This window comes from Serratia liquefaciens ATCC 27592 (assembly GCF_000422085.1).
Classification (GTDB): domain Bacteria; phylum Pseudomonadota; class Gammaproteobacteria; order Enterobacterales; family Enterobacteriaceae; genus Serratia; species Serratia liquefaciens.
Window position 1 is genome coordinate 115,344 of sequence record NC_021741.1, and the last position, 115,343, is coordinate 230,686.

Here is a 115,343-nt window from a genome sequence, read left to right on the forward strand (position 1 = left end):
TGTAGTTAAAGGTGCGCCGAAGCCCATGACCCCGTTTCAGGAGTTCTGGCACTATTTCAAGCGCAATAAAGGGGCCGTTGTCGGCCTGGTTTATATCATTGTGATGTTCGTTATCGCCATCGGTGCCGGGGTGCTGGCACCGCATGCGCCAGCGGATCAGTTCCGCGACGCGCTGCTCAAACCGCCGGTCTGGCAGGAAGGCGGCAGCTGGCAATATATCCTCGGTACTGACGATGTGGGCCGTGATGTACTGTCGCGCCTGATGTACGGCGCGCGGCTGTCGCTGTTGGTCGGCTGTCTGGTGGTGGTGCTTTCGCTGATCATGGGCGTGGTGCTGGGCCTGCTGGCCGGCTATTTCGGCGGCGTGGTAGATGCAATCATCATGCGTATCGTCGACATCATGTTGGCGTTGCCGAGCCTGCTGTTAGCATTGGTGCTGGTGGCTATCTTCGGCCCCTCCATCGTCAACGCTTCGCTGGCGTTAACCTTCGTCGCCTTGCCGCACTACGTGCGACTTACGCGCGCGGCGGTCTTGGTGGAAGTGAACCGCGACTACGTCACCGCTTCACGCGTGGCCGGTGCCGGTGCGCTGCGCCAAATGTTTATCAACATCTTGCCAAACTGCCTGGCGCCACTGATCGTCCAGGCCTCTCTTGGCTTCTCGAACGCCATTCTGGATATGGCCGCTCTCGGCTTCCTGGGCATGGGTGCGCAACCGCCAACGCCGGAGTGGGGCACCATGCTCTCCGACGTACTGCAGTTCGCTCAAAGCGCCTGGTGGGTCGTGACCTTCCCCGGCGTGGCGATTCTGCTGACGGTGCTTGCATTTAACCTGATGGGGGACGGTTTGCGTGACGCTCTCGACCCCAAACTCAAGCAGTAACAGAGGACGAGAGAGATGGCGTTATTAAATGTAGACAAGCTTTCGGTGCACTTCGGTGACGAAGGCACTCCCTTCCGCGCGGTAGACCGCATCAGTTACAGCGTGGAGCAGGGCCAGGTGGTGGGCATTGTCGGCGAGTCCGGCTCCGGCAAGTCCGTCAGCTCGCTGGCGATTATGGGGCTGATCGACTTCCCCGGTAAGGTGATGGCCGAAAAACTGGAGTTTAACGGCCAGGATCTGCGCAAAATTTCCGAAAAAGAGCGTCGCCAACTGGTGGGCTCGGAAGTGGCGATGATTTTCCAGGATCCGATGACCAGCCTTAACCCGTGCTACACCGTCGGCTTCCAGATCATGGAAGCGTTGAAGGTGCACCAGGGCGGCAACCGCCGTACTCGTCGTCAACGGGCTGTTGATTTGCTGACCCAGGTAGGTATCCCCGACCCGGCTTCGCGTCTCGACGTTTATCCGCACCAGCTTTCGGGTGGGATGAGCCAGCGCGTGATGATCGCCATGGCGATTGCCTGCCGACCAAAGCTGCTGATTGCCGATGAACCGACCACCGCGCTCGACGTGACCATTCAGGCGCAAATCATCGAACTGCTGCTGGAATTGCAGCAGCGTGAAAATATGGCCCTGTTGCTGATCACTCACGATCTGGCGCTGGTGTCCGAGGCGGCGCATCACATCATCGTGATGTATGCCGGGCAGGTGGTGGAGTCCGGTAAGGCATCGGAAATCTTCCGCGCACCGCGTCACCCTTATACTCAGGCGCTGCTGCGCGCGTTGCCGGAATTCGCCGCCGATAAAGCGCGCCTGGCTTCGCTGCCTGGCGTGGTACCGGGCAAATATGACCGCCCAAGCGGCTGTTTGCTCAATCCACGCTGCCCGTACGCCAATGAGCGTTGCCGTACTGAAGAGCCGGAACTGCGCAGCATTCCCGGCCGTCAGGTTAAATGTCACACACCGCTGGATGATGCGGGGAGGCCGACCGTATGAGCCAGAACCAACCCTTATTGCAGGCGATTGACCTGAAGAAACACTACCCGGTCAAGAAGGGGCTATTTGCCCCGGAGCGGCTGGTCAAAGCGCTGGATGGCGTTTCCTTTACGCTTGAGCGTGGCAAAACGCTGGCGGTGGTGGGCGAATCCGGCTGTGGTAAATCGACGCTGGGTCGCCTGCTGACGATGATTGAAGTTCCGACCGGTGGCGAGTTGTACTATCAGGGGCAGGATTTGCTGAAGCCGGATGTCACGGCTGAGAAGCTGCGACGCCAGAAGATCCAGATCGTGTTCCAGAATCCTTATGGATCGCTCAACCCACGCAAGAAGGTCGGGCAGATCCTTGAGGAGCCGTTGCAGATCAATACCGCGTTAAGCAGCGCAGAACGTCGTGAGAAAGCGCTGGAGATGATGGCCAAGGTCGGATTGAAAACCGAGCATTACGATCGTTATCCCCATATGTTCTCCGGCGGGCAGCGGCAGCGTATCGCTATTGCACGCGGGTTGATGCTTAACCCGGACGTAGTGATTGCCGATGAGCCGGTTTCCGCGCTGGACGTGTCCGTGCGGGCGCAGGTGTTGAACCTGATGATGGATTTGCAGCAGGATCTGGGGCTGTCTTACGTGTTTATCTCCCATGATTTGTCGGTGGTGGAGCACATTGCCGACGAAGTGATGGTGATGTATCTCGGCCGCTGCGTGGAGAAGGGCAGTAAAGACGCCATCTTCAACAACCCGCGTCATCCGTATACCCAGGCGTTGCTGTCCGCGACACCGCGCCTGAATCCGGATATGCGTCGCGAGCGCATCAAGCTGACCGGCGAATTGCCCAGCCCGATGAACCCGCCGCCAGGTTGTGCATTCAATGCTCGCTGCCGCCGTGCTTTCGGGCCTTGTACCCAACTGCAACCCCAGTTAAAGCAATACGGCGAGCAGATGGTGGCCTGCTTTGCGGTCGATCAGGATGAAAATTCTGCGGCATAACTTTGTTATCCATGACAATTAACTAAAAATGCCGGTTTTTACGCCGGCATTTTTTTTGCTTTTAATTATGATCGTATTAATTAGTTTATTGAGTGGATTTTTTATTTGTATTAATGGCGCTTATTTTTCTTAGCGAAATCCTGACGAAATAAGCTGAATTAGGAATCTTCGCAAACCACTGATAATTAATCTCTTGGCTTTTTTTATCCGGATTATTACGCCGATTGGAATGGAATGCCCAAAGCCAATGTTAAGGATTAAGGTTCCGCCGCAGATTGATGGCTGCAAAAAAAAGCACGCCTGAAGGCGTGCCCAGATGGCTGATAAAGTCCTTTGCAATTAAAAGTTCTGATTAGGGACTAATAAAAACAAAGGATTATGTTTTCTGATTTACCCCAAACATCCGAAAACCACGTTTTTTCGGGTGTTTGTCATCAGACTAAGCACGCCCGAAGGCGTGCCCCTGAGTCATCAGGTAATGCAATTACTGGGGATAAGGTACCCAATCGCCGCCGTTTAGCCGGATGTAAGGCTTGCCCTGGTATTGCATCACGATGGCGTTGTCATTCTCGGAAATGACCGCCGTCTGCGGCAGGTTCTGCGTCAGCGCCTGCCAGTCTACGCTCGGCGCGGTGAAGGCCTTGCCGTCTACCAAACGAGAAACCAGCTCGGAAAGCGCCAGGTAGCTGCTTGGCGTTTTGACCTGCAGCGGGCTGCCCTGATGCGGCGCTTTCATACCAACCAGTTTGATACCTACCGGCGTATGGGTAATGTTGGGGCTGGGAATATCGCGCAGACCGGACATCTGCATTTTGTCTCCCACCAGTGCCGCGCCGTGTTCCGGCACGATCACCACCATCACCTTGCGGCCAGACTTCTCCAATTGTTCCAGGAAGGTGTTCAACTGGTCGAACAATTTCTGCGCCCGGGGTTGATAGTCCGCGCTCTTGTTCGAACCGACGAAACGGTTACCGTCATGCAGTGGAATGATATTGAAGAAGGTGGCGCTGCGGGCATCACCGGCTTTCTGCTGCTGATCCAGCCAGCGGGTGAGCAGTTCCAAATCGTTGTATATCGGTTCGCCATCGAACGAGGCCAGCTCATTGCCGATCCCGGCCTGAGACATCAGCGGTGCCTGCATATCACCCTGTTCGCGCAGCTCTTTCAGGAAGTTGCCGAACACGCCGGAGTGATCCAGCATCAGCTGCTCTTTGAAGCCCAGCTTGGCAAGATTATCAAACAGATAGCATTGCTGATTGACCGGCTGATACAAATCGTGATGCGAAGGCTGACCACAGCTGGCGCGTAACAACCTGATTGCCGCCGGGCCGCTGTAGGCGGTGGCCGAATTGAAGTTGTCGAACATAATGTCCATCTTCGACCACAGCGGATGGTTTTCCAGTTTTACCGCGTCCATGTCGGCCCAGGCCAACGAACAGATGTTGATCACCAGCAGGTCAAACGGCTGAGCATCGGCAGGCAGGCTGGCCGGGAAGGCGGTTGCGCGGGTTTTTTCCTTGTCGTAGAACTGATTCAGATAGGCCGTCAGGTTGGCGCTGGTTGGTGGCGCACTGTCCGCCGGTGCGCTGTCGCCCCCGGCAGCCGGCGGCGTCGTTGCCGGGGTGCTACTGGTAGAAGCGTTGGTACTGGCCGGTAACAGGGAGACGGCCGGCCCGGCAATGTTGACCAGGTTCAACCACACCAGTGCGGCAACGGTGAATACGGTAACCCGTACCCATTGAGCCAGGAACAGGTAGGCAATCAGCATCACGAAGGCCGCGCCGATCATCTGCCAATTGATAAAGCGATTTATCAGCTCCAGCAGGTACTGGGCGCTAAAGCCGGTCAATTGCGAACCCTGGCTCATGATGCTGTTGATGCCGGGCAACCAGGTGTCGTGATAGAACAACGCAATCCCAATCGGGATCGCCACGTAATGACGCCAGCGGTGCAGACGCATCGCCGGTATCGGCATCAACAGAAATGCCATGAACACCAGGTTGGGCAAGGCGTGGAAGTTCAGGTAACCGAACCACAGCAGGGCAAATTTGGCCAGGAAGTAGTAGTTCCAGCCACCCAGCCCACGCCAGTAGCGCCACAGGGAGTTGTCGGATTGCGGGTTGTTTGTTGGCTTCATGGCTGTTTCTTACGCTTAATCTGAGATGAAGAACCTTCGCGCACCCATAATCCGATGGATTTTAAATAGCGCGGTGATAACAACAGGTTTTGCCAGTACTGACGCCAGTGCGGGAAACGCCGGTGAAAGGCGTAACCCAGCGGGATGAAAATAATGGCGCACAGAATAATCAGTTGCACAATGTCGTTAAGATTCAACATGCTTATTCTCCTGCGCACCGGTAGTCAGCGTGAAAGCCACCGGTTGACGGCGCTCCTGCGGGCGGTCTGCCTCGGCGGCGGCCTGGCGCGGTGTGGCCTGTACGGTCGCTGCAGGCAACGAAATATTGGCGTTGTGCGCCAGCCGTTTAATTTCAGAAATAATATCTACGTCCTGGTGCCACACCACCCGGTTACTGAAGGCTTCATCTACCGGCAGACGAAAAATAAACTTCAGAGCGGTATCCAAATCGTTAATCCGGCAGGTGGAGAGAAACAGGACCAGACGGCCTTGCACCACGGTCATTACGTCGCCGAAGCGCCGTAGAAAGCAAAGGGTCATCGCCTGTTCGGCGCGCAACCCGGGCACCGGGCGCAGCGCTACCATCACACCTTTACCGTCTTCCGGCAGCAGCGTGTTGCCCATCAGCGAAATCACCGCCTGACTAAAATCGTCCGGCCGCATATAACCTTTCAGCTGCAGCGGGCGCAGCCCGGCCAGCAGGGCATCAATATCTGCCGGAACGTGGCGCGAGAAGCGTTGCCCCTGAATACCCTCAAGCATGGTCAAAAAGCGCGATAACGGTGCCACGTGCGGCACAATCAGATTGGCGCCGCAGGCCAACAGCAAGCGTTCGTCACTGTAACGCAGGCTGGCGCTCATCTCGCGTACCACGATTTTCAGTCCGTTGCCGCGCTGACGGCGCAGGCTGTGGATTTGATGTGCCAGCGCATCAATTTCATCACTTTGGTACAGGGCGAAGATCAACGTAGCCGAAAGCGTCAACATGCCGTGCTGCGCCAGTTGCGCATTGGTTTGCAGCAGTTGCCAGTTGGCCGATAGCGGCGGCGCGCCTTCAAGAATGCTCTGCTGGGCCAGGTAGCGCCCTTCATCGCTGCGGATGGAGGTCGGAGAAGGTTTATTGCTGTCGTCGTCACCCTGCCAGCCGTGTTCACCGGCATACAGCGTCAGTAATTGGTTGGCGTTGATGCCGTTTTCGGTGCTCCACCAGTTAACCAGATACTGTGCACTGTCCTGCTGCCACTGCAGGCTGGCCAGCCCGTTAAGGATGCGGTGTTGAGTGCTGAGTTGCCCTTTGAGTTTATTCACGCCGCCGCCGTGGCTGAGGATCAGCAGCGTGCAGCCTTGTCGGCGCAGCCAGGCGCCGGTGGCGCGGGTCCAGTCACCCAACTCTTCGCGGGTGAAGGTCTGCCATAAGCTGGCATGGGCCAACAGAATCAATAGGCGATTTTGCGGTTTTAGGGCGCGCATCAGGTCGTCGCTAAAGTGCATCAGCGCCGCTTTTTTCTCGGGAAGCTGGTACAGCGGGATTTTTTTCAATGCGGGGGAGACAAGTGCCGCCAGCAACCCGTCAGGTTTTTCTCCGCTGCATATCAACGCGACCTGGCTGGTTGCAGCCTGGGCAGCCAAGGTTTGCTGGCAGAGCAGGTTGGCATCGGTTTGACGGTCGACATTCACCCAATACAGCCCCGGGGCTTGCATGACAGACAGTTCTTCCCAAATCTGCCGAACACCTAATGAGAAAGATTGCGCCATAGGATATTTTTCTACTTTCGTTGAAAGTGTCGTCGCGGCCAACTGAGTATAGCTATTCGGCCATCCTGTCATTGGGAACAATAATAAAAAAATTAAAACCAGCCATGTACTAATATTTGTTGAGAATCATCTTATTGGCCATGTCTTTTTTTTAGCGTTGCTATAGTAATTAACATTAGCCTATTTTTTTGAGGCGGCAGAATGAATGATCAATTAACGCGCTTTCACGCAGTGGTGCCATCGGAAACTCAGGACGATTTGCTGGCGCTTAGTCGGGCATTTTCGCTGCCAAAATTAAGCTATGTCGATATCGCACGTCAGGAGCGGTTAACGCAAATGATGGCCAACTGGCCGCTGCTGGCCGAATTAGCGCAGACCACGGGGAGCCGTTAGTTTATGCCAGTGATTGCTCTGCAGGGGTTGCGAGGCGGGATGGGGGCGACGTCGGTCACCGCGGCGCTCGCGTGGGCATTACAGCAACTGGGCGAGTCGGTATTGGCGATTGATTTTGCGCCGGATAACCTGCTGCGTCTGCATTTTAATACGCCATTCGAGCTGGCACGGGGTTGGGCGCGGGCCGAGCAGGACGGCGGCGATTGGCAACAGGGCGCGATGCGCTATTGTGAAAACCTCGACTTTCTCCCCTTTGGCCAGCTCACCCTGGCGGAACGGTTGAATGTACAGCAATCTTGTCGGCAGCAGCCCGCCCGCTGGCAGGACAATGTGGCGCAGCTAAACGCTGCGGCGCAGTACAACTGGATCCTGTTGGATCTGCCGGCGGATGATGAAGCACTGGCTCAGCAGGCGCTGGCGGTGGCAGATTGCGTCTTTACCCTGATTGCTCCGGACGCAAACTGCCAGGTGCGGCTGCATCAGCAAGTGTTGCCGCAAGGCTGCCGTTTCCTTATTAATCACTATTTCGCCGCCAGCCGACTCCAGCAGGATTTACACCAGCTGTGGCTGCAAACGCTGGGCGGATTGTTGCCGGTGGTTATCCACCGCGATGAGGCGATGGCCGAAGCCCTGGCGGTGAAACAGCCTTTGGGGGAATACCGGCCGGAAAGCCTGGCTGCGGATGAAGTGCTGACGCTGGCTAACTGGTGTCTGATTAACCTGAAGGGGACGGCGCCATGAGCCGGGTGATGAACCTGCTGCTGGTGCCGCCGGTCCATCAGGCGGTGCAGACGCGTTACCGTACCTACCGACGGCATGGTTCGTCGGCGTTTACCGCCTTTTTCACCACGCTGCTGGTGGCACTGGGCTGGATTTTCCTGCGTTTCGAATCCCCCGGCTGGCAACGGTTGCGGGCTGCGCGTAGCTATTGGTTCCCCCATCTATCCTCCAGCCGTCCGCGGCCGGCGGACGCGCTGCGCTATCTGGTACAAGGGTTATGGCTGCTGGTGTTCCGCACCGATCGTGCACCTGTAACCCATCATCGTTTCGCCGGCTGGCGGCGGTTGCAATTGCGCTACGCCCAGTGGCTGCAAACCCTGCCACAGCGGCTGGAAAATGCCGGGCTGGAGCAGCGTTCGGTTGAGCGCCTTGGCCGGATGAGCCAGCGCATGCGCCGTCTGCTGTTTATCATTGTCGGCGTATTGGCGGCAATCCTCGCCATACTCTGTATTTCTCAACCGTTCGATCTGCCGGCGCAGTTTGTGTTTGTGGTACTGCTGTGGGCCATTGCCATGGTGGTGCGCCGGGTACCGGGCCGTCTGCCGGGACTGATGCTGATCGTGCTGTCGCTGACCGTTTCCTGCCGCTACCTGTGGTGGCGCTATACCGCCACCTTGAACTGGGACGATCCGCTCAGCCTGACCTGCGGCCTGCTGCTGCTGATAGCGGAAACCTATGCCTGGGTGGTGCTGGTGTTGGGGTATTTCCAGACCGTCTGGCCGCTGAATCGCCAGCCGGTGCCGATGCCTGCTGACAGCGCAACCTGGCCGACGATCGATTTGCTGGTGCCGACCTACAACGAAGATCTGGGGGTGGTGAAGCCGACCATCTACGCCGCGCTGGGCATCGACTGGCCGAAAGAGAAGGTCAGTATTTACATCCTCGATGACGGTAACCGGCCAGAATTCAAAGCGTTCGCCGAAGAGGTGGGGGTTAAGTATATCGCCCGGCCGACTCATGAGCATGCCAAGGCCGGTAACATCAACAACGCGCTGAAACAGGCCACCGGCGAGTTTGTCGCGATTTTTGACTGTGACCACGTACCCACGCGCTCGTTCCTGCAACTGACCATGGGTTGGTTCTTCAAAGACAAAAAGCTGGCGATGCTGCAGACCCCGCATCACTTCTTCTCGCCGGATCCTTTTGAGCGCAACCTGGGGCGTTTTCGTCAGACGCCGAACGAAGGAACGCTGTTCTATGGCCTGGTGCAGGACGGCAACGATATGTGGGACGCGACCTTCTTCTGCGGCTCCTGCGCCATTCTGCGTCGCAGTGCGCTGGATGAAATCGGCGGTATCGCGGTGGAAACCGTCACCGAAGATGCCCATACCTCCTTGCGTTTGCATCGCCGTGGACACACCTCGGCGTATATCCGTATCCCCCAGGCCGCCGGGCTGGCGACCGAGAGCCTGTCGGCGCACATTGGCCAGCGTATTCGCTGGGCACGCGGCATGGTGCAAATCTTCCGGCTGGATAACCCGCTGTTAGGCAAGGGGCTGAAGTTGGCGCAGCGGTTATGTTATGCCAACGCCATGCTGCACTTCTTGTCCGGTATTCCGCGGCTGATCTTCCTGACCGCGCCCTTGGCTTTCTTGTTGCTGCATGCCTACATCATTTTCGCCCCGGCGCTGGCGATCGCGCTGTATGTGTTGCCGCATATGATCCACGCCAGTCTGACCAACTCGCGTATTCAGGGGAAATACCGGCACTCTTTCTGGAGTGAGATCTACGAAACGGTATTGGCCTGGTATATCGCCCGGCCAACGACGGTGGCGCTGTTCAATCCGCACAAGGGCAAATTCAACGTCACCGCCAAAGGCGGGCTGGTGGAAGAAGAGCACGTCGACTGGGTGATCACCCGGCCCTATATGTTCCTGGTGATCCTGAATCTGGCCGGGCTGTTCTTCGGCGTTTGGCGGCTGGGTTACGGCCCGGCCGATGAAGTCATGACGGTGATCATCAGCCTGGTGTGGGTGCTGTACAACATGACCATTCTCGGTGGGGCGGTGGCGGTAGCGGTAGAGGCCAAACAGGTGCGTCAGGCGCACCGGGTAGAGATCGCGATGCCGGCCGCAATCGCTCGTGCCGACGGCCATCTGTTCCCTTGTACGCTGCGCGATTATTCCGATGGAGGGGTGGGCATTGAGATGCGCGTAGCGGATGCGCTGAAAGATGGCGACAAGGTGTCGCTGCTGCTCAAACGCGGGCAGCAGGAATACAGCTTTCCGTGTGTGGTGACCCGAGCCTTCGGCAGCAAGGTGGGGATCCGTATGGTTTCCATGACCACCCGCGAACACATTGATTTTATTCAGTGCACCTTTGCCCGCGCCGATACCTGGGCGTTGTGGCAGGACGGGTTCCCTGAAGATAAACCGATCGAAAGCCTGCGCGACGTTCTGGCGCTGGGCTTCCGGGGTTACGTACGTATGGCGGATTATGCACCGCCGATGGTGCGCCGCCTGCTGGTCGGGTTCACGACGCTGATTGCGTGGGGAGTGTCATTTATCCCACACGGCGTTGGCAGAGCCCCGGCCTTCAGCCAAAAAGAGACAGTGGTATAGGCAAACCGCCCGCTCACTCGCCTGGCCCCCAGGCTATAACATTGATGATGATACGATGACGAGAAAAATAACCTGGTTTACCGCCCTGGCCTTAGGCATCAGCACCCTGTCTCAGGCTGAAACCGCCACCGCGCCGACCGGACAGCCGCCGGTGACGATACCCGCCGATGCGTCGGTCACCACCCCTATGGGATCGGCCGCGCCGGTGGATCCGAATGCGCCGGTTCGTGATGTGCAGTTGCCGTTCGCCACTATTGCTCCGCCGCCGGGGACCTTTACCCTGCGTGGTACCCGGCCGGATGGCCAGGTTGAATTCGGCGTGCGCAGCGATGAGGTGGTGTCGCAGGCGATGCTTGATCTGGAGTTTACGCCGTCACCGTCGCTGATCCCGGTGGAATCGCACGTCAAGGTGTACCTTAATGATGAGCTGATGGGGGTGACGACCCTTGCCAAAGAGCAGCTCGGTAAACCAAATCGCATCCAAATGGCGATAGATCCTCGCTATATCACCGATTTTAACCGCGTACGGCTGGTGTTCGTTGGCCATTACCAAAACATTTGCGAAAACCCGGCCAGCACGACCTTGTGGTTGGAAGTCAGTAAATCCAGCTCGTTGAACCTGCGCTTCCAGACCTTGCCGGTGAAGAACGAACTGTCGCATTTCCCGGAGCCGTTTTTCGACAGCCGCGACAACCGCCCACTGATCTTGCCGATGGTGTTTGCCGGCCAGCCGGATATCACTCAGCAGCGCGCGGCAGGCATTTTGGCTTCGTGGTTCGGCAGCAAAGCACAGTGGCGCGGTCAGTCGTTCCCGACGCTGTACAACAAGCTGCCGGAACAGCACGCCATCGTCTTCGCCACCAACAAGCAGCGTCCGGATTTCCTGCGGGATTATCCGGCGGTCAACGGGCCGACGGTGGAGATGATTAGCCATCCGGATAACCCGTACATCAAACTGCTGCTGGTGCAGGGGCGCGATGACAACGATTTGATCACCGCGGTGAAAGGTATCGCGCAGGGCAATATTCTGTTCCGTGGCCAAAACGTCACGGTGGACAAGGTCGAACAGCTGGCTCCGCGTCAGCCCTATGATGCGCCTAACTGGGTGCGCACCGATCGGCCGATGACCTTCGCCGAGCTGCAGCAGTACGCTGAGCAATTGCAAACCAGCGGTATCGAGCCGGGCCCCATTTCGTTGACCATGAATTTGCCGCCGGACCTGTTCCTGATCCGCAGTACCGGCATCGATATGCACTTGAAATACCGCTATACCGCCCCGCGCATTCAGGACGGTTCGCGGCTGAGCGTCAGCCTGAACAACCAGTTCGTGCAGGCTTACTCGCTGGTGCCGGAGCATGAGCAGGGAGCCCAGTTGCTGCGCTTGCCACTAACCCAGGGGCTGATCGACTCGGACAAGAACGTCAATATTCCGGCGCTGCGTCTGGGGGCGACCAACCAACTGCGTTTCGACTTTGACTACACCACGCTGTTGGCCAGCGGCGCGGAAGGGCGTTGCGAAACCTATTCCTTCACCGCTAACCATGCGGTGATCGACGGCGCATCGACCATTGATTTCTCCGGTTACCGTCACTTTATGGCGATGCCGGACCTGCGGGCCTTTGCCAATGCCGGTTTCCCTTTCAGCCGCCTGGCCGATTTGTCGCAAACGCTGGTGCTGGTAAACAAGCAGCCGCAACCGGCGCAGGTCAGCGCTTTGCTGAACGCGATGGGCATCATTGGCGCGCAAACCGGTTACCCGGCGTTGGCGATGACGCTGAGTGACGACTGGTCGCAGGCCAAGGATCGGGATGCCGATATTTTGATGATCGGCACTATTCCCCCGGAGCTGAAGGACGATAAAAAGATCAGCCTGCTGGTGGATGCCACCCAGAGCTGGGTCAAACAACCGACCCGGCAGTTGCCGCTGCCGACCATGGACGTGCTGGCAGAAGACACCAAGCCGGACAGCAAAACCACCATCAGTTCTGAAGGGGCGATGGCCGCAATTATCGGCGTGCAGTCGCCGTTTAACGCTCAGCGCAGCATTGTGGCATTGCTGGCGGACAGCGCGCGGGGTTACGACCTGTTGAACACGGCGCAGCTGGACAGCGGCAAGCGTGCCGCGGTGTTTGGCTCGGTTGCGGTGATCCGTGAATCAGGCGTGAACAGTCTGCGAGTGGGCGACGTTTATTATGTTGGCCATCTGCCATGGTGGGAGCGTATCTGGCACGCGCTGTCGACCCATCCGGTGTGGCTGGCGGTGATCGCCGTGGTGGTCGTGGTGGTGCTGGCGCTGATGTTATGGCGTGGCCTGAAGGCCTTCAGCCGCCGTCGCCTGTCACCTGAAGACCGGGACTGATTGCCATGCCTGCGAGGTTGAAGCGTCTGACCATCGGCATGCTGCTGCTGTGCGCATTCAGCGCGGCGGCAGCCTGTGAATGGCCGGCCTGGCAACAGTACAAACAGTTTTATATCAGTGAGCAGGGGCGAGTGATCGATCCGAGCAGTCCTAACCGAATCACCACCTCGGAAGGCCAGAGTTACGGACTGTTCTTCGCGCTGGTGGCGAACGATCGGCCTGCTTTCGATCAATTGCTGACATGGACGGAAAACAATCTGGCCGCGGGCGACCTCAGTGCGCATTTGCCCGCCTGGTTGTGGGGCGAAAACGAACAAAAACAGTGGACGGTGCTGGACAGCAATTCGGCATCCGATGCCGACCTGTGGATTGCCTACAATTTGCTGGAAGCCGGTCGGTTGTGGAAAAGCCGCCGTTATCAAACCCTTGGCACCCTGTTGTTGCAACGTATCGCTCGTGAAGAAGTGGCGGATATCCCGGGGCTGGGGTTGATGCTGTTACCGGGCAAAGTCGGCTTCGTGGCGGAAGATCGCTGGCGCCTCAATCCGAGCTATTTACCCCCGCAACTGCTGGCACGTTTTGCCGTGCTGAATGGCCCATGGCGGAAGATGCAGCAAACCAACCAGCGGTTGTGGTTGGAAACTGCGCCGCACGGCTTTTCGCCGGACTGGGTGGTGTGGCAGGTCGGCAAAGGCTGGCAGCCGGATACCGTCAAACCGAATATCGGCAGTTATGACGCCATCAGGGTTTATTTGTGGGCCGGCATGCTGGCGGACGACGATGAACATAAGGCGGCGTTGCTCAAGCAACTGCAACCTATGGCGCAGCTAACGGCTCAGCAAGGCGTGCCGCCGGAGAAAACCGACACTGCCAGCGGTAAAACCCACGGCGATGGTCCGGTGGGTTTCTCGGCGTCGATGTTGCCGATGTTGGCGCACGAGTCAGAGGCCTTGCAGGTGCAGCGCCAACGTATCAAACAAAACCCGCCTGGCGATCGGGCCTATTTCAGCGCCTCGTTGGCGCTGTTTGGTCAGGGATGGGATCAACAACGTTATCGTTTTAATCGGCAGGGTGAACTTCAACCCTCCTGGGGCGGCCAATGCGTAACTTCCGAATAAACTGGCTGGGCCTGGTGCCTTTAAGCCTGGCGATGCTGCCACAGGCGCAAGGAGCAGAAACCGTTGCGCCGGAACAATGGCTGCTGGAGCAGGTGCGGGTTGGAGAGGCTGGCAACAAAGATGAGTTGGTTCGCCAGTCGCTCTACCGGCTTGAACTGATGGATCCGAATAACCCGGAGGTGATTTCCGCGCGTATGCGTTTGGCATTGCGACAGGGCAATTTGGCATTGGCACAGCAGCAGTTGGATAAGCTGAAACAGATTGCGCCGCAGTCAACTAGCTATCGGCAGGCGGAAATGAACATGCTGCTTACCCAGCCGGAAACCCGCCAAAAGCTGCAGCAGGCGCGGCTGATGGCGACCGCCGGGCGTTTGCCGGAGGCGAAAGCGCAGTATGACGAGCTGTTCCACGGCGATCCGCCGACGTTGGAGTTGGCGGTGGAATACTGGCGGTTGGTCGCGCGGTTGCCGGGACAGGAAGCCGCGGCGCTGAAACAGTTGCAGACGCTGGATCAGCAATATTCCGGCAACGTGCCGCTGCGCATGTCGCTGGCGCGGATGCTATTTAGCCAGGATCGCGACGCCCAGGCCTATGATCTTTTGCAGAAAGTAGCTGCCGATCCTGCCGGACGCGGAGATGCCGCCGATCTGTGGCTGGAGAAAGTCAAAGCGATGCCGGTCAGTCCGCAGAGCGTTGCTGCCCTTAACCGTTTTCTTGGCGTTTTTGAAACCGGCGATCAGGCGGTCAGCGCCCGACAAGAACTGGCCCGGCAGCAGGCGCTGCTGTCGGATCCTGCCTACCAGGCGCGGGTGCGCGGGCTGGCGCAGGTGGACAAGGGCGGCAGTCGTGCCGCCATTCCAGAGTTGAAAAAAGCGTTGGCGGCTTCACCCAATGACGCCGACGTGCTGGGCGCGCTTGGGCAAGCCTATTCCCGCGTCGGTAATCGTCCACAGGCGCTGAGCCTGTTTCGTCAGGCCCTGCAGGCCGATAAAAGCGGCTACGGCAGCAGTAAATGGCAGAGCCTGATCAAGAGCAACAGTTACTGGCTGGCGGTGGATGAAGGTGACAAGGCGCTGAAAGCCGGTAACTTGGCGCTGGCACAGCAAAAATACCAACAGGCGCGACAGATAGACAACGGTGACAGCAGCGCGGTAATTGGCTTGGGCGACGTTGCGGTGGCGCGTAAAGATGATGCTGCCGCCGAACGTTTCTACCAGCAGGCGCTGCGGTTGGATCCCGGCAGCGGCAGCGCGGTACGCGGTCTGGTGAATATTTATCAGCGGCAGTCGCCGGAAAAGGCGCTGGCCTATCTCAACAGCCTGCCACGCGGCCAGCAAAACAAGCTGCGTGGCACGCTGGAAGGTTTGCAGCTCGATATGCTCAAGCAGCAGGCCGACCAGCTCGTACAGCAAAAGCAGTGGCATCAGGCGGCGGAGAAATACCGTCGTGCTCAGCAGATGGATCCTGATGACGTCTGGCTGACTTACCACTATGCGCAGACGCTGCGTCAGGCTGGGCAGCCGGAACAGGCAGATGCTCTGTTCAGTCGACTGGCGCAAAAACAGCGTGCGAATCCGCAGTTGGCATACGCCTATGCGCTGTATCTCTCCGGCAGCGATCGTGATACTCAGGCGTTGGCACAGCTGAATACCCTGCCCGCCGCGCAGTGGAACGACAATATGCGCGAACTGGCGCAGCGCTTGAAGATGCAGGCGACGCTGGAACATGCCGATCGGTTACGTACTGCGGGCGATGAGCCGGGGGCGGTGGCTTATCTGCGCCGCCAGCCGGCGGATACCCGCATTGATCTCCAGTTGGCCGACTGGGCGCTGGCGCGCGGTGAATATGACGCCGCACTGGCTGACTATCAGCGCGTACGGACGCGTGAGCCGAACAACCCGGATGCCAGGTTGGGTGAAATAGAAGCCTATGTAGCGCAGGGCAAGCTGAGTGAAGCACGTCAGCGGCTGCAAACCGCCGCGCCGGACCCGAGCGAATCAGACAACAGCGGGCGGCGGGTGGCTAACGCCTGGTATGCCGTTGGCGAGCCGCAAAAAGCGACCGAGATTTTTACCCGGCTGAAAACGACGGCGCAGCTAGCGCCACCCAGCCAGGCGAAGGCGCTGATTTACCGCGACGCGGCACGGCTCGAACGTGATCAACAGCAGCCGGTGCTGGCCCAGCAGGATTATAAACAGGCGATGGTCGCCAGCGGTATTGCCCCGAGTGTGCCGCAGGATAACGACAGTTACACCTACCTGACGCGCAACAATCCGACAGATGACTGGCTTAAACGGGGCATTCGTTCGGACGCGGCGGATCTGTATCGCCAGCAAGACGTGAATGTCACCCTCGACCATGATTATTGGAGCTCCAGCGGCACGGGTGGCATCTCCGATTACAAAGCGCATGACACCATGTTACAGGTCGATATGCCGTGGTATGACGGGCGGGCGTTTTTCCGTTCCGATACCGTACAGTTGGATGCCGGCAGCTTCTCCACCGACGGCAGCGGCAAATATTACGAAACCTTCGGTACCTGCAATACTCAGGGGTGCAGCGGCGATGAGCGTCAGAAAACCACCGGCACCAGCGTGGCCGTGGGGTGGAAAAACGATCGCTGGGCGGGGGATATCGGCACCACACCAATGGGCTTTGAGGTGGTTGACTGGGTCGGTGGACTGGCCTACAGCAATGACTGGAACCACATTGGTTGGACGTTGGCGGCCTCGCGACGTCCCATTTCCAGCTCATTGCTGGCGTTCGGCGGCACCAAGGACCCAAATACCGGTACCACCTGGGGCGGCGTGCGCGCGACTGGGGTCAGCCTTAGCGCCAGTTACGACCGCGGCGAAGCGCACGGTGTCTGGGCCGACCTCAGCGCACATCAGTTAACCGGCAAAAACGTTGAAGACAATCAGCGTGAGCGCTTTATGGCCGGCTATTACTATAAGTTGATCAACGAAGATAATCGCCGTGTCACCGTCGGGCTGAACACCATGCTGTGGCACTACCAGAAGGATTTGAGCGGTTATTCTCTCGGTCAGGGGGGCTATTACAGCCCGCAGCAATATATGTCGCTGGCGATACCGGTAAACTATCGCCAACGTACTGATAATTGGTCCTGGGAGCTGGGCGGTTCGGTGTCGTTGTCCCATTCGAAAACCAACAGCCAGCGGCGTTACCCGCTGCAGGGGCTGATCCCGGATTCGCTGCCGGACAAGTTTGCCGTCGAGGATGGCAGCTCTTCTTCCGGCGTCGGCTATACCCTGCGGGCGATTGTCGAACGGCGTCTCAGTTCGCACTGGACACTCGGTGCCGGCATCGACATCCAGCAGGCAAAAGACTATACCCCGAGCCACGCTTTGATTTATCTGCGCTATTCGCTGGCCGGTTGGCAGGGTGACCTGGATTTACCGCCGCAACCGCTGACGCCGTACGCCGACTTCAAGTAACCCCGCTGAGGGAGATTCGGAGTGTCGGCACAGAGGAGTTTTGCTACCCTGTGTACAGGCTGTGTCCCACAATTGGCTGTGGCGCGCAGCCTTTCATTAGGAAAAGACTGAAACCCTCGTTTTTCTTGGTTTTGCCCTGGGCATGAAGAGATAAAAACAGTCAACAATCGAGTATACTCAGACCGGTTCAAGGGATGGGTATTATTCATCCCTTTTTTATTTCAGCCCGAATTAGCGGAGAGCAGGTTTGCGGGTCAGGCGCTCATTAACGATTAAACAGATGGCAACGGTGTCCGGTGTGGCGCTGGTGACGATCTGTATCTTTATCGTGATCCAGTTATTCCATTTTGTGCAGCAGCGCAGGGATGACTATGCCCAGCAACTGGAAAATATCGCTCATTCGGTACGCCAGCCGCTGGCGGAAGCCGTGCTGCGCATGGACGTGCCGGAAACGAAGAAGGTGCTGAATACGCTGTTGCCGGTGGGCATCCTGACGCGCGCGGATATCGTGCTGCCGAACGAATTTCAGGCACTGCACGCCAACTTCCCGCCGGAACGTCCGGTACCGACAATGATCGCCCGCCTGTTCGAGTTGCCGATCCAGATTTCCGTTCCTCTCTATTCGCTGGAACGCGTGCCGGCCAACCCGCAGCCATTGGCTTATCTGGTGTTGCAGGCCGATTCGTTCCGCATGTATCAATTTATTCTCAGCATGCTGTCGACCATGTTGTCGACCTATTTGCTGCTGGCCTTGATTTTGTCGGTCGCCATTAGCTGGTGTATGAACCGGCTGATGGTGCATCCGCTACGCGCGATGGCCAAAGAGCTGGAAAACATTTCCCAGGAAGAGGCGCCTTATCATCAACTGATGTTGCCGGCGCTGCACCAGGACGATGAGCTGGGCTTGCTGGTGCGCAACTACAACCGCAATCAGCAGCGGCTGGCCAAAGCCTATGCCGAACTGAGCCGCATGAGCACTCGCCATCCGGTCACTGAGTTGCCAAATCAGGCGCTGTTCACCGCGCTGTTGGAACAGCACATTGCTTCCAGCCTGCGGCCCGAGCGTTTCAATCTGCTGGTAATCGGCATTGAAACGTTGCACGAGGCCTCTGGCGTACTTAATCCGACGATGCGTGAAGCGCTGTTGTTGACGCTGGCGAAGAAATTACGTGAATGCATTGATGAAAACGGCGTGCTGGCGCAGTTAAGCAATACCGAATTCGCCATTCTGGCTAAAGGCGTTGAACGGCCGTTCCACGCCATGCAGTTGGCCCGTCGCATCATGGCGCAGATCAATGCGCCGCTGAGCCTGCAGGAAATGCCGCTGCGGCCCAGCGCCAGTATCGGTATTGCCCATTACCTGAACGCAGGGGAGAGCGCGGAGCAGCTGTTGCGTAGCGCCACCTCGGCGATGATGTCGGCGCATCGCGAAGGCAAAAATCAGGTGTTGTTCTTCGAACCGAGCCTGACGGAACGCACCCAAAAGCGTCTGACGCAGGAAAGTGAGATCTTGCATGCCATTGAGCAGCGTCGTTTCACCCTGTTCCTGCAGCCGCAGATAGATATGCAGTCCAACGCGGTGATCGGCGCGGAAGCATTACTTCGTTGGCAGCAGTACGACGGCAGCTTTACCTTGCCGGCAGACGTCATTCCATTGGCTGAAGAGCTCGGGGTGATTGTGCCGCTGGGGAACTGGGTACTGGAAGAGGCTTGCCGCATCCTGGCGGATTGGCAGACTCGGGGGATCACCCTGCCGCTGGCGGTAAACGTGTCGCCAATCCAGATGCAGCATGAGAATTTTGTCCCGCATCTGAAAAACCTGCTGGCCCAGCATCGAATTGACCCGCGCAAGCTGCTGCTGGAAATTACCGAAACGGTGCGCATTGACGACCTCGATCGCGCGCTGGCGCTGCTGCGGGAACTGCACGATCTGGGGCTTTCCATCGCGTTGGACGATTTCGGCATGGGCTATTCCAGCCTCAATTACCTCAATCGATTGAAATGCCTGCCGATAGATTTGATTAAAATCGACAAGAGCTTTATTCAGGGACTGCCGATGGACGACGCGATGGTGCGCATCGTCAGTTCGATTTCCGAGGTGCTGGCGCTGCCGGTGATGGCCGAAGGCGTCGAGAATGCCGAACAACGCGACTGGCTGCTGCAGCACGGTATTCATAGCGGTCAGGGGTTTTTGTTTGCCCGCCCGTTGCCGCGCAGCGAATTTGAAGCCGAGTTCTGCCCGCCGCCAGCCTGATTTCCCTCTTGAGCCTTTTGCGGCGGGCGGCATCCACGTTGCCCGCTGGCCTTCTGGCTTGAAATACCCCCGCTTTATCTACCCCTTTTGCGTTAGTGCAAAGAAAGGGTTACATCCTTTACAGCCTTGCATTCGGGCTGGCGCGTTTCAGCTCTTAAATTCGTATCAACATGTATCTATTGGTGCAACAAATTATTTCCATGTTGTTAGGCGGGTGTTATTTTCCGCGCAAGCGATGAACAGGCGAGATAACCATAACACCGCCTGGTGCGTGTCTTCCCCCAAAGGATGTCCATATGAAACTCACTATCTTTAAAAGCCTCTATTTTCAGGTGCTGACGGCGATTACGCTGGGTGTCCTGCTTGGCCATTTCTATCCTGACATTGGCGCACAGATGAAACCTCTGGGCGACGGATTCGTTAAGCTGATTAAAATGATCATCGCTCCGGTGATCTTCTGTACCGTGGTGACCGGCATCGCGGGCATGGAAAGCATGAAGGCCGTTGGCCGTACCGGTGCGATCGCACTGCTTTATTTTGAAATCGTCAGTACCATTGCGCTGCTGATCGGTTTGCTGATTGTCAACCTGGTACAGCCGGGTGCCGGGATGAACATCGATCCGGGTACGCTGGATGCCAAAGCGGTGGCGGTCTACGCCGAGCAGGCTCAGCAGCAGGGCATCATTCCATTCTTGCTGGATATCATTCCGGGTAGCGTCATTGGCGCCTTCGCCAGCGGTAACATCTTGCAGGTGTTGCTGTTTGCCGTGCTGTTCGGCTTCGCCCTGCACCGCCTGGGTGAGAAAGGCCAGTTAATCTTCAACGTGATCGACAGTTTCTCCCGCGTGATTTTCGGCATTATCAATATGATTATGCGTCTGGCGCCGCTGGGGGCCTTCGGGGCGATGGCATTCACCATCGGTAAATATGGCGTGGGCACGCTGCTGCAGCTTGGCCAGTTGATTGCCTGCTTCTATATCACCTGCGTTCTGTTCGTGGTGGTGGTGCTGGGCTCCATTGCCCGTGCCAACGGCTTCAGCATTTTCAAATTCGTTCGCTATATAAAAGAAGAGCTGCTGATCGTGCTCGGGACCTCTTCTTCCGAGTCGGTGCTGCCGCGCATGCTCGACAAAATGGAGAAGCTGGGTTGTAAGAAATCGGTGGTGGGCCTGGTTATTCCTACCGGCTACTCTTTTAACCTGGACGGCACATCGATTTACCTGACCATGGCGGCGGTGTTTATCGCGCAGGCGACCAACACCCATATGGATATCGTGCATCAGGTGACGCTGCTGGTGGTGCTGTTGCTGTCTTCGAAAGGGGCTGCGGGCGTGACCGGCAGCGGCTTTATCGTGCTGGCGGCGACCATTTCTGCCGTAGGCCACCTGCCGCTGGCCGGCCTGGCGCTGATTCTGGGCATTGACCGCTTCATGTCTGAAGCCCGCGCCCTGACCAACCTGGTCGGTAACGGTGTGGCTACGGTGGTGGTGGCTAAATGGTGTAAACAGCTGGACGAAAAACAGCTGCAAGACACCCTGTCCAACAAGCCGGGGGCAGGTGCCGACAAAACGCTGCCTTCAGCCTGATTTAATCCTCAAATCACCGGTTGCAGCCGCAGCCGGTGACGTTTTATCCCCCCGCGTAATGATTTCTTGCATTTAAAAACCGCTTATCCATTATTTTTCACCCTAATGAGTGACATCCGCAAAGGCGCGCGGTCTAACTCGATGGTACACTTTCTGCTTTCCGCCCCACCGTGAAACTCAGGGCGTTTTTATAGGCTGTGCGTTATGGCCTAATATTCCGGCGAATGGAATATCCGCATTTGCATAAAGAAATTGGATAGTCATTAAGTAGGGGTTCACATGCAGGGCACCAGAATTCATCTCATCGTAGGTGGGCTGCTGTTGGCTGCAGCCAACAGCAGCGTGCAGGCCGAAGCACTGCAACCCGATCCTGCCTGGCAGCAGGGGGCACTGGCCAACGGGTTTTCATGGCAGATACTGGATACACCGCAGCGGCCGAGCGACCGTGTAGAGCTGCGGTTAATGGTTAATACCGGCTCGCTGGTCGAGTCCTCACAGCAGATCGGCTTTGCCCATCTGCTGCCGCGCCTGTCTTTAGCGCGCAGCGAAAGCTTTACGCCACCGCAGTTGCGTTCGCTGTGGCAGCAGAGCGTGGATCCTGAGCGGCCTTTGCCGCCGGCCATCAGTTCTTACGATTTCACCATGTATAATCTCAGCTTGCCGAATAACCGCCCAGACTTGCTGAAAGAAGCGCTGGCGTGGCTTTCCGACACCACCGGCAAACTGGCGATCGACGAGCATACCGTGCATGCGGTAATAAACTCCAATGTCGATCCGGTGGGCACTTTCCCGCCGAATCCGAAAGATGCCTGGTGGCGATACCGCCTGAAAGGCTCGACGCTGTTGGCGCACGATCCGGCCCAGCCACCGAAGCGACCGGTGAATGTCGATCAACTGAAAAAATTCTACCAGCAGTGGTATACCCCGGACGCCATGACGCTGTACGTGGTGGGCAAGGTAGACAGCCGCAGCCTGGGCGAACAAATCAACAAGGCCTTCTCGCCGCTGAAAGGCAAGCGTGAAACGCCGGCCACCATGCCGACGCTGACGCCGCTGCCACCGCAGCCGGTCAGCCTGATCAGCGAGCAGGTCAAGCAGGATACGCTGTCGATCATGTGGGATGCGCCATGGCACCCGATCCGCGATTCGCAGAATTTGAGCCGCTACTGGCGTGGTGATATGGCCCGCGAGGCGCTGTTCTGGCATCTCCAGCAGGTGCTGGAAAAGAGTGACCAGAAAAACCTGCATCTGGGCTTTGATTGCCGCGTGCAATACCAGCGTGCCCAATGCGCAATTCATCTCGACACGCCGAATAACAACCTGAACAACAGCCTGGGCTTTATCGCTCGCGAATTGGCTAATGTGCGTAACAACGGGCTGTCGCAGGATGAGTTTAACGCCCTGCTGGCGCAGAAAACCGATCAGTTGAGCAAGTTGTTCGCGACCTATGCCCGCACCGATACGGACGTGCTGATGAGCCAACGCCTGCGTTCACAGCAGAGCGGCGTCGTAGATATCGCACCGGAGCAGTATCAGAAACTGCGCCAGGAGTTCTTGAGCGGATTGACGCTGGAAGCGCTGAATCAGGAGCTGAAACTTCAGCTTTCTCAGGATGCGACGCTGGTGTTGATGCAGCCGAAGGGCGAACCGGAAATGAGCATGAAGCAGTTACAGGAAACCTATAACGGCATTATGTCTCCGGCTCCGGCCGTGGTGTCGGAGGAGGTCAAACCGGCCGATACCGCACCGGCCCCGGAAACCAGCGCACAATAACGGCTGAGGGGGCGTTTGCCCCCTCACTCAGTTGCGGTACAGCACCTTGATGATGTGGTAGCCAAACTGGGTTTTCACCGGGCCGTAGGGCTTCAGCAGCGGAATGCTGAACACCGCTTTATCGAAGGCCGCCACCATGGTGCCCTTGTTGAATTCGCCCAGCGAGCCGCCGTTGCGCTTTGACGGGCAAGTTGAGTATTTGCGCGCCAGCGTGTCAAAACTGACGCCGCGTTTAAGCTTGGCCAGCAGTTCTTCAGCCAGTTTTTCGTTATCTACCAGAATGTGCAGGGCGCACGCCGTCTTTGCCATGGTATTGCCTTTATCGATACAGAAATTGCGCTGATTATACCCGTTAAATCTCATCGGCGCTTTCTGCTACAATCCCCTTCCACGTTATAAAGTCGAGCAATAAAGCGCCATGCGATTAAACCCCAGCCAACAACAAGCCGTCGAATTCGTTACCGGGCCCTGCCTGGTGCTGGCCGGTGCAGGTTCCGGCAAGACGCGCGTCATCACCAACAAGATTGCTCACCTGATCCATAATTGTGGCTATCAGGCGCGACACATCGCCGCCGTGACCTTTACCAATAAGGCCGCGCGTGAGATGAAAGAACGTGTGGCGCAAACCATGGGGCGCAAAGAGGCGCGCGGTTTGATGATTTCCACGTTCCACACCCTGGGGTTGGAAATCATCAAGCGGGAATATGCCGCGCTGGAGATGAAATCCAACTTCTCGCTGTTCGACGATCAGGACCAGTTGGCGCTGCTGAAAGAGCTGACCGAAAAATGGCTGGAGAATGACAAGACGCTGGTGGCGCAGCTGATTTCCACCATCTCCAATTGGAAGAATGATCTGGTCGATCCCAGGAAGGCGATGGAGCTGGCGCGCTCTGAACGCGACAAGCTGTTCGCGCATTGCTACGACCTGTATCACGCACACATGCGTGCCTGTAACGTATTGGATTTCGACGATTTAATTCTGTTACCGACCCTGCTGTTGCAGCGCAATGAAGAGGTGCGCGAGCGTTGGCAGAACCGAATCCGCTACCTGTTGGTGGACGAATATCAGGACACCAACACCAGCCAATACGAGCTGGTAAAACTGTTGGTGGGTAACCGTGCGCGTTTCACCGTAGTGGGGGATGACGATCAGTCAATCTACTCCTGGCGCGGTGCGCGCCCGCAGAACCTGGTGCTGTTGAAGGAAGACTTCCCGGCGCTGCAGGTGATCAAGCTGGAGCAGAACTACCGTTCGAGCGAGCGTATTCTGAAGGCGGCGAACATTCTGATCGCCAATAACCCGCACGTATTTGAAAAACGGCTGTTTTCCGAACTGGGTTACGGCGAAGAGCTGAAGGTGGTGACCGCCAATAATGAGGATCACGAGGCCGAGCGCGTAGTGGGTGAACTGATAGCTCACCATTTCGTGAAGAAAACAAACTACGGCGATTATGCGATCCTCTACCGTGGCAACCATCAGTCGCGGCTGTTTGAAAAAATGCTGATGCAGAACCGCATTCCCTACAAGATCTCCGGCGGCACCTCGTTTTTCTCGCGGCCGGAAATCAAGGATCTGCTGGCCTACTTGCGCGTCCTGACCAATCAGGATGATGACAGCGCCTTCCTGCGTATCGTCAATACGCCAAAACGCGAGATTGGCCCGGCGACGTTGCAAAAGCTGGGTGAATGGGCAAACCAACGCAATAAAAGCCTGTTCCGTGCCAGTTTTGATCTTGGATTGAGCCAGCACCTGACCGGACGCGGGCTTGAGTCTTTGCAACGCTTCACTCACTGGCTGGACGGCATCGCCCAACTGGCGGAGCGCGAGCCGGTGGCTGCGGTGCGTGACCTGATCCACGGTGTAGATTACGAGAGCTGGCTGTTCGAAACCTCTCCCAGCCCGAAAGCCGCCGAAATGCGCATGAAAAACGTCAATACGCTGTTCGGCTGGATGACGGAAATGCTGGAAGGCAGCGAGCTGGATGAGCCGATGACGCTGACCCAGGTGGTGACGCGCTTTACCCTGCGCGACATGATGGAACGCGGTGAAAGCGATGAAGAGCTGGATCAGGTGCAACTGATGACGCTGCATGCCTCCAAAGGATTGGAGTTCCCCTATGTGTTTCTGGTGGGGATGGAGGAAGGGTTATTGCCGCATCAGAGCAGCATTGACGAAGATAACGTTGATGAAGAGCGACGCCTGGCCTACGTAGGCATCACTCGCGCCCAAAAGGAGCTGATTTTCACTCTGTGCCGCGAGCGTCGTCAATATGGCGAGTTGGTTCGCCCGGAGCCGAGCCGTTTCTTGTTGGAACTGCCGCAGGATGACCTGGCGTGGGAAAGTGAGCGCAAAGTGGTCAGTCCGCAGGAAAGGATGCAAAAAGGGCAGAGCCATCTGGCCAATATTCGTGCTCAGTTGGCCAAGGCCAAGGGCGGCAACTAGAAGAAAGGGCGCGGTTAGCGCCCTCAGATGGCTGACAAAGTCCTTTGCAGTTAAACGTCCTGACCTTGGGGCTAATAAAAACAAAGGATTATGTCTTCTGATTTACCCCCAAACATCCGAAAACCACGTTTTTCGGATGTTTGTCATCAGACTAAGGGCGCGGTTAGCGCCCTTGTCATTTTAACGTTGCTCTTCCAGTATCAGCGGCCAGTGAACGTAACTTTGCCAATGGCTTTCCTGCTCCAGCGCTTCTGCCCGTAGCGGGTGCTGCTCCAGCCAACCAGGCGGCAGGATCACCGTCAGCTCGTCATCATGATTGGCGCGCAGACGCACCGCAGGCAGCGTGTCGTCGCGGCGACGGCTGGCAAAGATGATCGCCAGGCGTAAAATCCGGCATAAACGTTGTGCCGTACGTGGCGGCAGGGCGTTTTGCTGGCTCAGCAGTGGCAAGTCGAGGGTGTTGCTCTGGTTTTGTAGCAGGGTGGCTAACAGTTTTTTCTGTGCCGGAGTGAAACCGGGTAAATCCAGATGGCGAATCAGGTAGGCGGCGTGTTGCGGCGCCTGCTTGAAATCAACGCTGAGGCCGATTTCGTGGATCAGACAGGCGCTGTGCAATAACTCGCGACATCGAGCGTCCAACTGCCATTCATTGCTCACCTGCTGCGAGAAATTGGCGGCCAGTTGGCTGACGCGCTCGGCCTGCTCGGTATCCAACAGATAACGCCGTTGCAGGTTGCGAATGGTGCGGCTGCGGATATCCTGTTCGACCGGCAAATGCAGCATGCCGTAAACCAGACCTTCGCGTAGCGCACCGCCGGCCAACATCATGCTTTCAATGCCCAACTCCTGGAAGATCGCCAGCAGAATGGACAGCCCGCTTGGGAATACCAAGGCGCGCTCCAGCGTTAGCCCTTCAATTTCCAGCTCTTCCAGCTTGCCGCACTGAATGGCGCGCTGTTTCAATTGGCGCAGTTTGGACAGGGTGATGCGTTCATCCATGCCCTGCGCCACCATGATTTCCTGCAGCGCCTGGACGGTGCCGGAAGCGCCGACGCAGATTTGCCAGCCGTGCTGACGCAGCTGCGGTGCTATCGGGCGCACCATTTCACGCGCAGCCTGTTCGGCCCGCTCGAAGTTTTCCTGCCCCAGATTACGATCGGTGAAGAACCGCTCCAGCCAGGTGACACAGCCCATCGACAGGCTATACAACTGAGCGGCCTGCGCACCGGTCCCCGTGACCAGCTCTGTGCTGCCGCCGCCGATATCGACCACCAAACGTTGGTCCGGACCGCCGGTGGTATGGGCTACACCGTGGTAAATCAGGCGCGCTTCTTCCTCGCCGCTGATCACCTGGATCGGGCATCCGAGAATCTGCTCGGCGGTCTGCAGGAATTCATCGGCATTGGAGGCCAGCCGCAGCGTGGCCGTGGCGACCACGCGAATTTGCTCGCGAGGGATGTCCTGCAGGCGTTCGGCGAACAGCTTCAGGCATTGCCATCCGCGTTGCATGGCCTCATGCGACAGAAGATTGTTCTGATCCAGTCCTGCCGCCAGACGCACTTTGCGCTTGATGCGCGCCAGGGTCTGAATACTGCCGGCCACCTCGCGCACCACCAACATGTGGAAGCTGTTGGAGCCGAGATCGATAGCGGCATAAAGTGCGCTGGAACTGAGCATTGTCTATCAGCCTGAACGTTTACGGTTGTTGCGCGGCGCACCGCCACGACGTGGCGCTGAGTTACGACGTGGACCGTTGCCGCCGCGTGGGCGAGCCAGGCGTTTCGGCGCAGGCAGGTCAGTCAGTAACGCATCGCTGTTGTACTTGCTCACCGGAATGCTGTGGCCGGTATAGGTTTCGATCGCCGGCAGGTTGAGCGCGTACTCTTCACAGGCCAGGCTGATGGAATGGCCACTTTCGCCAGCACGGCCGGTACGACCGATACGGTGGACGTAGTCTTCGCAGTCGTCAGGCAAGTCGTAGTTGAATACGTGCGTCACCAACGGGATGTGCAGACCGCGAGCGGCGACGTCGGTGGCGACCAGAATATCCAGGTTGCCCTTGGTGAAATCGTCGAGAATGCGCAGGCGTTTTTTCTGCGCCACATCGCCGGTCAACAGGCCTACGCGGTGACCATCGGCGGCCAGGTGGCCCCAGACGTCTTCACAGCGGTGCTTGGTGTTGGCGAAGATGATGCAGCGGTCTGGCCACTCTTCTTCGATCAACGTCTGCAGCAGACGCATCTTTTCTTCATTAGAAGGGTAGAACAGCTCTTCTTTAATGCGGTGGCCGGTTTTTTGTTCCGGTTCCACTTCGACATATTCAGCGTTGTTCATCTGCTCGAAAGCCAGTTCGCGTACGCGATAGGACAGGGTGGCAGAGAACAGCATGTTCAGGCGTTGATCGACCGCAGGCATGCGGCGGAACAACCAGCGAATGTCTTTGATAAAGCCCAGATCGTACATACGGTCGGCTTCATCCAGTACCACGACCTGAATTGCGCCCAGATCGATATAGTTCTGTTTGGCGTAATCGATCAAACGACCGGTAGTACCGACCAGGATATCCACGCCGCTTTCCAGCACTTTCAGCTGTTTGTCGTAGCCGTCGCCGCCATACGCCAGGCCAAGTTTTAGGCCGGTGGATTGGGACAGGGCTTCCGCGTCGGAGTGGATCTGTACCGCCAGTTCACGCGTTGGCGCCATGATCAAGGCGCGCGGCTGGTTGGTCTGGCGATCCTGTTTCGCCGGGTGAGAAAGCAAATAGTGAAAAGTAGACGCTAAAAATGCCAGCGTCTTTCCGGTACCGGTTTGCGCCTGACCTGCAACGTCACGCCCGGAGAGCGTGAGCGGCAATGCTAACGCCTGGATAGGCGTGCAATGTTGAAACCCTTTCTTTTCAAGGGCTTCAAGGACTAACGGGTGCAGGGCGAAGTCGGAAAACTTCTGTTCGGTCAAGTGTGTTTTGCTCATAGTGTGGTAGAATATCAGCTAACTATTGCTTTACGAAAGCGTATCCGGTGAAATAAAGTCACCTTAGGTTGGTTAATGCTACACCAACAAGGTAGACACAATCCTTTGGAGTAGAACATGAGCGATAAAATTATTCACCTGACTGACGGCAGCTTCGAAAACGACGTGCTGAAAGCTGAAGGGCCAATCCTGGTCGATTTCTGGGCTGAATGGTGTGGACCGTGCAAGATGATTGCTCCGATTCTGGATGAGATTGCCGAGGAGTTCGAAGGCAAGCTGACCATCACCAAGCTGAATATCGACCAAAACCCGGCAACCGCACCTAAGTACGGTATCCGTGGTATCCCTACGCTGTTGCTGTTCAAGAACGGTGAAGTGGCCGCGACCAAGGTTGGTGCGCTGTCCAAAGGCCAGCTCAAAGATTTCCTTAACGCGAATCTGTAATCGGGCGGGATGCCCTATGCCCAAGGGGTCTGACGTTGCGGTCAAAAAGCCGCGAAGTGAGAGACTACGGGGATATACAGGCGTCTAGCGGGGATGTTCAATTCACCGCTAGACGCCTGCCAAGAAGCGTGTTAAGTTTAACCATACTGCATATAGAACTTGCCCGAAGTTTTAAATCTAAAGAGTCTAAATCTAAAGCTTTACTCTGTGTTGAACCGCTGGCGTTGAAAGAAAAAATGAACTCAGCCCGTGTTTTAACAATCAAACGGTTTTGCAAAATCAATTTTAAGGTACCTTCGATCTTAAACCGTCAATGCGCGCGTCCTCTGTAAGCCATTTCTTACCGTGACGGCTCAGCGCCCGGCGATCGAACGTCCAGTAAACAGGCACGAATATCCAAAGGATTTCAAGGTGTGGCCCGTCGGCAACCGAACGAATCTCTGCAGCTTAGTCCGCTAAGTGGCGGGGTAAGCAAGGAAGGCCAAGGCGACCACCAGAAAGACGAAAGATATATCCCGCTGCCATACCATTCACGATACAAGTTCGAGACATACCCCGAGTTTAAGAACCCACCACTATGAATCTTACCGAATTAAAGAATACGCCGGTTTCTGAGCTGATTACTCTCGGCGAAAATATGGGGCTGGAAAACCTTGCCCGCATGCGCAAGCAGGACATTATCTTCTCTATCCTTAAGCAGCATGCGAAAAGTGGAGAAGATATCTTCGGCGATGGCGTGTTGGAGATATTGCAGGATGGATTTGGTTTCCTCCGCTCTGGAGACAGTTCCTACCTTGCAGGCCCCGACGACATCTACGTATCCCCCAGCCAAATCCGCCGTTTTAACCTCCGTACAGGTGACTCCGTTTCCGGTAAGATTCGTCCGCCAAAAGAAGGCGAGCGCTACTTTGCCCTGTTGAAAGTTAACGAAGTTAACTACGACAAACCGGAAAACGCCCGCAGCAAGATCCTGTTCGAGAACTTAACCCCACTGCATGCCAACTCCCGTCTGCGGATGGAACGCGGTAACGGTTCAACCGAAGACCTGACGGCTCGCGTGCTGGATCTGGCCTCGCCGATTGGCCGTGGTCAGCGTGGTCTGATTGTTGCTCCGCCGAAAGCCGGTAAAACTATGCTGCTGCAGAACATTGCACAAAGCATTGCTTACAACCATCCAGACTGTGTGTTGATGGTTCTGCTGATTGACGAACGTCCGGAAGAAGTTACCGAGATGCAGCGTCTGGTGAAGGGCGAAGTTATCGCTTCTACCTTTGACGAGCCGGCTTCCCGCCACGTCCAGGTTGCAGAAATGGTGATCGAGAAGGCCAAGCGCCTGGTTGAGCACAAGAAAGACGTTATCATCTTGCTCGACTCCATCACCCGCCTGGCGCGTGCCTACAACACCGTAGTACCGGCTTCCGGTAAAGTGTTGACCGGTGGTGTGGATGCCAACGCCCTGCATCGTCCCAAGCGTTTCTTCGGTGCGGCACGTAACGTTGAGGAAGGCGGCAGCCTGACCATCATCGCTACCGCGCTGGTCGACACCGGGTCGAAAATGGACGAGGTTATCTACGAAGAGTTTAAAGGTACCGGCAACATGGAATTGCATCTGGCGCGTAAAATCGCCGAGAAGCGCGTATTCCCTGCGATTGACTACAACCGCTCCGGTACCCGTAAAGAAGAATTACTCACCACGTCTGAAGAACTGCAGAAAATGTGGATCCTGCGTAAAATTATTCACCCAATGGGCGAAATTGACGCAATGGAATTCCTCATCAACAAGTTGGCCATGACCAAAACCAACGATGAATTCTTCGATATGATGAAGCGCTCATAAATGACGATGCGCTCATAATTGAGTAAAAAATTCAGAGAACGCCACGCCTAGTCGTGGCGTTTTTTGCTTTTGGCAGATACGATAAGTAACAGAAATGGAAACGTAAGTTATTTTCATGGCTTACTGAGAATTCATCTTATTTGCGGTCGGCGTTTCGTCGTTCGCGCATTGTTGCTGTTTAAACGGCAGACAGAAGCGTTGGAATAAGAATGAATGGCTGTTGTCATAGGAAATGACTGAAAGGTAGCGGGACCTCATGGCGCGACCTGTCGCCCGTGTTAAGCTGCCTTATCTTCTACAGAGATCTTGTTAACTGTGAACTTACTCACTATGAGTACTGAAATTCTATTTGTTTTCCTGTTTTCCTTGGCTTTTCTCTTTGTTGCTCGCAAAGCAGCAAAACGTATTGGTCTGGTTGATAAACCTAATTACCGCAAACGTCATCAGGGGTTGATCCCGCTTGTCGGAGGTATTTCTGTTTACGCCGGGCTGTGCTTTGCTTTCTTGATCTCTGACCAAACGATTGCGCACGGAAAACTCTACCTCGCCTGTGCGGGGTTATTAGTGTTTGTTGGTGCTCTCGACGATCGTTTCGATATCAGCGTTAAAATTCGCGCGCTGGTCCAGGCATTGGTCGGCATTGCGATGATGGTGTTTGCCGGGCTCTACCTGCGCAGTTTTGGTCATGTGCTTGGCGACTGGGAAATGCAACTGGGGCCGTTCGGCTATCTGGTCACGCTGTTTGCCGTTTGGGCGGCTATCAACGCCTTTAACATGGTAGACGGCATTGATGGCCTGCTGGGCGGGCTTTCGTGCGTTTCTTTCGGTGCGCTGGGCGTGCTGTTGTACCTGAGCGGCCACTCCGATTTGGCTTTCTGGTGCTTCGCGATGATTGCCGCCATCGTTCCTTATATCCTGCTTAACCTCGGTATTCTTGGCCGACGTTACAAGGTATTTATGGGGGATGCTGGCAGTACGCTAATCGGTTTCACCGCTATTTGGCTGCTGTTGCAAAGTTCACAGGGTAAAGCCCATTCCATCAATCCTGTTACCGCCCTGTGGATTATCGCTATTCCATTGATGGACATGATTGCGATCATGTATCGGCGCTTACGCAAAGGGATGAGCCCCTTCTCCCCAGACCGTCAACACATTCACCATCTGATTATGCGCGCTGGCTTTACGCCACGGCAGGCCTTCGTGCTGATTACCCTGGCGGCGGCGCTGCTGGCGGCCATCGGCGTGATCGGCGAACGTCTTACTTTTATCCCTGAATGGGTAATGTTGGCATTATTTTTGCTTGCCTTCTTCTTGTACGGTTACTGCATTAAGCGCGCCTGGCGTGTTGCACGTTACATTAAGCGTATCAAACGGCGCCTGCGCCGTTCGAACGACAATAAGCAAGAATCCTAACCAGAGGCTTTTGGGCAGTGATGAATCCAGAAACAACGTCTGACAAGACTATCCCGGCAGTGGATAACGAACTCGATATTCGCGGCCTGTGCTGTACCCTGTGGCGCGGTAAGTCATGGATTATCGGTATTGCGGTACTGTTCGCCGTGGTGGCGCTGGTGGTGTCCTACCTGGTGAAACAGGAGTGGAGCGCGGCGGCGATTACCGATCGGCCAACGGTGAATGCGTTGGGGGGGTATTATTCCCAGCAACAGTTCCTGCGTAATCTGGATGTGCGTACTCTGCCAGCGGCTGCTACCGAGCAACCGGGCATCGCTGACGAAGCCTATAATGAATTTATTATGCAGCTGGCGGCTTACGATACGCGCCGAGATTTCTGGCTGCAGAGCGATTATTACAAACAGCGCCAGGAAGGCGACGCAGGTGCCGATGCGGCCTTGCTCGACGAACTCATTAACAACATCCAGTTCACGCCGCGTGATGACAAAAAAGTGCCGAACGACGGTGTGAAACTGACGGCGGAAACGGCGGTAGATGCCAATCGCCTGCTGCGTCAGTACGTGGCGTTTGCCAGCCACCGCGCGGCTCAGCATTTAAACGAAGAGATCCAGGGGGCCTGGGCGGCTCGTACCACGTCGATGAAGGCGCAGGTCAAGCGCCAGGAAGCGGTGGCAGAGGCCGTGTACAAGCGTGAGCTGAACACCATCCAACAGGCGTTAAAAATTGCCGAGACGCAGGGCATTAGCCGGACTCAGACCGATACCCCGGCAGAACAGCTGCCAGACTCCGATTTGTTCCTGCTGGGCAAACCGATGCTGCAGGCGCGTCTGGAAGGATTACAGGCTTCGGGCCCAACCTTTGATTTGGACTACGATCAAAATCGCGCGATGCTGGCGACCCTGAACGTTGGCCCAACGCTGGACGAGAAATTCCAGACTTACCGCTATTTGCGGACCCCGGAAGAGCCGGTAAAACGTGACAGCCCACGTCGTGTATTCTGGTTGATCATGTGGGGCGCGATGGGCGCTTTGGTTGGCGCAGGTGTTGCCCTGGTGCGTCGGCCGCGTAAATAAAAATAATATAATAATTCGCTGATGGGCGTGAGAGCGCCCAATTCGCAGGTTCGCCTGCGGTTAACCGACCAAAAGAGATTCGCTGTGAAAGTGTTGACAGTTTTCGGCACCAGGCCTGAAGCCATCAAAATGGCACCGCTGGTACATGCCCTGGCTCAGGATGAAGCCTTTGAATCAAGAGTCTGCGTGACGGCACAGCATCGTGAGATGTTGGATCAGGTATTGCGGTTATTTGAGATAGTGCCTGATTACGATCTGAACATCATGAAACCCGGCCAGGGATTAAGTGAGATCACCTGCCGCATCCTTGAAGGCCTGAAAGGCGTTCTTGAGGAATTCAAACCGGATGTGGTGTTGGTTCACGGCGATACCACCACCACGCTGGCCACCAGCCTGGCTGCATTTTATCAGCGTATCCCGGTAGGGCATGTAGAGGCGGGCCTGCGTACCGGCGACCTTTACTCCCCGTGGCCGGAAGAGGCTAACCGCAAGCTGACCGGCCATCTGGCGATGTACCATTTTGCCCCGACGGAGAATTCGCGACAGAATCTGTTGCGCGAACTGTTACCGGACGATCATATCTTCGTCACAGGCAACACGGTAATCGACGCGTTGTTCTGGGTACGCGATCGGGTGATGGGTGATGCGGCCTTGCATGACAGCCTGGCTCAACGCTACCCGTTCCTGGATGCCGACAAAAAGTTGATTCTGGTAACTGGTCATCGCCGCGAAAGCTTTGGCGGTGGGTTCGAGCGAATTTGCAGCGCGCTGGCAGAAATTGCCCGTACTCATCCCGAAGTGCAGGTGGTGTATCCGGTGCATCTCAACCCCAACGTCAGCGAGCCGGTCAACCGCATTCTGAAAGGGATTGATAATATCATCCTGATAGATCCCCAGGATTATTTGCCCTTTGTCTATCTGATGGCTAAGTCATATATGATCCTGACCGACTCTGGCGGCATTCAGGAGGAGGCGCCATCATTGGGTAAGCCAGTGCTGGTGATGCGTGACACCACCGAGCGGCCGGAGGCGGTAGATTCTGGCACGGTGCGGCTGGTGGGTACCGACGTAGCAAAAATTGTTGATGCGGTTAACCGGCTGCTGACGGACGAAAACGAATATCACGCCATGAGCCGGGCGCATAACCCTTACGGTGACGGGCATGCCTGCCAGCGTATTCTGGAAGCTTTGAAGAATCATCAGGTGACACTATGAGTTTTAACACTATTTCGGTTATCGGCCTGGGTTATATCGGTCTGCCAACGGCGGCGGCGTTTGCCTCCCGCAAGAAAAAAGTGGTGGGCGTAGATGTTAACCAACATGCGGTGGATACCATTAACCGTGGTGCGATCCATATCGTTGAACCCGACCTGGATAAAGTGGTGAAAGACGCGGTCGACGGCGGCTATCTGCAGGCGGTGACCAAACCTCTGGCAGCGGATGCCTTCCTGATTGCGGTACCGACGCCGTTTAAAGGCGACCATGAGCCGGATCTGGCGTATGTCGAGGCCGCAGCCAAATCCTTGGCACCGGTGCTGAAAAAAGGCGATCTGGTGATCCTGGAGTCCACCTCGCCGGTGGGCGCGACCGAACAGATGGCGCAGTGGCTGGCAGAAGCGCGTAGCGATCTCAGTTTCCCGCAGCAGGCCGGTGAGGCCGCTGATGTGAACATTGCCTACTGTCCGGAGCGCGTGCTGCCGGGACAGGTGATGGTTGAGCTGATTCAAAACGATCGGGTGATTGGCGGTATGACGCCAAAATGCTCGGAGCGCGCCAGCGAGCTGTACAAGATTTTCCTCGAGGGCGAGTGTGTGATTACCAATTCACGCACCGCTGAGATGTGCAAGCTGACCGAAAACAGCTTCCGCGATGTGAATATCGCCTTTGCCAATGAGTTGTCGTTGATTTGCGCCGATCAGGGCATCAATGTCTGGGAGCTTATCCGCCTGGCGAATCGCCATCCGCGGGTCAATATTTTGCAGCCTGGCCCCGGCGTCGGTGGCCACTGCATTGCGGTTGACCCTTGGTTTATCGTCTCGCAGAATCCGCAGCAGGCGCGTTTGATTCATACCGCGCGCCTGGTGAATGACGGAAAACCGCTGTGGGTGGTTGATCGTGTGAAAGCCGCAGTGGCTGACTGTCTGGCAGCAACCGATAAGCGTGCGTCGGAAGTGAAAATTGCCTGCTTCGGCCTGGCATTCAAGCCGAATATCGACGACCTGCGCGAAAGCCCGGCGGTGGAAGTGGCGCATTTAATTGCTGATTGGCACGTGGGTGAAACCCTGGTGGTGGAGCCGAACGTTGAGCAACTGCCGAAATCGCTGGCGGGCCATGTGACGCTGAAAGCGATGGCCGACGCGTTGCAGCAGGCGGACGTGATCGTGATGTTGGTCGATCATAAGCAATTCAAGGCAATCAGGCCGGAAGAGATCACGCAATCCTGGGTAGTAGATACCAAAGGGGTATGGCGTTGAAACGTATTTTAGTCACTGGGGGCGCCGGTTTTATCGGTTCCGCGGTCGTCAGGCATATTATTGCAGCCACGCGGGACAGCGTGGTGGTGGTGGATAAGCTGACTTACGCCGGCAACCTGGAATCGCTTGCGGTGATTGCTGATAGCGAACGCTATTCGTTCGAGCAGGTGGATATCTGCGATCGCGCGGCATTGGATCGGGTGTTTGCCCAATATCAGCCGGATGTGGTCATGCACCTGGCGGCGGAAAGCCATGTCGATCGTTCGATTGATGGCCCGGCGGCCTTTATCGAGACTAACGTGGTGGGGACCTATACCCTGCTGGAGGCGGCCCGTCATTATTGGCATCCGCTGGAGGCGGAGAAGAAGCAGAGCTTCCGTTTCCACCATATCTCCACCGACGAGGTGTATGGCGACCTACACGGCACGGACGATCTGTTCACCGAAACCACGCCTTACTCGCCAAGCAGCCCGTATTCGGCCTCCAAGGCATCCAGCGATCATTTGGTCCGTGCCTGGCTGCGGACCTATGGCTTGCCGACCCTGGTCACCAACTGCTCCAATAACTACGGCCCATACCACTTCCCGGAGAAACTGATCCCGTTAGTGATACTCAATGCCGTTGCCGGTAAACCTTTGCCGGTGTATGGCAACGGCGCGCAGGTGCGTGACTGGCTATATGTCGAAGATCATGCGCGTGCTCTGTATCAGGTGGTTACCGAAGGTGTGGTAGGCGAAACCTACAATATCGGTGGCCACAACGAACGCAAAAATATTGAAGTGGTGCATACCATTTGCGATCTGCTGGAGGAGTTGGCGCCGAACAAACCGCAGGGCGTGGAGAAATACCGCGATCTGATCACTTACGTCAAGGATCGCCCGGGCCATGATATGCGCTATGCGATAGACGCCGGCAAAATTGACCGGGAGCTGGGCTGGCACCCACAAGAAACCTTTGAAAGCGGCATTCGCAAAACGGTTTCCTGGTACCTGAACAATGAAACCTGGTGGCGTCGCGTTCAGGATGGTTCCTATGCGGGTGAGCGTTTAGGTTTATCCGACTAAGTTTACCCGGGCTGCCTGAGTGGTGGCCCAGTGGATTCTGGAGTGAGTATGAAAGGTATTATTCTGGCGGGTGGATCCGGTACACGTTTGCATCCAATTACTCGCGGCGTATCCAAGCAGTTGCTCCCGATCTACGACAAGCCGATGATTTACTATCCGCTGTCGGTGCTAATGTTAGCCGGGATCCGCGACATTCTGATTATTTCCACACCGGAAGACCTCCCTTCATTCAGACGTCTGTTGGGTAACGGCGAAGAGTTTGGCATTAATCTCAGCTATGCCGAACAACCCAGCCCCGATGGTCTGGCTCAGGCGTTTCTGATCGGTGAAGAGTTCCTGGCCGGCGAGCCGAGCTGTCTGGTGTTAGGCGACAATATCTATTTTGGTCAAGGGTTTAGCCCGAAACTAAAAACGGTCGCTGCACGTACCCAGGGCGCGACCGTGTTCGGCTACCAGGTGATGGATCCCGAACGTTTTGGGGTGGTGGAGTTTGACGATAACTTCCGCGCTTTATCGATCGAAGAAAAGCCTGCCGAGCCCAAGTCCAACTGGGCGGTGACCGGCCTGTACTTCTACGACAGTCAGGTGGTGGAGTTTGCCAAACAGGTCAAGCCTTCCTCCCGTGGCGAGCTGGAAATTACCAGCATTAACCAGATGTATCTGGAGCGTGGCGAGCTGACCGTTGAACTGCTGGGCCGCGGTTTTGCCTGGCTGGATACCGGTACCCATGACAGCCTGCTGGAAGCCAGCAGCTTCGTGCAGACGGTGGAAAAACGCCAGGGCTTTAAAATTGCCTGCCTGGAAGAGATCGCCTGGCGCAACGGTTGGCTGGATGATGACGGTGTGAAACGTGCCGCACAGGCGCTGGTCAAAACCGGTTACGGCAAGTATCTGCTGGATTTATTGCATGCGCGTCCACGCCAATATTGAGCCCTTAGCCTGGGAAAGCGAATTTTTCGCTCTTGGCAGCGCCAGGCTCAACTTTTCCACCACGGCCCCGGTGTTGACCGAGGCCGGTCTGGCAGCCTACGCCTTGGTGCAAGCTAAAATCCCGGCGCACCAAACCGCCTGGGCGGACGCATTGTCGGGTCTGGGTTTCCAACTGGTTGAGGCTGAGGTCGATCTGTTGCTGAATATCGGCACGGAATGTGCATCGTCGCAGAGTGCGCTACCGCCAGCGATTCGCCTGGCAGTGCCGGAGGATATTCCGGTATTGCGTGCGGCAGCGGCCAATGTGTTCACCGCCAGCCGTTTTCGGGCCCCTTGGTACGACGTTCAGGATAGCGGGCGTTTCTATGCTGCCTGGATCGAAAAAGCGGTACTGGGAACCTTCGATCACCAATGCCTGTTGGCACTGGACGAAGCCGGTCAGCCGGAGGGCTTTGTCAGCCTGCGTGATATCGGCGGCCAAGAGGTTAGAATCGGCCTGCTGGCAGCTTTCCCCGGGGCGTCAGGCAAAGGTATTGGTGCGCGATTAATGGCGGCGGCCATTGCTGAGTGCCGGCAACGGTCGCTGCAACGCCTGCGGGTGGCGACACAGCTCGGTAATTTAGCCGCATTACGGCTCTATCAACGACGGGGTGCTGTTATTGAAAGCACCTCGTATTGGTTATACAGAGGAAAACATGATCCCATTTAACGCTCCACCGGTTGTTGGCACTGAACTTGACTATATGCAGGCTGCAATGGACAGCGGCAAGCTGTGCGGAGATGGTGGTTTTACTCGCCGTTGCCAGCAGTGGATGGAACAGCGTTTTGGCAGCCCGAAGGTGCTGTTGACGCCGTCCTGTACCGCGTCACTGGAGATGGCGGCGATCCTGCTGGATATCCAGCCGGGTGATGAAGTGATCATGCCGAGCTTCACCTTTGTTTCAACCGCCAATGCCTTTGTGCTGCGCGGGGCCACCGTGGTGTTTGTCGACCTGCGTCCGGATACCATGAACATCGATGAAACTAAAATCGAAGCGGCCATCACCGATAAGACGCGAGCTATCGTGCCGGTGCATTACGCTGGAGTAGCCTGCGAGATGGACACCATCATGGCGCTGGCGAAAAAATATAACCTGTACGTGGTGGAAGACGCTGCGCAGGGGGTGATGGCTACCTACAAGGGCAAAGCGCTCGGTACCATCGGTCATATTGGCTGCTTTAGCTTCCATGAAACCAAAAACTACACCGCAGGCGGTGAGGGTGGCGCCACGCTGATCAACGATCCGGCACTTATCGACCGGGCGGAAGTCATTCGTGAGAAAGGCACCAACCGCAGCCAGTTCTTCCGCGGTCAGGTAGACAAGTACACCTGGCGCGATATCGGCTCCAGCTATCTGATGTCAGATTTGCAGGCCGCTTATTTGTGGGGTCAACTGGAAGCGGCCGATCACATCAATCAACGCCGCCTGGCGCTGTGGCAGAAATATTACGACAGTTTCCTGCCGCTGGCAAAAGCTGGGCGCATCGCGCTGCCGACCATTCCGGCGGACTGCGTGCACAATGCACACATGTTCTATATCAAACTGCGTGATATTGAAGACCGCACGGCCTTTATCGATTATCTGAAGGAGGCCGAAATCATGGCGGTGTTCCATTACATCCCGTTGCACGACTGCCCGGCAGGCGATCGTTTTGGCCGTTTTTCCGGCGAAGACCGCTTCACCAGTCAGGAAAGTGCGCGTTTGGTCCGTTTGCCGTTGTTCTACAATATGTCTGATGTCACTCAACGCACAGTGATCAATACCATTCTTAGCTTCTGCGCCTGATATGTCGCTGGCAAAAGCATCAATTTGGACCGCAGGCTCCACGCTGATCAAAATTGGCGCGGGGCTGCTGGTAGTGAAACTGCTGGCGGTAGCGTTTGGCCCCAGCGGGGTTGGACAGGCGGGCAACTTCCGTCAGCTGATTACCGTGCTGGGCGTGCTGTCCGGCGCCGGGATTTTTAACGGCATCACCAAGTATGTTGCCGAATATCATCAGGATCCGCAGCGGTTACGGCTGGCTGTCGGGACGGCCTCGAGTATTGTGCTGGGTTTCTCCACGCTGCTGGCGCTGGTGTTTCTGTTCGCGGCGGAGCCTATCAGTATCGGGTTGTTCGGCCATGCTGACTATGTCGGTGTGGTGCGGGCGGTAGCCTTTATTCAGATGGGTATCGCCTATGCCAACCTGTTTATGGCGGTGCTGAAAGGCTACCGCGATGCGATGGGCAACGCGCTGGCGGTGATTGGCGGTAGCCTGATTGGCGTAGTGGCCTACTACCTGTGCTTTAAGCTGGGCGGCTACGAAGGCGCGCTGGCGGGGTTGGCACTGGTGCCAGCCTTGGTGGTGTTGCCCGCAGGTTTTATGCTGTGGCGGCGCAAAACCTTGCCGCTGCGCTATTTGGCATTGGCATGGGACAAGGCGTTAGCCAGCCATCTTGGCAAGTTCACCATCATGGCATTGATCACATCAGTGACGCTGCCGGTGGCCTATGTGATGATGCGTAACCTGCTGGCCAGCCATTACAGTTGGGATGAGGTCGGGATTTGGCAGGGCGTCAGCAGCATCTCCGACGCTTACCTGCAGTTTATCACCGCCTCGTTTACCGTTTATCTGCTGCCAACGCTGTCGCGATTGAAGGAAAAAAGCGCCATATCTCAAGAGATTGTGCGCTCCTTAAAATTTGTACTGCCCGCAGTAGCGGCGGCGAGTTTCACGGTCTGGTTACTGCGCGACTTCGCCATCTGGTTGCTGTTCACGGACAAGTTCGTCGCGATGCGCGATCTGTTTGCCTGGCAACTGGTAGGGGACGTGCTGAAAGTGGGTGCCTATGTGTTCGGCTATCTGGTGATTGCCAAGGCGTCGCTGCGTTTTTATATCCTGACCGAAGTCAGTCAGTTCCTGCTGTTAACGCTGTTCTCGCATTGGTTGATACCGCTGCATGGCGCGCTGGGAGCGGCACAGGCCTACATGGCAACCTACATCGTGTACTTTACGCTCTGTAGCTGCGTATTTATTCTTTACCGTAGACGAGTATGACGACACTGATTCACGTATTGGGATCTGACATCCCGCATCACAATCAGACGGTGCTGCGTTTCTTCAACGATGTGTTGGCGAAACGCCTGCCGTCCGAACAGACGCGTCATTTTATGGTGGCTGCCAAAGATGCCGCTGCGTTAGGGGTGTTTCCCGAGCTGAGCATTGAATGCCATCCGGACAAGAAAAGTCTGGCGATGGCGGTCATCGCCCGCGCGCAGGCCGATCGCAATCAGCGTTTCTTCCTGCACGGCCAGTTTAACCCTACGCTGTGGTTGGCGTTGCTGAGCGGTAAAATCAAGGCCGATCAGGTGAGTTGGCATATCTGGGGCGCTGATTTGTATGAAAACGCCACCAGTTGGAAATTCCGCCTGTTCTATTTGCTGCGCCGTATTGCGCAGGGCAGAGTGAGACACGTGTTCGCGACCCGCGGTGATATTATTCATTACCAGCAGCGCCATGCCCGCGTACCGGCCTCTCTGTTGTATTTCCCGACGCGGATGGATCCGGCGTTAACCGGCATTGAGGTAGAGAAAAACCTGGCCGGGCCGATGACCATTCTGGTGGGGAACTCTGGCGATCGTACCAACCGTCATATTGAGGCGTTGAAAGCGATTCATCAGCAGTTTGGCGCCGAGGTGCGGGTGATCCTGCCGATGGGCTACCCGGCCAATAACGACGCCTATATTGAACAGGTGCGCAGCGCCGGGCTAGAGCTGTTCAGCGCCAGGAACCTGCAGGTGCTGACGCAGCAGGTGGCGTTCGACGATTACCTGAATATTCTGCGCGAGTGCGATCTGGGTTACTTTATTTTTAACCGCCAGCAGGGCATAGGCACGCTGTGTCTTCTGATCCAGTTTGGCGTGCCCTTTGTGCTGAGCCGGCAGAACCCGTTCTGGCAGGATCTGGCGGAGCAACATCTGCCTGTGCTGTTCTATGGCGATTCGCTGGATGAGGCGGTCGTGCGTGAAGCGCAACGCCAACTGGCCTCCGTCGATAAACAGGCCATCGCTTTCTTCAACCCTAACTACGTTGATGGCTGGCAGCAGGCATTAACCCTGGCGGCAGGGGACAACGTATGACGCTGGCGCAATTTGGCGGGTTGTTTATCGTTTATCTGGTGAGCGTGCTGTTTATTCTGACGCTGGCTTACCAGGAGTTTAGGCGCGTCCGTTTCAATTTTAACGTCTTCTTTACGCTACTGTATTTGCTGACGTTTTACTTCGGTTTCCCGCTGACCTGTCTGCTGGTGTTTCAGTTTGACGTCGAGGTGGTACCGGTAGAGTTTTTACTCTATGCGATCCTCTCCGCTACTGCTTTTTATGCGATTTATTACGTCAGCTATAAAACCCGGCTGCGAAAGCGCAGCGTGCAACCGCGTAAGCCGGTATTCACCATGAACCGGGTGGAAACCCATCTGACCTGGATGTTACTGGCGCTGGTGGCGATGGCGACCGTCGGCATTTTCTTCATGCAAAACGGTTTCCTGCTGTTCAAGCTCAACTCTTACAGCCAGATTTTCTCCAGCGATGTCTCTGGGGTGGCGCTCAAGCGGTTCTTCTATTTCTTCATCCCGGCGATGCTGGTGGTGTATTTCCTGAAGCAAGATCTGCGCGCCTGGTTCTTTTTCCTGGCGGCGACGGTGGCCTTTGGCATCCTGACTTACGTGATAGTTGGCGGTACCCGCGCCAATATCATTATTGCCTTCTCGCTGTTTCTGTTTATCGGCATCGTGCGCGGCTGGATCTCGTTGTGGATGCTGGTGGCCGCCGGCGTGTTTGGTATCGTCGGCATGTTCTGGCTGGCGTTAAAGCGCTACAGCCTGGACGTCAGCGGTCCCGAAGCGTTCTATACCTTCCTTTACCTGACGCGCGATACCTTCTCGCCATGGGAAAACCTGGCGCTGTTGCTGCAGAACTACGACAAGATTGATTTCCAGGGCCTGGCACCGATAGTGCGCGATTTCTACGTGTTCATTCCGGCCTGGCTGTGGCCGGGGCGACCAGACACGGTGCTCAATAGCGCCAACTATTTCACCTGGGAAGTGCTGAATAACCATTCCGGCCTGGCGATTTCACCCACGCTTATCGGCTCACTGGTGGTAATGGGCGGTGCGGTGTTTATTCCCGTTGGCGCGGTGCTGGTCGGGATGATCATCAAGTGGTTCGACTGGCTGTATGAGATGGGCAAAAGCGAACCTAACCGGTATAAGGCCGCGATATTGCAAAGTTTCTGCTTCGGTGCGGTATTCAACATCATCGTGTTGGCGCGGGAAGGGGTAGATTCCTTTGTCTCGCGAGTGGTGTTCTTCTGCCTTATTTTTGGCGCCTGCCTGCTGATGGCTAAGTTGTTGTACTGGCTGTTTGACACTGCCGGGTTGATTAAGGCGCGGGTACGGCGTACGCGTACGCTGGCATCGACGCCATCATCCGTACGGGTCGACGGCCTTCTGTAAGGGTAATAATAACGATGGACGCAAAAATTTCGGTTCCTCAATATGAGCTGCGCGGTTTCAGCCTGTGGGGATTTCGCGATATGGCGCAATGCCTGGATTTTCTGTTTGACGGCGGCCGGGTAAAGCAGGGCACGCTGGTCGCGATGAACGCCGAAAAGATACTGAAGGCGGAGGAAGATACGGCGTTGCACGCCTTGCTGGATGAAGCGGAATACAAGTATGCCGACGGCATCAGCATGGTGCGCTCAATACGCCGTAAATACCCGGGGGCGCAGGTATCACGCGTCGCGGGAGCCGACCTGTGGGAAGCGTTGATGCAGCGTGCCGGACGCGAGGGTACGCCGGTCTTCCTGATTGGCGGCAAACCCTCGGTGCTGGCGGAAACCGAAGAGAAGCTGCGTAGCCAGTGGAATGTAAACCTGGTGGGCAGCCAGGACGGTTATTTCAAGCCTGAACAGCGAGATGCGCTGTTCGAGCGCATTCGCGGCAGCGGTGCCGCCATAGTGACGGTGGCCATGGGATCGCCGAAACAGGAAATCCTGATGCGTGACTGCCGTAAAGTGCATCCGCAGGCGCTCTATATGGGCGTAGGCGGTACTTACGACGTGTTCACCGGGCACGTGAAGCGTGCGCCAAAGATTTGGCAGAACCTCGGTCTGGAGTGGCTCTATCGGCTGTTAAGTCAACCGAGCCGCCTGGGACGCCAACTGAAACTGCTGAAGTTTGTCAGCTATTATTACCGCGGCAAGATGTAAGAACGATGCTGGGGCGGAAGATCCCGCCCCGGCGCGCCATGTTGTTCAAATAACCTGCTTTATGACGGATTCGTCAGCACTCCTATAACCTCAGCCCATAAACTCGCCTGTATTTATTCCATAAAGTTTTAAATTGCGGTTTGCTTATAGCGGCAAAATGCGAAACGATACCGCCCGGAAATTATCCCTGAGCGTTGGCGCAAAACGTGATAGCGCTTAACGACGTTTTTCTCACCGTAAGATCGTCCCATCACAAGCTGGTGTCCGCCAACGCGGCGGGAGAGGTTTTACGCTATTTTCATTAAAACAATAACGACCGGTAACGGCCGGCATGCAAACACAATCAAAAAAATAATATTGAGGATTTATGGCACACAAAGAAAAACCGCAAGGCCTACACCGGGGGCTGGAAGCCCGGCATATCGAGCTGATTGCTCTGGGGGGCACCATCGGGGTGGGCCTGTTTATGGGCTCGGCCAGCACGCTGAAATGGGCGGGGCCATCGGTATTGTTGGCTTATATCATCGCCGGCCTGTTCGTGTTCTTCATTATGCGTTCGATGGGCGAGATGCTGTTCCTTGAACCGGTCGCGGGCTCCTTTGCCGTTTATGCCCATAAATACATGAATCCCTATTTTGGCTACCTGACCGCCTGGGGCTATTGGTTTATGTGGATTGCCGTAGGCATCTCGGAAATCACCGCCGTTGGGGTCTACGTGCAGTTTTGGTTCCCGGAAATCCCGCAGTGGATACCGGCGTTAATCGCCGTGGCGATGGTAGCGCTGGCCAACCTGGCCGCCGTGCGCCTGTACGGCGAGCTGGAGTTCTGGTTTGCTATGATCAAGGTTACCACCATCATTGTGATGATTTTGGTGGGGTTGGGGGTGATCTTCTTTGGCTTCGGGAATGGCGGGCAGCCGATTGGCTTTGCCAACCTGACCGAGCACGGCGGTTTCTTTGCCGGCGGCTGGAAGGGTTTCCTGTTCGCGCTCTGTATTGTTGTGGCGTCCTATCAGGGCGTTGAACTGGTGGGGATCACCGCCGGTGAAGCCAAAAACCCGCAGGTGACTCTGAAGCGTGCGATTAACAATATCCTGTGGCGTATCCTGATCTTCTACGTCGGTGCCATTTTTGTCATCGTCACCATCTTCCCCTGGAACGGCATTGGCACCGCAGGTAGCCCCTTCGTGCTGACCTTTGCCAAAATCGGCATCGTCGCTGCCGCCGGTATCATTAACTTTGTGGTGCTCACGGCTGCGCTTTCAGGCTGTAACAGCGGGATGTACAGCGGTGGCCGTATGCTGTACGCACTGGCTAAAAACCGGCAGTTGCCGGCGTCGTTGACCAAGCTGTCCGCCAACGGCGTGCCGGTTAACTGTATCGCCGTGACCATTGCCTGCCTGCTGGTCGGCTCGGGGTTGAATTACCTTATCCCCAATCCACAGGCGGTGTTTGTCTATGTCTATAGCGCCAGCGTGTTGCCAGGCATGGTGCCGTGGTTCGTGGTACTGATTAGCCAACTGTATTTCCGTCGCGCCCATAAAGAAGCGATTAAAACCCACAGCTTTAAGTCGATTATGTTCCCCTATGTGAACTATCTGACCATCGCTTTCTTGGTCTGCGTGCTGATCGGCATGGGAATTAACCCGGATACGCGAATTTCTTTGCTGGTCGGGGCGATTTTCTTAGCGGCAGTCAGCCTGTGCTACTTTGCTTTCGGCATGCACAAGAAACATCATCCGGCTGAAAAACGGACAGAAACACAGCAATAACCGGTGAAAAGGGGCTACGGATAGCGCTTTCCTGCGCGGGAGTGAGCAAAGCGTAATCAAACACAACATTTCTGCGAAAAAGCACTAGACAGGATTGTGTTAAATCCGTAGTATCCCCTCCCGCAACGGCGCTATGCGCCCGTAGCTCAGCTGGATAGAGCGCTGCCCTCCGGAGGCAGAGGTCTCAGGTTCGAATCCTGTCGGGCGCACCATTAAGTTTGTGTGCAAGAGCTGCGGTGGTAGTATTACCGCGTGAAGTAGTTAAGAAGTAATGGTGGCTATAGCTCAGTTGGTAGAGCCCTGGATTGTGATTCCAGTTGTCGTGGGTTCGAGTCCCATTAGCCACCCCACTTCCTAAGAGAAGTGAAGAATTTTAAGCTGTTTTGTGACTGTGCGAAGGTGGCGGAATTGGTAGACGCGCTAGCTTCAGGTGTTAGTGTTCTTACGGACGTGAGGGTTCAAGTCCCTCTCTTCGCACCACACAAAATGTCTAATAAATTTAATATTTACATAGACATAAGCGATAAAATTTAGTAGTATCTGCAACAAGAAATCGGCGAGTAGCGCAGCTTGGTAGCGCAACTGGTTTGGGACCAGTGGGTCGGAGGTTCGAATCCTCTCTCGCCGACCACATTCAAGAAAACCCGCTTTTAGCGGGTTTTTTTACATCTGTAGTTTATAGGATGAGCACCTCCGAAGGAGGTTTGAGCCGAGCGCAGCGAGACAACGTTGCTTTAGCAGCGGCCCGTAGGGCGGCATCGCAGATGCAAGTCATCCTCTCTCGCCGACTACATTCAGAAAAGCCCGTTCAGCAATGAACGGGCTTTTTGCTTTCTGACATTCCGCTTTGCGTCCTCCTGCACTGGTTTTGCCTCTGCCCGCTATCTATCGTATCCCGCCAGGACGCTTTTGGCTTGGTGTTGGCTTCCGGCGACATCGGCATGCCGCATTGTCGTCAGCTTGAGACATTTAATGAATTGATTTTATTGAATAAAAATGACTTTGGCTTAAGTCGTCGTTTTAAGGCGACATATCTGCAAACGTCAGGTGATAGCAGCAGAAAGGGCAGTGAGCGGAATGAAACGAAGTGCTGAGATTAAATCTGTTTTAATTCAGCTTATTAGGCTTTTCGCCTGAAGGAACGATGCGTTTTTCCCAAAGTTGGCACGCCAAGTGCAATATCCACCATGTAGATGCTCATTCCACCTCTTATGTTCGCCTTAGGCTTCATAAACCCTGGGAATGACGCAGAGCCGATTTAGGGTGCCTATTGCCCACCAGAACGATGACGGCGTTGCTTGCAATGGTCGACATCACACTCCGGGCATAACGTTGAGTGAGGCACCGCCCCTGTTGTCCTAGACCTGATTGCTTTTTATACACTTGCCACCGCGGCAAGTGTTTTTTTTTGCCTAATACCCATCATATTTGAAGCCACAGCTGCGTTGACTGCGCGCTCTCACCCCAGTCACTTGGTTGACCAAGCTCCTGGGGATTCGTGAGCTTGCCGCCTTGCTGTGACTCCAACTATCTTGGGTATAAACAACGTTAGATAAAAAAGGCGCGACCTGTGGGCGCGCCTTGAAGACAGTGCATTGTGCGTTATTCGCCGTTCTGCTTCAGCGTCAGCATCAGGCCTTCACGACGCATCTGTGCGGCTTCATCCGAGCGGTGCAGCTTCTCCAGCACGTCAGCCAGCCAAGCGTAATCGTAGGCATCTGGACGCTGTTTCAGCGCTTCCCGGAATGCATCGGCCGCCGCCTGCCATTCGCCGTGCTTCATCAGCAACTGGCCCAGGGTACTGTTCAGCAGTGGTGTGGCACCATGCTGCTTCACCTGCTGACGCAACGCTTTCTCCAGCTGTTGCGGGTTGCCGGACTTCAGACGCGGGATCAGCAACACCAGGCGTTCGTCATACTGGCGCTTGAGGCTGTCGAGCACGATCTCTTGCGCCAGTTCATGGTCATTGCATTCGATCAGGTGCTCCACCATCGCGATTTGCAACGGCACCTCATGCCGGATTTTGCGGCTCTGATCTTTCCACCAGCGTTTCAGGCCATCGCTGCCCTCATCCGCCATCGCCTGATTCATCAGGCCAATGTAGGCCTGTTGTTGCAGCGCCTGCAGCTCAGCCTCGTTGTGCAGATTGATCTTGCTCATCGACGGCAGGATCTCCAGCAATGAGGCAAAAGCGCCGGTGCGCAGATAAGCCATTTCCGCCAGTCGCAATACTTCGGGATGACGCGGAGCCTGGTTAAGCAGGCGATCGACACCGTGGCGTGCCGCATGGTTTTCGCCCTGAGCCAGTTGAATGCGCACGCGGGTGATGTCTACCGGCAGCTGGTCGGTGTCGGCGGCTTCGGCGGCGCGTTCCAGGTACTGATTGGTACGGAAATCGTCACCCCGTTGCTGTGCGGCCTCAGCAGCTAACAGGTAGTTCACCACCGGTTGTTCAGCGTGATCGGCATTGCGCGTCAGCAGTTTTTCAACCTGCTTGTAATCACCTTCGGCCAGTTTGATCAGCGCGGCCTTGGTCTGCTTACGCGCACGGCTGCGTTTGCGGCCCAGGAACCAGCCGCGAGTGCGGGCGCTGGTGCTGAAGATGCGGCGCAGGATCCACTCGATCACCAGCAGCACCACAAACAGCAAGATACCCATGATCACCAGGCCGGTGACGCTGGTTTCGATATTGTAGTTATCGGTCTGAATCAGCACATAGCCCTGATGGCCGGCCAACATCGGCCCAACCACCACGCTGGCGATCAGCACCAGGAACAGAAATAGCACGCGTAACATGGCTTATCCCTCCTGATGAGCGGCAGGGGACTGGGCCATCAGATTGCGCACCCGGGTCTGCATCAGTTTTTCCAGCAGCGGCTGGCTTTTCAGCTGATCCGGCACGTCCATGGTGATCGACTGCTGGCTCAGGGTATCCAACTCTTCCAGGAACGCTTTCGTGGCCGGGTCGGTGGTATCGAAGTAGGCGCGAACCCAAGTGGAAATGGTCTCCAGCGACTGCTTATACACTTCGTTCTGATGGCGTGGGATGGCCTGTGCGGCAACCAGCAGGCGCGAACGGATATTTTCGCGCAGGTAAATGTCCTGGTTCGGGGCCAGCAGCGGCTCGGCATTGCTATCGCGGCGGCGGACGGTAATAAAGTCGGCCATAAAGTTGTGCCAGCTTTTGGCCAGGTTTTGCCGCCATTCGCCGATCGAGCTCGACAGCTCGCTGCTGTCTTGATCCATCGGCGCTTCGTCGCTGTCGTTATCCGCCAGGCGCAGATTATCCACCTGATTGGACAACTGATTGGTCTTGAGAATGATGCCGTCGAAATCCACCTGAGTCAGCGTGGACAGCGTGCTGACGTCTTCGGTGATGGCGCGACGAACCTCGAGCAGGCTCGGGTCATTCATGTCAGCCAGGCTGGCATCGGCGCTTTTTAACAGCGCGGCGGCGGTGGTGACGTCCTGATCGCTCCACAGCTTACGCCCGGCCATCTTCACCAGAAAATCGGCCTGCGCCAGCAACCAGGTTTTGGCGTCGCTGCCGGAGATGATGGCGACTTTCTCTTGCAGTTCATTGAGCTGTCGCGCCAGGGTTGCCTGTTCGCGATCGGCGGCGTCCAGCGTTTTGCCCTGTTGCTGCAGCAGGCCTTCCAGCGCGCTTCTTTCCTGCTGTTGGTTCTGTTTCAGCGCTTCAAGCTGTTGCTGCAACGTTTGGTTGGCGGCGATAAGCTGCTGCGCCTGTCGATGTGTATGGTAATAGCCGCCGGCAGCCAGAGCGATAACCAGCACGATCGCGATCGCGCCCAACACCGGGCCGGTATTTTTACCTTTACGCTTTTCAGCGTCTGGCTGCTGGGGGCTCTCAACCGCAGAGGTTGGTTCTTCAACCGGGGCGGATGGGGTATTTTGTTCCGTCATAGTGGCACATCCCATAGTCAGGTTTGTTGTAGCGCGCGGATCAGCGCGTCATTATCGGCGGTATCAGCTACCCGAATTGTGCTCCAGCCCAATTCCTGGGCAAGGGTAGCCAGGCGTTCACTCACTACGACCAGGCAGCAACGTAACAGCCACGAAGAACGGTAGTAATCAGGAACTAAAGTATAGAGCTGTTGTAACATTTCACCGCTGGTGACTACCAGCGTATCAACACCGGCACGCTGCCAGTGGGCGCTTTGCTCGCTGCCATCATAGTGCACCGGGCTGCGTTGATAACATTCATAATAGCTGACCGCAGCGCCGCGCTCGCTCAGTGTGTTGCCGAGCAGCTCACGGCCGCCGTTACCGCGCAAGATCAGCGCTTGTTTACCTTCCAGCTTCTGCAGTGCCGGCAGCAACAGCAATGTTTCGCTGATCTCCTGCTCACGCGGGTATTCTATCGGCAGACTGCTGATGCGGTGCATTGCCAGCGCCGTGGTACGACCGATAGCGTAATAGGCCAGCCTGGCAGGCCATGACAGCCCGACGCGGCCCATCACAGAATGGGCGTAGCTCACCGAGTGCTGCGACAGGATGAACACCAGATCGCCATCATTAAGCTGCTGTAACGCCTGCGGCAATTTTGGCAAATCGCCGCCGGGGGCGAAGTCGATCAACGGAGCATGATAGGCAACCCGACCGAGCGCACGCAGTCGGCTGACCAGTTCTTCTCCGGAAGGAGAGGGGCGGGTTACCAGAATCGTCATGCAGGGGGATTCCCCTGATAAACGTCCTGCAGAATTTCACGAGCGCCTTGCGCCAGCAGTTCTTCCGCCAGTTCAATGCCCATCTGCTCTGCTTGAGCTGCCGGACCGCGGCGTTCGCCGCGCACCATTTGGCTGCCGTCTGGAGAGCCCACCAGGGCTCGCAGCCACAGGCTGTCGCCATCCAGTTCGGCATAGCTGCCGATCGGTACCTGGCAACCGCCTTCCAGCCGGGTATTCATCGCACGTTCGGCGCGTACGCGGGTTTCTGTGGCAACGTGATTGAGCGGTGCCAACAGCGTGCGGGTGGTTTCGTCGTCGAGGCGGCATTCGATACCCACTGCGCCCTGGCCAACGGCCGGCAGGCACTCCTCCGGGCTCAATGGACTGCGGATATGCTGTTCCAACCCCAGGCGCTTAAGCCCGGCGACCGCCAGAATAATGGCGTCGTAATCACCGTTATCCAATTTTGCCAGCCGGGTACCGACGTTGCCGCGCAGATCGCGCACGATCAGATCCGGACGACGCTCACGCAGTTGGCACTGACGACGCAGGCTGGAGGTACCGACCACGCTGCCCTGCGGCAGTTGATCGAGCGATGCGAAACGATTGGAAACAAATGCATCGCGAGGATCGTCACGCTCACAAATAGTCACTAAACCCAAGCCTTCGGGGAAATCGACCGGGACGTCTTTCATTGAGTGAACGGCGATATCCGCACGGCCGTCCAATAACGCCAGTTCAAGTTCCTTAACAAACAGCCCTTTACCGCCGACTTTCGCCAGCGGCGTATCCAAAATAATGTCGCCTCGTGTGACCATAGGCACCAGTTCGACCTGCAGGCCGGGGTGGCTGGCCATCAGGCGCTGCTGCACATAATGTGCTTGCCAAAGCGCGAGTGGGCTTTGTCGGGTGGCAATTCGAATAATTTTGTCTAACATGCTTGTTACCGTTTTTATAATTCGCCGTTCATCCTACCACTGAGTGTGAAAACTGTCAGTGCAAGAAGCCACAGGCGAAGAAAGGACAACGGAATCAACGGGACGTGTGATGTGTTTTGGGGCAGTTAACACTGCGGGTAAATCGTTTAGAGTGGCGCTACAATAATAGTGAAGCGTTACTTCCTTTACGGTCAATCAGCAAGGTGTTAAATTGATCACGTTTCCAACAATAAGTTGCCAAATATTCTTCCAACACTAACGGCACTTATGGAATACGGGTTTTTTTCTAAACACCGGGATAATCAGGCGAGACGTCTTGTACCTCTACATCGAGACATTGAAGCAGAGACTGGATGCGATCAATCAATTACGAATCGATCGCGCCCTAGCGGCCATGAAGCCCGCGTTTCAACGGGTATACAGTCTGCTGCCTACCTTATTGCATCACCACCATCCACTGATGCCAGGTTACCTGAACGGTAACGTTCCCCATGGCGTCTGCCTCTACACGCCTGATGAAACCCAACAAGATTACCTCAATGATTTAGAAGACAAATGGGGCAGCCCGTTTGACAAAATGGCCAGCGGTGAACTGCCGATTACCGGGGTTTACTCGATGGGCAGCACCTCGTCGATCGGCCAGAGTTGCAGCTCGGATCTCGACATCTGGGTGTGCCACCAATCCTGGCTGGACAACGAAGAGCGTAACCGCCTGCAGCAAAAATGCAGCCTGCTGGAAAAATGGTCGGCGTCGATGGGGGTGGAAGTCAGCTTCTTCCTGATCGATGAAAACCGCTTCCGTCATAACGAAAGCGGCAGCCTGGGGGGCGAAGACTGCGGCTCCACCCAACATATCCTGCTGCTGGACGAATTTTACCGCACCGCGGTGCGCCTGGCCGGCAAACGTATTTTGTGGAACATGGTGCCGGGCGAAGAAGAAGCACACTACGATGAGTATGTGCTGTCGCTTTACTCGCAAGGCGCGTTAACGCCGAACGAATGGCTGGATCTCGGCGGTCTGAGCACGCTGTCGGCGGAAGAATATTTCGGTGCCAGCCTGTGGCAACTGTACAAAAGCATCGACTCGCCTTACAAAGCGGTGCTGAAAACCCTGCTGCTGGAAGCCTATTCCTGGGAATACCCGAATACGCAGCTGCTGGCGATGGACATCAAACAGCGCCTGCATCAGGGCGAGATCGTCTGCTTTGGTCTCGACGCCTACTGTATGATGCTCGAACGCGTTACGCATTATCTGAATCAAATCAACGACACTACCCGCCTCGACCTGGTCCGCCGCTGTTTCTACCTGAAAGTCTGTGAAAAATTGTCCCGCGCCAATGCGTGCGTCGGCTGGCGTCGTGAAATTCTCAGCCAATTGGTCAGCGAATGGGGCTGGGACGAAGAGCGTCTGGCGATCCTGGATAATCGCGCCAACTGGAAAATCGAACGGGTACGTGAAGCACACAACGAATTGTTGGATGCGATGATGCAAAGCTATCGCAACCTGATCCGCTTCGCTCGCCGCAACAACCTTAGCGTCAGCGCCAGCCCGCAGGATATCGGCGTGCTGACCCGTAAGCTGTACGCCGCGTTTGAAGCGCTGCCCGGCAAGGTGACGCTGGTGAACCCACAGATTTCGCCGGACCTGTCAGAAGACGACTTGACCTTTATTCACGTGCCGATTGGCCGCGCCAACCGCACCGGCTGGTATCTTTATAACCAGGCACCGGCCATGGATTCGATCGTCAGTCATCAACCGCTGGAATATAACCGCTACCTCAACAAACTGGTGGCCTGGGCCTATTTTAACGGGCTGCTGACGCCGAAAACCCGTTTGCACATCAAGAGCGGCAACCTGTGCGATACCGCAAAACTGCAGGAACTGGTGGCCGATGTGTCGCACCACTTCCCGCTGCGCCTGGCGGCCCCCACGCCAAAAGCGCTGTACAGCCCGTGCGAAATCCGCCACCTGGCGATAATCGTCAATTTGGAAAACGATCCGACCGCCGCCTTCCGCAATCAGGTGGTGCATTTCGATTTCCGCAAGCTCGATGTATTCAGCTTTGGTCAGCAACAGCAGTGCCTGGTGGGCAGTATCGATCTGTTGTACCGCAACTCCTGGAACGAAGTGCGTACTTTGCATTTCAGCGGCGAGCAATCGGTGCTGGAAGCGTTGAAGACCATTCTCGGCAAAATGCACCAGGATGCCGCGCCGCCAGAATCGGTCGAGGTGTTCTGCTACAGTCAGCATCTGCGCGGCCTGATCCGTACCCGTATACAGCAGCTGGTGTCGGAGTGTATTGAGCTACGCCTGTCCAGCACCCGACTGGAGCCGGGCCGTTTTAAAGCGGTACGGGTTGCCGGCCAGACCTGGGGCTTGTTCTTCGAACGGCTGAGCGTGTCGGTGCAGAAGCTGGAAAACGCGGTGGAGTTCTACGGCGCCATTTCCAACAACAAATTGCACGGCCTGTCGATCAAAGTGGAAACCGATCAGGTGCATCTGCCGCCGGTGGTGGACGGTTTCGCCAGCGAAGGGATTATTCAGTTCTTCTTCGAAGACACCTCGGACGACAAAGGCTTTAACATCTATATTCTGGATGAGTCTAACCGGGTTGAGGTTTATCACCATTGCGAAGGCAGTAAAGAGGAACTGGTGCGTGACGTTAGCCGTTTCTACTCGTCCTCGCACGATCGCTTCACCTATGGCTCCAGCTTTATCAACTTCAACTTACCGCAGTTCTACCAGATCGTGCAGCTTGATGGCCGCACCCAGGTGATCCCGTTCCGCAGCAACGTGTTGTCGAGCCTGTGCGTTCCCCTGACCGACGGCGCTACTCAGCCGCTAAAGCATCAGTTTCAACTGCATTGATATCGTCAAGGTTCAGCAGGCTGAGCCTTGACGACGAGTGCTGCCATTGTTAGGAAAACGTCACCTCTTCGCCGGCCTGTGCGCTGGCCGCTTCGCTCAGTAAGGGGTAGAAGGCGCGGTCGCTGCGATCGCACAGCCACACGCCGTCACGGTAATTAAAGTGATAGCCGCCGGTTTTGGTCGCCAGCCAAATCTGATGCAATGGCTCCTGGCGATTGATCACAATTTTGGTGCCATTTTCGAAGCTTAACGTCATTACGCCGCCGTTAGTTTCGTAATCGATGTCCGCATCGCCGTCAAAATCGTCCAGGGTCTCTTCAATATTCAGCATCAGTTGGTCAGCCAACTGGTGAAACTCACTGTCGTTCATATTCAATTCCTATTGCTTTTCATGATCCACCTGCGATTATAGAGACCTTGGACGCATGAATTACAGGCATTAATGCAAATGAAAAAACAACTACGCTATGCGCTGATGGCAGTTCTGCTTGCCGGGCTCTCCGGCTGCGGCCTGAAGGGCCCGCTGTACTTCCCGCCAGCCGATCCGGCCAGCACTAAGAAACCGGCTACCCAGGTTCAGACCGGCGATCAGGTACAGAAAAATCAGCAGGAACTTTCTGGCTCTCAGCAAAAACCGTCGATGAGCGACCAGTAACACCTTGTTTGCGGCGGCGTGAGTCACCGCAAACCCAAGACGGATAGCGGAGTATGATATGCAGTTCTCCAAAATGCACGGTCTGGGCAACGACTTTATGGTGGTCGATGCCGTTACACAGAATGTCTATTTCTCACCCGAGTTGATCCGCCGTTTGGCCGATCGGCACTTGGGCGTTGGCTTTGACCAGCTGCTGGTGGTAGAACCGCCTTACGATCCGGAACTGGATTTCCATTACCGCATTTTTAACGCCGACGGCAGTGAAGTGGCGCAGTGCGGTAACGGCGCTCGCTGCTTTGCCCGCTTTGTACGGCTGAAAGGCTTGACCAATAAGCGCGATATTCGCGTCAGTACCCAGACCGGGCGCATGGTGTTGAGCGTGACCGACGATGATCTGGTGTGCGTGAATATGGGTGAGCCGAACTTCGATCCCCAGGCAGTGCCGTTTCGCGCAACCAAAGAAGAAAAGACCTACATCATGCGTGCGGCGGAACATACGGTGCTGTGCGGCGTGGTGTCGATGGGCAATCCACATTGTGTTTTACAGGTGGATGATGTAAAAACCGCCAAGGTGGAGTTGCTCGGGCCGGTGCTGGAAGGGCATGAGCGCTTCCCGGAACGGGCCAACATCGGTTTTATGCAAATTGTCAGTCGCGAGCACATTAAACTGCGCGTCTATGAGCGCGGCGCTGGCGAAACGCAGGCCTGCGGTAGCGGAGCCTGTGCGGCCGTGGCAGTAGGGATTCAACAGGAATTGCTGTCAGAAGAGGTGCATGTAGAACTGCCGGGCGGCAGCCTGCATATTCGCTGGAAAGGGCCGGGCAGCCCGCTGTTTATGACCGGTCCGGCAACCCATGTATATGACGGATTTATTCATCTATGAAGAGCGTTGAGGACCAGGCTGTCGCAGGCATTGAGCTTGATGACGACGCCGTGATGCAGTTTCTGCTGCAAAACCCGGATTTCTTTATGCGCAACGCGCGGTTGGTGGAGCAAATGCGCGTTCCCCATCCCGTTCGCGGCACCGTATCGTTGGTCGAGTGGCATCTGGCTCGCCAGCGCAATCACATCCATCGGCTGGAAGAAGAAATCACGCTGCTGATGGAGCAGGCCAGCGCCAACGAAACGCTGTTTGCCAGCCTGCTGCATTTGCAGGCCAATCTGGCCACCGCCGACAGCCTGCAGGATATGCTTAACCGCCTGCAGCGTTGGGCGCGCGGTTTCGGTTTGGCCGGCGCCAATATCCGCCTGTTTTCCGAAAGCTGGAAAATCGGCGCACCTTCCGATTTCACCCACCTTGCCCTGACGCGCTCTTCGTTTGAACCGTTACGCATTCAGCGTCTGGGTGACCAACAGCACTTTCTTGGCAGCCTTAATGGCCCCGAGTTGCTGTTGTTGCTGCCGCAGGCCAAACTGGTCGGCTCGGTAGCGCTGTCGATGCTGGGTGATGAGGGCGAGCTGGGTATGGTGATTTTCAGCAGCCGCGATACGCAACATTATCAGCAGGGCATGGGCACGGTGATGCTTAATCAACTGGCGCGCATGCTGCCGGAACTGCTGGAACGCTGGATCGAACGAGCATGACCCCGCTGGCGGCCAGCCTGCAACAGCCGGTCGATGCCTTTCTGCGCTATCTGAAGGTGGAACGCCAGCTCAGCCCCTTGACGCAGTTAAGCTATTCACGCCAATTGCAGGCGCTGATGGCGCTGGCTCAGGATATGGGCATCACGGAGTGGCCGGCGTTGGACGCCGCCAAAGTCCGGATGCTGGCGGCGCGCAGTAAACGCGCCGGCCTGCAGTCTTCCAGCCTCGCGTTGCGCTTGTCGGCATTACGCAGTTTTCTCGACTGGCAGGTCAGCCAGGGCATGCTGATAGCCAACCCCGCCAAAGGGATCCGCACGCCACGCAGTGGCCGTCATCTGCCGAAAAACATCGACGTCGATGAAATGAATCAGCTGCTGGATATCGATCTCAACGATCCGCTGGCGGTACGCGATCGCGCAATGCTTGAGGTGATGTACGGGGCAGGGCTGCGTCTTTCTGAACTGGTGGGGCTGGACTGTCGCCACGTCGATCTGGCCGCCGGTGAAATTTGGGTTTTGGGCAAGGGCAGCAAGGAACGCAAGCTGCCGGTCGGCCGCACCGCCGTGACCTGGCTGGAACACTGGCTGGCGATGCGCGACCTGTTCGGGCCGTCAGACGATGCGATGTTCCTGTCCAATCAGGGAAAACGCATCTCGACCCGTAACGTGCAAAAGCGTTTTGCCGAATGGGGCGTCAAGCAGGGCGTTAACAGCCACATCCATCCGCACAAGCTGCGCCACTCCTTTGCTACCCATATGCTGGAGTCCAGCGGCGATCTGCGTGCGGTGCAGGAACTGCTTGGCCATGCCAATCTGACCACCACCCAAATCTATACCCACCTCGACTTTCAACATCTGGCGAACGTGTACGATGCCGCGCATCCACGCGCCAAACGGGGGAAATCCTGATGCACTTTTATCGTCCGCTACGCCCGCTGGCGGCATTGACCTTCGATCTGGACGACACGCTGTACGACAACCGTCCGGTGATCAAACAGACCGAATTGCAGTCGGTGGCTTTCCTGCAGAATTATCATCCCGGGCTGAACCACTTTCAGTCGGCGGATTTTCACCGCCTGCGCCAAGAGTTACGTGAACAGGATCCAGAGATTTACCACGACGTCACCCAGTGGCGCTGGCGTGCCATCCACCTGGCGCTGAGCCGTCAGGGGCTGCGTGATGCCCAGGCCGCTGAAGGGGCTGACGCGGCGATGCAGAATTTTGCGCTGTGGCGCAGCCGCATCGAAGTGCCTGAAGCTACCCACGCCACGTTGAAAGCACTGGGCGAACGCTTTCCGCTGGTGGCGATCACCAACGGCAATGCCGATCCCGCGCAGTGCGGGCTGGACGGTTACTTTCAGTTTGTGCTGCGCTCCGGGCCGGATGGCCGCGCCAAACCTTATCACGACATGTATCAACTGGCCGCAGAGCGTTTAGGCATCGCCCCTGAGCATATTCTCCACGTCGGCGATGATTTAACCACCGACGTCGCCGGCGCGTTGCGCTCAGGCCTGCAGGCCTGTTGGATCAACGACCGTCAGCGCAGCCTGATGCAGGCTGCCGATAGCCGGCTGCTGCCACATATTGAGATTTCGCAGTTGGCATCGCTGACAGCATTGTTATAATCCCTGCCAGAACTCTGTATAAATTCCCAGTGGAATCGCGTCGCTGACGCGCTTTCCCTTACCAATTAATGGTGCCTATGGACGTTTCCGATCTGCTCGACAGCCTGAATGAAAAACAACGCGAAGCCGTGGCGGCGCCACGTGGCAACCTGTTGGTACTGGCCGGCGCGGGCAGCGGTAAAACACGGGTGCTGGTGCACCGCATCGCCTGGCTGCTGTCGGTAGAGAACTGTTCGCCGTATTCGATCATGGCGGTGACGTTCACCAACAAAGCCGCGGCGGAAATGCGCCACCGTATCGAACATCTGATTGGCACCAGTCAGGGTGGCATGTGGATCGGCACCTTCCACGGGCTGGCTCACCGGTTGCTGCGCGCACATCACATGGATGCCAATCTGCCGCAGGATTTCCAGATCCTCGACAGCGACGACCAGTTCCGCCTGCTCAAACGCATCGTCAAGGCGTTGAATATCGACGAGAAACAATGGCCCCCGCGTCAGGCGATGTGGTACATCAACGGCAAAAAAGATGAGGGCCTGCGCCCGCAACACGTCGAAACCTATAATAATCCGGTGGAGGCGACCTGGTTGCGCATCTACCAGGCCTATCAGGAAGCCTGCGATCGCGCCGGGCTGGTGGATTTTGCCGAGCTGTTGCTGCGCGCCCATGAGCTGTGGCTGAACAAACCGCATATCCTCAACCATTACCGCGAACGTTTTACCAATGTACTGGTAGATGAGTTTCAGGATACCAACAGCATTCAATATGCCTGGATCCGCCTGCTGGCCGGCAATAACAGCAACGTGATGATCGTGGGTGACGATGACCAGTCGATTTATGGCTGGCGCGGCGCTCAGGTGGAAAATATTCAACGTTTCCTGAAGGACTTCCCCGGTGCGCAGAGCGTCCTTCTGGAACAAAATTACCGTTCGACCAGCAATATTCTAAAGGCAGCCAACACCCTGATCGCCAACAACGGCGGGCGCATGGGTAAAAACCTGTGGACAGAGGGCGGGGATGGCGAACCTATTTCTATCTACTGTGCGTTCAACGAACTCGACGAGTCGCGCTTTGTCGTCGGCCGCATCAAAACCTGGCAGGAAAATGGCGGCGCACTGAATGACTGCGCCATCCTTTACCGCAGCAACGCCCAGTCGCGCGTACTGGAAGAGGCGCTGCTGCAAACCGCCATGCCTTACCGCATTTACGGCGGGCAACGCTTCTTCGAACGTCAGGAAATCAAGGATGCGCTGGCCTATCTGCGGCTGATAGCCAACCGTAATGACGACGCTGCGTTCGAGCGCGTAGTAAATACCCCGACCCGTGGCATTGGTGACCGGACGTTGGACGAAGTGCGTCGAACGGCGCGCGATCGTCAATTGACCCTGTGGCAGGCCACCCGCGCCCTGCTGCAAGACAAGGTGCTGGCCGGCCGTGCGGCCTCTGCGCTGCAGCGCTTTACCGAACTGGTGGATTCACTGGCGCATGAAACCGCCGATATGCCCTTGCACGTACAGACCGACCGGGTGATCCGCGATTCGGGGCTGTTCATTATGTATGAGCAGGAAAAGGGCGAGAAAGGCCAGGCGCGTATCGAAAACCTTGAGGAGCTGGTGACGGCAACCCGTCAATACAGCTATCAGGATGAAGATCAGGATCTGATGCCGCTGCAGGCATTTTTGTCGCATGCTGCGTTGGAAGCGGGCGAAGGCCAGGCCGATGCCTATCAGGATGCGGTGCAGTTGATGACCCTGCACTCGGCCAAGGGGCTGGAGTTCCCGCTGGTGTTTATCGTCGGTATGGAAGAGGGGATGTTCCCGAGCCAGATGTCGCTGGATGAAGGCGGGCGGCTGGAAGAAGAACGTCGTCTGGCCTACGTTGGCCTGACGCGTGCCATGCAGAAACTGACGCTGACCTATGCCGAAACGCGCCGTCTGTACGGCAAGGAAGTTTACCATCGGCCTTCGCGTTTTATCGGCGAACTGCCGGAGGAGTGCGTGGAGGAAGTGCGGTTGCGTGCCAGCGTATCGCGACCGGTGAGCCATCGTCGTATGGGCACGCCGATCAGTGAAAACGATACCGGCTACAAGCTGGGGCAGCGAGTGCGTCACCCTAAATTTGGCGAAGGTACCATCGTCAATCTGGAAGGCAGCGGCGAACACAGTCGGCTGCAAATTGCGTTTCCAGGGGAAGGCATCAAGTGGCTGGTGGCCGCCTATGCCAGACTGGAAACGGTGTAGCGGGGCAGTAGCCGCCGAACCCAAAGGGGCGAATCTCTTCGCCCCAGCACTCAGGCTTAAAGCGTACGGGTATAGCGATCGCCAACTTGCGCGGTGGCATACCAGCGCATCACAGCTTCGATGCCTTCACCACCTTCTGGAGGGGCCCAGTGCATGCAGTCCTCTTCCGACAGCGCCTGATAAGGCCCCTGTTTTACTTCAAACACCACGCCGCCGGGATCAACCGACAGCACGGCATGCCAGGTAAACGCCGGCATCTCCAGTACTTTGGTTTCTTCACCCAGCAGCGTGCGTTGGGTGACGACACCTTCCTCATTAAACTGCAATACCACAAAGCGGCCGCGCAGCGGTGTCAACAGTTCCCAGGTTTGTGGATGGCGGTGCGGTCGAATATAGGTGCCAGGCTCCATGGCAATCGCCAGTCGCTGCACCGGCTCGCTCAACTCGTCGTGTAACGTACGGTGCGCGCGCAGGCGAGCCACTTTAGCGGCCTGCTCACTCATGGCGGTCAGGTCGTGGGCGGTAATCTGTTTCATCGTTAAAGTCCGCAAGCTTATCGTGGCTTCATATTAGCAATATTCACCGACGCGGTCAGAGATCCCCGCGACTTTTTCGTTACCCTTTATCACGGATTAAACCGATTTTGTCCCATTGGTTATGGCGATGAATTGTTGCGCAATTATCGGGCCTAACCGGTTGACAGACTTTTTCTTCTCGGCGTAACATGCGCGCACTATTATCAATGAGGACATACGCCTTGGACACACCCAGTAGATACTGGCTCACTGACCTGGACAACAACAGGTACAACTTCTAAGGCTATCCCATCGAGCTGATAGCCTTCGTGGTTGTCGGCGACCTCTTAAGTGTCGCTACGAGTCAGATCCTTCATGGTCTGAAACAAGCTGGTGATGCAACACCCCTCTGTTTCTGTGCTTCCACGCGTTGTTTACCCCTGTCACCCTAAGGGAGTTTTAGCAGATGCTGAGCGCGTTTAAATTAGATAAAAGCCGCCTGTCCCGTCTGGAGTTGGATGACTCCGATGATCTCACCACCTCGCTGTGGGTTGATCTGGTTGAGCCGGAAGAAGGCGAGCGTGAACGCGTGCAAAACGAGCTGGGCCAAAGCCTGGCGACACGTCCGGAGCTGGATGATATCGAAGCTTCCGCGCGTTTCTTCGAAGACGAAGACGGCCTGCATATTCACTCCTTCTTCTACTTTGAAGATGCGGAAGACCATGCCGGTAACTCCACCGTAGCTTTCACCATCCGTGATGGGCGTCTGTATACCCTGCGTGAGCGTGAGCTGCCGGCGTTTCGCCTGTACCGCATGCGCGCACGTAACCTGACGATGGTGGACGGCAACGCTTACGAGCTGTTGCTGGATCTGTTCGAAACCAAAATTGAGCAGTTGGCGGACGAAATTGAAAACGTCTACAGCGATTTGGAAAAGCTCAGCCGGGTAATCATGGAAGGCCATCAGGGCGATGAATACGACGAAGCACTGTCGACGCTGGCCGAACTGGAAGATATCGGCTGGAAAGTGCGACTGTGTTTGATGGATACCCAGCGTGCGCTGAATTTCCTGGTGCGTAAGGCGAGGTTGCCGACCGGTCAGTTGGAGCAGGCGCGTGAAGTGCTGCGCGACATCGAATCTTTGCTGCCACACAACGAATCGTTGTTCCAGAAGGTGAACTTCCTGATGCAGGCGGCGATGGGCTTTATCAATATCGAACAGAACCGCATCATCAAGATCTTCTCGGTGGTGTCGGTGGTGTTCCTCCCACCGACGCTGGTGGCCTCAAGCTACGGGATGAACTTCGAGTTTATGCCGGAGCTGAAGTGGTCGTTCGGCTATCCGGGCGCCATCAGCCTGATGATCCTGGCGGGGCTGGCCCCGTACCTGTACTTCAAACGCAAGAACTGGCTGTAAGCTGACGGGCGAACCTGTTCGCCCGATATTTCTGCTGTCGACCAACGCTTAGCCTGCTAAATAGGGGTAGAATGTCCCTTTGGCTTATCTGTCCGTAAGGCATGCGTTTTGATGGAGAGGTTTCCCCGCTTGATCCAATGGTCAATCCTGCTGCTGGCTTCGCTGGTGCTGGGGTTTGGCCTGCAAAGATTCCATATTCCCGCTGCACTGTTGCTGGGGCCGATGATTGTCGGCGTGGCCATGGGGCTGCTGGGCGCCACGGTTCGCATTCCAGGTTACCTGTTCATCGCCGCACAGGCGGTGCTGGGCTGCATGATCGCGCAAAGTCTCTCTCCTGCTATTCTCACACCGTTACTGGATGACTGGCCTTTGGTGCTGCTGGTGTTGATCGCTACGCTGCTGGCCAGCGGAGTTTCAGGCTGGTGTCTGGTGCGTTATAGCAGTCTGCCGGGGCCAACCGGTGCCTGGGGCTCATCGCCCGGCGGGGCATCGGCGATGGTGGCGATGGCCGGGGATTTCGGTGCCGACGTGCGGTTGGTGGCGTTTATGCAATACCTGCGGGTGCTGTTTGTCGCAACCGCGGCGGCGATGGTGGCGCGCATTGGGTTGGGTGATGAAGCGGGGCATGGCGGCGCGATGCTGGAGTGGTTCCCTTCACTGGATTGGCGTTTCCCGGCGACGCTGGGCATTGCCGTGGTCGGCGCCTGGCTTGGCCCCCGGTTGCGTATTCCCTCCGGCGCGTTGTTGCTGCCGATGATCATCGGCGCGGCGCTGCATTCCAGCGGTACCATGGCGTTGCAGGTGCCGGAATGGCTGTTGGCCCTGGCTTATACCCTGATTGGCTGGAGCGTCGGGCTGCGCTTCACCCGGCCGATTTTTTTGTTGGCGCTACGTACCTTGCCGCAGATGGTGGTGTCGATCGTCGCGCTGATGCTGTTTTGCGGTCTGCTGGCATGGATGCTGACGCGTTTCCTGCCGGTGGATTTGATGACCGCCTATCTGGCGACCAGTCCGGGTGGGCTGGATACGGTGGCGATCATCGCCGCCGGCAGTCGGGTCGACATGTCTTTCGTGATGGCGATGCAGACGCTGCGTTTGTTCACCATCTTGCTGACTGGCCCGGCGATGGCACGATTCATTTCTAACCGCGCCACCCCGGCTTCAACTTAGCGCTGCTTCAGCGCAGTTTACGTTGGGTATAGAGCGCGTCGAGGATAAACAACAGCAGTGCGGCCCAGATAAAGCCAAAGGTCACCAGCTTGTCCTGGCCGACAGTTTCGCCATAGAAGGTGACGGCCAGCAGGAACATCAGCGTGGGGCCGAGATACTGGAAGAAGCCGAGTGTCGACAGGCGCAGGCGGGTGGCTGCGGCGGTAAAGAACAGCAGCGGTACGGTAGTGACGATGCCGGCTGCCACCAGCAGCAGGTTCAGCGACCAAGGGTTGGCGCTCAGGTGACTGGTTGGGCTGTCGGCGAACAGGAAAAGATACGCCGCCGCGACCGGCAGCAGCCACAGGGTTTCAATCAGCATGCCGGTTTGCGCGTCGATGGCGATCTTCTTGCGCAGCAGACCGTAGAACGCAAAGCTAAATGCCAGCCCCAGCCCGATAATCGGCAGCGAACCGAATTGCCACAGCTGAATCAACACGCCGGCAAATGCCAGTACCACCGCTATCCACTGCATGCGGCGGAAACGTTCACCCAGGAACAGCATCCCCAGCAGCACATTCACCAGCGGGTTAATGAAATACCCCAGGCTAGCTTCCAGCATATGGTGGTTATTCACCGCCCAGATAAACAGCAGCCAGTTGCCGCCGATCAACACCGCGGTCACCGCCAACAAGAACAGCCGTTTGCGATTGTGGCAGGCGGCGCGCACCTGCGACCAGTTACGCCCGAGCGTGATCAGTGCCAGCATAAAGAAGAATGACCAAATAACCCTGTGGGTGAGGATCTCATCCGCAGGTACCTGTTGGATCAGTTTGAAATAGGCTGGAGCTATGCCCCAAATAAAATAGGCGGCCAGAGCAAAGAAGATGCCCTGCCGCGTTTGCTGTGCGTCCATGACGTTACTCAGATGGGAAAAACGGAGATGCGGTGAGTGTACTGAAGAGCCTCACCGCATACAATCACCCGACCAGATAGGTCGCGGTAGCGCTGGCGATGTGCAGGCCATCGTGGTTATGCAGTTCAACGCGGGCGACTGCGACTTTGTTGCCGCTGCGCAATACGCTGGCCGCCGCGATAAAGTGCTCGCCACGGCCCGGGCGCAGATAATCAACGCGCAAATCTATGGTGCCCATGCGCGACAGACGGCTAGCGACTTCTTCTTCGATCAGTGGATCCAGGCGCATCAGCACGCTACCGGCGCAGGCTAACCCGGCGGCGACGTCGAGCACCGAGGCGATCACCCCACCGTGCAGGATCTTCTGGGCCGCATTGCCAACCAGCTTGGGCTGATTGGTGAAACTCAGCTCCACGTAGTCGTCGTCAAAGCGGCGCAGCTCGAGACCCAGCTCGCGGTTAAACGGCATGTGATAAACAAAGATTTCGCCAATTTTTTGGCGTGCGGCTTCTAGTGTGAGTGGTGTGGTAGACATAAATACCCATTCTTGTTCTGTGTCGTAGGGAAGTAAACTGGTCAGTCCAGGTTAACCGTTTGTTGATATTATGCCTATATTTTGTTGCTTTCCAGACTAATCCAATAAATACACGCCGTGCTGCTGTAAAATCTCCTTTGTGTGTAAAATGGCCTGTTTTTATTTCAGAGTTTGTCATTTTTTGTTGGGGTGAGGAACGTTATGCGCATTTTGTCAGGGATCGTTTTGGCCACGCTGGCCGCGCCGCTGCTGGTACAGGCGGAAGAAGCCAAAGAGCAGCAAATTCATGATAAACCGGCGGTACGCGGCAGCATTATTGCCAACATGCTGCAGGATCACGACAACCCATTTACGCTGTATCCGTATGAAACCAACTATGTGCTGTATACCGATACCAGCAATATCAATAAAGAAGCCATCCAGTCCTATAACTGGTCCGATAACGCCCGCAAGGACGAGGTGAAGTTCCAGCTTAGTCTGGCATTCCCACTGTGGCGCGGCATTGCGGGCGACAACTCGGTGCTGGGTGCATCTTATACTCAGCGCTCCTGGTGGCAGCTTTCCAACCACGGTGAATCATCACCGTTTCGCGAAACCAACTACGAGCCGCAGGTGTTCCTCGGCTGGGCGACCGATTACCGCTTCGCCGGCTGGACATTGCGCGATGTGGAAGTGGGCCTCAATCACCAGTCCAACGGCCGTTCTGATCCCACCTCACGCAGTTGGAACCGCGGTTACGCGCGCTTTATGGCGCAAAACGGCAACTGGCAGGTGGATCTGAAGCCCTGGTTCCGTTTCTCGGAAAGCAGCAGCAGCGACGATAACCCGGATATCACCAAATACATGGGCTACTACCGCCTGAAAGTCGGTTATGCCTGGGGTGACAGCATCTTCAGCGTCGACAGCCACTATAACTGGAACAGCGGCTACGGCGGCGCGGAAATGGGCTGGAGCTACCCGATCAGCAAGCACGTGCGTTTCTACACGCAAGTCTTCAGCGGTTACGGCGAATCCTTGATTGATTACAACTTCCGGCAGACACGGGTTGGCGTTGGTGTCATGCTTAACGATATTATGTAATCCGGCCGTCATACAGGCGTCGCTACGCAGCAAAAAATGGGGAAGTGTGTGTCAACCGCAGCAGTGATAAACAAAGAGTTGCTGGCAGAGCAGGTATTACGCGATACCTTCGGCTATCAGCAATTCCGACCGGGTCAACAAACGATTATCAACACGGCGATCGGCGGGCAGGATTGCCTGGTTGTTATGCCGACCGGCGGCGGTAAATCGTTGTGCTATCAAATCCCGGCGCTGGTGATGGATGGCCTGACGTTAGTGGTTTCCCCGTTGATTTCGCTGATGAAAGATCAGGTCGATCAGCTGTTGGCCTATGGCGTTTCCGCCGCCTGCTATAACTCGACGCAAACGCGTGAGCAGCAGCTCGAAGTGATGGCGGGGTGCCGCAGCGGCCAAATCAAAATGCTGTACATCGCTCCCGAGCGGCTGATGATGGACAGCTTTCTCGATCTGCTCGACCACTGTCCGCCGGCGTTGCTGGCAGTAGACGAAGCACACTGTATCTCGCAGTGGGGCCACGACTTCCGCCCAGAATACCGTGCCTTGGGGCAGTTGAAGCAACGCTTCCCCGCGATGCCGGTGATAGCCCTGACGGCGACAGCCGATGAATCTACCCGTGGCGACATCGTGCGCCTGCTGGCGCTGCAGGACCCTTTGGTGCAGGTCAGCAGCTTTGACCGGCCGAACATCCGCTATACGCTGGTGGAGAAGTTTAAACCTCTCGATCAACTGTGGCGTTTTGTACAGGACCAACGCGGCAAAAGCGGCATTATTTACTGCAACAGCCGGGCCAAGGTGGAAGACACCACCGCGCGCCTGCAAAGCCGTGGGCTGAGCGTGGGTGCCTATCATGCCGGGTTGGACAACGATCGCCGCGCCCAGGTGCAGGAAGCGTTCCAGCGTGACGATTTACAGGTGGTAGTGGCCACCGTCGCCTTTGGCATGGGCATCAATAAACCGAACGTGCGCTTTGTGGTGCACTTTGATATTCCGCGCAATATCGAATCTTATTATCAGGAAACCGGCCGTGCCGGGCGCGATGGCCTACCCGCCGAAGCTATCTTGCTGTATGACCCGGCCGATATGGCCTGGCTGCGCCGCTGCCTGGAAGAAAAGCCTGCCGGACAACAGTTGGACATCGAGCGCCACAAGCTGAACGCCATGGGCGCATTTGCCGAAGCGCAAACCTGCCGCCGCCTGGTGCTGCTTAACTATTTTGGCGAGGGCAAACATCAGAACTGCGGCAACTGCGATATCTGCCTGGATCCGCCCAAGCGCTACGACGGGCTGGAAGATGCGCGCAAAGCACTGTCTTGTGTCTATCGCGTCGGGCAGCGTTTCGGTTTGGGCTACATTGTCGAGGTGTTACGCGGCTCCAATAATCAGCGTATCCGCGAATACGGCCATGAAAAGCTGCCGGTGTACGGCATTGGCCGCGACCAAACCACCGAACACTGGACCAGCGTGCTGCGTCAGTTGATCCACCTGGGGTTTATCACTCAGAACATTGCCATGCATTCGGCATTGCAGCTGACCGAGGCTGCACGCCCGGTGTTGCGCGGCGAGCTGGAGCTGCAACTGGCGGTGCCACGCATTCAAAGCCTGAAATCGCGTGGCAGTGCCAACCAGAAATCCTACGGCGGCAACTACGATCGCAAACTGTTTGCCAAACTGCGCAAGCTGCGTAAATCGATTGCCGATGAAGAAAATATTCCGCCTTACGTGGTGTTTAACGATGCTACGCTGCTGGAAATGGCGGAACAGATGCCAATCAAGGCCGGCGATCTGTTGAGCGTTAACGGCGTTGGCCAGCGTAAGCTGGAGCGTTTTGGCGCCCCGTTTATGGCGATGATCCGCGATCATCTCGATAATGACGAAGACTAAGGGCAGTAAATCATGCTGATGTTATTTCTGACCGTGGCGCTGGTGCACCTGATTGCGCTGATGAGCCCGGGGCCGGACTTCTTTTTTGTTTCGCAAACCGCCGCCAGCCGTTCACGCCGTGAGGCGATGATGGGGGTGGTGGGCATCTCGCTGGGCATCGTCGTCTGGGCGGGCGTGGCGCTGATGGGCCTGCACCTGATCCTGCAAAAAATGGCCTGGCTGCATCAGGTTATTATGGTGGGCGGGGGGATTTACCTGTGCTGGATGGGCTGGCAGCTGCTGCGCTCCGCACGCTCTCAGAATGCACAATCAACGCCAGCGCCGGAAGTGAAAGTGGCCTTGCCAAAGCCGGGACGCAGCTTTATTCGCGGTTTTCTGACCAACCTGTCAAATCCAAAGGCCGTTATCTATTTCGGCAGCGTGTTTTCACTGTTTGTCGGTGACGACGTGGGCGCCGGTGCGCGCTGGGGGCTGTTCCTGTTGATCATCGCCGAGACTTTTGTCTGGTTCAGCCTAGTGGCCGTGGTGTTTGCGCTACCGGCAATGCGCCGGGGCTATCAACGCTTGGCTAAATGGATCGACGGACTGGCGGGGGTATTGTTCACCGGTTTCGGCTTGCACCTGATCTTTACCCGTTAATTTTGGGGCAGTGAACCAGAGGGCCGAACAGCGATGTTCGGCCCTTTTGCATCAGGCTTTTCGGGCCGTGGCCAGCAGCCCTGCGACCAGGATGAACAGCGAGCCAAAGATGCGGTTCAGCAGTTGCATTTGGCGTGGGGTCTTCAGCCAACCGGCAATACGGGTCGCCAAAGTGGCGTAGCCAATCATCACGATGATATCGACCACCACCGTAGTGACGCCGAGTACCAGGTACTGCTCGGCTTGGGGCTGATTGGGCAAAATAAACTGTGGAAACAGCGCCGCCAGAAAAACGATGCTTTTCGGGTTGGTCAGATTCACCAGCACGGCGCGGCGGAACAGACGGCGGCGCGGCATGGTGCCCGCCAGCGTATGCAAGTCCAGCGAACCGGCGGCGCGCCACTGCTGAATACCGAGCCACACCAGATAAGCGGCACCCAGCCATTTCAGCAATTCAAAAGCCATCAGCGACTGCGAGATCAGCGCCCCCAGGCCAATGCCCACCAGCAGGATATGCAGGCTCAGCCCGACCTGCAGCCCGGCGATCGAGGCTGCAGCCCCACGATAACCGTGGCTGATGCCGGTGCTCATGGTGTTGATCGCTCCAGAGCCGGGTGACAGGCTGAGGATAAGGGTTGTCAGCAGGTAGGTTAGCCACCAGTCCAAAGTCATTGCAGTGCTCCCTGAAAGCGCCAATTTGTGCCAAAATGATTCGGTTTTTGTAGGAATTGAATCACAATACGCTAGTATTATTTCTTGTGCCAGCGGTCACATTTTTACCGCTGGCGGCTCAGGGAAAAGCATTTGATGACGTCGTTTACTCTCAGCACCGATGACTGGTTAACGCGTGAAACGCAGTTTGCTGCTTTCGCCACCGGCCCGCTGCTGGACTTTTGGCGGCTGCGTGAGGAGGGCGAGTTCATCGGCGTTGGCGGCGTACCCATCCGCTTCGTACGATTCTGTTCTGCGCGTCATCAGCGGATGGTGGTGGTAAGCCCCGGCCGCATCGAAAGTTACGTTAAATATCCTGAGGTTGCCTACGATCTGTTCCAGTGTGGCTATGATGTGATGATTTTAGATCACCGTGGGCAAGGCCGTTCCGGCCGTTTGCTGGCGGATACGCACCGTGGTCATGTGATAAACTTCAGCGATTACGTCGACGATTTCACCCAGTTCTATCAGCAGGAAGTGAAGCCACGCGGTTACCGGCAACGCTTTGCGCTGGCGCACTCAATGGGGGGCGCGATCCTGGCGCAATTCCTGGCTCGTCAGCCGCAGGCCTTTGACGCCGCCGCGTTTTGTGCGCCAATGTTCGGCATTTATTTACCGATGCCGGGTTGGATGGCCAATCGCATTCTTGACTGGGCGGAGAAGCACCCGAAGGTGCGTGAGTACTATGCGATAGGCACCGGCCAGTGGCGCCCACTGCCGTACGTGGTCAACGTGTTGACCCACAGTCGTGAACGTTATCGGCGCTGCTTGCGCTATTACGCCGACTATCCCGAGCTGCAGGTGGGGGGGCCCACTTACCATTGGGTGCGAGAAAGTCTCCAGGCCGGTCGGGATATCATCGCTCAGGCGGCTAACATCACTACGCCGCTATTGTTATTGCAGGCCGGGGAGGATCGGGTGGTCGACAACCGCTCTCACCAGGCTTTTTGTCAGGCATTGTCAGAAGCGGGGCACCCTTGCGAAGGGGAAAAACCGCAGGTTATCGAAGGCGCACGGCATGAGATCCTGTTTGAGCGGGACGCGATGCGCGCCGAAGCACTGAACGCAATCCTGCGTTTCTTTGCTCAACACTTAGGTGGTACCCCTACCGCCGACCACTCCATCAGAGGTTAGAACATACCGCTATGTATCACGTCGTCGCTTCCGATTTAGATGGCACGCTGCTGTCACCTGACCACACCTTGTCCCCGTACGCCAAAGAGACCTTGAAGCTGCTGACCCAGCGTGGGGTACATTTCGTCTTCGCTACCGGGCGTCACCATATCGACGTTGCGCAGATCCGCGATAACCTCGACATCAGCGCCTTTATGATCACGTCTAACGGCGCTCGCGTGCACAACACCGACGGTGAGCTGATTTTCAGCCATAACCTGGCCGAAGACATTGCCCGCGACCTTTACGGCATGCTGCATAACGATGCCGATATCACCACCAACGTCTACCGCAACGACGACTGGTACATCAACCGCGAAAGCCCTGAACAGAAAGAGTTTTTCCAGGAATCCATTTTCCAGTATCAGTTGTTCGAACCGGGCCTGTTGGAAACCGACGGCGTGTGCAAGGTGTACTTCACCTGCGACGATCACGAAAAGCTGCTGCCGCTGGAAGATGCCATCAATGCACGCTGGGGCGATCGGGTTAACGTCAGCTTCTCGTTCCCAACCTGTCTGGAAGTGATGGCGGGTGGCGTGTCAAAAGGGCATGCGCTGGAAGAAGTGGCCAAGATCATCGGTTATACGTTGAAAGAGTGCATCGCCTTCGGCGACGGCATGAACGATCTGGAAATGCTGTCGATGGCCGGTAAAGGCTGCATCATGCGCGACGCGCATCAGCGTTTGAAAGATAAACTGCCTGAGCTGGAAGTCATTGGCTCAAACGTCGACGACGCGGTGCCACATTACCTGCGGAAAATGTTCCTGGGTTGATATGAACAGGGCGCCTTGCGGCGCCCTGATTGGTATTACTTGTGCTGGCCCTGCTTTTGCAGGAATTGCACGCCCTTGTCAGGGAAGTCGGTGAACACGCCGTCCACGCCCGCCTGGTTGTAAATCACGTCATACAGCTGATTCACGTCGGTCACGTAGTCTGGCAGCGCATCGGCGCGGATGGTGAATGGGTGCACCGCCAACTTGTTGGCATGCGCTTCTTTCACCATGTCGGTCAGCACCACCTTGCCCGGCTTGGATTTTTCCGCCACCACCAGCATGTGGTAGTCCGGTCCGATGCCGTCGGCATACTGGGCGATTTGCTTCATCGCGCCCGGTTTGAACATCCAGTCATAGTCGTATTCCACCCATTTGCCGTCGGCTTTCTGCTCATAGGTTTCCTGCCACTTGTTATAGGCGATCAGTTGGATCAGCTTCAGATCCATGCCCATTTTCGGTTCCAGCTCGGTTTTAATCCGCTTCAGCTCGTTGGCATCGAAGCATTGCAGATAAACGTTATCGCCCTTGCCGGTGTAGCCGTACTGTTTCAGAACCGCCAGCACCTTGCTGGAAATGTCTTTCCCTTCTTGCTTATGGAACCACGGCGCTTTGATTTCCGGGTAAATACCGATATTTTTGCCGGTTGAATGATTCAACCCCTGCACAAATTCGATCTCTTCCTGGAAGGTATGGACGCGGAAGTCGGATTTACCCATCGGGAAACGACCCGGGTAGCCCTGCACCTTCTTGCCATTTTCGATCTCAAAACCTTCGGTGAACTTCAGCGACTTGATTTCAGGCAGCGTAAAGTCGATGGCGTAATAACGGCCGTCTTTGCGCGCGCGGTCCGGGAAACGCTCTGCTACGTCGGTGACGCGATCGAGGTAGTGGTCATGCAACACCACCAGCTCGTTGTCCTTGGTCATCACCAGATCTTGTTCGAGGAAATCCGCGCCCTGCGCGTAGGCCATGGCCTTCGCCGGCAGCGTGTGTTCCGGCAGATAACCGCTGGCGCCACGGTGGGCGATCACCACCTTGTCGGCGGCTTGTGCGGCGCTGACCATTGAGGTGGCCAGGATAATCCCTGCCAGCAGGGCTTTGACTTGAGTCCGCATATTGTTGTTCTCCATGTTGTAGGTGCAGGGGTAGTAAAAAGGCCGGTGATTAACCGGCCTAAGACTGCTGACAAAGTCCTTTGCAGTTAAACGTTATGATCTGGGGACTAATAAAAACAAAGGATTATGTCTTGTGAGCTGCTCCAAACGCCCGAAAATCCCATTTTTCGGGTGTTTGTCGTCAGATTAAGGCCGCAAGGCGGCCTTTAAATAATGCGAAAGTTGTATGACGCTTAACCGCGTTTGTTGGCAGCGATTTCCGCGTGGTGTTTTTTCTCGCTCATCATGGTCAGCAACAGCAGCACTACCGCGCCGATGCTACCGCCAATCATCACCATAAAGCCGCCGTCCCAACCGAAGTAGTCAACGGTGTAGCCGACGATGGCGCTGGCTGCAACAGAGCCGCCCAGGTAACCGAACAGACCGGTGAAGCCTGCGGCGGTGCCGGCGGCTTTCTTCGGTGCCAGTTCCAGTGCGTGCAGGCCGATCAGCATGACCGGGCCGTAAATCAGGAAGCCGATGGTGATCATACAGGCCATATCGATGCCAGGATTACCGACCGGGTTCAGCCAGTAAACGACGGTGGCAATGGTCACCAGCGTCATGAAGAACACGCCGGTAGCGCCGCGGTTACCCTTGAACACCTTGTCCGACATCCAGCCGCACAGCAGGGTGCCCGGAATACCGGCATACTCGTACAGGAAGTAAGCCCAGGAAGACTTGTCCAGCGCGAAGTGTTTCACTTCTTTCAGGTAGGTCGGTGACCAGTCCAGAATGCCGTAACGCAGCAGATAAACGAACACGTTAGCTACGGCGATGTACCACAGCAGTTTGTTCGGCAGGATGTACTGCATGAAGATCTGCTTGGCCGTCAGCTCTTCTTCCGCTTTGTCGGTGTAGTCGTCCGGATAATCGTTTTTGTATTCTTCAATCGGCGGCAGGCCGCAGGATTGCGGGGTGTCGCGCATCAGGGCAAAGGCGATCAGGGCTACCAGAATGGCACCGAAGGCCGGCATGTACAGCGCCGCGTGCCAGTCGTTGAACCAGGCCATACCCAGCAAGAACAGCAGCGGTGGCAGACCGCCACCCACGTTATGGGCGCAGTTCCAGACCGAAACGATACCGCCACGCTCTTTCTGCGACCACCAGTGCACCATGGTACGGCCACAAGGCGGCCAGCCCATGCCCTGGAACCAACCGCACAGGAACAGCAGCACGAACATGACCGCGATGCTCGATGTCGCCCATGGAACGAAGCCCATAAACAGCATGACCGCAGCAGCCAAAATCAGGCCGGCGGGCAGGAACACGCGAGGGTTGGAGCGGTCAGAAACCGACCCCATGATAAATTTTGAGAAACCGTAGGCGATGGAAATACCGGACAGCGCGAAACCGAGGTCACCGCGGCTGAAGCCCTGGTCAATCAGGTAAGGCATGGCCAGGGTGAAGTTCTTGCGCACCAGGTAGTAGGCGGCATAACCGAAGAAAATCCCCATAAATATTTGCCAGCGCAATTTACGGTACAGCGGGTCGACTTTGTCGACCGGCACACGTGAAATGTGTGCTGCCGGCTTAAAAATACTCAACATGAGCGCCTCCGATGGCTTTATCTAGTTATCACATCAATATGATCTTTTACGTTCATTTGATGATTGAGCGGATATCGAATGTGGTGTTTTTTTGTTCCATAACGAGCGTCATCCTAGTCAAAACCGCCTGGTGTCGCTGTGATGAATGGCGCAAATGTTACACTTTTATGAAACACCGGCGGATTTTGAGCGATTCGTTAACGTTATGAAATAGAAAAACGCCTAAAAATCGTGATTGTGATCACATTCGTGGTTTTTTGTGGACATTTTACTTTCGTTTTAAGTTCGTTATTGTTCCTTATCAAACAAAGACCCCAATGACTGTGGCCCAATAGGGCAATAACCACGGATCCAGAGGGAGCGTCATGAGCAGCCATTCAGCAGAAAACGAAACGGATGTGATCATCATTGGCGGCGGCGCGACCGGCGCGGGCATTGCTCGTGACTGCGCACGCCGCGGCCTGCGTTGCATACTGCTGGAGCGTCATGATATCGCCACCGGTGCGACCGGACGCAACCACGGCCTGCTGCACAGCGGTGCGCGTTATGCGGTAACCGACGGCGAATCGGCGCGCGAATGCATAGAAGAGAACCGCATCCTCAAACGCATTGCGCACCACTGCATCGAGCGAACCGACGGGCTGTTTATCACCCTGCCGCAGGATTCACTGGCTTATCAACAGCAGTTTATTGTCTCCTGCCACAGCGCCGGTATCAACGCTGAAGCTATTGATCCGCAGTTGGCGTTGCGGCTGGAGCCGGCGGCTAATCCGGCGCTCATCGGTGCCGTGCGCGTGCCGGACGGCACTGTCGATCCTTTCCGTTTGACCGCCGCCAATATGCTCGATGCCCGTGAGCACGGCGCGCAGATCCTCACTTATCACCAGGTGGTCGGTTTATTACGCACGGGCGATCGCGTTACCGGAGTGCGTGTTTTCGACCACCAATCGTCGCGCCGTTACGATATTCACGCCGAAGTGGTGGTCAACGCCGCCGGTATCTGGGGTCAGCAGATTGCAGAATATGCCGATCTGCGAATTCGCATGTTCCCGGCCAAGGGCGCTTTGCTGATCCTGGGTCATCGCATCAACAACATGGTGATCAACCGCTGCCGCAAGCCGGCGGACGCCGACATTCTGGTGCCGGGTGACACCATCTCGCTGATTGGCACCACCTCCACCCACATTGATTATGATCAGATCGACAACATGCTGGTGACCCCGCAGGAAGTGGACATTTTAATCCGCGAGGGCGCGCTGCTGGCACCTGAATTGGCGCAAACCCGAATTCTGCGTGCTTATGCCGGCGTTCGGCCTTTGGTAGCCAGTGACGACGACCCTAGCGGTCGCAACGTCAGCCGTGGCATCGTGCTGCTCGATCATGCCAGCCGCGACGGTCTGGAAGGCTTTATCACCATCACCGGCGGCAAGCTGATGACCTACCGGCTGATGGCGCAGTGGGCGACCGATAAAGTGTGCGAAAAGCTTCGGGTAGACAGCCCCTGCACTACCGCACAGGAGGCGTTGCCGGGTTCTCGTCAGTCGGCGGAAGAAACGGTGCGTAGCGTGGTGTCTTTGCCTGCCAGTATTCGTGGCTCGGCGGTTTATCGCCACGGCGACCGTGCAAACCGCGTACCGGCGGGGGATCGGTTGGACAACAGCCTGGTGTGCGAATGCGAAGCGGTGACCGCCGGCGAGGTGCGTTATGCGGTTAACTCTCTCACCGTCAATAACCTGGTCGATTTGCGTCGTCGTACCCGCGTTGGCATGGGCACCTGCCAGGGGGAGCTTTGCGCCTGCCGTGCCGCGGGGCTGCTGACACGCTTTAACGTCACCACCCCGCAGCAGTCGATCGACCAGCTATCGCATTTCCTCAACGAGCGTTGGAAAGGCGTCCGGCCTATCGCCTGGGGCGATGCGCTGCGCGAAAGTGAATTTACCAGTTGGGTTTACCAGGGATTGTGCGGGCTCGATGCCCGGGGGGAACAGGAGGCCGATGATGCGATTTGACGTAGTGGTGATTGGCGGTGGCCTGGCGGGTATGACCTGCGCCATCCGCCTGGCGGAACAGGGCAAGCGCTGTGCGGTGGTCAGTTCTGGCCAGAGTGCACTCTATTTTTCATCCGGCTCGCTTGATCTGCTGGCGCAACTGCCCGACGGCACCCCGGTGACAGAGCCATTGGCGGCGCTGTCCGCACTGGCAACACAGGCACCCCGGCATCCCTATGCGTTGATCGGTGCCGAGCGGGTGGCGGCGCTGTCGGGTGAAGCTGCATCGCTGCTACAGCGCTGTGGGCTTGCTCTGCAGGGTGACAGCGAACGCAATCATCTGCGCATCACGCCGCTGGGCACGCGCCGGGCGACCTGGCTCAGCCCGCAGGCTATCCCCGTTACGCCGTTAGGCGGTGAACTGCCGTGGCGGCACATTGCGGTGATCGGCATTGAAGGCTTTTTGGATTTTCAGCCACAGTTGGCCGCCAGTTCCCTGACGCAGTCCCTGGGCGTTCGGGCTGAGGTGGCAGATATGCACTTGCCGGCGCTGGACCGGCTGCGCAATAACCCCAGTGAGTTCCGAGCGGTAAATATCGCCAGGGTACTGGATCTGCCGGAAAACCTGACGCCAATGGCGGACGAGCTTCGGCGGTTGGCTGCGGACGCCGAGGCGATATTCTTGCCGGCCTGTCTGGGGCTGGAGGATGACGCGCCATTGGCGGCGCTGCAGGCGGCGGTCGGCAAACCGATTCGCCTGCTGCCGACGCTGCCGCCTTCAGTGCTCGGGATGAGGTTGCACCAGGCGCTGCGCTCGCGATTACAGCAATTGGGCGGCGTTTTTATGCCGGGGGACAGCGTGCTGCGGGCGGATATTGAAGCCGGGCGAGTCACCGGTGTTTATACCCGTAACCACACCGACATTCCGTTGGTGGCGCAGCAGGTGGTGCTGGCCAGCGGCAGTTTTTTCAGTAATGGGCTGGTGGCGGACTTCGACGGCATACGTGAACCGGTATTTGGACTGGATGTCGACAGTAAGGCGGAGCGTGCAGACTGGAGTTGTCGCGAGCTGTTTGCTCCGCAACCCTATTTGCAGTTTGGGGTACGCACCGATAACCAGCTGCGTGCCCTAAGGCAGGGAGAGCCTTTGAGTAACCTGTATGCCATAGGGGCGGTGACCGGCGGCTACGATCCGCTGCAGCAGGGCTGCGGTGCAGGTGTTTCGTTGGTGGGAGCATTGCATGTCGCGCAACAGATTGCGGCACAGGAGGAGCAACCATGAGCCTGCACAAAGACAACAGTTTTGAGAACTGCATCAAGTGCACCGTCTGCACCACCTATTGCCCGGTGGCCAAGGTCAATCCGCTTTATCCCGGGCCTAAGCAGGCTGGGCCGGACGGCGAACGCCTACGGTTAAAAGATCCGGCGCTGTACGACGAAGCGCTGAAGTATTGCACCAACTGCAAACGCTGTGAGGTAGCCTGCCCGTCCGACGTCAAAATTGGCGATATCATTCAGCGGGCGCGTGCCGACTTTGCCCAGAGCAAGCCGACGCTGCGCGACGCCATCCTCAGTCATACCGATATCATGGGCTCGCTGTCGACGCCGTTTGCGCCGATCGTCAACGCTGCCACCGGGTTGAAGCCGGTGCGCGCGCTGCTGGACAAGGCGTTGAAAATTGATCACCGTCGCGAACTGCCCAAATACTCGTTCGGCACCTTCCGCCGCTGGTACCGCCAGCAAGCGCAGGCCCAACAGCGTTACGCCGAGCAGGTGGCTTTTTTCCACGGCTGCTTCGTTAATTACAACCACCCGCAGCTGGGTAAGGATCTGATCAAAGTCTTCAATGCGATGGATATCGGCGTGCAGCTGCTTAAGCGCGAAAAATGCTGCGGTGTGCCGCTGATTGCCAACGGCTTTATCGCCCAGGCCAAGAAACAGGCCAAGGTGAATGCCGAATCGCTGCATGAGGCGGTGTTGGAGCGCGGCATCCCTGTTGTGGCCACTTCATCGAGCTGTACTTTTACGCTGCGTGACGAATACCCGCATTTGCTGGAGGTGGATACCTCGGCGGTGCGTGAACGGGTGGAGCTGGCGACGCGCTATCTGTACCGCCTGCTCAATCAGGGGCGCAGCCTGCCGCTGAAGCGTACGCCATTGCGGGTGGCCTACCATACGCCGTGTCACATGGAGAAAATGGGCTGGACGGCCTATACGCTGGAATTATTGCGGCAGATACCGGGGCTGGAGCTGGTGGTATTGGATTCGCAGTGTTGCGGCATTGCCGGCACCTACGGATTTAAATCCGAGAACTATGCGACTTCGCAAGGGATTGGCGCATCGCTGTTTCGCCAGATTGAGGAGAGTGGGGTCGATTTGGTGGTGACGGACTGCGAAACCTGTAAATGGCAAATCGAGATGTCGACCAGCAAGCGCTGCGAACACCCGATTACCCTGTTGGCACAGGCCCTGGCGTAGGGCGCAGCAGTGTGAACTGCGCCCTATAGGCTGAGTCAGTAAAAGTTTACTTGTTCAGTTTCAGCGTTTTGATGATGCCTTCGGCTTCACTTTGCGCCTGCTGCTGGTTATCCGCCGGCAGCGTCACCTGAATGGTCAGCATGTTGTTATCCAGCGTGCCGATCAGGATGGAGGAGTAGGCCTTCTCGCCGCCGCTGGTAATGATGCTGTCCAACTGACGCAGCGGCACGCCGTTTACGTCGATGGCTTTGTTGGTGACCACCTGCAGGTTCGCATCACGCGCGCGCTGGGTATCTTCCAGACGCTTGCTCAGGGTTTCCAGACTGTCGGCGGTTTTGTCGCCGAGGATCACGATCACTGCGCGTTGGCCGGTACTGTCGGCGTAAACGTGCATGTTGTTCGCCTGATTACCCAGCTTGCCGCTTTGGTCCGCCATACCGACCGGCAGGGTGAACGCCAGCTTACCCTCCAGCAAGCTTACCTGTTGCCCGGCCGGTGCGCTGGTTGCGGCATCGCCCGCCGGCGCTTTGGTGTCTTTGGTTTCGCCGTCGCAGGCCGCGAGGCCAAGCACTAACAGGCTGATACCCATCAATTTTGCTACTTTACGCATTGGGCTTCCTTCTTCCTTTCAGGTAGGGTTTCACTGCCGTATCGCAACCTATTCCAGGGTGAAATGCAAGGCAGATGTTGTCACAAGGTTTTCTCAAGTAATAGCCGATAATCAGCCACTTCGCCTTTCTTTTCCAGTTGAACAATCTGATAGTGATTGTTGATAAGCATCATCAGCATCGCACGGAACTGATTACGGGTTTTCACCCTCAACTGGTGATAACCCTGCGCCCGTGCCCAGTTTTCCTGCTCGGCCAATAGCGCTAACGCCACACCGTGGCGGCGACAAGCCGGCAATACGGCACCCAACCAGCTGTAAAACACTCGGTCTTGTTGCTGATAACCGAGCTTGAAACCGGCAGCCTGGCCGTCGACTTCGGCGATCAGTGCGGCCATCGGGAGTGAGCCGATGCGCTGTTGCAGATCGTTGAGGTTGTGCAGATTGCCGAATTCGGGGATTTGCTGATACAGACGATGAATTTCTTCGAGGGTAGCGTGGCGGGTGGTGACGGTCATGGCGGCCTCCGGATGGGTAGGCCGCCAATGATAACACGGGTCAGCTCGGTTGCAGGCTGCTGTCGCCCTGGCGTGCGGCAATGCGTTTGAGCAGCATATTCAGCAGCACGCCATACATTGGCAGGAAGAACAGCATGCAGATCAGCACCTTGAAGCTGTAATCGACCAGCGCAATCTCGACCCAGTTGTTGGCCATAAAGGCGTCACTGCTCTTGTAGAATGCAATAAAGAAGAACGACAGCGTGTCGCTGATATTGCCGAGGAACATGGCCGCGGCAGGGGCCACCCACCAGGCGCTGCGCTGGCGTAACCGGTTGAAAACGTGTACGTCGAGGATCTGACCGAGCACGTAAGCCATAAAGCTGGCGACGGCGATACGTGCGACAAACAGGTTAAAGCTACCCAGTGCGGCAAACCCCTGCCATTCCCCCTGATAGGTGACGGTGGAGATGACGTACGAGATAAACAGGGCCGGCACCATCACCGAAAGAATGATGCGTCTCGCCAGCGGGGCGCCAAAAATACGCACCGTCAGGTCGGTTGCCAGAAAGATAAATGGGAAGGTAAACGCACCCCAGGTGGTATGGAAACCGAAAATGGACATCGGCAACTGCACCAGGTAGTTACTGGAGGTAATGATGACAATATGGAACAGCGATAGCCAGACCAACGCGGTGAGGCGCTGTCGAGCGGTAAACGAATACATGTTGTAGCCTTTTTAGCAGTGGGGTGAGGGAACCCAGAATGTCTTGTCTGTGCAGCGAAATAAGCTGCGCGGCCGCATGATACGCGTTTGCGCAACCAATGCAATGGTTAAATTTAACGCAAACGTTAACGCATCTTGCGCAGAAAAACTACCGGCGTAAACTAGGCGCTAATGAGATGCGGCGAGCGTACGCCGATCGCTTTTGACCGAGAAAAATTGCATGACTGACTTGTTTGCCCAGGCCGACCAGACGCTTGATGCGCTGGGGCTGCGCTGTCCGGAACCGGTAATGATGGTGCGTAAAACCGTGCGCCATATGGATAACGGTGAAACCCTGCTGATTATTGCTGACGATCCGGCCACCACCCGCGATATTCCGGGTTTTTGCCGTTTTATGGAGCACACGCTGGTGGCGCAGGAAACTGAAAAAACGCCTTACCGCTATTTATTGCGTAAAGGTGTTGAGCGCTAATCGCCGCTTTTGCCTAGCGTTTTTGCAGTATTTGCTGTGTGTCCGATGCACGAGCATGCATTGCCAGCCCCCTGAAATCCTGCGGGCGGTAATAGTGGGGCGGCACCGGCAGAGAATGCATCGCATCCGTCGGCCAGAGTTGCAGTTCACCCAGCTTTGCCAGCCAGAACCCCTGAACCTGCAGCGGTAACATCAGGCGTTGTGGGGCGGTGTTTTCGAACGGCGGCAGAGCCGGCAGGCGATTGCTGCCGGTCGTGTAATCCCGTTTTAAGACCAGAAACTTCTCCGGTACCCGGCGCTGGCTGTCCCACCAGTCGCCGTCAATCCCGTCAAACTGCCGCTGAGTTGCCCTGATGGAGACGGCGCCAAGCTGGTGCAGGGCCTGGGGGAGCAAATTCTCCATGGCGTGGTTGTAGGCCGTTATGGAAACCGCCTGCCCCTGCAAGATAGCATCGATCGCCAGCCGTGATCCCAGCAGGTTGGAATACAAATCCTCCGGTGAAAAAGCCGAGACCTCCTCCGAAAACCCCGGTACCGACTGATAGCCATACCACTGTGCCACTTCATGCCACGCCGCCATTTGAAAGGCGAGTTCTCCTGCCAAATACGCCGCGAGCGTATAGCGCTGCGCAGCATCCTGAGGCGGGGTAAAGGCGTTCAGCTGGATACGGCGTATTGCCAACTCGGGGCTAAGATCGATATTCCATTGCTGGCCCAATCGGGGTAACAGTTGGCTGAACAGGAAAAGGGTATTGTCGGCGGTGTCGCGCACGTGAGCGATATCGATAAATCCCCCGCGGCGGGTGTACATCACTCCCAATTGCTCGCTGCCAAGTCCCATCAAGTTGCTAACGGCATTGAAAGCGCTGTCGTTATAGTGGTGACGGCCAAGCCGGTCGGCATCCACCAGGTTACCCAACTGATAAAAGGGGACTGGGATACCCCAAACTTGCGCTTTGAGGTTGTAGCCAAAGGCACAGCAGGGGCGCAAACCATCCGGCGGGGACAGCGGCGCAGCCACCGGCCAGGCGATACGGCTTTCGTTGATGGGTTGCGAGGTCACCAACGTTTCCACGGGTTTGGCAGATAGCGCGGAAGTAAACGACAACAAAACCAGCAGTACAACAGAGCGCATTAAAAAGCTTCCCCAACCTGAAAGTAAAATCCACTGCTGCCACGTCCGATGCCAAAATCGAGCCGCACGTTCATTTTCGGTTTGAATTCAAAACGGTAACCCGCTCCCAGCGTGGGTAACCAGGGCCCCTGACCCAAATCGCCGGCCTTGCTACTTAGCGTTCCCGCACCGGCCCAAAGAACGTAACCGTGGCGCCAGTTCAGCTTGCGACGATACTCGATCTGGCTGCTGAACACATTTCTGTCGCGATAGCGGCCTTGATAATAGCCGCGCATGCGTTTGTCGTCACCCAGGCCGGACAGCCTGTCCCAGGGCACCTCGCCCGTCGTCAGGCGGCTGTAAGCGTCTAACGCCAGCACGCTTTTCGCACTCAAGCTGTGGTAGGCATTGTACTGGCCTTCTACAGCATTGAAACGGCTGTCGCCGCCCAATTCTGGCGCAAAATAGGTGTCGCTCAGGCGAAGATACTGGCCACGGCTGGCATTAGAAACGAAGTCGCGCGTATCGTAACTCAGCGAACCGCTGACTCCTGAACTTAGCGATGAAACGCCGGCTTTTTGGGCCCTTAACAGGCTGCTGTCATCCTCATCAGTTTTGCTGGCGTGCGTCGAGGAAAAATCCCAGCCAACCCCCGCGTAGGTGGCATTGGCAATGCGATACAGCAGCTGTGGGGCTATCTGGAATGCCTGCTGCGTGTACTTTTCTTTGTTGCCGTTGTTATGCCCAGCCTGGTAACCGGTGCCCCAGAAATAGGTGGGCATATTATTCAGCGAGCCGTCGGCAAAAAAACGCCATTGGTCGTCAGCGAAAAAACTGTGGTTTTGGAAACCGACGCCGAAGGCACCGGTGGTGCTGAAAAAGCCCTTTAACGCCAGCGTCGAGTTTTGGCTGACTTTATCCTGGCTGTCCGGGCGATATATCCCCACGACGGCGGTACCGATGCCAAGACCGAGTTCTGGCGTATAGAACGGGCCGGGCAAGACCCCCCAATCGATGGCTTTGCTGCTGTCGAATTGGTTGTTAGACCCCAAAGGGGCCAACATTTCATCTATTTGCTGGCGTGACAACAAAGTGGCGTGAGCTCCGGGTAGCAGAACCAACAATACCAGCGGCAAACTGCGGATCGATATTGCCATCAGAAGCGATATTCACCGGAGACCATAAAGCTGTTACGTTCGCTAAAGCCAAATTCGGTCAACAGGTTAAAGTGTCTGGTGATCTCGTATTGCGTGCCAATCAGTACGTTCCACGGCGATTGCAGGTGCTGTTTCACGTCAAAACGGCCTTCACCCTGCTGATTGGCCATCATCATCAGGCTCTGAAGTTCGGTTGGCATTTTTAAATCACTCAGGCTGCCTTTGAACCTCTGCTGGACGTCCTGATACATGGTGCCGACCCACAGGTTGAGATGGGTTTGGCCACTGATACCGGGCACCAGGAAGCGGTAACCTACCCGAGGCGACACCGTCAGTGCGGAAATCTGACCATCAAGGATATCGAAATTGGTGCGGGTGTAGTTGGTATCGACCGAGGTGAACCAGTTCTCATATCCCCCAACCAGCGTGAAACCGGCGCCGTAAGTGGTGCCTTTAAAATCGAGCTTAAAATCCAGATCGCGCAGTTGCCCACTTTGATTCATGCGGTGTACCTGACCCGCGATAACCTTGTTCAGGAAGCCTTTTTGTTGACTGGGATCGGCGTCTACGGAGACCTGGGACAACGAGCTGCCTTTGGTATGGCCGATGATCCCGTAAACATTGAGGAATGGCAGTACCCAGGTGTCCAGACGCATGGTTTCCGTTTTGCTTTTCTCGCGAGTTTTGCCCACGTCGATGTTGAACAAATTGGATGGTAAGGGAGTTTTACCCAGGCTGAGGCCGGAAAATTGGATACTGTCGACATCGATATTTTGCCGCATGTTCATGTAGTTGATGCCGATCCCGAAGGGTTCCGGCAGATCATAACCACGGGCGCGTGCTTCATCCCCCCAAATCGGCAACAGGCGATGCTCAGGCTGGGGTTTTGCCTTGGGCGCATCGTTATGCTGGGCTGCGGGTAAGGCGTTAGGGGTGGTGAAAAGGGGGCGATCGGCGCTATCAATGAGTTGCATTGTGGCGGCAGAGTCAGGCTGCTGCGCCAGAGCCAGTGTAGGGATAAAAGGGACGACGATCAGGTTCAGGATTTTAAAATATAGCGGTTTCATTCATTCGGCCATGACTCTGATAAGTTAAGTAGGCTTATCGGGTTTCAGGAATAGGTGGCGGAAGAATATAGAAAGGCATGCTGGTTTTATGGTTATTACGTGCGACTTGCCGGTGTTATTTTTCGGCTAAGTGAATCAGGATGCCATTGCTGGCATCCTGATATGTGGTTCTTATTACTGACGTTTCTTCAGCAAGCGTAGGGCGTTGGCGGTGACCAGCGCGGTAGCGCCAGAGTCCGCCAACACCGCCAGCCACAGCCCGGTCAGGCCCATCAGGGTGGTGATCAGGAATATCCCTTTCAGACCCAACGCAATGGTGATGTTCTGGCGGATATTGGCGTGTGTAGCGCGCGAGATGCGGATCATCTCCGCCACGCCCAGCAGCCGATTGTGCGTCAGCGCCGCGTCGGCGGTTTCCAGCGCCACGTCGGTGCCACTGCCCATGGCAATACCGATGCTGGAGGCTTTCATTGCCGGCGCATCGTTGATGCCATCGCCGATCATCGCCGTTGGGCGCAGCTCGCTCAACTCGGTTACCGCCCTCACTTTATCTTCCGGCAGCAAACCGGCACGGTAGTCCAGCCCCAGCTCGGCGGCAATCGCTGCGGCCGCTCGAGGGTTGTCGCCGGTTAACATTACGCCGTTGATCCCCAACGCATTCAGTTCGGCAATCGCCTGCTTGGCGTCGCTGCGCAGCGTATCGCGCAGGGCCAGCAGGCCGATCGGCACGCCATCTTCCAGTACCACTACCGCCGTTTTACCGGCATTTTCCAACCGTTCCACCTGGTTAGCACCTTGCTGATTGAGCAAGCCTGCAGCCAGTTTGGCCGGTGTACTGATCAGCACGGTTTTACCGTCGACAATGCCTTCCACACCGACGCCGGCCAACGCACGACGGTTCTGTGCCGGCGGCAAAGGAGCACCATATTGTTCGGCGCGATTGATAATGGCCTGTGCCAATGGGTGATGGGAGCCAGCTTCTACCGCTGCGGCAAGGATCAACAGTGACTGTTCGCTGATGCCGTTGAGCGGCAGCACATCCGTCACCGTCGGTTTGCCCTCCGTCAGGGTACCGGTTTTATCGAAGGCGATGGTTTGCACCTGGCCGAGCTGTTCCAGCGCCGCGCCACCTTTAATCAACGCGCCGCGACGGGTTGCCGCCGCCAGTCCGGAGGTAATGGCTGCCGGAGTGGAAATCACCAGTGCACAAGGACAGCCGATCAGCAACAGGGTCAGGCCGCGATAAATCCAGACATCCCAGGGTTGAGCATACATCAACGGTGGCACCAGAATTACCGCGATAGCCAGCAGCATAATGGCCGGGGTGTAGTAACGGCTGAAACGGTCAAGGAAACGCTCGATCGGCGCACGGCGCTCTTCGGCTTCTTCAATCAGCTGCAGGATACGGTCGATGGCGTTTTTGCCCGGCTCGGAAATCACCTTCATCTGCGCGGCCTGATCGACCGACAAACTGCCCGCCGCCACTTTCTGACCTTGCTGACGCTCGACCGGGACCGACTCGCCGGTCAGGGCGCTTTCGTCGAAGCTGGCGAACGGGTTGAGCAGCTCGGCATCGGCCGGAAGGCGACCGCCGGGGGCAATTTCAATCACATCGCCGGGGCGCAAGCTGGAGACCGGCACGCGTCTACGCTCGGTACCCTGCAGCAGCAGGGCATCTTCAGGAACCAGCTCCATCAACGCTTTCACGCCACGACGGGCGCGGTTGGCGGCGTAGGATTCGAGCATTTCGCCGACCATAAACAGCAGCAGCACCATGGCCGCTTCGGCAGTAGCGCCGATAAACAGCGCGCCGATGGCCGCCACGCTCATCAGCGTTTCGATGGCAAACGGCGTGCCGGAGCGGATCAGACGTATCGCCTTGGTGGCGACTGGTGCTAACCCCACCAGCGTGGTGGCGATAAAGGCAATGCGGCTCAGCTCAGGGTTGACCATGCTGAGTGCCCAACTGACGATCATCAGCGCGGTGAGCAGCAGCAACGGGCCGAATTCCCCCAGGCGTGAAGGTTTAGGTGGCTCGGCTTGGGTTGCCTGGGTACCAAGCAGGGTAAAACCGGCTTGTTTTACCGCATCCTGAATGCGCAGGCTGAGATCGGACTGACCGTCTACCACCAGCTTTTCGGTGGCGAATAACACCCGTGCGTTTACGACACCCGGGATGGCAGTAACGGCATTTTCAATCTTTTTAGCGCAGCTGGGGCAGTCCATACCCGTGACTTTCCAACTGTAGCGCTCGTTGCCGGAGAGAGGGGCGGCAGCGAGCCTGTCACTTTCCTCGTCCGGATCCCCATGATCGTCAGCGCTGCAACAGCTGGCGCCATGATCGTGAGCATGAGAGTGTTCGCCAGGGTTGACGGCGTTTTGTTTTTCACTGCTGCAACCGTGCTGGGTTTTGCTGTGGCTGTGATTGCACCCGCAGCCACCTTCGGCATGGTTATGTTCCTGATGATTGTGATTTTCATGGTTATGCATAACGTCCCCCCTCAGGGCAGTTAATGAGCTTCTTGAAACAAACTCTACACCCTGGAGCCCACTCCAGAGTCAAGCGACGGATGAGAATTATTGCTAATGGCGCACCTGAGGGAGAATTGGGGTATTTCTTTTTTCCCATGTCGTTTATCAGGGGGGCGACGAGCGCGAAAGACCCGAGGTGATTAGTCAAAAAAAGAAAATGTTATTCCTGCGGGAACTAAAAAGTACCGGCGGCTAATAATAAAGAGTTATTAATCTATAACGCTTTAGCAAAATTTAACTTTTAGCCGTCTAAATCCCAGCACGATTCGCTTGACGCTGCAGACCGCATTTTTGTTGGAGTTTGTTACCAACTCATGGCATTTAAGTTTCATTAATATTGTAAAGAACGCAAAAAACCAGCATAAATCGCCTTCGAAACGATAATAAATGGCTGATTATTTTATGTGCAGTTTTACACCGCTGCCTATAATTGGAATCGATTACCATTTATGGTGGTAATCTTATTTGCTGATATATATGCATTAATTCTCTCTAGCACACTGCCGGCAACGGCGCATAAACTCCTTCCCGTAAGCGTGCGGTTCGTTCTCCGTAGCTTCCTGGCAGGTTATGTCTATCTGTCTGATTGAAAACAATCAGCTAATGAGTGGAATCGAACCAATGCAATCTACTAAAAAGGCAATTGAAATTACTGAATCCAGCCTTGCGGCTGCGAGCTCCGCTTACAATGCAGTAGATGATTTGCTGCATTATCATGAGCGAGGCAACGGGATTCAGGTTAATGGCAAGGACTCATTTTCTACCGAACAAGCCGGGCTGTTTATTACCCGCGAGAACCAAACCTGGAACGGTTATAAAGTTTTTGGCCAGCCGGTTAAATTAACGTTCTCTTTCCCGGATTATAAATTCTCTTCCACCAACGTCGCCGGCGATACTGGACTGAGCAAATTCAGCGCGGAACAGCAGCAGCAGGCTAAGCTGTCGCTGCAGTCCTGGTCTGACGTGGCCAATATCACCTTTACCGAAGTTGGTGCCGGCCAGAAGGCCAATATCACCTTCGGTAACTACAGCCAGGATCGTCCCGGCCATTATGACTACGATACCCAGGCTTACGCCTTCCTGCCGAACACCATTTATCAGGGCCAAAACCTGGGCGGGCAGACCTGGTACAACGTCAACCAGTCCAACGTGAAACATCCGGCCAGCGAAGATTACGGCCGCCAGACCTTTACCCACGAAATTGGCCATGCGTTGGGCTTGAGCCATCCGGGCGATTACAACGCCGGTGAAGGCAACCCGACCTACAGAGACGCCAGCTACGCCGAAGATACTCGTGAGTTCAGCCTGATGAGTTACTGGAGCGAAACCAACACCGGTGGCGACAACGGCGGGCACTACGCTGCGGCGCCACTGCTGGATGACATTTCCGCTATTCAGCATCTGTATGGTGCCAACCAGACCACCCGTACCGGCGATACCGTGTATGGCTTCAACTCAAATACCGGCCGTGACTTCCTCAGTACCACCAGCAATTCGCAAAAAGTGATTTTTGCGGCCTGGGATGCGGGCGGCAATGACACCTTCGATTTCTCCGGTTACACCGCTAACCAGCGTATTAATCTGAACGAGAAATCTTTCTCCGACGTGGGTGGGCTGAAAGGCAACGTGTCCATTGCCGCAGGTGTGACCATCGAGAACGCGATTGGCGGTTCAGGCAATGACGTGATCGTCGGCAATGCGGCCAACAACGTGCTGAAAGGTGGCGCGGGCAACGACGTGCTGTTCGGCGGTGGTGGGGCTGATGAGCTGTGGGGCGGTGCGGGCAAAGACACCTTTGTCTTCTCTGCGGTCAGCGATTCTGCGCCGGGTGCCTCCGACTGGATCAAGGACTTCCAGAAAGGTATCGATAAAATCGACCTGTCATTCTTCAATCAGGGCGCGCAGGGTGGCGATCAGATCCACTTCGTCGATCATTTCAGTGGAGCTGCGGGCGAAGCCTTGCTGTCTTACAATGCGTCGAATAACGTCAGCGATCTGGCCCTGAATATCGGTGGCCATCAGGCCCCGGACTTCCTGGTGAAGATCGTCGGCCAGGTTGACGTCGCCACTGACTTTATCGTTTAACAGTGCAGGTGGTAACGCCCGGCGCCGGTTGGCCGGGCGTTATACAGGAGACGATATGAAGGGCAGCTTAGCGCACGCCGCCTTAGTGGCAGGCGGCATGATGGTTACGGGAGCAGTTATGGCCAGCAGTTTGGTTCTTCCCAGCGCGCAATCATTGGCGGGGCAATGGCAGGTCGCCAATGCCGAACAACAATGTCAGATTGAGTTTTTGGCCGGTGAACAGAGTGAAATCAACGGCTACTCCTTGGTTGATCGGCAGCACTGTTTGGAAAAGGTGTTAACCGCCGAGGTGGTCGGTTGGCGCCCGGCACCGGACGGCATCGCTTTGCTGCGGGCGGATGGCAGTACGCTGGCGTTCTTCTCGCGCGATGGCGATATTTACCGCAACCAGCTTGGCGCGGATGACGGACTGACGCTGAAAGCGCTGGTATAACAACAGCGGGTTCGGCAGTCGAACCCGCCCTGAGCAGCCTTACAGATACAGCGAACGTACGATCAGGAAATGGCCGGAGAAATAGCAGAAGGCCACCAGCGCATCCGCAGCGCGGAAGGTCCAGCGATAACGGTTAACCAGCCACACCACGTTGGCCAGCAGCAGCAGTGAAGTGCCCGCCAGCAGCGAGAAACCGAAATCGGTGCTGCGCATAAAGTACTGCTCACCCGCCAGCCACACCATCAGCAGCGTCATCGCTACATAAGTGGCGATCGGCCAACGCATTTCTTCCAGTCGCGTCCAAATTGTTGCCAGTAACAGCACGCCGATAATCAGCAGCGCCAGCGGCAGCGGCCAAAACAGGCTGAAGGTCATCTGACTGGCGAAGCTCAGGGTATACAGCAAGTGCGACAGGAAAAAGGCACCGATGGCGTAAAGCACGCGTTCGCGCGGCAGCAGCAGCAGGGTGTCGGCGATCAGGGTTGCCAGCAGGCCGAGGACGATCAGATACCCTGCAGGCCCCAACACCGGCGCTTGCCAGGCCAGCAATAACAACAGCAGCAGGGTGATGGGCTTAAACACCCAGCGCTGCCAGCGAGGCCCACGGTAGGAGGCATCGACGAACAGCCAACCGGAAAAGAATACGGCAAGGAACGGCCAACTCATTATGTCTTCCTTATTCATTGTGGGAACCACAGCAACCGGTTCCAAATTGTTACCAGTGTCACTTCCTGTTTGCAGTGTAGGCAGCGCCTCTGCGATCGACAATGCTTTCTTGCTGATGAACTGTAACTTATTTGCAGAGTAAGAAAGGGAGCCGTGGTTTTTCTCAGGAAAATTTACTGACAATGGCTGCTCGACCGCCGTGAATCATTTTCTAAGAACAATAACTGCCCGATGCGAATGCTAATTAATTAGTAATTAATGCTGCGCGTGACAATAATAGCTAAGGATTAATCTTAGAGTCTCATTACTATTTAGCACGTTTGGTAACTGTATTTGCATTTTTGGCTGTTTTTTAAACCCGCCATCGGTCCTGCTTGATACATGATGTTTCTGGGGAGTTATGCAATTGGAAATAAGAAAATATCTGAATGAATCAGAAATAAAAAAAATGATAAAAAATATAAAGGGAGGACTAAACTCGGTCAGGGACAGTTGTATGATCACCATGTGCTTTGTTCACGGTTTACGGGCCAGCGAGTTAAGTCGTATGACGCTGGACAATATAGAACTCGCCGAGCGGCGGGTTTTTATTTCGCGACTGAAAAATGGTCTGTCGGTTCAGCACCCATTACAACCGGATGAGACCCTGATGCTTAAACGCTGGCTGGATGATCGTAAAGACAGCCCGCATGCCGGCCAGCCCTGGTTGTTTTTGTCGCGCAAGGGCGGCCGGCTATCGCGCCAGCAAATCTACCGACTGATCCGCGATTACGGCAAAGCGGCATGTCTCGAATTACCTGCCCATCCCCACATGTTGCGTCACGCCTGCGGTTATAGCCTGGCAAATAAAGGTATGGACACCCGACTGATACAAGACTATCTCGGCCACCGGAATATTCAGCATACGGTACTCTATACCGCCAGCAATGCCCAACGATTCAAAAGAATTGAATTTTAACTTTCGGCCAGGGCTTAATTCGCGCGAAATGGCAACAGTGTGATAATTAAGCGACGGTTTATTCCTATTAGGTCATTGGCTGAATATTTAATACTTATTCAGCATGACTTGGGGTGGTTTTTTTCTGGCTCTGTATTGTAGTGCTCGGCGGCGGCAAACAGTGCCACCTCATGGGGCACATTAAGTCGCCGCATAAGATTGTGTTTTTGGCCGCTCACCGTTTTGACACTTTTCCCCAGCAACTGTGCGGTTGCCGTGACGCTGCCGTTGCGCAGCAGGGCGGTCAACACCTGCTGTTCCGCTGCCGGCAAGGCAATCTGCGCGGTCGCATGCTGTGGGCCGTAAAGCAGCCCCCCCAGCGCATAGAGTTCGCCGTTGTGTTGCAAACCGGCTTTGTCCATGGCCCGTTTTTTATGGCTGGAAATGGTGCGAATATCTCGGCTCATGCGGGCGGCCAACTGCCAGGGGTGCATGCCGCCAAGCAATGTCAGCAACACCCGACTCTCTGTTAGCGTCAAAAGTGGCAGGCTCTGTGGTTGTTTGGTGGACAGATCGGGAGAGATGTTCAGCACGCCTAACAGACGGTGCCAGGCGGGAGTGGAAAACGGTGCTTGCAAACTCAGTTTCAGGTCATGCCGGCAAGACTTCAGCGCCACCAGTTGCCACAGCAGCGGTAGCCATTTGACACCGCCGGTATGGGGCAGGGGCTCTAGCCGCACGGCGCTTTCGGCGGCGGGGTGCAGTTTGAGAACAATGCTGGGCAGACTCTCCGCCGTGGCAATATTACGAAGCAGGTCCAGCTCTTTGGGAGCGGGGAAATAGCCGGTGCGATCGTTAACGGTCAAACGCATATCATCTCTCCTGCAATCAAATGAAAAAATTGCGCCGGGGTTAAAAAAACCAGTAGAGCAGCAGCGCAAAAAGACACCAGAGCAGTGCACTGAGGGTAAGCATCAGGTTCCAGGCAAGCCGCTCCAGGTGATACAAGGTTCTTTTGGTCAAGGCAGGGTCATTCCCCTTGGTTTGAAAAAGTCGGGGCCGGTTAGACGCAACGCTGTTCATGTCATCACGGCTTGGCCCCGATGGGAAAAAGTTGTCTATAGGCAACCTCTCTAATTAGGGGAGCGAAAAGGGCCTGTTATCACAGATGCAGTTCGCTCCACGGCCGTTGAAGCAGTTGTGCCCAGACGCTTTGCCTGTCTACATTGCGAACCCTGGTGCTCTTTGTTCGTAATGGCAGAGGTTGGCTTACCGTGCGGATCCAGACCCGCAGTTCCTGGCGGTGCGATCGCGGATGGGTATAAACGTGTTGGTCGCAGGTGATGCAAGGGCTGTGAACGATATAGCGCAGAATGTAACCCGCTTTACGGCGCGGTACGTTAAAGGCCTGCATGATGCGCTGACGATTCAGATAGTGGTTTTGCAGCAACCCCCAGGTGGCCACAATGCGACATAACGGCTGTTCGGCCAGGTGCGCTACCGTTTCCGGCAGGGTGATATTCTCGTCATGCTGAAGCTTCATAAAACCCCCTGTCTCCTTGTACAATGAATCGTTGTTGGGGTGGCTTTGCCATGGATAAATTTTCTTGCGCCCGGTGCTTCCGATTAATGCTGAAACCCGTGTCGGGTGTCTTGAAAAAAAACAAGAGTGAATCTGTCGTCACTGTTGCGTATTTTCTTCACGTGCATGTTTCCACCAGTATTTCCACCTTTGCTGTTTTAAAGGGGACCGGTGCAAAGATGCAGAATTTCCATTTGGTATAATAATTAAAGTTATTTTTTATTTTCTCCTTTTATTTCAGTGTGATGCGTTGTTTTTTTGAGCTGAAAATGCGACATTTTGGACCAAAATGTGACATTCAGATAATTAATCTGTTTTTAGGCGTTCCAGCGGGCTAATGTTTTAGTTTTAGTAGAGCGTTGACGGATTTGTCAGTGTATGTATCTGAAAATAAAATGACGTTGCTTCGCTGTTTAATTGCGTTAATTTATTTAACAAAGGTTCGCTTCGGTGAGCCTTTTTTATTTTGTTTAGTGGGTTGTTGATATTGAAGGAAATAAAATTGTTGCGTAAAAGCGGGGGGTATTCTTATTGACTTGAAATCGTACAAAACTAAGATATGTAACACTTTGGTCCAAAATGACCTATTTTCCACCTCACTTTTTTTGCCATAATCCAATAAAGCGATTGGGATTGCTGGCGGTATATATCACCGTATGTCGAATATTCCGGTGACCCAGATAATCCTGAATCAAACGCGTGTCGACGCCCGAATCCGCCAGCGCATAGCCACAGGCATGTCGCAGCATATGTGGGTGCGATGCCACCGTAATATTGGCGGCCTCGCCGTAGCGTTTAATCAAGTAATGCACGTGTTTGCGCGTCAGTTGGCCGCCTTTTTGCGACAGGAATAACCACTCGCTGTCAGCATCGCGCCACTTGTCGCGCACATTGAGCCAGCACAACAAGTGCGGCAGCTCATCTTGCGCTAAGGGATGCACGGTCGAAAAACCGTTCTTCAGGCGGCGGATATAAATCACGTTATCGCGCAGATCGATATCAGATATTTTTAACTGACAGGCTTCGCTGGCGCGCAGCCCGTGGATAAAACACATCTGTATTAAACAACGGTCACGCTCCGGATGTTTTCCAATGTGCGTGGCAAGCAGGATGTCATTTATTTCACCGAGAGTGAGGTGTTTTCGAGTTTTCATTATTTTGGCTCCATATAGCCTCTCCGACCCGATGCCGTATGAGGATCTTACTGGAGAGAAAATAGCCTGTTTCCATTTTTTTACGCATCTATTTTCTTTGCGAATAAATGGCGGCAGCTGATCTGACAGGAGGAGTAAAAACCACCATGCAGCATGAATTAACCGCGATGGCAGCACCCACGATACTCACCCGCAAGGCCGCCCGTGCCGTTGCTGGCAAAGCTGCCAGCCTGGAACGGCGCATCATGCAACTCAGCGGGATGGCTTACGGTGTAGAAGATTGGCTGTGTGCGTTGCACAAGACCGCCGAATTGTGGCGTAGCCTCAGTGAGACGCCCTTGCTGGCTGAAAACGAACGTCACTATGCCCGGCTACGCTATCACCACTGTGCTCATCCAGCCACTCATTTGCTGGTGCGTCAACGTTATCAGGCCGATCAGCAGCAGTTCTGAATCTACAGCAGAGGGACTCCCTTATGTCAGCTACCTCTTTTCCATCGCGTTTGCGCGTGGTCGTGATGATGGCTCCGGGGCTGGTGCGAGAAGGCACCCTGAAAGTGTTAGCACTTACCCGTCAGGCGATCGCATCGTTAATTGTGGTCGACGATCTATTGACTCTGCGACAGACGTTATCGCAAGACGGAGCAGATATCATTATCACTGGGCTCTGCGGACATCGCGACAAACTGCGCGATTTTTTCCTGTTTTATTCCCACTATCTGCGTTTCGACCTCAATACTACCTGGCTGTTGTACAGCGAACCGTTAACACCGTTGCTAACCACTCTGAGCCCGTTGAGGCCGAGTGAAGGGCCATTGTGCCTACCGCACGATCTGCAGCCGCATCAGTTGCACGATTTGTTGCTGAAACGTCAGGCGTTGGGGCATCCGGCTTTTGTGGCCAAGGGCCTGCTGTGTCGGACGCCGTCGGAGATTGCTCTCAGTTGGCCGGAGTTACAGGTCCTCAGTCATTTTGTCTGTGATGCGCTTGAACACCTCGTTACGCCAACGGGGGGATTTACGACGAAGACCCTGAGTGCCCATAAACGTAGCGCGATGCGCAAACTGGGTGTGCATCGCGATCAAGAACTCCATGCGTTGCTGTATGGTTCTCGCTTATGCCCAACAAGGAGGTTGCCTGATGTTGCCCTCAGCCAGAGATAAACACATCCGCCGCTACACCTGGTTGGCCATGTTGCTGGTATGCGGCATCTTTGGGTGGGGGGTAATTTGGTGCGCACTGAAATTCGCCGGTATTTAATGGTTGGCCGCGCTTGGTCAAGCCGGCTCTTAAAACAATTTACCGACAAGTGCTTATGCCCTCAGGTCGTTACGCTCACGGTTAGGGTGGCGGTGACTTTGTTGTGGGGCGTGCTGTTTTTCCCTCAAGCTGAGGCTGGCACGCTGTTGAATGGCTTGCCGACGTCCTTTATTGGTCGCAGTGGGAAAAACGCATTGCCTCAGCGGCTGGCACAATGCCGTCATGACGCCAAAATACTCGACGCTTCGCCTGCGAACCATGCCGGACGTTATTTCCATGTTCTGAGCGATCGCTTCGCTCAATGGGGAATTGGCCCTGAAACCAATGTCAGTCCTCCATTGACCCGCGTCCAACGCTGCGAACTTAATCGTTTCTGTGACATGTTGCACCGGCTGGCCGGTAGGCAACTGTTGGATCAGCTGTTTTTGCCACAGGGCGGGGTGGCTGAAGTGGAATATCGTACGGTGGTCGTCACGGCCCCAGGTTTAAGGAGAAACAATGACACCTCTAAAAGTGATGGTTATGGAGCCGAATCCCTGGTTTCGGCACGGAGTCCTGGCGGTGCTTGCGTCACTCCCCGCCCAGTATGAGGTTTGTGGGGTGACTGACCGGCTGTCGGAATTGCGCGGTCTGTTGCACAAACAACCGTTCGACCTGTTGTTGTCAGATACCCACGGACACGATGAAAGCCTGGATGACTTCTTTGTTTTCCGTGGGAGATTCTGGAAGAAGCACGCTAATGTGACCTGGCTGATGTGGAGCGACGGTTATAGTCCTTTCTTGTCGGGTTTATCTTCCAAAATGATACTGCCGGTTTGTCTGCAAAAAACGCTGCGTCCGACCGAGTTGAACTCACTGTTGGTGTTGCGTCATCGGCTGGGACATCATCATTTTTTGGCTGAATACCGTCGGACCCAGATGCGCGTCTGCTGTCATCTGACGCAAAAAGAGCTTTTGGTTATCAGCGCGTTGGCGCATGGCGAGCCGCAAAAGCAACTGGCGCGGCGGTTGGGGCGAAGTGAAAAAACCATCAGTTCACATAAGGCCCATGCCTTGCGCAAGCTGGGTGCCAGTAGCGATCGGCGGCTATTCCATCACCAGGGGGAAAATCGCCTGTTGGATATCCTGCGCTATGCAGGCATCAACATTCCTCATACTCCCTTGGGGAGTTACTCAGCATAACCCATCATGCTGAAGAGCCGTTCGTAATAAGCCGCTAATCAATGTTATGCATGGGGTTGTCCCAGGCAACAGCGGTGTCAGTTTAGGGCTTGTGCTATGTTTACGCTGATTTCACCGCGTGGAGATGGGAAGTAAGATGAGTAAGCCACCGCTGTTTTTTATCGCTGTGATCGCGTTGATCGCCGTATTGGCGACGCACCGCTATTTCAATCAGCGCCGTATTGAAGCGGATAACGATCGTGCGCCGGTACGCAGTTTGCAGGTCACGGTGAGTGATAAACGTGAGTTTCCGGTTGCCAAGACCCGGGCACCGCAGCGTGAGCCGCTGGTCAATGAACCGATGCATTATGAGGTGGTGTTTAGCCCGCAGCGCGGTGGCGAGGAGATCCGCTTGCGGTTGAAGCCGTGGCAGTATAATCCGATTGAAAAAGGCGCACAGGGTACGTTGAGCATGCAGGGCACGCGCTTCGTCTCATTTACCGCCCAGCCGTAGGGCACCGGACCCGGTGCCCATGTGGGGTTATTTTCTTTTGATTGGCGGCTGTTTTTTCTGCCAGGCCAGCAGTTCGAAGACGCCAAAGATGAAGATCTTGGCTTCTTGCCAGTAGCTTATCGGCTGATCTTTCGGTTGCGTGGACTTCAACAGAACCAGCTGCAGTCCGTGCATCACCACCATAAAGAACAGCGCCACGTCGATGAAATATTTCAGCGGCTTGGGAAAGGGGTGAAACAGGTTGGAGAGCAGAAAGCCCCACACGCACAGCATCAGCAGGCGACCCAGATTAATCAGCATTTTCGGTTTTCTCTTGCGAACGGATATAAAGACGATAAGCCACCTGACCGGTGACTTTTTCACGGTGTAATTGCCAGTTGGCCGGGACATCAGCGGCGGCGCTTTCGGCTTCGGCCTCTATATAGATCCAAGCCTCATCGGCCAGCCAGCCCTGCTGCTCCAGCAGCGTGACGGTTTCAGCCAGCAAGCCTTTGCGAAAAGGCGGATCGAGAAACACCACGTCAAACGGCTGAGCGGGGGTCGCCAGCCAGCTCAGCGCGTTGGTATTGACCACCTTGCCATTGCCCTGCAGCAGGGCCAGATTTTTTTCCAGTTGCTGCGCCACTGGGCGTTCAAACTCCAACAGCGTGACGCTGCCGGCATAGCGCGACAACGCCTCCAGACCGAGCGCACCACTCCCGGCGAAACAGTCCAGGCAGCGTGCCCCCTGGATCACCGGCGCCAGCCAGTTGAACAGGGTTTCCCGAACGCGATCGGTGGTCGGACGCAGCCCGGGGCTGTTGGGTACCGGTAGTTTTCGCCCGCGCCATTGGCCACCGATAATGCGGATCTGCCCGGCCGCAGCCTGAGGCGGTTTTTTTGCCGATGCCCGTGGCGATAGTCTTGTCATAGGTTTGCTTTGATTGTTTTCTGGCGGTGAGGCCGAATGAGTTGGCGATAAGTTGCCTCTATTCTACCGGTGAGAGGCGCCGGGGGAAACGGTAAAACTTTGTTGCCTGATTTCACAGTGGAAAGCATGCCGGATGCGTGTTGCTGAACGAGGGAAAGTGATAGACTCGGCGAATTATTGTCAGCATAAGCAAGCCTTCGGTACGGAGTAGAGTCATAACATGGCAAAAGATAAGAAACGCGGGTTTTTCTCCTGGCTGGGCTTCGGCCAGAAGGAAGAAGAGCAACAGCAACCTGAGACGCCGGTAGAAGCGGCGGAAAATCAGGCCGTGGAGACCCCGGCTGAACCGGTCGCTCCCAAGCTGGATGACCAGCTCCCCGCGCAGGAATCTGAACCTGCCGCTTCCGTAGAGACGCCTGGGGAGTGGGACGGCAGTCTGACCGGCGAACATATTGCAGAAAGCGTGCCGGCGATCGTCGAACACACTGCCGCGGCAGAAAAGCTGGCGGAAGAGATTGTCACCCTTACTGAACAGGTGGCGGCAGAACAGCAACAGCCGGCAGCGGAAGAGATTGCCGTGCCTGTGGCCGTGGTTCAGCCTGAACCCGAACTTGTCATCGAGCCTAAGCCAGAAACGACCGCGGTATCAGAACCCGAAGTGGTTACGCCAGAGCCGATTATTGCGCCAGAACCGGAAGTGGTTGAACCGGAACCGGTGATGGTGCCCGAACTGGAAGTAATTGAGCCTGAACCTACTATCGTGCCAGAGCCAGAGCCAGAGCCAGAGCCAGAGCCAGAGCCAGAGCCATTGTCGGCCAGCGTGGCGCTGGAACCGATTATTGTCGCGCCGGCTATTGAAGAAGAAAAAGAAACTGAGCTGTTGGCTCCTGCGGTCACTCAGGAACAGGAGCGTCCGACCAAAGAAGGCTTCTTTGCCCGGCTGAAACGTAGCCTGGTGAAAACCAAGCAAAATTTGGGCTCCGGTTTTGTCGGCTTGTTCCGCGGCAAGAAAATTGACGACGAACTGTTTGAAGAGCTGGAAGAACAGTTGCTGATTGCCGACGTCGGCGTGGAAACCACGCGTAAAATCATTACCTCTCTGACTCAGCATGCCAGCCGCAAGCAGTTGAAAGACGCCGATGCGTTATACGGCAAGCTGAAGGAGGAAATGTCCGAAATTCTGGCTAAAGTTGATCAGCCGCTGGATGTTGGCGGTAAAAACCCGTATGTCATTCTGATGGTTGGGGTGAACGGCGTGGGTAAAACCACCACCATCGGTAAGCTGGCTCGCCAGTTCCAGGCGGAAGGCAAATCGGTGATGCTGGCGGCGGGGGACACCTTCCGTGCCGCGGCGGTAGAGCAACTGCAGGTGTGGGGCGAGCGCAACCGTATTCCAGTGGTGGCGCAGCATACCGGCGCGGATTCCGCCTCGGTGATTTACGATGCGGTCCAGGCCGCCAAGGCCCGTGGCATCGACGTGCTGTTGGCCGATACGGCAGGGCGTTTGCAGAACAAAGCGCACCTGATGGAAGAGCTGAAGAAGATTGTCCGCGTCATGAAAAAACTGGACGACCAGGCCCCCCATGAGGTTATGCTGACTCTCGATGCCAGCACCGGACAGAATGCTGTCAGCCAGGCGAAATTATTTAATGAAGCCGTGGGCTTAACCGGTATCACACTGACTAAACTGGACGGTACCGCCAAGGGCGGGGTGATCTTCGCCATTGCCGATCAGTTCGGTATCCCGATTCGCTATATCGGCGTTGGGGAAGGCATCGAAGATTTGCGGCCATTTAAGGCTGACGATTTTATTGAGGCACTTTTTGCCCGAGAGGATTAATACGGATGATTCGCTTTGAACAGGTCAGTAAAGCTTATCTGGGCGGACGGCAGGCCCTGCAGGGGGTCGATTTCCATCTGCGCCCGGCAGAGATGGCGTTTCTGACCGGCCATTCCGGCGCGGGGAAGAGTACCCTGCTGAAACTGATTTGTGGTATCGAACGGCCAAGCGCCGGCCATATTTGGTTTGGCGGCCATGACATCAGCCGGTTGAAAAACCGCGAGGTGCCGTTCCTGCGTCGTCAAATCGGCATGATTTTCCAGGATCACCATCTGCTGCTGGATCGCACGGTTTATGACAACGTGGCAATGCCACTGATTATCGCCGGCGCCAGCACCGAAGACATCCGTCGCCGCGTTTCCGCTGCGTTGGACAAGGTCGGGCTGCTGGATAAGGCGAAGAACTTCCCGATTCAGCTTTCCGGCGGTGAGCAGCAGCGTGTGGGTATCGCCCGCGCGGTGGTGAACAAGCCGGCGGTACTGCTGGCGGATGAGCCTACCGGTAACCTGGACGATGCGTTGTCGGAAGGCATTCTGCGCCTGTTCGAAGAGTTTAACCGCGTGGGTGTCACCGTGTTGATGGCCACCCACGACACCGGGCTGATCGCCCGTCGCAATTACCGCATTCTGCGCCTGAGCCAGGGCCGCATGGCTGGAGGAGCGCATCATGGCGAATAATGCAAAAACCGCCAAGAGCAAAGCGCTGCGTGGCGGCTGGCGGGAACAATGGCGCTACGCCTGGATGAACGCCGTCAAGGATATGCTGCGCCAGCCACTGGCGACGCTGCTGACGGTGATGGTCATCGCCATCTCCCTGACGCTGCCAAGCGTGTGTTATATCGTTTGGAAAAACGTCAGCACCGCGGCGACGCAATGGTACCCTACGCCGCAGTTAACGGTGTACCTGGATAAATCCCTGGATGACGACGCGGCGGTGAAAGTGCTCGACGCCATCAAAGCAGAAGCTGGCGTTGAGAAAGTGAATTACCTGTCGCGTGAAGAGGCCCGGGGCGAATTCCGCAACTGGTCCGGCTTTGGCGGCGCGCTGGATATGTTGGAAGAGAACCCGCTACCGGCGGTCGCTATCATCACGCCGAAAATGAGCTTCCAAAGTTCCGACACCCTCAATACCCTGCGCGATCGCGTCGCGGCGGTGCAGGGGGTGGATGAAGTGCGGATGGACGACAGTTGGTTTGCCCGTCTGGCTGCACTGACCGGGCTGGTGGGGCAAGTGGCTGCAATGATCGGCGTGCTGATGGTGGTGGCGGTGTTCCTGGTGATCGGCAACAGCGTACGTCTGAGTATCTTCAGCCGTCGCGATACCATCAACGTGATGAAGCTGATTGGCGCCACCGACGGTTTCATCCTGCGGCCGTTCCTGAACGGCGGTGCGATGCTGGGCTTCTTTGGTGCATTGCTGTCGTTGGTGTTGTCCGGGGCGATGGTGTGGCGGCTGGAGTCGGTGGTCACCGGCGTGGCCAAGGTGTTCGGCACCACCTTTACCCTGCACGGCCTGGGTTGGGATGAGGCGCTGTTGCTGCTGATTGTTTCCGCGATGATCGGCTGGATCGCCGCCTGGCTGGCGACGGTGCAACATTTACGCCGATTTACACCACAATAAAGATTTTTTGGTATACTCTTCTCCTGCTGCTCCGAGCGTGTTGCGGGAGAAGAGCTACCGGCACTAACTTAAGCACCATCCAGTCTCTTCTTAGCGCACAAATTCCCTATCGGCCTGAATATTCGTCACGTATTGTCATGGACAATGCGATCGAAAAACTGTGAACTAATAGGGCGGAACGCGGTCAAAATCTGCAGCAAAATGTTATGGTGCCCGGCGTGTGGACCGCTTTTGCAATAGCAACTGCCGTTGAATCAATCATTTCCCCGCCGTGACAATCACCTGCATGACCTGTTTTTTCAAGAGAGGGTTTGAATGACCAAAGAAATGCAAACTTTAGCTTTAGTGCCCCAGGGCAGTTTGGAAGCCTATATCCGGGCTGCCAACACCTATCCGATGCTGACGGCAGAGGAAGAGCGGGAGCTGGCTGAACGGCTGCATTATCAGGGCGATCTGGAAGCCGCTAAGCAGCTCATCCTGTCTCACCTGCGCTTTGTCGCTCATATTGCCCGTAATTACTCCGGTTACGGCCTGCCTCAGGCAGACCTGATCCAGGAAGGTAATATTGGCCTGATGAAAGCTGTTCGCCGCTTCAACCCAGAGGTTGGTGTGCGTCTGGTTTCCTTTGCGGTGCATTGGATCAAGGCAGAAATTCACGAGTACGTACTGCGCAACTGGCGTATCGTCAAAGTGGCTACCACCAAAGCACAGCGCAAGCTGTTCTTTAACCTGCGTAAAACCAAGCAGCGTCTGGGCTGGTTCAATCAGGATGAGGTGGAATTGGTTGCTCGCGAGTTGGGTGTGACCAGCAAGGATGTCCGCGAGATGGAATCCCGCATGGCGGCGCAGGACATGACGTTCGATCCTACGCCGGACGACGAAGCCCGTGATGGCCAGTCTATGGCGCCGGTGCTGTACCTGCAGGATAAAAGCTCGGACTTCGCCGAAGGCATCGAGGAAGATAACTGGGAAAGCAACGCCGCAGACAAACTGGCCTATGCGCTGGAAGGTCTGGACGAGCGTAGCCAGCATATCATTCGCGCCCGTTGGTTGGATGACGACAATAAATCCACGTTGCAAGAGCTGGCCGATCAGTACGGTGTTTCCGCTGAGCGTGTGCGCCAGCTAGAAAAGAACGCCATGAAGAAACTGAAAATGGCGATCGAAGCCTAATCCCGCATAAGCGTTAAAAAGCCCGGCTAGCCGGGCTTTTTTGTGCCTGAAATTCGGCGTTACGGCGCGATCGCAGCAAAATCGGGTGCCGGACAGTCATAACCAAACTTGTTGGCCCAGGCATAGCGCGTCCCGTTATTGATATAGCGCTGATACAGCGCCCGGCCGGTTTTCGCGTCACGTTTAATCACCCAACCGGCGGCATTACACAACACGGCGGCATAGGCCTGGCTTTTTGGCGGCAGTAAGTCGGCGGCCTGCTGCGCCAGATCAACCGCCTGCCAGCGGTAGTGCAGGAAGCGATTATCCTGCGGCGGTAACGCCGCTTTGGCCCGTGCTGCCTCGGCACTGCTGATCCAGCTCTTATGCTTGAGCTCACGCGTATCAAAGGCATCCCCCAGATAGGAATAACCGGCGTCATAAATTGCATAGTCCGGTGTCATCTCATAACCCGTGAACACCAATCCCTGGCTGCGCAGCAGCGTTGCAGCCTGATAGTAGGCTTTGGCCCGCGCCAGCTTGTCTGCGGATTTATCCTGCGCCGTTTTCAGCGTATCGGCGTACTGTTGGGCAACCTGACGATAGTTCGGGATGTCAAAGTAGGCCATTGCTTCTTGAGGGCGTCCGGCGCGCATCAGCCGCCGCGCCAGCAGCTCGCGCAGTTGCACCTCCGGCGTAAGCGGCTGGCCGTTGTAGTCGTCGGGATTGACCGGTTTCAACGGCGTAGCTGGGGCTGGCACATGCTTATCAACAAAGCCTTTCAGTTCATCGATGGTCAGCACGCGTTCGGCCACGTCGGCGACGTCCGCCCAGTAAATATCTTTGCCGCGATAAAGGAAGTCCATTGCCTGCAGATAGTCGCCGCGATCCAGGGCCAGAATAGCCTGCTCCCCCGCCACCCGGCATTCGGGCACGATGGTTTCTGGCGTAAAGTCCGCATTACGCTGTTCGCCCCAGCTTTCATTGGAGGGGAATGCGGCCGCCGCTTTGGCGTAGTCTGCGGTAGCGGCTTTAACATCCCCGTCGCGCAGCGCCATTTTGGCGCGTAACCACCAGGCCAGGCCACTGTCGCCAGCGTGTTTTAGCAGGCTGGCCGCCATCGGGTATTGTCCTGCTCGGTAGGCCAGCGCCGCCAGCCGGTCGCTGCCGCTGAAACCGCTTTTCACCGAGGCGTCCAGCAGCGTCAGGATTTGGCTGATGATTTGTGCTGAGCGAGTGCCGGTGCCGTCCGTATCGGTCATTTGCAGATTACTGCTGCGGGCAAACAGCTCAATGGTGACCAGTTGTTGGATCAGCGGATCGGCGATTGTTTGCTTAAGAATATCGAAGTGATCCGGATTGACCAGGTAACTGGAGACGTACTGCAGCGACAGTGCCCCATTTTGGTCACCCTGTGCCGCCTGTTGAGCATATAACTTCGCTGCCTGGGTGACGTTGCCGAGCCAAAAATGAATGCGGGCCTGCTGCCCCAGGCTGCTCAGCGCCAGTTGATCTGGATCGGCCGTACCGCCTTTCACTTTATCAATCACCTGCTGGAAGGCCGCTAGCGCCTGCTCGAGCTGGGGCTTCGCGGGATGTTCGACTGCGATGCTCGAGCCGTCACCTTCGTTTTCCGGCGTGCCGTGATCGCCCATCAACAACCGGCCGAGTGAATACTGCGCCCTTAGCCCCCAGTCACCTTGATCTGCGGCAGGTAGCGCCAGAACCTGCTGGAAGTACTCGCTGGCGCGCGGATCTTTACCGGCGAAGGCCACTGCACCCAGTTGGTAAAGGCGGGCCGCGTCAGACAGCCCCTGGCTATTGACCGCATCGGCCTCTTCAACGGTTTTTGCCGCACGCATTTTCTCGATGATGATAGTTTCCGGCGACAGCGGCATCGGTTTCGGTGGCATCGCCGGTGGCGGTGCTTTCCACAACGGCAGCTGTTTATCCACTGCGACCAGACGCCCGGCTTCAAAGGCAAAGTTGCCTTCCGGCATATACAGCAGCGTGCCGTTGCGATCGACCAGTAAACGGTTAGGGAAATCCGGCCCGCAGGCGTAGCCATTAAGTGGCATCGCCAGCGCCGAGCCGATCAGGGCAGCCAGTAGAAGAGTTCGGCCGCGCAGAGTCCGTGTAGCGCGTGCATTACGGTGTGACAAGGGTGCCTCCTGGCGTCAGTTGTTGGCAGCGGATCCAGCCCAACGGCCGGGACTGCCCGGCGCGCAGCTGATCACTGCGGGTAAGCACAAAGCGTAGTCGTTGAGGCTCGCTTTCCAGCCGGTAGTTGCCTGCCGCGTCCGCCGCCAGGCACTCGCTGGCGGTGATGACGATTTCGTGCGGCAGCGGTGCATCCACCGGCCCGTTATTTTGAATTATCAGATCATTCAGCCCATTTTGCAGCGCCTGAGGGCTAAATTTTACCTGCCAGCTGACGTCGAGCGGTTGCTTTTCTATTACCGACCTCAGCGTAGCCAGTGACCAGGCGCGGCGATCGTCCTCCAGTGGCAAACGGAACCAGATCAGGCCCAGCAGGTGTGGTGTCGTCCGTGTGTTCAACTGGCGCAGAAAATCGGCCACCTGCTGCGGCGCGACCGTCAGCTCGCGCGAGGTACCCGCCACGCGTATGGAGGCTTCGCTTTCCACCTGCGCGCCTTGCGTATCGAACCCCACCAAACCCATACCATAGGCAGGCAGCGCCACCCGGAAAGGTCTTGGCGTGATTTGTGCGTACTGTTTTACCCACCGCAGTGCCAGCGGGGCAGCAAACAGGCCTTGTTCGGGCGACAGTACGGCATGCACCTGCAGCACGGAGCTGTCTGCCTGTTGCAAGACACCGGGAAGCGCAGCTGAGCCGATCCAGGCCGGCAATGCGGTAATGCCCAGTTGCAGTGAGGAGGGCAATTGCTGACGCAACTGCTGCAGGAAATGCTGATAGGCGGGCAGGCGCGCGGTAGCTGCGTCATGATCGATTTCAACGCCGATCACTTGCAGCCCGGCGGCTTGCCAGCGTTGCACCTGTTTTAGCAAACGTTGGCGAATCGCGACTTCATCCAGTTGCGTCAACTGCCCATCCAGACGGGCCACCAGCCACAGCGGGCGGCCATCTTGTTTCAGTAAGGGGAGATTGACCGGGATTTCCCGCCAGCCCTCACGCGGGTGCACTTGTAAACCCAGCACCCGCAGCGTAGGGAACAGATCGCGGCTTTGCGCTAGTGCGGCAGCATGCTGCGGCGTCCAAACGCGTTGCCAGACGTAGACCTGATTATCCCAGGTCGGCTGTATCCGCAGCGCCTGCTGGCGGCCGCCAAACCAGGCGATTAACGCCAGCACCAGCACCAACAGTGCGAGGAACCTGCGCTTCATCGTTGCCAGAGTTCGCCTTGATGAGTGAAACCGCAGGCGCGCATAAAGTTATCCACCTCGCCCCGCTCGCGTGGGGTCAGACCGGCGGTCGAAAGCTGCCAATGCGTTATCTGCGGTAACTGACGCTGCACGTCCTGCACCAGATACAGCCCGACGCCGCGACGGCGCGTGACTTCACGCACCAGCAAATCCTGCAGTTGGGCACGTTCACCGTCCAGCTCGAGTTTCACCGCCCCCAACAGCCGCTCATTGAAGCGTGCGGCGAACAGCGCTTTATTGCCGTTCAACCCGCTTTGCCACTGTTCCGGCTGCTGATGCGGCCAGATTTTGCCAAGGTCGATAAGGTCTTGCTGGGACAGCGTGGTTAATCGCTCAATAGTCAGTTTCATGCAGGATTTCCGAACGGCTAATCGATGCCGACAGTGTAATAGATCTTGCACAGAGCGTTGTGTAAGTTTTTCTGTACGATTACTGCGCAAAATGTTTTTTGCAGGACGCATTTTCCGAGTAAATATGTAGTTAATCGATCGAGAACCAGCATAACGCGCTGTGCCTGATGCAAAACAGCGCAGATTTAATCCGGATTTTATGCTGTTTACACCGCTTGTTTCTGATTGTGTAAGTTGATTTGCAGCAGAAAATTCCTGTTTAATGGCATGAAAAATAAAGTCTTATTAGAAAATATTGCCACAAAAACACCTAAATCATTATTACTTATGAATAAAAGCAGTAAATAAGGGTTGGGTGTCGGCAAACACAACAGGTACGTTCACAACGACAGATGGGGATTTGCGGATGAAATTAACAAAAGGTAAGGCGCTGTTGGCGGGTTGTATCGCGATGGCTATCGGGCATGCGGCAATGGCGAAAGACATCAAGGTGGCGATCGTCGGGGCGATGTCCGGCCCGGTGGCGCAGTATGGCGATATGGAATTCACCGGCGCCCGTCAGGCGATTGCCGATATCAACGCCAAGGGCGGTATCAAGGGCGACAAACTGGTCGGCGTGGAATATGACGACGCCTGCGATCCAAAACAGGCAGTAGCCGTCGCCAACAAGGTAATCAATGACGGTATCCGCTATGTGATCGGCCACCTGTGCTCATCCTCGACGCAGCCGGCTTCCGACATCTATGAAGATGAAGGCGTCATCATGATCACCCCGGCGGCCACTAACGCCGATCTGACCACCCGTGGTTACAAAATGATCATGCGTACCACCGGCCTGGATTCCGATCAGGGGCCAACGGCGGCGAAATACATCCTCAGCGAGATCAAACCCAAGCGCATTGCCGTGGTTCACGACAAGCAGCAGTATGGCGAAGGCCTGGCGCGCTCGGTGCGCGACAGCCTGAAAAAGCAGGGCACCGACGTGGTGATGTTTGAAGGTATCACCGCTGGCGATAAAGATTTCTCCACCCTGGTGGCGCGCCTGAAGAAAGAAAATGTCGATTTCGTTTACTTTGGCGGTTACTACCCGGAAATGGGCCAGATCCTGCGTCAGGCTAAACAGGCCGGTTTGACCACCCGCTTTATGGGGCCGGAAGGCGTGGGCAACTCCTCACTGTCCAATATCGCCGGTGCCGCCTCTGAAGGCATGCTGGTGACCCTGCCTAAACGTTACGATCAGGTCCCTGCCAACAAACCTGTTGTAGATGCGCTTAAAGCCAAAAAGCTGGATCCAACCGGACCGTTCGTCTGGACCACTTACGCGGCGCTGCAATCTCTGACTGCCGGGATGGAGCGCAGCGGCAGCCAGGAACCGGCCGACATCGTCAAGGACCTGAAAACCGGCAAGCCGGTGGAGACCGTGATGGGGCCGTTGAGCTGGGATGACAAAGGCGATCTTAAAGGCTTCGAGTTCGGCGTGTTCGAATGGCATGCTGACGGCACTTCAACGCCGATTAAATAATATACCCGTCGTCTTTCACGTTGCAGCGTTGTTGGCTTCACGGGTGCACCCCAGTCACTTAGTTTACTAAGCTCCTGGGGATTTACCCGCTTGCCGCCTAGCTGCAACGCGAAATCCATTGGGTATAAGCGTTTTTAATGATTGTCATTTCAGGTTTGCTTTACCCAAAATAAATTGAAGTTGCATCAAGGCGGCAAGGGAACGATTCGGGTGAATGAGTGCAGCCAACACAAATGCAGCTTCAAGTGTGATGGGTATAGAAAGCACAGCCAAGGGTTAGAGTATGTCTGAGCAGGTTCTCTATTTTCTGCAGCAAATGTTCAACGGCGTCACGTTGGGCAGCACCTATGCATTGATCGCCATCGGTTACACCATGGTCTACGGCATCATCGGCATGATCAACTTCGCCCACGGCGAGGTGTATATGATCGGCAGCTATGTCTCCTTTATTGTTATCGCCGCCCTGATGATGATCGGCATCGACGTCGGTTGGTTGCTGATTGGCGCGGCTTTCCTGGTATCGATCGTGATCGCCAGCGCTTACGGCTGGAGCATCGAGCGGGTGGCCTACAAGCCGGTACGCAACTCCAAACGCCTGATCGCGCTGATTTCCGCCATAGGGATGTCGATATTCCTGCAAAACTACGTCAGCCTGACCCAGGGCTCGCGCGACCTGGCGTTGCCAAGCCTGGTCACCGGGCAATGGGTGCTGGGGGAAAGCAACGGCTTTGCCGCCACTATCAGCACCATGCAGCTGATTATTTGGGTAGTCACTTTCCTGGCGATGCTGGCGTTGACGATGTTTATTCGTTATTCACGTATGGGCCGCGCCTGCCGCGCCTGTGCGGAGGATTTGAAGATGGCCAGCCTGCTGGGCATCAATACCGACCGGGTTATCTCGCTGACCTTTGTGATCGGTGCGGTGATGGCGGCGGTCGCCGGCGTACTGCTCGGGCAATTCTACGGAGTGATTAACCCCTATATCGGCTTTATGGCCGGTATGAAGGCCTTCACCGCGGCAGTGTTGGGCGGCATCGGCAGCATCCCCGGCGCGATGATTGGCGGCCTGGTATTGGGGGTGGCAGAGGCGCTGACTTCGGCTTACCTGAGTACCGAATATAAAGACGTGGTGTCGTTCGCGCTGCTGATTGTGGTGCTGCTGATCATGCCTACCGGCATCCTTGGACGTCCGGAGGTTGAGAAGGTATGAAACTCAATTTGCTCAACGCGCTGATCGCCACCCTGGTGCTGTTTGTGATGGCTTCATTCCTGATGGGCATGCAGCTGAGCCTGGACGGTACCAAACTGGTGGTGCACGGCGCGGCGGAAGTGCGCTGGATGTGGATCGGCATCGGCTGCGTCATTGTGTTTTTCTTCCAACTGCTGCGCCCGCTGATGCAGCACGGGCTGAAAAAAATCTCCGGCCCGGCCTGGGTATTACCGAGCTTCGATGGCACGACTGCCCGGCAGAAGCTGTTGGCCGCAGCGATTATTATCGCCGCGGTTGCCTGGCCATTTCTGGTCTCGCGCGGCTCGGTGGATATCGCCACGCTGACATTGATCTACGTGATGTTGGGCCTCGGTCTGAACGTGGTGGTGGGGCTGTCCGGTTTGCTGGTATTGGGCTACGGCGGTTTCTATGCGATTGGCGCTTACACTTACGCACTGCTGAACCATTATTACGGCCTGGGTTTCTGGGAGAGCCTGCCGCTGGCGGGTATGGTCACTGCCCTCTTTGGTTTTCTGCTCGGGTTCCCGGTGCTGCGCCTGCGCGGCGATTATCTGGCGATTGTCACGCTGGGGTTCGGTGAGATCGTGCGCATCCTGTTGTTGAACAATACCGAGATCACCGGCGGGCCGAACGGCATCAGCCAGATCCCGAAACCGACCTTTTTCGGCCTGGAGTTCAACCGCAGCGCGCGTGACGGCGGCTGGGATACCTTCCATAACTTCTTTGGCCTGAAATATGATCCGAGCGATCGCATTGTCTTTTTGTACCTGGTGGCGTTGTTGCTGGTGGTGCTGACGCTGTTTGTGATCAACCGCCTGCTGCGCATGCCGCTGGGCCGTGCCTGGGAAGCCTTGCGCGAAGATGAAATCGCTTGCCGTTCGCTGGGGCTTAATCCGACCAGAATCAAACTGACCGCTTTTACCATCAGCGCCGCCTTCGCCGGTTTTGCCGGCACGCTGTTCGCTGCGCGCCAGGGCTTCGTCAGCCCGGAATCCTTCACCTTTGTCGAGTCGGCCTTCGTGTTGGCGATCGTGGTTTTGGGCGGCATGGGATCGCAGTTCGCGGTGATCCTGGCGGCGATCCTGCTGGTAGTGTCGCGCGAACTGATGCGTGACCTGAACGAATACAGCATGCTGTTGCTGGGTGCCTTAATGGTATTGATGATGATTTGGCGGCCGCAGGGACTGCTGCCGATGAAGCGGCCACAGCTAAAACTGAAGGCGGCGGATATGCAAGCAGGCAAGGGGGAGCAAGTATGAGCATGCAACCTTTGCTGAAGGTCGAAGGGCTGTCGATGCGTTTCGGCGGCCTGCTGGCGGTCAATAACGTGGCGCTGACGCTCAACGAGGGCGAGATTGTCTCGCTGATCGGCCCGAACGGTGCCGGAAAAACCACGGTGTTTAACTGCCTGACCGGCTTTTACCGTCCGACCAGCGGCACCATCAAACTGCGTGAGCGCCATCTGGAAGGGTTGCCCGGCCAGGCCATCGCCCGGATGGGCGTGGTGCGGACTTTCCAGCACGTACGGCTGTTTCGCGAGATGACGGTGATCGAAAACCTGTTGGTCGCACAGCATCAGCATCTGAAAAGCGGCGTGTTCGCCGGGCTGCTGAAAACGCCGGCCTTCCGCCGTGCCGAAGCCGATGCGCTGGAGCGTGCCTCGGTTTGGCTGCAACGGGTGGGCCTGTTGGAGATGGCGAACCGTTCGGCGGGTAATCTGGCTTACGGCCAGCAACGGCGGCTGGAGATTGCGCGCTGCATGGTCACCCGGCCGGAATTACTGATGCTGGACGAGCCGGCGGCGGGCCTGAACCCAAAGGAAACCGACGAGCTGGATCACCTGATCGTCGAATTGCGCAATCAGCATAAGGTGTCGGTGCTGCTGATCGAGCACGACATGAAACTGGTGATGGGCATCTCCGATCGTATCTACGTGGTGAACCAGGGCACGCCGTTGGCGCAGGGCACCCCGGCAGAAATCCGTAACAACCCGGACGTGATCCGGGCCTATCTGGGCGAATAATTTATGTTGTCATTTAATCAGGTATCCGCCCATTACGGCAAAATCCAGGCGCTGCATCAGGTTAGCCTGAACATAAAGCAGGGCGAGATTGTCACTCTGATCGGCGCTAACGGCGCCGGTAAAACCACGCTGCTCGGCACGCTGTGCGGTGAACCCCGCGCCAGCGAAGGCAGCATCACCTTTCTCGATCAGGACATTACCCAGTGGCAGACGTCGCGCATCATGCGCGAAGCGGTGGCTATCGTGCCGGAAGGCCGGCGGGTATTCTCGCGCATGACGGTGGAAGAGAACCTGGCGATGGGCGGTTTCTTTGCCGACCGTCACCAATATCAACAGCGCATCGAAAGGGTGTTTGGCCTGTTTCCGCGCCTGCTGGAACGCCGTACACAGCGCTCGGGCACCATGTCCGGCGGTGAGCAACAGATGTTGGCGATAGGCCGTGCACTGATGAGCCAGCCGAAGCTGCTGTTGCTCGACGAGCCCTCTCTGGGGCTGGCGCCGATCATCATTCAGCAGATTTTTGACATCATTCAGCAGCTGCGTGAAGAGGGCATGACCATCTTCCTGGTCGAACAAAACGCCAATCAGGCGCTGAAATTGGCAGATCGCGGTTATGTACTGGAAAACGGGCGCGTGGTGTTGGAAGATACGGGGGCCGAATTGTTAGCAAACGAAGCAGTTAGGTCGGCGTATCTGGGCGGTTGAAATACCCGTCGAAGCGGTAGGGGGCGAATATCTTCGCCCCGAGCGACTCGGGCGCAGCGTATCGGACCCCTACAACATTTTTAACGATTACGAGAAGAATAAGAAATGAACACAGAAGGGTTACTCGCGCAGCGCATCGTAAAAGTAAAAAGCTCGGCAATCCGTGAATTGCTCAAGCACAGTAAGATGGAAAACGTCATTTCGCTGGCGGGCGGCATCCCCTCTGATGCCCTGTTTGATTTCGAAGGGCTGAGCATCGCCACTCATCAGGCGATCACCGAACAGCCGAAAAGCGCTTTTCAGTACGGTCTGACCGAAGGCAGCCCGGTGCTGCGTGAACGCATCTGCGAGCTGTGTGCCGAACGCGGCGTCACCGCCACCGCCGATGAAGTGATGGTCACAGCCGGCTCCCAGCAGGCGCTGGATCTGGTGATGCGCGCCATTGTGAACCCCGGCGACGTGTTCGTGGTGGAGCGTCCGACCTACCTGGCGGCGTTGCAGACGCTGGAACTGGCGGAAGCCAACATCATGTCGGTATCGTCCGACAGCGATGGCATGGTGGTCGAAGAACTGGCCGAGCTGTTGAAAACGCAGCGCATCAAGGGCGTGTATGTGGTGCCGAACTTCGGCAACCCAAGCGGCATTACCCTGAGCGCCCCGCGTCGCGAACTGTTGGTCAAGCTGGCGGCCGAGCACAATTTCCTGATCATCGAGGATGATCCGTACGGCGAACTGCGTTTTACCGAAGAGCGTAACGCGACGCTGCACCAGGTTTCGCAACAGGTGCTGGGCCATACCGATAACATTATCTATACCTCGACCTTCTCCAAGATCCTGGCTCCGGGGTTGCGTTTGGGCTGGGCTATACTGCCGCCGTTTTTGCTGCATAAAGTGGCAATCATCAAGCAGGCGGCGGATCTGCATGCCAGCGCATTGTCGCAGAGCATCGTAGAGTGTTACCTGGGGCTGGATCGCCTGCCGGCGCAGATCGAAAAGATCCGCGCGGCTTACAAACAAAAGGGTGAGATCCTGGCCGGGCTGGTGGAAAAAGAGCTGGGTGACCATATCAGCTTCGATATGCCGAAAGGCGGCATGTTCCTGTGGGCGCGCTTCCGTCAGCCGTTCAACGCCACCGAATGGCTGAAAACCACCCTGCAGCAGGGCGTGGTGTTTGTGCCGGGAGAATACTTCTTCTCAGACAATCCGGACCGTTCTACCTTCCGCCTGTCGTTCGCCACCGCCACTGAACAGCAAATGCAGGAAGCGGTTGCCCGCCTGCGCCGTTCCCTGTGATCCTCACGGCGGCGGGGATCTTTCCCCGTCGCCGACATCAAACCGCAATCTGCACTTCACTCTTCCGTCATATGGCTGTCATCTAACGGTTATTTTTCTGTCATCCGAGCATGGCATGTTAGCTTCCGAACAAAAAACTGATTCTTTTCGCTCACGCGCTTATTGCCCCAATAGATTTCACGTAGCAGCAAGGCGGTGACCGCCAGAATCCTCAGGAGTTTACATAGGTAAATGACTGAGGTGATGGCGGGAAACCAACACGGCTGCGGCGTGAAAGATGCAGGGGATACACCAGCTTTTTCAGGAGTTAGGCATGCTCACCTACGCTATTCGCAAAACCACGCTGTGCGTCGCGTTGACCCTGGCGGTCAGCACTCAGGCACTGGCGGCGACCGAGATCCCGTTCTGGCATTCGATGGAGGGTGAACTGGGTAAAGAAGTGGATTCCCTGGCGGACCGCTTTAACCAGTCGCACACCGACGTCAAAATTGTTCCGGTTTACAAAGGCAACTACGAACAGAGCCTGGCGGCGGGCATCGCGGCCTACCGCTCCGGTAAAGCGCCGGCGATCCTGCAGGTGTATGAAGTGGGTACGGCCACCATGATGGCCAGCAAGGCGATCAAGCCGGTGTACGAAGTGTTTAAAGACGCGGGCATCAGCTTTGACGAATCGGTATTCGTGCCTACGGTGTCCGGTTACTACACCGACAACAAAAGTGGACACCTGCTGTCGCAGCCGTTCAACAGCTCCACCCCGGTGCTGTATTACAACAAAGATGCCTTCAAGAAAGCCGGTTTGAACCCAGACCAGCCGCCGAAAACCTGGCAGGAGCTGGCGGCGGACACCGCCAAACTGCGTGAAGCCGGCATGAAATGCGGCTATGCCAGCGGCTGGCAGGGCTGGATCCAACTGGAGAACTTCAGCGCCTGGCACGGCGTGCCATTCGCCACGGAGAACAATGGCTTTGGTGGCGCGAGTGCCAAGCTGGAGTTCAACAAGCCGTTGCAGGTCAAGCATATTCAACTGCTGGAAGAGATGAACAAAAAAGGTGACTTCACCTATTTCGGCCGTAAAGACGAATCCACCGAGAAGTTCTACAGCGGTGACTGTGCGATTACCACCGCTTCATCCGGCTCGCTGGCGGACATCAAGCATTACGCCAAATTCAACTATGGCGTGGGCATGATGCCGTATGACGCCGATGCCAAAAATGCACCGCAGAACGCCATTATCGGGGGCGCCAGCCTGTGGGTGATGAACGGTAAAGATGCCGCCACCTACAAAGGCGTAGCCGAGTTCCTGCAGTATCTGGCACAGCCGGAAATCGCCGCCGAGTGGCACCAGAAGACCGGTTATCTGCCGATCACCACGGCAGCGTACGACCTGACCAAACAACAGGGGTTCTATGACAAGAACCCAGGGGCGGACGTGGCGACGCGTCAAATGCTGAACAAGCCGCCATTGCCGTTCACCAAGGGGCTGCGTTTAGGCAATATGCCGCAGATTCGCACCGTCGTGGATGAAGAGCTGGAGGGCGTGTGGACCGGTAAGAAAACGCCACAGCAGGCATTGGATGCCGCCGTACAGCGCGGTGATGTGTTGCTGCGTCGCTTCGAGTCTCAGACTAAGTAATAGCGGCTACTGCGCTTTGCCATTCTGGGATTGGGCAGTGCTCGCTCTCCTCATGGACTTTATGTCCACTCCGGGAGCTGTGCGCTGTCCGCACCCAGACTGGCTTTGCTCGCGACGCCTTGCTTCGAGTCATCCGTTTTTTGTCTTCATGAGTCCCTAATGATGAGTTCACATCGTCCCGGTTTCGGCTGCAGTTGGCTGCCCTATGTTCTGGTGCTGCCGCAGTTGCTGATCACCGCAATATTCTTTCTGTGGCCCGCCGGCGAGGCGCTGTGGTATTCGGTGCAAAGCCTCGACCCGTTTGGCCTGTCCAGCCAGTTTGTCGGGTTGGACAACTTTACCCAACTGTTCCACGACCCTTACTACCTGGACTCGTTTTACACCACGCTGATTTTCAGTTTCCTGGTGGCGGGTATCGGGCTGGTCGTGTCGCTGTTCTTCGCCGCGTTAGTGGATTACGTGCTGCGCGGCAGCCGGATCTACCAGACGCTGATGATCCTGCCTTACGCCGTGGCGCCCGCGGTGGCGGCGGTGCTGTGGATTTTCCTGTTCAACCCCGGCCTGGGGCTGATTACCCACTTCCTCAACGGACTGGGCTACAGCTGGAACCACGCGCAAAACAGCGGGCAGGCGATGTTCCTGGTGGTGTTGGCCTCGGTATGGCAGCAAATCAGCTATAACTTCCTGTTTTTCCTGGCCGCGTTGCAGTCAATTCCCCGCTCTCTGGTTGAGGCGGCGGCCATTGACGGTGCCGGCCCGGTGCGGCGTTTCTTCAATCTGGTGCTGCCGTTAATCACGCCGGTGAGCTTCTTCCTGCTGGTGGTGAATCTGGTGTACGCCTTCTTCGATACCTTCCCGGTGATCGATGCTGCGACCGGCGGCGGACCGGTACAGTCCACCACCACGCTGATCTACAAGATTTACCGTGAAGGCTTTGCCGGTCTGGATCTGTCCAGCTCTGCGGCACAGTCGGTGATCCTGATGTTGCTGGTGATTGGCCTGACGGTGATCCAGTTCCGTTTTGTCGAACGTAAGGTGCGTTACCAATGATTGAGAACCGACGCGGGCTGGACATTTTCAGCCACGTAATGCTGATTATCGGCGTGCTGGTGGTGCTGTTCCCGCTGTACGTGGCCTTTGTGGCGGCAACGCTGGACGACAAACAGGTGTTTCAGGTGCCGATGACCCTGATCCCCGGCGGTCACCTGTGGGAAAACATCAGCAATATTTGGCAGGGTGGCGTGGGCAACCTTAAAGTGCCGTTTTCGCTGCTGCTGTTGAACAGCGTGGTGATGGCGCTGGCCATCACCTTCGGCAAGATTGTGGTGTCGGTGTTGTCCGCCTATGCCATCGTTTATTTCCGTTTCCCGCTGCGCAGCCTGTTCTTCTGGCTGA

General features: G+C 56.3%; 100 protein-coding genes, 4 tRNA genes and 1 other RNA gene (2 of these 105 cut by a window edge). 72 read left to right on the forward strand and 33 right to left on the reverse strand.

Features of this window, described 5'->3' with window-relative positions:
• The 3 genes in view from dppC to dppF are tightly spaced (at most 15 nt apart) and all read left to right on the forward strand, a layout consistent with a single transcriptional unit that may run on beyond the window.
• Positions 1–883 carry the 3' portion of a dipeptide ABC transporter permease DppC gene (gene dppC / locus M495_RS00520; RefSeq protein WP_041414095.1) on the forward strand. It extends 20 nt beyond the left edge of the window, so only the last 883 of its 903 coding nucleotides appear in the window; its start codon lies off the left edge, out of view; the stop codon is at positions 881–883.
• Between the two features lie 15 nt (positions 884–898).
• Positions 899–1,879 (forward strand): dipeptide ABC transporter ATP-binding protein, encoded by a 981-nt coding sequence (gene dppD / locus M495_RS00525; RefSeq protein ID WP_020824730.1) that lies wholly within the window; start codon positions 899–901, stop codon positions 1,877–1,879.
• Positions 1,876–2,865 (forward strand): dipeptide ABC transporter ATP-binding subunit DppF, encoded by a 990-nt coding sequence (dppF, locus tag M495_RS00530; protein WP_020824731.1) that lies wholly within the window; start codon positions 1,876–1,878, stop codon positions 2,863–2,865. Before dppD ends, dppF begins: the two co-directional genes overlap by 4 nt.
• 484 nt (positions 2,866–3,349) lie before the next feature.
• Here dppF and bcsG read toward each other — a convergent pair whose 3' ends face one another.
• Genes bcsG through bcsE form a run of 3 tightly spaced genes read right to left on the reverse strand, consistent with a single transcriptional unit; the run spans position 3,350 to position 6,757 of the window.
• Positions 3,350–5,002, reverse strand: a complete 1,653-nt coding sequence (gene bcsG / locus M495_RS00535) for a cellulose biosynthesis protein BcsG (RefSeq protein WP_020824732.1) — start codon at positions 5,000–5,002, stop codon at positions 3,350–3,352.
• Positions 4,999–5,202 (reverse strand): cellulose biosynthesis protein BcsF, encoded by a 204-nt coding sequence (gene bcsF, locus M495_RS00540; RefSeq protein WP_020824733.1) that lies wholly within the window; start codon positions 5,200–5,202, stop codon positions 4,999–5,001. Before bcsF ends, bcsG begins: the two co-directional genes overlap by 4 nt.
• Complete coding sequence (gene bcsE / locus M495_RS00545; RefSeq protein WP_041414097.1) at positions 5,189–6,757, reverse strand: cellulose biosynthesis protein BcsE; 1,569 nt, start codon at positions 6,755–6,757, stop codon at positions 5,189–5,191. The genes bcsF and bcsE overlap by 14 nt, the downstream gene beginning before the upstream one ends.
• A 201-nt stretch (positions 6,758–6,958) precedes the next feature.
• On the opposite strand from bcsE, the gene bcsR reads away from it, so the two are divergent.
• The 9 genes from bcsR to M495_RS00590 all read left to right on the forward strand — a co-directional run bounded on the left by bcsR (position 6,959) and on the right by M495_RS00590 (position 23,036).
• Positions 6,959–7,150, forward strand: coding sequence for a cellulose biosynthesis protein BcsR (gene bcsR, locus M495_RS00550; RefSeq protein ID WP_020824735.1), 192 nt, complete (start codon positions 6,959–6,961; stop codon positions 7,148–7,150).
• Between the two features lie 3 nt (positions 7,151–7,153).
• A complete protein-coding gene (gene bcsQ, locus M495_RS00555) occupies positions 7,154–7,891 on the forward strand; it encodes a cellulose biosynthesis protein BcsQ (RefSeq protein ID WP_041414099.1) in 738 nt (245 codons plus the stop codon).
• Positions 7,888–10,491, forward strand: a complete 2,604-nt coding sequence (bcsA, locus tag M495_RS00560; protein ID WP_020824737.1) for a UDP-forming cellulose synthase catalytic subunit — start codon at positions 7,888–7,890, stop codon at positions 10,489–10,491. The genes bcsQ and bcsA overlap by 4 nt, the downstream gene beginning before the upstream one ends.
• A gap of 55 nt (positions 10,492–10,546) precedes the next feature.
• On the forward strand, positions 10,547–12,850 hold the full coding sequence (gene bcsB / locus M495_RS00565) for a cellulose biosynthesis cyclic di-GMP-binding regulatory protein BcsB (protein WP_020824738.1): 2,304 nt from the start codon (positions 10,547–10,549) through the stop codon (positions 12,848–12,850).
• 5 nt (positions 12,851–12,855) lie between these two features.
• Positions 12,856–13,968, forward strand: coding sequence for a cellulose synthase complex periplasmic endoglucanase BcsZ (gene bcsZ / locus M495_RS00570; RefSeq protein WP_020824739.1), 1,113 nt, complete (start codon positions 12,856–12,858; stop codon positions 13,966–13,968).
• Entirely contained in the window at positions 13,950–17,423 is a 3,474-nt protein-coding gene (gene bcsC / locus M495_RS00575; protein ID WP_041414100.1) for a cellulose synthase complex outer membrane protein BcsC, read from the forward strand. The genes bcsZ and bcsC overlap by 19 nt, the downstream gene beginning before the upstream one ends.
• Positions 17,424–17,670: 247 nt before the next feature.
• Positions 17,671–19,677, forward strand: coding sequence for a biofilm formation regulator HmsP (hmsP, locus tag M495_RS00580; RefSeq protein WP_041414101.1), 2,007 nt, complete (start codon positions 17,671–17,673; stop codon positions 19,675–19,677).
• A gap of 296 nt (positions 19,678–19,973) precedes the next feature.
• The gene (locus M495_RS00585; RefSeq protein ID WP_020824742.1) at positions 19,974–21,263 is read left to right on the forward strand and encodes a dicarboxylate/amino acid:cation symporter; all 1,290 of its coding nucleotides are present in this window, start codon (positions 19,974–19,976) and stop codon (positions 21,261–21,263) included.
• Positions 21,264–21,542: 279 nt separating this feature from the next.
• Positions 21,543–23,036: a M16 family metallopeptidase gene (locus M495_RS00590; RefSeq protein WP_020824743.1), complete on the forward strand. Its 1,494-nt coding sequence runs from the start codon at positions 21,543–21,545 to the stop codon at positions 23,034–23,036.
• 27 nt (positions 23,037–23,063) lie between these two features.
• On the opposite strand, the gene ppiC is transcribed toward M495_RS00590, so the two are convergent.
• Positions 23,064–23,345: a peptidylprolyl isomerase PpiC gene (gene ppiC / locus M495_RS00595; protein ID WP_041415145.1), complete on the reverse strand. Its 282-nt coding sequence runs from the start codon at positions 23,343–23,345 to the stop codon at positions 23,064–23,066.
• A 109-nt stretch (positions 23,346–23,454) separates the two neighbouring features.
• Here ppiC and rep point away from each other — a divergent pair, with 109 nt between their 5' ends.
• Complete coding sequence (gene rep / locus M495_RS00600; protein ID WP_020824745.1) at positions 23,455–25,479, forward strand: DNA helicase Rep; 2,025 nt, start codon at positions 23,455–23,457, stop codon at positions 25,477–25,479.
• Positions 25,480–25,659: 180 nt separating this feature from the next.
• Here the strand turns inward: rep and ppx are convergent, their stop codons facing one another.
• On the reverse strand, positions 25,660–27,156 hold the full coding sequence (gene ppx, locus M495_RS00605; protein WP_020824746.1) for an exopolyphosphatase: 1,497 nt from the start codon (positions 27,154–27,156) through the stop codon (positions 25,660–25,662).
• A gap of 6 nt (positions 27,157–27,162) precedes the next feature.
• Entirely contained in the window at positions 27,163–28,449 is a 1,287-nt protein-coding gene (rhlB, locus tag M495_RS00610; RefSeq protein ID WP_020824747.1) for an ATP-dependent RNA helicase RhlB, read from the reverse strand.
• Between the two features lie 117 nt (positions 28,450–28,566).
• On the opposite strand from rhlB, the gene trxA reads away from it, so the two are divergent.
• From trxA to M495_RS24725, 20 genes are all read left to right on the forward strand, one after another.
• Positions 28,567–28,893 carry a thioredoxin TrxA gene (gene trxA / locus M495_RS00615; protein WP_020824748.1) on the forward strand — a complete coding sequence of 109 codons (327 nt, stop codon included), beginning with the start codon at positions 28,567–28,569 and terminating at the stop codon, positions 28,891–28,893.
• A gap of 577 nt (positions 28,894–29,470) precedes the next feature.
• Entirely contained in the window at positions 29,471–30,730 is a 1,260-nt protein-coding gene (gene rho, locus M495_RS00620; RefSeq protein ID WP_004950874.1) for a transcription termination factor Rho, read from the forward strand.
• Between the two features lie 315 nt (positions 30,731–31,045).
• Positions 31,046–32,143 carry a UDP-N-acetylglucosamine--undecaprenyl-phosphate N-acetylglucosaminephosphotransferase gene (gene wecA / locus M495_RS00625; protein WP_115057947.1) on the forward strand — a complete coding sequence of 366 codons (1,098 nt, stop codon included), beginning with the start codon at positions 31,046–31,048 and terminating at the stop codon, positions 32,141–32,143.
• A 20-nt stretch (positions 32,144–32,163) separates the two neighbouring features.
• Positions 32,164–33,216: an ECA polysaccharide chain length modulation protein gene (wzzE, locus tag M495_RS00630; protein ID WP_041414104.1), complete on the forward strand. Its 1,053-nt coding sequence runs from the start codon at positions 32,164–32,166 to the stop codon at positions 33,214–33,216.
• Positions 33,217–33,300: 84 nt separating this feature from the next.
• Positions 33,301–34,431, forward strand: a complete 1,131-nt coding sequence (wecB, locus tag M495_RS00635; protein ID WP_020824751.1) for a non-hydrolyzing UDP-N-acetylglucosamine 2-epimerase — start codon at positions 33,301–33,303, stop codon at positions 34,429–34,431.
• Positions 34,428–35,690: a UDP-N-acetyl-D-mannosamine dehydrogenase gene (gene wecC / locus M495_RS00640; protein WP_020824752.1), complete on the forward strand. Its 1,263-nt coding sequence runs from the start codon at positions 34,428–34,430 to the stop codon at positions 35,688–35,690. The genes wecB and wecC overlap by 4 nt, the downstream gene beginning before the upstream one ends.
• Entirely contained in the window at positions 35,681–36,754 is a 1,074-nt protein-coding gene (rffG, locus tag M495_RS00645) for a dTDP-glucose 4,6-dehydratase (RefSeq protein WP_020824753.1), read from the forward strand. Before wecC ends, rffG begins: the two co-directional genes overlap by 10 nt.
• 48 nt (positions 36,755–36,802) lie before the next feature.
• Positions 36,803–37,684 (forward strand): glucose-1-phosphate thymidylyltransferase RfbA, encoded by an 882-nt coding sequence (gene rfbA, locus M495_RS00650; RefSeq protein ID WP_020824754.1) that lies wholly within the window; start codon positions 36,803–36,805, stop codon positions 37,682–37,684.
• The gene (gene rffC, locus M495_RS00655) at positions 37,662–38,393 is read left to right on the forward strand and encodes a dTDP-4-amino-4,6-dideoxy-D-galactose acyltransferase (protein ID WP_020824755.1); all 732 of its coding nucleotides are present in this window, start codon (positions 37,662–37,664) and stop codon (positions 38,391–38,393) included. The genes rfbA and rffC overlap by 23 nt, the downstream gene beginning before the upstream one ends.
• Positions 38,380–39,510, forward strand: coding sequence for a dTDP-4-amino-4,6-dideoxygalactose transaminase (gene rffA / locus M495_RS00660; RefSeq protein WP_020824756.1), 1,131 nt, complete (start codon positions 38,380–38,382; stop codon positions 39,508–39,510). The genes rffC and rffA overlap by 14 nt, the downstream gene beginning before the upstream one ends.
• Before the next feature lies 1 nt (position 39,511).
• Positions 39,512–40,762, forward strand: coding sequence for a lipid III flippase WzxE (gene wzxE, locus M495_RS00665; RefSeq protein WP_020824757.1), 1,251 nt, complete (start codon positions 39,512–39,514; stop codon positions 40,760–40,762).
• On the forward strand, positions 40,759–41,844 hold the full coding sequence (locus M495_RS00670) for a TDP-N-acetylfucosamine:lipid II N-acetylfucosaminyltransferase (RefSeq protein WP_020824758.1): 1,086 nt from the start codon (positions 40,759–40,761) through the stop codon (positions 41,842–41,844). The genes wzxE and M495_RS00670 overlap by 4 nt, the downstream gene beginning before the upstream one ends.
• Positions 41,841–43,217, forward strand: coding sequence for an ECA oligosaccharide polymerase (wzyE, locus tag M495_RS00675; RefSeq protein WP_020824759.1), 1,377 nt, complete (start codon positions 41,841–41,843; stop codon positions 43,215–43,217). The genes M495_RS00670 and wzyE overlap by 4 nt, the downstream gene beginning before the upstream one ends.
• 14 nt (positions 43,218–43,231) lie before the next feature.
• A complete protein-coding gene (wecG, locus tag M495_RS00680; RefSeq protein ID WP_020824760.1) occupies positions 43,232–43,972 on the forward strand; it encodes a lipopolysaccharide N-acetylmannosaminouronosyltransferase in 741 nt (246 codons plus the stop codon).
• Between the two features lie 367 nt (positions 43,973–44,339).
• Entirely contained in the window at positions 44,340–45,743 is a 1,404-nt protein-coding gene (thrP, locus tag M495_RS00685; RefSeq protein WP_020824761.1) for a bifunctional threonine/serine APC transporter ThrP, read from the forward strand.
• 135 nt (positions 45,744–45,878) lie between these two features.
• Positions 45,879–45,955 (forward strand) — tRNA-Arg (locus tag M495_RS00690).
• 62 nt (positions 45,956–46,017) lie between these two features.
• Positions 46,018–46,093 (forward strand) — tRNA-His (locus tag M495_RS00695).
• A 43-nt stretch (positions 46,094–46,136) separates the two neighbouring features.
• Positions 46,137–46,223, forward strand: a tRNA-Leu gene (locus M495_RS00700).
• Positions 46,224–46,297: 74 nt separating this feature from the next.
• Positions 46,298–46,374, forward strand: a tRNA-Pro gene (locus M495_RS00705).
• A 31-nt stretch (positions 46,375–46,405) separates the two neighbouring features.
• Positions 46,406–46,534: non-coding RNA, RtT sRNA (locus M495_RS24725), on the forward strand.
• A gap of 811 nt (positions 46,535–47,345) precedes the next feature.
• Here M495_RS24725 and hemY read toward each other — a convergent pair.
• Genes hemY through hemC form a run of 4 tightly spaced genes read right to left on the reverse strand, consistent with a single transcriptional unit; the run spans position 47,346 to position 51,369 of the window.
• Positions 47,346–48,539, reverse strand: coding sequence for a protoheme IX biogenesis protein HemY (hemY, locus tag M495_RS00710; protein WP_020824762.1), 1,194 nt, complete (start codon positions 48,537–48,539; stop codon positions 47,346–47,348).
• Between the two features lie 3 nt (positions 48,540–48,542).
• The gene (gene hemX / locus M495_RS00715; protein ID WP_020824763.1) at positions 48,543–49,667 is read right to left on the reverse strand and encodes a uroporphyrinogen-III C-methyltransferase; all 1,125 of its coding nucleotides are present in this window, start codon (positions 49,665–49,667) and stop codon (positions 48,543–48,545) included.
• A 17-nt stretch (positions 49,668–49,684) separates the two neighbouring features.
• A complete protein-coding gene (gene hemD, locus M495_RS00720) occupies positions 49,685–50,431 on the reverse strand; it encodes a uroporphyrinogen-III synthase (protein WP_020824764.1) in 747 nt (248 codons plus the stop codon).
• A complete protein-coding gene (gene hemC, locus M495_RS00725; RefSeq protein WP_020824765.1) occupies positions 50,428–51,369 on the reverse strand; it encodes a hydroxymethylbilane synthase in 942 nt (313 codons plus the stop codon). Before hemC ends, hemD begins: the two co-directional genes overlap by 4 nt.
• A gap of 316 nt (positions 51,370–51,685) precedes the next feature.
• Here hemC and M495_RS00730 point away from each other — a divergent pair, with 316 nt between their 5' ends.
• Entirely contained in the window at positions 51,686–54,238 is a 2,553-nt protein-coding gene (locus M495_RS00730) for a class I adenylate cyclase (RefSeq protein WP_020824766.1), read from the forward strand.
• Between the two features lie 49 nt (positions 54,239–54,287).
• On the opposite strand, the gene cyaY is transcribed toward M495_RS00730, so the two are convergent.
• On the reverse strand, positions 54,288–54,608 hold the full coding sequence (cyaY, locus tag M495_RS00735; protein WP_020824767.1) for an iron donor protein CyaY: 321 nt from the start codon (positions 54,606–54,608) through the stop codon (positions 54,288–54,290).
• A gap of 78 nt (positions 54,609–54,686) precedes the next feature.
• Between cyaY and lptM the strand changes: the two genes are divergently transcribed.
• The 6 genes from lptM to uvrD all read left to right on the forward strand — a co-directional run bounded on the left by lptM (position 54,687) and on the right by uvrD (position 60,341).
• Complete coding sequence (gene lptM, locus M495_RS00740; RefSeq protein WP_020824768.1) at positions 54,687–54,893, forward strand: LPS translocon maturation chaperone LptM; 207 nt, start codon at positions 54,687–54,689, stop codon at positions 54,891–54,893.
• Between the two features lie 58 nt (positions 54,894–54,951).
• Positions 54,952–55,776, forward strand: a complete 825-nt coding sequence (gene dapF, locus M495_RS00745; protein WP_020824769.1) for a diaminopimelate epimerase — start codon at positions 54,952–54,954, stop codon at positions 55,774–55,776.
• Positions 55,773–56,477, forward strand: a complete 705-nt coding sequence (locus M495_RS00750) for a DUF484 domain-containing protein (protein WP_020824770.1) — start codon at positions 55,773–55,775, stop codon at positions 56,475–56,477. The genes dapF and M495_RS00750 overlap by 4 nt, the downstream gene beginning before the upstream one ends.
• Positions 56,474–57,385 (forward strand): tyrosine recombinase XerC, encoded by a 912-nt coding sequence (xerC, locus tag M495_RS00755; RefSeq protein ID WP_020824771.1) that lies wholly within the window; start codon positions 56,474–56,476, stop codon positions 57,383–57,385. The genes M495_RS00750 and xerC overlap by 4 nt, the downstream gene beginning before the upstream one ends.
• Complete coding sequence (yigB, locus tag M495_RS00760; RefSeq protein ID WP_020824772.1) at positions 57,385–58,101, forward strand: 5-amino-6-(5-phospho-D-ribitylamino)uracil phosphatase YigB; 717 nt, start codon at positions 57,385–57,387, stop codon at positions 58,099–58,101. Before xerC ends, yigB begins: the two co-directional genes overlap by 1 nt.
• A gap of 77 nt (positions 58,102–58,178) precedes the next feature.
• A complete protein-coding gene (gene uvrD / locus M495_RS00765) occupies positions 58,179–60,341 on the forward strand; it encodes a DNA helicase II (RefSeq protein WP_041415149.1) in 2,163 nt (720 codons plus the stop codon).
• A 56-nt stretch (positions 60,342–60,397) separates the two neighbouring features.
• On the opposite strand, the gene M495_RS00770 is transcribed toward uvrD, so the two are convergent.
• Positions 60,398–60,877 carry a WbuC family cupin fold metalloprotein gene (locus M495_RS00770; protein ID WP_020824774.1) on the reverse strand — a complete coding sequence of 160 codons (480 nt, stop codon included), beginning with the start codon at positions 60,875–60,877 and terminating at the stop codon, positions 60,398–60,400.
• A 445-nt stretch (positions 60,878–61,322) separates the two neighbouring features.
• On the opposite strand from M495_RS00770, the gene corA reads away from it, so the two are divergent.
• Both corA and M495_RS00780 read left to right on the forward strand, forming a co-directional pair.
• Entirely contained in the window at positions 61,323–62,273 is a 951-nt protein-coding gene (gene corA / locus M495_RS00775; protein WP_020824775.1) for a magnesium/cobalt transporter CorA, read from the forward strand.
• Positions 62,274–62,384: 111 nt separating this feature from the next.
• On the forward strand, positions 62,385–63,443 hold the full coding sequence (locus tag M495_RS00780; protein ID WP_041414108.1) for an AbrB family transcriptional regulator: 1,059 nt from the start codon (positions 62,385–62,387) through the stop codon (positions 63,441–63,443).
• Positions 63,444–63,450: 7 nt separating this feature from the next.
• Here the strand turns inward: M495_RS00780 and rarD are convergent, their stop codons facing one another.
• Together rarD and M495_RS00790 are read right to left on the reverse strand one after the other, a co-directional pair.
• Entirely contained in the window at positions 63,451–64,338 is an 888-nt protein-coding gene (gene rarD, locus M495_RS00785; protein ID WP_020824777.1) for an EamA family transporter RarD, read from the reverse strand.
• 64 nt (positions 64,339–64,402) lie between these two features.
• Positions 64,403–64,873: a thioesterase family protein gene (locus tag M495_RS00790; protein WP_020824778.1), complete on the reverse strand. Its 471-nt coding sequence runs from the start codon at positions 64,871–64,873 to the stop codon at positions 64,403–64,405.
• A 201-nt stretch (positions 64,874–65,074) separates the two neighbouring features.
• On the opposite strand from M495_RS00790, the gene pldA reads away from it, so the two are divergent.
• From pldA to rhtC, 3 genes are read left to right on the forward strand one after another with little or no spacing between them, the layout of a single operon-like run.
• Positions 65,075–65,953, forward strand: a complete 879-nt coding sequence (gene pldA / locus M495_RS00795) for a phospholipase A (RefSeq protein WP_020824779.1) — start codon at positions 65,075–65,077, stop codon at positions 65,951–65,953.
• Positions 65,954–66,001: 48 nt separating this feature from the next.
• Positions 66,002–67,834 carry an ATP-dependent DNA helicase RecQ gene (gene recQ, locus M495_RS00800; RefSeq protein WP_020824780.1) on the forward strand — a complete coding sequence of 611 codons (1,833 nt, stop codon included), beginning with the start codon at positions 66,002–66,004 and terminating at the stop codon, positions 67,832–67,834.
• A gap of 12 nt (positions 67,835–67,846) precedes the next feature.
• Entirely contained in the window at positions 67,847–68,473 is a 627-nt protein-coding gene (gene rhtC / locus M495_RS00805) for a threonine export protein RhtC (RefSeq protein WP_020824781.1), read from the forward strand.
• Positions 68,474–68,524: 51 nt separating this feature from the next.
• On the opposite strand, the gene rhtB is transcribed toward rhtC, so the two are convergent.
• A complete protein-coding gene (rhtB, locus tag M495_RS00810; protein ID WP_020824782.1) occupies positions 68,525–69,145 on the reverse strand; it encodes a homoserine/homoserine lactone efflux protein in 621 nt (206 codons plus the stop codon).
• Between the two features lie 135 nt (positions 69,146–69,280).
• On the opposite strand from rhtB, the gene pldB reads away from it, so the two are divergent.
• Both pldB and yigL read left to right on the forward strand, forming a co-directional pair.
• The gene (pldB, locus tag M495_RS00815) at positions 69,281–70,318 is read left to right on the forward strand and encodes a lysophospholipase L2 (RefSeq protein ID WP_020824783.1); all 1,038 of its coding nucleotides are present in this window, start codon (positions 69,281–69,283) and stop codon (positions 70,316–70,318) included.
• Between the two features lie 11 nt (positions 70,319–70,329).
• Entirely contained in the window at positions 70,330–71,130 is an 801-nt protein-coding gene (gene yigL / locus M495_RS00820; protein WP_020824784.1) for a sugar/pyridoxal phosphate phosphatase YigL, read from the forward strand.
• Positions 71,131–71,165: 35 nt separating this feature from the next.
• Here the strand turns inward: yigL and glpQ are convergent, their stop codons facing one another.
• Positions 71,166–72,245 carry a glycerophosphodiester phosphodiesterase gene (gene glpQ / locus M495_RS00825; RefSeq protein ID WP_020824785.1) on the reverse strand — a complete coding sequence of 360 codons (1,080 nt, stop codon included), beginning with the start codon at positions 72,243–72,245 and terminating at the stop codon, positions 71,166–71,168.
• 233 nt (positions 72,246–72,478) lie between these two features.
• On the reverse strand, positions 72,479–73,834 hold the full coding sequence (glpT, locus tag M495_RS00830; RefSeq protein ID WP_020824786.1) for a glycerol-3-phosphate transporter: 1,356 nt from the start codon (positions 73,832–73,834) through the stop codon (positions 72,479–72,481).
• Between the two features lie 365 nt (positions 73,835–74,199).
• On the opposite strand from glpT, the gene glpA reads away from it, so the two are divergent.
• From glpA to glpC, 3 genes are read left to right on the forward strand one after another with little or no spacing between them, the layout of a single operon-like run.
• The gene (glpA, locus tag M495_RS00835) at positions 74,200–75,843 is read left to right on the forward strand and encodes an anaerobic glycerol-3-phosphate dehydrogenase subunit A (protein WP_020824787.1); all 1,644 of its coding nucleotides are present in this window, start codon (positions 74,200–74,202) and stop codon (positions 75,841–75,843) included.
• Positions 75,833–77,104 carry a glycerol-3-phosphate dehydrogenase subunit GlpB gene (glpB, locus tag M495_RS00840; RefSeq protein ID WP_020824788.1) on the forward strand — a complete coding sequence of 424 codons (1,272 nt, stop codon included), beginning with the start codon at positions 75,833–75,835 and terminating at the stop codon, positions 77,102–77,104. The genes glpA and glpB overlap by 11 nt, the downstream gene beginning before the upstream one ends.
• On the forward strand, positions 77,101–78,300 hold the full coding sequence (glpC, locus tag M495_RS00845) for an anaerobic glycerol-3-phosphate dehydrogenase subunit GlpC (protein WP_020824789.1): 1,200 nt from the start codon (positions 77,101–77,103) through the stop codon (positions 78,298–78,300). Before glpB ends, glpC begins: the two co-directional genes overlap by 4 nt.
• Positions 78,301–78,346: 46 nt before the next feature.
• Here the strand turns inward: glpC and M495_RS00850 are convergent, their stop codons facing one another.
• The 3 genes from M495_RS00850 to M495_RS00860 all read right to left on the reverse strand — a co-directional run bounded on the left by M495_RS00850 (position 78,347) and on the right by M495_RS00860 (position 80,131).
• Positions 78,347–78,910 (reverse strand): DcrB family lipoprotein, encoded by a 564-nt coding sequence (locus tag M495_RS00850; RefSeq protein ID WP_020824790.1) that lies wholly within the window; start codon positions 78,908–78,910, stop codon positions 78,347–78,349.
• Between the two features lie 80 nt (positions 78,911–78,990).
• Positions 78,991–79,425: a GNAT family N-acetyltransferase gene (locus M495_RS00855; RefSeq protein ID WP_020824791.1), complete on the reverse strand. Its 435-nt coding sequence runs from the start codon at positions 79,423–79,425 to the stop codon at positions 78,991–78,993.
• Between the two features lie 40 nt (positions 79,426–79,465).
• Complete coding sequence (locus M495_RS00860) at positions 79,466–80,131, reverse strand: 7-cyano-7-deazaguanine/7-aminomethyl-7-deazaguanine transporter (protein ID WP_020824792.1); 666 nt, start codon at positions 80,129–80,131, stop codon at positions 79,466–79,468.
• A 220-nt stretch (positions 80,132–80,351) separates the two neighbouring features.
• Here M495_RS00860 and tusA point away from each other — a divergent pair, with 220 nt between their 5' ends.
• Complete coding sequence (gene tusA, locus M495_RS00865; RefSeq protein ID WP_020824793.1) at positions 80,352–80,603, forward strand: sulfurtransferase TusA; 252 nt, start codon at positions 80,352–80,354, stop codon at positions 80,601–80,603.
• A gap of 13 nt (positions 80,604–80,616) precedes the next feature.
• Here tusA and M495_RS00870 read toward each other — a convergent pair whose 3' ends face one another.
• The 4 genes from M495_RS00870 to M495_RS00885 form a co-directional block, all read right to left on the reverse strand.
• On the reverse strand, positions 80,617–81,738 hold the full coding sequence (locus M495_RS00870) for a DUF4056 domain-containing protein (protein WP_020824794.1): 1,122 nt from the start codon (positions 81,736–81,738) through the stop codon (positions 80,617–80,619).
• Positions 81,738–82,874, reverse strand: a complete 1,137-nt coding sequence (locus tag M495_RS00875) for a BamA/TamA family outer membrane protein (protein WP_020824795.1) — start codon at positions 82,872–82,874, stop codon at positions 81,738–81,740. Before M495_RS00875 ends, M495_RS00870 begins: the two co-directional genes overlap by 1 nt.
• Complete coding sequence (locus M495_RS00880) at positions 82,874–83,848, reverse strand: hypothetical protein (protein WP_390900359.1); 975 nt, start codon at positions 83,846–83,848, stop codon at positions 82,874–82,876. The genes M495_RS00875 and M495_RS00880 overlap by 1 nt, the downstream gene beginning before the upstream one ends.
• Before the next feature lie 267 nt (positions 83,849–84,115).
• Positions 84,116–86,431, reverse strand: coding sequence for a zinc/cadmium/mercury/lead-transporting ATPase (locus M495_RS00885; RefSeq protein ID WP_020824797.1), 2,316 nt, complete (start codon positions 86,429–86,431; stop codon positions 84,116–84,118).
• 663 nt (positions 86,432–87,094) lie between these two features.
• Here M495_RS00885 and M495_RS00890 point away from each other — a divergent pair.
• On the forward strand, positions 87,095–88,558 hold the full coding sequence (locus tag M495_RS00890) for a serralysin family metalloprotease (protein ID WP_020824798.1): 1,464 nt from the start codon (positions 87,095–87,097) through the stop codon (positions 88,556–88,558).
• 55 nt (positions 88,559–88,613) lie between these two features.
• Complete coding sequence (locus tag M495_RS00895; RefSeq protein WP_020824799.1) at positions 88,614–88,991, forward strand: AprI/Inh family metalloprotease inhibitor; 378 nt, start codon at positions 88,614–88,616, stop codon at positions 88,989–88,991.
• A 39-nt stretch (positions 88,992–89,030) separates the two neighbouring features.
• On the opposite strand, the gene M495_RS00900 is transcribed toward M495_RS00895, so the two are convergent.
• Positions 89,031–89,657 (reverse strand): lysoplasmalogenase, encoded by a 627-nt coding sequence (locus M495_RS00900; RefSeq protein ID WP_020824800.1) that lies wholly within the window; start codon positions 89,655–89,657, stop codon positions 89,031–89,033.
• Positions 89,658–90,057: 400 nt separating this feature from the next.
• On the opposite strand from M495_RS00900, the gene M495_RS00905 reads away from it, so the two are divergent.
• Positions 90,058–90,615 carry a tyrosine-type DNA invertase gene (locus M495_RS00905; protein WP_369982314.1) on the forward strand — a complete coding sequence of 186 codons (558 nt, stop codon included), beginning with the start codon at positions 90,058–90,060 and terminating at the stop codon, positions 90,613–90,615.
• A 98-nt stretch (positions 90,616–90,713) separates the two neighbouring features.
• Here M495_RS00905 and M495_RS24630 read toward each other — a convergent pair whose 3' ends face one another.
• The 3 genes from M495_RS24630 to M495_RS00920 all read right to left on the reverse strand — a co-directional run bounded on the left by M495_RS24630 (position 90,714) and on the right by M495_RS00920 (position 93,330).
• Complete coding sequence (locus M495_RS24630) at positions 90,714–91,466, reverse strand: helix-turn-helix domain-containing protein (protein WP_020824802.1); 753 nt, start codon at positions 91,464–91,466, stop codon at positions 90,714–90,716.
• A gap of 290 nt (positions 91,467–91,756) precedes the next feature.
• Positions 91,757–92,137: a CaiF/GrlA family transcriptional regulator gene (locus M495_RS00915; RefSeq protein WP_020824804.1), complete on the reverse strand. Its 381-nt coding sequence runs from the start codon at positions 92,135–92,137 to the stop codon at positions 91,757–91,759.
• A 635-nt stretch (positions 92,138–92,772) separates the two neighbouring features.
• Positions 92,773–93,330: a tyrosine-type DNA invertase gene (locus M495_RS00920; RefSeq protein WP_041414112.1), complete on the reverse strand. Its 558-nt coding sequence runs from the start codon at positions 93,328–93,330 to the stop codon at positions 92,773–92,775.
• Positions 93,331–93,476: 146 nt separating this feature from the next.
• Here M495_RS00920 and M495_RS00925 point away from each other — a divergent pair, with 146 nt between their 5' ends.
• The 5 genes from M495_RS00925 to M495_RS00940 all read left to right on the forward strand — a co-directional run bounded on the left by M495_RS00925 (position 93,477) and on the right by M495_RS00940 (position 96,264).
• Positions 93,477–93,782, forward strand: coding sequence for a hypothetical protein (locus M495_RS00925; protein ID WP_020824806.1), 306 nt, complete (start codon positions 93,477–93,479; stop codon positions 93,780–93,782).
• 23 nt (positions 93,783–93,805) lie between these two features.
• Positions 93,806–94,492, forward strand: a complete 687-nt coding sequence (locus tag M495_RS00930; RefSeq protein WP_020824807.1) for a helix-turn-helix domain-containing protein — start codon at positions 93,806–93,808, stop codon at positions 94,490–94,492.
• 69 nt (positions 94,493–94,561) lie between these two features.
• Positions 94,562–95,179, forward strand: a complete 618-nt coding sequence (locus M495_RS25435; protein ID WP_144079298.1) for a hypothetical protein — start codon at positions 94,562–94,564, stop codon at positions 95,177–95,179.
• A complete protein-coding gene (locus M495_RS00935; RefSeq protein ID WP_169534186.1) occupies positions 95,151–95,771 on the forward strand; it encodes a helix-turn-helix transcriptional regulator in 621 nt (206 codons plus the stop codon). Before M495_RS25435 ends, M495_RS00935 begins: the two co-directional genes overlap by 29 nt.
• Before the next feature lie 136 nt (positions 95,772–95,907).
• Positions 95,908–96,264 (forward strand): DUF2500 domain-containing protein, encoded by a 357-nt coding sequence (locus M495_RS00940; RefSeq protein ID WP_020824810.1) that lies wholly within the window; start codon positions 95,908–95,910, stop codon positions 96,262–96,264.
• A gap of 27 nt (positions 96,265–96,291) precedes the next feature.
• Here the strand turns inward: M495_RS00940 and M495_RS00945 are convergent, their stop codons facing one another.
• Together M495_RS00945 and rsmD are read right to left on the reverse strand one after the other, a co-directional pair.
• Complete coding sequence (locus tag M495_RS00945) at positions 96,292–96,564, reverse strand: DUF1145 family protein (protein ID WP_006317223.1); 273 nt, start codon at positions 96,562–96,564, stop codon at positions 96,292–96,294.
• The gene (gene rsmD / locus M495_RS00950) at positions 96,554–97,174 is read right to left on the reverse strand and encodes a 16S rRNA (guanine(966)-N(2))-methyltransferase (RefSeq protein WP_020824811.1); all 621 of its coding nucleotides are present in this window, start codon (positions 97,172–97,174) and stop codon (positions 96,554–96,556) included. Before rsmD ends, M495_RS00945 begins: the two co-directional genes overlap by 11 nt.
• 220 nt (positions 97,175–97,394) lie before the next feature.
• Here rsmD and ftsY point away from each other — a divergent pair, with 220 nt between their 5' ends.
• From ftsY to rpoH, 4 genes are all read left to right on the forward strand, one after another.
• Complete coding sequence (gene ftsY, locus M495_RS00955; RefSeq protein WP_020824812.1) at positions 97,395–99,014, forward strand: signal recognition particle-docking protein FtsY; 1,620 nt, start codon at positions 97,395–97,397, stop codon at positions 99,012–99,014.
• A gap of 5 nt (positions 99,015–99,019) precedes the next feature.
• A complete protein-coding gene (gene ftsE, locus M495_RS00960) occupies positions 99,020–99,691 on the forward strand; it encodes a cell division ATP-binding protein FtsE (protein ID WP_020824813.1) in 672 nt (223 codons plus the stop codon).
• Positions 99,681–100,634 carry a permease-like cell division protein FtsX gene (gene ftsX, locus M495_RS00965; RefSeq protein ID WP_020824814.1) on the forward strand — a complete coding sequence of 318 codons (954 nt, stop codon included), beginning with the start codon at positions 99,681–99,683 and terminating at the stop codon, positions 100,632–100,634. The genes ftsE and ftsX overlap by 11 nt, the downstream gene beginning before the upstream one ends.
• Positions 100,635–100,949: 315 nt before the next feature.
• Positions 100,950–101,807: an RNA polymerase sigma factor RpoH gene (rpoH, locus tag M495_RS00970; protein ID WP_020824815.1), complete on the forward strand. Its 858-nt coding sequence runs from the start codon at positions 100,950–100,952 to the stop codon at positions 101,805–101,807.
• 59 nt (positions 101,808–101,866) lie between these two features.
• On the opposite strand, the gene M495_RS00975 is transcribed toward rpoH, so the two are convergent.
• The 3 genes from M495_RS00975 to panM all read right to left on the reverse strand — a co-directional run bounded on the left by M495_RS00975 (position 101,867) and on the right by panM (position 105,541).
• On the reverse strand, positions 101,867–103,864 hold the full coding sequence (locus M495_RS00975; protein ID WP_236615032.1) for a hypothetical protein: 1,998 nt from the start codon (positions 103,862–103,864) through the stop codon (positions 101,867–101,869).
• A gap of 70 nt (positions 103,865–103,934) precedes the next feature.
• Positions 103,935–105,152: a DUF3142 domain-containing protein gene (locus M495_RS00980; RefSeq protein WP_020824817.1), complete on the reverse strand. Its 1,218-nt coding sequence runs from the start codon at positions 105,150–105,152 to the stop codon at positions 103,935–103,937.
• Positions 105,149–105,541, reverse strand: a complete 393-nt coding sequence (gene panM, locus M495_RS00985) for an aspartate 1-decarboxylase autocleavage activator PanM (RefSeq protein ID WP_020824818.1) — start codon at positions 105,539–105,541, stop codon at positions 105,149–105,151. Before panM ends, M495_RS00980 begins: the two co-directional genes overlap by 4 nt.
• A 406-nt stretch (positions 105,542–105,947) precedes the next feature.
• Here panM and M495_RS00990 point away from each other — a divergent pair, with 406 nt between their 5' ends.
• The 9 genes from M495_RS00990 to ugpE form a co-directional block, all read left to right on the forward strand.
• Complete coding sequence (locus M495_RS00990; protein WP_020824819.1) at positions 105,948–107,063, forward strand: branched-chain amino acid ABC transporter substrate-binding protein; 1,116 nt, start codon at positions 105,948–105,950, stop codon at positions 107,061–107,063.
• Between the two features lie 283 nt (positions 107,064–107,346).
• Positions 107,347–108,273 carry a high-affinity branched-chain amino acid ABC transporter permease LivH gene (gene livH / locus M495_RS00995; protein WP_020824820.1) on the forward strand — a complete coding sequence of 309 codons (927 nt, stop codon included), beginning with the start codon at positions 107,347–107,349 and terminating at the stop codon, positions 108,271–108,273.
• Complete coding sequence (locus M495_RS01000) at positions 108,270–109,553, forward strand: high-affinity branched-chain amino acid ABC transporter permease LivM (RefSeq protein ID WP_020824821.1); 1,284 nt, start codon at positions 108,270–108,272, stop codon at positions 109,551–109,553. Before livH ends, M495_RS01000 begins: the two co-directional genes overlap by 4 nt.
• The gene (livG, locus tag M495_RS01005) at positions 109,550–110,317 is read left to right on the forward strand and encodes a high-affinity branched-chain amino acid ABC transporter ATP-binding protein LivG (protein ID WP_020824822.1); all 768 of its coding nucleotides are present in this window, start codon (positions 109,550–109,552) and stop codon (positions 110,315–110,317) included. The genes M495_RS01000 and livG overlap by 4 nt, the downstream gene beginning before the upstream one ends.
• A 3-nt stretch (positions 110,318–110,320) precedes the next feature.
• Positions 110,321–111,022, forward strand: a complete 702-nt coding sequence (gene livF / locus M495_RS01010) for a high-affinity branched-chain amino acid ABC transporter ATP-binding protein LivF (RefSeq protein ID WP_020824823.1) — start codon at positions 110,321–110,323, stop codon at positions 111,020–111,022.
• Between the two features lie 105 nt (positions 111,023–111,127).
• Complete coding sequence (locus tag M495_RS01015) at positions 111,128–112,315, forward strand: aminotransferase-like domain-containing protein (RefSeq protein WP_020824824.1); 1,188 nt, start codon at positions 111,128–111,130, stop codon at positions 112,313–112,315.
• 313 nt (positions 112,316–112,628) lie between these two features.
• Entirely contained in the window at positions 112,629–113,948 is a 1,320-nt protein-coding gene (gene ugpB / locus M495_RS01020; protein WP_020824825.1) for a sn-glycerol-3-phosphate ABC transporter substrate-binding protein UgpB, read from the forward strand.
• 162 nt (positions 113,949–114,110) lie between these two features.
• Positions 114,111–114,998: a sn-glycerol-3-phosphate ABC transporter permease UgpA gene (ugpA, locus tag M495_RS01025; RefSeq protein WP_041415156.1), complete on the forward strand. Its 888-nt coding sequence runs from the start codon at positions 114,111–114,113 to the stop codon at positions 114,996–114,998.
• Positions 114,995–115,343: the 5' end (the start) of a sn-glycerol-3-phosphate ABC transporter permease UgpE gene (ugpE, locus tag M495_RS01030; RefSeq protein WP_020824827.1), read on the forward strand. Its footprint extends 497 nt past the window's final position; the window shows 349 of its 846 coding nt (coding positions 1–349); it begins with the start codon at positions 114,995–114,997; its stop codon lies off the right edge, out of view. Before ugpA ends, ugpE begins: the two co-directional genes overlap by 4 nt.

Excerpts from the sequence above, each read along its gene's own strand:
- dppD (WP_020824730.1), top strand. The coding sequence starts at position 899 with ATGGCGTTATTAAATGTAGACAAGCTTTCGGTGCACTTCGGTGACGAA.
- dppF (WP_020824731.1), top strand. The coding sequence starts at position 1,876 with ATGAGCCAGAACCAACCCTTATTGCAGGCGATTGACCTGAAGAAACAC.
- bcsG (WP_020824732.1), bottom strand. The coding sequence starts at position 5,002 with ATGAAGCCAACAAACAACCCGCAATCCGACAACTCCCTGTGGCGCTAC.
- bcsF (WP_020824733.1), bottom strand. The coding sequence starts at position 5,202 with ATGTTGAATCTTAACGACATTGTGCAACTGATTATTCTGTGCGCCATT.
- bcsE (WP_041414097.1), bottom strand. The coding sequence starts at position 6,757 with ATGGCGCAATCTTTCTCATTAGGTGTTCGGCAGATTTGGGAAGAACTG.
- bcsR (WP_020824735.1), top strand. The coding sequence starts at position 6,959 with ATGAATGATCAATTAACGCGCTTTCACGCAGTGGTGCCATCGGAAACT.
- bcsQ (WP_041414099.1), top strand. The coding sequence starts at position 7,154 with ATGCCAGTGATTGCTCTGCAGGGGTTGCGAGGCGGGATGGGGGCGACG.
- bcsA (WP_020824737.1), top strand. The coding sequence starts at position 7,888 with ATGAGCCGGGTGATGAACCTGCTGCTGGTGCCGCCGGTCCATCAGGCG.
- bcsB (WP_020824738.1), top strand. The coding sequence starts at position 10,547 with ATGACGAGAAAAATAACCTGGTTTACCGCCCTGGCCTTAGGCATCAGC.
- bcsZ (WP_020824739.1), top strand. The coding sequence starts at position 12,856 with ATGCCTGCGAGGTTGAAGCGTCTGACCATCGGCATGCTGCTGCTGTGC.
- bcsC (WP_041414100.1), top strand. The coding sequence starts at position 13,950 with ATGCGTAACTTCCGAATAAACTGGCTGGGCCTGGTGCCTTTAAGCCTG.
- M495_RS00585 (WP_020824742.1), top strand. The coding sequence starts at position 19,974 with ATGAAACTCACTATCTTTAAAAGCCTCTATTTTCAGGTGCTGACGGCG.
- M495_RS00590 (WP_020824743.1), top strand. The coding sequence starts at position 21,543 with ATGCAGGGCACCAGAATTCATCTCATCGTAGGTGGGCTGCTGTTGGCT.
- ppiC (WP_041415145.1), bottom strand. The coding sequence starts at position 23,345 with ATGGCAAAGACGGCGTGCGCCCTGCACATTCTGGTAGATAACGAAAAA.
- rep (WP_020824745.1), top strand. The coding sequence starts at position 23,455 with ATGCGATTAAACCCCAGCCAACAACAAGCCGTCGAATTCGTTACCGGG.
- ppx (WP_020824746.1), bottom strand. The coding sequence starts at position 27,156 with ATGCTCAGTTCCAGCGCACTTTATGCCGCTATCGATCTCGGCTCCAAC.
- rhlB (WP_020824747.1), bottom strand. The coding sequence starts at position 28,449 with ATGAGCAAAACACACTTGACCGAACAGAAGTTTTCCGACTTCGCCCTG.
- trxA (WP_020824748.1), top strand. The coding sequence starts at position 28,567 with ATGAGCGATAAAATTATTCACCTGACTGACGGCAGCTTCGAAAACGAC.
- rho (WP_004950874.1), top strand. The coding sequence starts at position 29,471 with ATGAATCTTACCGAATTAAAGAATACGCCGGTTTCTGAGCTGATTACT.
- wzzE (WP_041414104.1), top strand. The coding sequence starts at position 32,164 with ATGAATCCAGAAACAACGTCTGACAAGACTATCCCGGCAGTGGATAAC.
- wecC (WP_020824752.1), top strand. The coding sequence starts at position 34,428 with ATGAGTTTTAACACTATTTCGGTTATCGGCCTGGGTTATATCGGTCTG.
- rffG (WP_020824753.1), top strand. The coding sequence starts at position 35,681 with ATGGCGTTGAAACGTATTTTAGTCACTGGGGGCGCCGGTTTTATCGGT.
- rfbA (WP_020824754.1), top strand. The coding sequence starts at position 36,803 with ATGAAAGGTATTATTCTGGCGGGTGGATCCGGTACACGTTTGCATCCA.
- rffC (WP_020824755.1), top strand. The coding sequence starts at position 37,662 with ATGCGCGTCCACGCCAATATTGAGCCCTTAGCCTGGGAAAGCGAATTT.
- rffA (WP_020824756.1), top strand. The coding sequence starts at position 38,380 with ATGATCCCATTTAACGCTCCACCGGTTGTTGGCACTGAACTTGACTAT.
- wzxE (WP_020824757.1), top strand. The coding sequence starts at position 39,512 with ATGTCGCTGGCAAAAGCATCAATTTGGACCGCAGGCTCCACGCTGATC.
- M495_RS00670 (WP_020824758.1), top strand. The coding sequence starts at position 40,759 with ATGACGACACTGATTCACGTATTGGGATCTGACATCCCGCATCACAAT.
- wzyE (WP_020824759.1), top strand. The coding sequence starts at position 41,841 with ATGACGCTGGCGCAATTTGGCGGGTTGTTTATCGTTTATCTGGTGAGC.
- wecG (WP_020824760.1), top strand. The coding sequence starts at position 43,232 with ATGGACGCAAAAATTTCGGTTCCTCAATATGAGCTGCGCGGTTTCAGC.
- thrP (WP_020824761.1), top strand. The coding sequence starts at position 44,340 with ATGGCACACAAAGAAAAACCGCAAGGCCTACACCGGGGGCTGGAAGCC.
- hemY (WP_020824762.1), bottom strand. The coding sequence starts at position 48,539 with ATGTTACGCGTGCTATTTCTGTTCCTGGTGCTGATCGCCAGCGTGGTG.
- hemX (WP_020824763.1), bottom strand. The coding sequence starts at position 49,667 with ATGACGGAACAAAATACCCCATCCGCCCCGGTTGAAGAACCAACCTCT.
- hemD (WP_020824764.1), bottom strand. The coding sequence starts at position 50,431 with ATGACGATTCTGGTAACCCGCCCCTCTCCTTCCGGAGAAGAACTGGTC.
- hemC (WP_020824765.1), bottom strand. The coding sequence starts at position 51,369 with ATGTTAGACAAAATTATTCGAATTGCCACCCGACAAAGCCCACTCGCG.
- cyaY (WP_020824767.1), bottom strand. The coding sequence starts at position 54,608 with ATGAACGACAGTGAGTTTCACCAGTTGGCTGACCAACTGATGCTGAAT.
- lptM (WP_020824768.1), top strand. The coding sequence starts at position 54,687 with ATGAAAAAACAACTACGCTATGCGCTGATGGCAGTTCTGCTTGCCGGG.
- dapF (WP_020824769.1), top strand. The coding sequence starts at position 54,952 with ATGCAGTTCTCCAAAATGCACGGTCTGGGCAACGACTTTATGGTGGTC.
- M495_RS00750 (WP_020824770.1), top strand. The coding sequence starts at position 55,773 with ATGAAGAGCGTTGAGGACCAGGCTGTCGCAGGCATTGAGCTTGATGAC.
- xerC (WP_020824771.1), top strand. The coding sequence starts at position 56,474 with ATGACCCCGCTGGCGGCCAGCCTGCAACAGCCGGTCGATGCCTTTCTG.
- yigB (WP_020824772.1), top strand. The coding sequence starts at position 57,385 with ATGCACTTTTATCGTCCGCTACGCCCGCTGGCGGCATTGACCTTCGAT.
- uvrD (WP_041415149.1), top strand. The coding sequence starts at position 58,179 with ATGGACGTTTCCGATCTGCTCGACAGCCTGAATGAAAAACAACGCGAA.
- M495_RS00770 (WP_020824774.1), bottom strand. The coding sequence starts at position 60,877 with ATGAAACAGATTACCGCCCACGACCTGACCGCCATGAGTGAGCAGGCC.
- corA (WP_020824775.1), top strand. The coding sequence starts at position 61,323 with ATGCTGAGCGCGTTTAAATTAGATAAAAGCCGCCTGTCCCGTCTGGAG.
- M495_RS00780 (WP_041414108.1), top strand. The coding sequence starts at position 62,385 with ATGGAGAGGTTTCCCCGCTTGATCCAATGGTCAATCCTGCTGCTGGCT.
- rarD (WP_020824777.1), bottom strand. The coding sequence starts at position 64,338 with ATGGACGCACAGCAAACGCGGCAGGGCATCTTCTTTGCTCTGGCCGCC.
- M495_RS00790 (WP_020824778.1), bottom strand. The coding sequence starts at position 64,873 with ATGTCTACCACACCACTCACACTAGAAGCCGCACGCCAAAAAATTGGC.
- pldA (WP_020824779.1), top strand. The coding sequence starts at position 65,075 with ATGCGCATTTTGTCAGGGATCGTTTTGGCCACGCTGGCCGCGCCGCTG.
- rhtC (WP_020824781.1), top strand. The coding sequence starts at position 67,847 with ATGCTGATGTTATTTCTGACCGTGGCGCTGGTGCACCTGATTGCGCTG.
- rhtB (WP_020824782.1), bottom strand. The coding sequence starts at position 69,145 with ATGACTTTGGACTGGTGGCTAACCTACCTGCTGACAACCCTTATCCTC.
- pldB (WP_020824783.1), top strand. The coding sequence starts at position 69,281 with ATGACGTCGTTTACTCTCAGCACCGATGACTGGTTAACGCGTGAAACG.
- yigL (WP_020824784.1), top strand. The coding sequence starts at position 70,330 with ATGTATCACGTCGTCGCTTCCGATTTAGATGGCACGCTGCTGTCACCT.
- glpQ (WP_020824785.1), bottom strand. The coding sequence starts at position 72,245 with ATGCGGACTCAAGTCAAAGCCCTGCTGGCAGGGATTATCCTGGCCACC.
- glpT (WP_020824786.1), bottom strand. The coding sequence starts at position 73,834 with ATGTTGAGTATTTTTAAGCCGGCAGCACACATTTCACGTGTGCCGGTC.
- glpA (WP_020824787.1), top strand. The coding sequence starts at position 74,200 with ATGAGCAGCCATTCAGCAGAAAACGAAACGGATGTGATCATCATTGGC.
- glpB (WP_020824788.1), top strand. The coding sequence starts at position 75,833 with ATGCGATTTGACGTAGTGGTGATTGGCGGTGGCCTGGCGGGTATGACC.
- glpC (WP_020824789.1), top strand. The coding sequence starts at position 77,101 with ATGAGCCTGCACAAAGACAACAGTTTTGAGAACTGCATCAAGTGCACC.
- M495_RS00850 (WP_020824790.1), bottom strand. The coding sequence starts at position 78,910 with ATGCGTAAAGTAGCAAAATTGATGGGTATCAGCCTGTTAGTGCTTGGC.
- M495_RS00855 (WP_020824791.1), bottom strand. The coding sequence starts at position 79,425 with ATGACCGTCACCACCCGCCACGCTACCCTCGAAGAAATTCATCGTCTG.
- M495_RS00860 (WP_020824792.1), bottom strand. The coding sequence starts at position 80,131 with ATGTATTCGTTTACCGCTCGACAGCGCCTCACCGCGTTGGTCTGGCTA.
- tusA (WP_020824793.1), top strand. The coding sequence starts at position 80,352 with ATGACTGACTTGTTTGCCCAGGCCGACCAGACGCTTGATGCGCTGGGG.
- M495_RS00870 (WP_020824794.1), bottom strand. The coding sequence starts at position 81,738 with ATGCGCTCTGTTGTACTGCTGGTTTTGTTGTCGTTTACTTCCGCGCTA.
- M495_RS00875 (WP_020824795.1), bottom strand. The coding sequence starts at position 82,874 with ATGGCAATATCGATCCGCAGTTTGCCGCTGGTATTGTTGGTTCTGCTA.
- M495_RS00880 (WP_390900359.1), bottom strand. The coding sequence starts at position 83,848 with ATGCAACTCATTGATAGCGCCGATCGCCCCCTTTTCACCACCCCTAAC.
- M495_RS00885 (WP_020824797.1), bottom strand. The coding sequence starts at position 86,431 with ATGCATAACCATGAAAATCACAATCATCAGGAACATAACCATGCCGAA.
- M495_RS00890 (WP_020824798.1), top strand. The coding sequence starts at position 87,095 with ATGCAATCTACTAAAAAGGCAATTGAAATTACTGAATCCAGCCTTGCG.
- M495_RS00895 (WP_020824799.1), top strand. The coding sequence starts at position 88,614 with ATGAAGGGCAGCTTAGCGCACGCCGCCTTAGTGGCAGGCGGCATGATG.
- M495_RS00900 (WP_020824800.1), bottom strand. The coding sequence starts at position 89,657 with ATGAGTTGGCCGTTCCTTGCCGTATTCTTTTCCGGTTGGCTGTTCGTC.
- M495_RS00905 (WP_369982314.1), top strand. The coding sequence starts at position 90,058 with ATGCAATTGGAAATAAGAAAATATCTGAATGAATCAGAAATAAAAAAA.
- M495_RS24630 (WP_020824802.1), bottom strand. The coding sequence starts at position 91,466 with ATGCGTTTGACCGTTAACGATCGCACCGGCTATTTCCCCGCTCCCAAA.
- M495_RS00915 (WP_020824804.1), bottom strand. The coding sequence starts at position 92,137 with ATGAAGCTTCAGCATGACGAGAATATCACCCTGCCGGAAACGGTAGCG.
- M495_RS00920 (WP_041414112.1), bottom strand. The coding sequence starts at position 93,330 with ATGAAAACTCGAAAACACCTCACTCTCGGTGAAATAAATGACATCCTG.
- M495_RS00925 (WP_020824806.1), top strand. The coding sequence starts at position 93,477 with ATGCAGCATGAATTAACCGCGATGGCAGCACCCACGATACTCACCCGC.
- M495_RS00930 (WP_020824807.1), top strand. The coding sequence starts at position 93,806 with ATGTCAGCTACCTCTTTTCCATCGCGTTTGCGCGTGGTCGTGATGATG.
- M495_RS00940 (WP_020824810.1), top strand. The coding sequence starts at position 95,908 with ATGAGTAAGCCACCGCTGTTTTTTATCGCTGTGATCGCGTTGATCGCC.
- M495_RS00945 (WP_006317223.1), bottom strand. The coding sequence starts at position 96,564 with ATGCTGATTAATCTGGGTCGCCTGCTGATGCTGTGCGTGTGGGGCTTT.
- rsmD (WP_020824811.1), bottom strand. The coding sequence starts at position 97,174 with ATGACAAGACTATCGCCACGGGCATCGGCAAAAAAACCGCCTCAGGCT.
- ftsY (WP_020824812.1), top strand. The coding sequence starts at position 97,395 with ATGGCAAAAGATAAGAAACGCGGGTTTTTCTCCTGGCTGGGCTTCGGC.
- ftsE (WP_020824813.1), top strand. The coding sequence starts at position 99,020 with ATGATTCGCTTTGAACAGGTCAGTAAAGCTTATCTGGGCGGACGGCAG.
- ftsX (WP_020824814.1), top strand. The coding sequence starts at position 99,681 with ATGGCGAATAATGCAAAAACCGCCAAGAGCAAAGCGCTGCGTGGCGGC.
- rpoH (WP_020824815.1), top strand. The coding sequence starts at position 100,950 with ATGACCAAAGAAATGCAAACTTTAGCTTTAGTGCCCCAGGGCAGTTTG.
- M495_RS00975 (WP_236615032.1), bottom strand. The coding sequence starts at position 103,864 with ATGCCACTTAATGGCTACGCCTGCGGGCCGGATTTCCCTAACCGTTTA.
- M495_RS00980 (WP_020824817.1), bottom strand. The coding sequence starts at position 105,152 with ATGAAGCGCAGGTTCCTCGCACTGTTGGTGCTGGTGCTGGCGTTAATC.
- panM (WP_020824818.1), bottom strand. The coding sequence starts at position 105,541 with ATGAAACTGACTATTGAGCGATTAACCACGCTGTCCCAGCAAGACCTT.
- M495_RS00990 (WP_020824819.1), top strand. The coding sequence starts at position 105,948 with ATGAAATTAACAAAAGGTAAGGCGCTGTTGGCGGGTTGTATCGCGATG.
- livH (WP_020824820.1), top strand. The coding sequence starts at position 107,347 with ATGTCTGAGCAGGTTCTCTATTTTCTGCAGCAAATGTTCAACGGCGTC.
- M495_RS01000 (WP_020824821.1), top strand. The coding sequence starts at position 108,270 with ATGAAACTCAATTTGCTCAACGCGCTGATCGCCACCCTGGTGCTGTTT.
- livG (WP_020824822.1), top strand. The coding sequence starts at position 109,550 with ATGAGCATGCAACCTTTGCTGAAGGTCGAAGGGCTGTCGATGCGTTTC.
- livF (WP_020824823.1), top strand. The coding sequence starts at position 110,321 with ATGTTGTCATTTAATCAGGTATCCGCCCATTACGGCAAAATCCAGGCG.
- M495_RS01015 (WP_020824824.1), top strand. The coding sequence starts at position 111,128 with ATGAACACAGAAGGGTTACTCGCGCAGCGCATCGTAAAAGTAAAAAGC.
- ugpB (WP_020824825.1), top strand. The coding sequence starts at position 112,629 with ATGCTCACCTACGCTATTCGCAAAACCACGCTGTGCGTCGCGTTGACC.
- ugpA (WP_041415156.1), top strand. The coding sequence starts at position 114,111 with ATGAGTTCACATCGTCCCGGTTTCGGCTGCAGTTGGCTGCCCTATGTT.